99 protein-coding genes and 1 riboswitch (2 of these 100 only partly in view) are annotated in these 115,343 nt (G+C 68.7%); of the genes, 51 read left to right on the top strand and 48 right to left on the bottom strand.

Features of this window, described 5'->3' with window-relative positions; genetic code table 11:
* The 3 genes from H9634_RS08075 to H9634_RS08065 form a co-directional block, all read right to left on the bottom strand.
* On the bottom strand, positions 1-168 hold the beginning of the coding sequence (locus tag H9634_RS08075; protein WP_191726185.1) for a response regulator transcription factor. Its footprint begins 495 nt before the window's first position; the window shows 168 of its 663 coding nt (coding positions 1-168); it begins with the start codon at positions 166-168; its stop codon lies beyond the left edge, outside the window.
* The gene (locus H9634_RS08070; RefSeq protein ID WP_191726184.1) at positions 159-1,817 is read right to left on the bottom strand and encodes a sensor histidine kinase; all 1,659 of its coding nucleotides are present in this window, start codon (positions 1,815-1,817) and stop codon (positions 159-161) included. Before H9634_RS08070 ends, H9634_RS08075 begins: the two co-directional genes overlap by 10 nt.
* Positions 1,818-1,928: 111 nt before the next feature.
* Positions 1,929-2,894 carry a CPBP family glutamic-type intramembrane protease gene (locus tag H9634_RS08065; RefSeq protein ID WP_191726183.1) on the bottom strand — a complete coding sequence of 322 codons (966 nt, stop codon included), beginning with the start codon at positions 2,892-2,894 and terminating at the stop codon, positions 1,929-1,931.
* 111 nt (positions 2,895-3,005) lie between these two features.
* On the opposite strand from H9634_RS08065, the gene H9634_RS08060 reads away from it, so the two are divergent.
* On the top strand, positions 3,006-3,635 hold the full coding sequence (locus H9634_RS08060; protein WP_225210719.1) for a hypothetical protein: 630 nt from the start codon (positions 3,006-3,008) through the stop codon (positions 3,633-3,635).
* 120 nt (positions 3,636-3,755) lie between these two features.
* Here the strand turns inward: H9634_RS08060 and H9634_RS08055 are convergent, their stop codons facing one another.
* The 4 genes from H9634_RS08055 to H9634_RS08040 form a co-directional block, all read right to left on the bottom strand.
* Positions 3,756-5,174: a sodium/glutamate symporter gene (locus H9634_RS08055; protein ID WP_191726182.1), complete on the bottom strand. Its 1,419-nt coding sequence runs from the start codon at positions 5,172-5,174 to the stop codon at positions 3,756-3,758.
* A gap of 372 nt (positions 5,175-5,546) precedes the next feature.
* Complete coding sequence (locus H9634_RS08050) at positions 5,547-6,308, bottom strand: 3-hydroxyacyl-CoA dehydrogenase (protein WP_175293325.1); 762 nt, start codon at positions 6,306-6,308, stop codon at positions 5,547-5,549.
* Positions 6,309-6,469: 161 nt separating this feature from the next.
* Positions 6,470-7,228 carry a histidine phosphatase family protein gene (locus H9634_RS08045; protein WP_191726181.1) on the bottom strand — a complete coding sequence of 253 codons (759 nt, stop codon included), beginning with the start codon at positions 7,226-7,228 and terminating at the stop codon, positions 6,470-6,472.
* Complete coding sequence (locus tag H9634_RS08040) at positions 7,225-8,286, bottom strand: phosphotransferase family protein (protein WP_318245043.1); 1,062 nt, start codon at positions 8,284-8,286, stop codon at positions 7,225-7,227. Before H9634_RS08040 ends, H9634_RS08045 begins: the two co-directional genes overlap by 4 nt.
* Before the next feature lie 295 nt (positions 8,287-8,581).
* On the opposite strand from H9634_RS08040, the gene H9634_RS08035 reads away from it, so the two are divergent.
* The 8 genes from H9634_RS08035 (at position 8,582) to H9634_RS08000 (ending at position 17,271) form a co-directional block, all read left to right on the top strand.
* Entirely contained in the window at positions 8,582-9,244 is a 663-nt protein-coding gene (locus tag H9634_RS08035) for a TetR family transcriptional regulator (RefSeq protein WP_191726180.1), read from the top strand.
* Between the two features lie 122 nt (positions 9,245-9,366).
* Positions 9,367-10,872 (top strand): acetyl-CoA hydrolase/transferase family protein, encoded by a 1,506-nt coding sequence (locus H9634_RS08030; RefSeq protein ID WP_191726179.1) that lies wholly within the window; start codon positions 9,367-9,369, stop codon positions 10,870-10,872.
* Positions 10,873-11,225: 353 nt separating this feature from the next.
* The gene (locus H9634_RS08025; RefSeq protein WP_191726178.1) at positions 11,226-11,822 is read left to right on the top strand and encodes a TM2 domain-containing protein; all 597 of its coding nucleotides are present in this window, start codon (positions 11,226-11,228) and stop codon (positions 11,820-11,822) included.
* Between the two features lie 179 nt (positions 11,823-12,001).
* Complete coding sequence (locus tag H9634_RS08020; protein WP_170274853.1) at positions 12,002-12,328, top strand: rhodanese-like domain-containing protein; 327 nt, start codon at positions 12,002-12,004, stop codon at positions 12,326-12,328.
* A 163-nt stretch (positions 12,329-12,491) separates the two neighbouring features.
* Positions 12,492-14,141 (top strand): phosphoglucomutase (alpha-D-glucose-1,6-bisphosphate-dependent), encoded by a 1,650-nt coding sequence (gene pgm, locus H9634_RS08015; protein WP_191726177.1) that lies wholly within the window; start codon positions 12,492-12,494, stop codon positions 14,139-14,141.
* A 75-nt stretch (positions 14,142-14,216) separates the two neighbouring features.
* Positions 14,217-14,402, top strand: a complete 186-nt coding sequence (locus tag H9634_RS08010; RefSeq protein ID WP_191726176.1) for a hypothetical protein — start codon at positions 14,217-14,219, stop codon at positions 14,400-14,402.
* A gap of 57 nt (positions 14,403-14,459) precedes the next feature.
* The gene (locus tag H9634_RS08005) at positions 14,460-15,722 is read left to right on the top strand and encodes an MFS transporter (RefSeq protein ID WP_191726175.1); all 1,263 of its coding nucleotides are present in this window, start codon (positions 14,460-14,462) and stop codon (positions 15,720-15,722) included.
* A gap of 400 nt (positions 15,723-16,122) precedes the next feature.
* Entirely contained in the window at positions 16,123-17,271 is a 1,149-nt protein-coding gene (locus H9634_RS08000; RefSeq protein ID WP_191726174.1) for an FAD-dependent monooxygenase, read from the top strand.
* 193 nt (positions 17,272-17,464) lie between these two features.
* Here H9634_RS08000 and H9634_RS07995 read toward each other — a convergent pair whose 3' ends face one another.
* Both H9634_RS07995 and H9634_RS07990 read right to left on the bottom strand, forming a co-directional pair.
* On the bottom strand, positions 17,465-18,136 hold the full coding sequence (locus tag H9634_RS07995; RefSeq protein ID WP_225210718.1) for a copper resistance CopC family protein: 672 nt from the start codon (positions 18,134-18,136) through the stop codon (positions 17,465-17,467).
* Positions 18,137-18,236: 100 nt separating this feature from the next.
* Complete coding sequence (locus tag H9634_RS07990) at positions 18,237-18,791, bottom strand: low molecular weight protein-tyrosine-phosphatase (RefSeq protein WP_225210717.1); 555 nt, start codon at positions 18,789-18,791, stop codon at positions 18,237-18,239.
* 95 nt (positions 18,792-18,886) lie between these two features.
* Here H9634_RS07990 and H9634_RS07985 point away from each other — a divergent pair, with 95 nt between their 5' ends.
* The 3 genes from H9634_RS07985 to H9634_RS07975 all read left to right on the top strand — a co-directional run bounded on the left by H9634_RS07985 (position 18,887) and on the right by H9634_RS07975 (position 22,125).
* Positions 18,887-19,402: a mycothiol transferase gene (locus H9634_RS07985; protein ID WP_191726173.1), complete on the top strand. Its 516-nt coding sequence runs from the start codon at positions 18,887-18,889 to the stop codon at positions 19,400-19,402.
* A gap of 76 nt (positions 19,403-19,478) precedes the next feature.
* Entirely contained in the window at positions 19,479-21,437 is a 1,959-nt protein-coding gene (locus H9634_RS07980; protein WP_191726172.1) for a M13 family metallopeptidase, read from the top strand.
* Between the two features lie 283 nt (positions 21,438-21,720).
* Positions 21,721-22,125 carry a nuclear transport factor 2 family protein gene (locus tag H9634_RS07975; RefSeq protein WP_191726171.1) on the top strand — a complete coding sequence of 135 codons (405 nt, stop codon included), beginning with the start codon at positions 21,721-21,723 and terminating at the stop codon, positions 22,123-22,125.
* 104 nt (positions 22,126-22,229) lie between these two features.
* Here the strand turns inward: H9634_RS07975 and H9634_RS07970 are convergent, their stop codons facing one another.
* Entirely contained in the window at positions 22,230-23,732 is a 1,503-nt protein-coding gene (locus H9634_RS07970; RefSeq protein ID WP_191726170.1) for a DUF1684 domain-containing protein, read from the bottom strand.
* A gap of 74 nt (positions 23,733-23,806) precedes the next feature.
* Positions 23,807-25,213 (bottom strand): MFS transporter, encoded by a 1,407-nt coding sequence (locus H9634_RS07965; protein WP_191726169.1) that lies wholly within the window; start codon positions 25,211-25,213, stop codon positions 23,807-23,809.
* Positions 25,214-25,233: 20 nt separating this feature from the next.
* On the opposite strand from H9634_RS07965, the gene H9634_RS07960 reads away from it, so the two are divergent.
* From H9634_RS07960 to H9634_RS07930, 7 genes are all read left to right on the top strand, one after another.
* On the top strand, positions 25,234-26,673 hold the full coding sequence (locus tag H9634_RS07960; RefSeq protein WP_191726168.1) for a M18 family aminopeptidase: 1,440 nt from the start codon (positions 25,234-25,236) through the stop codon (positions 26,671-26,673).
* Positions 26,674-26,809: 136 nt separating this feature from the next.
* Positions 26,810-27,730, top strand: a complete 921-nt coding sequence (locus tag H9634_RS07955) for a methyltransferase domain-containing protein (RefSeq protein WP_191726167.1) — start codon at positions 26,810-26,812, stop codon at positions 27,728-27,730.
* Positions 27,731-28,352: 622 nt separating this feature from the next.
* A complete protein-coding gene (locus H9634_RS07950; RefSeq protein ID WP_191726166.1) occupies positions 28,353-28,913 on the top strand; it encodes an endonuclease domain-containing protein in 561 nt (186 codons plus the stop codon).
* A gap of 185 nt (positions 28,914-29,098) precedes the next feature.
* Positions 29,099-29,824 carry a helix-turn-helix transcriptional regulator gene (locus H9634_RS07945; protein WP_318245042.1) on the top strand — a complete coding sequence of 242 codons (726 nt, stop codon included), beginning with the start codon at positions 29,099-29,101 and terminating at the stop codon, positions 29,822-29,824.
* Between the two features lie 182 nt (positions 29,825-30,006).
* Entirely contained in the window at positions 30,007-30,813 is an 807-nt protein-coding gene (locus H9634_RS07940; RefSeq protein WP_191726164.1) for a VOC family protein, read from the top strand.
* Positions 30,814-30,854: 41 nt separating this feature from the next.
* Entirely contained in the window at positions 30,855-31,334 is a 480-nt protein-coding gene (locus tag H9634_RS07935; RefSeq protein WP_191726163.1) for a VOC family protein, read from the top strand.
* An 11-nt stretch (positions 31,335-31,345) separates the two neighbouring features.
* Entirely contained in the window at positions 31,346-32,146 is an 801-nt protein-coding gene (locus H9634_RS07930) for a VOC family protein (RefSeq protein WP_191726162.1), read from the top strand.
* 56 nt (positions 32,147-32,202) lie between these two features.
* On the opposite strand, the gene H9634_RS07925 is transcribed toward H9634_RS07930, so the two are convergent.
* The 3 genes from H9634_RS07925 to H9634_RS07915 form a co-directional block, all read right to left on the bottom strand.
* On the bottom strand, positions 32,203-34,626 hold the full coding sequence (locus tag H9634_RS07925; RefSeq protein WP_191726161.1) for a thioredoxin domain-containing protein: 2,424 nt from the start codon (positions 34,624-34,626) through the stop codon (positions 32,203-32,205).
* A 90-nt stretch (positions 34,627-34,716) separates the two neighbouring features.
* A complete protein-coding gene (locus H9634_RS07920; protein ID WP_191726160.1) occupies positions 34,717-36,033 on the bottom strand; it encodes a C45 family autoproteolytic acyltransferase/hydolase in 1,317 nt (438 codons plus the stop codon).
* 108 nt (positions 36,034-36,141) lie between these two features.
* Entirely contained in the window at positions 36,142-36,765 is a 624-nt protein-coding gene (locus tag H9634_RS07915; RefSeq protein ID WP_191726159.1) for a hypothetical protein, read from the bottom strand.
* A 136-nt stretch (positions 36,766-36,901) separates the two neighbouring features.
* Here H9634_RS07915 and H9634_RS07910 point away from each other — a divergent pair, with 136 nt between their 5' ends.
* The gene (locus H9634_RS07910; protein ID WP_191726158.1) at positions 36,902-37,840 is read left to right on the top strand and encodes an ABC transporter substrate-binding protein; all 939 of its coding nucleotides are present in this window, start codon (positions 36,902-36,904) and stop codon (positions 37,838-37,840) included.
* The gene (locus H9634_RS07905; protein WP_191726157.1) at positions 37,837-38,418 is read left to right on the top strand and encodes a CDP-alcohol phosphatidyltransferase family protein; all 582 of its coding nucleotides are present in this window, start codon (positions 37,837-37,839) and stop codon (positions 38,416-38,418) included. The genes H9634_RS07910 and H9634_RS07905 overlap by 4 nt, the downstream gene beginning before the upstream one ends.
* Positions 38,419-38,569: 151 nt before the next feature.
* On the opposite strand, the gene H9634_RS07900 is transcribed toward H9634_RS07905, so the two are convergent.
* The 4 genes from H9634_RS07900 to H9634_RS07885 form a co-directional block, all read right to left on the bottom strand.
* A complete protein-coding gene (locus H9634_RS07900; RefSeq protein ID WP_191726156.1) occupies positions 38,570-41,440 on the bottom strand; it encodes an immunoglobulin-like domain-containing protein in 2,871 nt (956 codons plus the stop codon).
* 164 nt (positions 41,441-41,604) lie between these two features.
* Positions 41,605-42,357 (bottom strand): ABC transporter permease, encoded by a 753-nt coding sequence (locus H9634_RS07895; protein WP_191726155.1) that lies wholly within the window; start codon positions 42,355-42,357, stop codon positions 41,605-41,607.
* A complete protein-coding gene (locus tag H9634_RS07890; protein WP_191726154.1) occupies positions 42,354-44,054 on the bottom strand; it encodes a serine hydrolase domain-containing protein in 1,701 nt (566 codons plus the stop codon). The genes H9634_RS07895 and H9634_RS07890 overlap by 4 nt, the downstream gene beginning before the upstream one ends.
* Positions 44,051-45,502, bottom strand: a complete 1,452-nt coding sequence (locus H9634_RS07885) for an APC family permease (RefSeq protein ID WP_191726153.1) — start codon at positions 45,500-45,502, stop codon at positions 44,051-44,053. Before H9634_RS07885 ends, H9634_RS07890 begins: the two co-directional genes overlap by 4 nt.
* 276 nt (positions 45,503-45,778) lie before the next feature.
* Between H9634_RS07885 and H9634_RS07880 the strand changes: the two genes are divergently transcribed.
* The gene (locus tag H9634_RS07880) at positions 45,779-46,990 is read left to right on the top strand and encodes an aminotransferase-like domain-containing protein (protein WP_191726152.1); all 1,212 of its coding nucleotides are present in this window, start codon (positions 45,779-45,781) and stop codon (positions 46,988-46,990) included.
* 104 nt (positions 46,991-47,094) lie between these two features.
* The gene (locus H9634_RS07875; RefSeq protein ID WP_191726151.1) at positions 47,095-47,679 is read left to right on the top strand and encodes a DUF3267 domain-containing protein; all 585 of its coding nucleotides are present in this window, start codon (positions 47,095-47,097) and stop codon (positions 47,677-47,679) included.
* 73 nt (positions 47,680-47,752) lie between these two features.
* Here H9634_RS07875 and H9634_RS07870 read toward each other — a convergent pair whose 3' ends face one another.
* The 4 genes from H9634_RS07870 to gcvP all read right to left on the bottom strand — a co-directional run bounded on the left by H9634_RS07870 (position 47,753) and on the right by gcvP (position 53,962).
* Positions 47,753-49,213: an L-serine ammonia-lyase gene (locus H9634_RS07870; RefSeq protein WP_191726150.1), complete on the bottom strand. Its 1,461-nt coding sequence runs from the start codon at positions 49,211-49,213 to the stop codon at positions 47,753-47,755.
* 140 nt (positions 49,214-49,353) lie between these two features.
* Complete coding sequence (gcvH, locus tag H9634_RS07865; protein WP_204514242.1) at positions 49,354-49,752, bottom strand: glycine cleavage system protein GcvH; 399 nt, start codon at positions 49,750-49,752, stop codon at positions 49,354-49,356.
* A 29-nt stretch (positions 49,753-49,781) separates the two neighbouring features.
* Positions 49,782-50,924: a glycine cleavage system aminomethyltransferase GcvT gene (gcvT, locus tag H9634_RS07860; protein WP_191726149.1), complete on the bottom strand. Its 1,143-nt coding sequence runs from the start codon at positions 50,922-50,924 to the stop codon at positions 49,782-49,784.
* A complete protein-coding gene (gene gcvP / locus H9634_RS07855) occupies positions 50,921-53,962 on the bottom strand; it encodes an aminomethyl-transferring glycine dehydrogenase (RefSeq protein WP_191726148.1) in 3,042 nt (1,013 codons plus the stop codon). Before gcvP ends, gcvT begins: the two co-directional genes overlap by 4 nt.
* Before the next feature lie 142 nt (positions 53,963-54,104).
* Positions 54,105-54,193, bottom strand: a riboswitch (glycine riboswitch).
* A gap of 295 nt (positions 54,194-54,488) precedes the next feature.
* Here gcvP and H9634_RS07850 point away from each other — a divergent pair.
* The 3 genes from H9634_RS07850 (at position 54,489) to H9634_RS07840 (ending at position 60,031) form a co-directional block, all read left to right on the top strand.
* Positions 54,489-57,170, top strand: coding sequence for a choice-of-anchor M domain-containing protein (locus H9634_RS07850; protein WP_191726147.1), 2,682 nt, complete (start codon positions 54,489-54,491; stop codon positions 57,168-57,170).
* 277 nt (positions 57,171-57,447) lie between these two features.
* On the top strand, positions 57,448-58,842 hold the full coding sequence (locus tag H9634_RS07845; protein WP_191726146.1) for an MBL fold metallo-hydrolase: 1,395 nt from the start codon (positions 57,448-57,450) through the stop codon (positions 58,840-58,842).
* A 220-nt stretch (positions 58,843-59,062) separates the two neighbouring features.
* Entirely contained in the window at positions 59,063-60,031 is a 969-nt protein-coding gene (locus H9634_RS07840) for an FkbM family methyltransferase (RefSeq protein WP_191726145.1), read from the top strand.
* A gap of 420 nt (positions 60,032-60,451) precedes the next feature.
* On the opposite strand, the gene H9634_RS07835 is transcribed toward H9634_RS07840, so the two are convergent.
* The 4 genes from H9634_RS07835 to H9634_RS07820 all read right to left on the bottom strand — a co-directional run bounded on the left by H9634_RS07835 (position 60,452) and on the right by H9634_RS07820 (position 64,348).
* Positions 60,452-60,949, bottom strand: a complete 498-nt coding sequence (locus H9634_RS07835; RefSeq protein ID WP_191726144.1) for a phospholipase A2 — start codon at positions 60,947-60,949, stop codon at positions 60,452-60,454.
* 255 nt (positions 60,950-61,204) lie between these two features.
* Positions 61,205-62,872 (bottom strand): amidohydrolase, encoded by a 1,668-nt coding sequence (locus H9634_RS07830; RefSeq protein ID WP_191726143.1) that lies wholly within the window; start codon positions 62,870-62,872, stop codon positions 61,205-61,207.
* Between the two features lie 127 nt (positions 62,873-62,999).
* Positions 63,000-63,992 (bottom strand): inositol monophosphatase family protein, encoded by a 993-nt coding sequence (locus H9634_RS07825; RefSeq protein ID WP_318245041.1) that lies wholly within the window; start codon positions 63,990-63,992, stop codon positions 63,000-63,002.
* Between the two features lie 35 nt (positions 63,993-64,027).
* Positions 64,028-64,348 (bottom strand): hypothetical protein, encoded by a 321-nt coding sequence (locus tag H9634_RS07820; RefSeq protein WP_191726215.1) that lies wholly within the window; start codon positions 64,346-64,348, stop codon positions 64,028-64,030.
* 262 nt (positions 64,349-64,610) lie between these two features.
* Between H9634_RS07820 and H9634_RS07815 the strand changes: the two genes are divergently transcribed.
* Both H9634_RS07815 and H9634_RS07810 read left to right on the top strand, forming a co-directional pair.
* Complete coding sequence (locus H9634_RS07815) at positions 64,611-67,559, top strand: FAD-binding and (Fe-S)-binding domain-containing protein (protein WP_191726142.1); 2,949 nt, start codon at positions 64,611-64,613, stop codon at positions 67,557-67,559.
* Positions 67,560-67,607: 48 nt separating this feature from the next.
* A complete protein-coding gene (locus H9634_RS07810; protein ID WP_191726141.1) occupies positions 67,608-67,835 on the top strand; it encodes a hypothetical protein in 228 nt (75 codons plus the stop codon).
* Between the two features lie 107 nt (positions 67,836-67,942).
* Here H9634_RS07810 and H9634_RS07805 read toward each other — a convergent pair whose 3' ends face one another.
* Together H9634_RS07805 and H9634_RS07800 are read right to left on the bottom strand one after the other, a co-directional pair.
* Positions 67,943-68,332 (bottom strand): universal stress protein, encoded by a 390-nt coding sequence (locus tag H9634_RS07805; protein WP_191726140.1) that lies wholly within the window; start codon positions 68,330-68,332, stop codon positions 67,943-67,945.
* Between the two features lie 85 nt (positions 68,333-68,417).
* Positions 68,418-69,104, bottom strand: a complete 687-nt coding sequence (locus H9634_RS07800; protein ID WP_191726139.1) for a DUF2848 domain-containing protein — start codon at positions 69,102-69,104, stop codon at positions 68,418-68,420.
* A gap of 85 nt (positions 69,105-69,189) precedes the next feature.
* Here H9634_RS07800 and H9634_RS07795 point away from each other — a divergent pair, with 85 nt between their 5' ends.
* Positions 69,190-70,581: an MFS transporter gene (locus tag H9634_RS07795; RefSeq protein WP_404801678.1), complete on the top strand. Its 1,392-nt coding sequence runs from the start codon at positions 69,190-69,192 to the stop codon at positions 70,579-70,581.
* Positions 70,582-70,606: 25 nt separating this feature from the next.
* Here the strand turns inward: H9634_RS07795 and H9634_RS07790 are convergent, their stop codons facing one another.
* Positions 70,607-71,275: a GntR family transcriptional regulator gene (locus H9634_RS07790; RefSeq protein WP_191726137.1), complete on the bottom strand. Its 669-nt coding sequence runs from the start codon at positions 71,273-71,275 to the stop codon at positions 70,607-70,609.
* An 85-nt stretch (positions 71,276-71,360) separates the two neighbouring features.
* On the opposite strand from H9634_RS07790, the gene H9634_RS07785 reads away from it, so the two are divergent.
* The 5 genes from H9634_RS07785 (at position 71,361) to H9634_RS07765 (ending at position 77,552) form a co-directional block, all read left to right on the top strand.
* Positions 71,361-72,194 carry a carbon-nitrogen hydrolase family protein gene (locus tag H9634_RS07785; protein WP_191726136.1) on the top strand — a complete coding sequence of 278 codons (834 nt, stop codon included), beginning with the start codon at positions 71,361-71,363 and terminating at the stop codon, positions 72,192-72,194.
* 87 nt (positions 72,195-72,281) lie between these two features.
* Positions 72,282-73,136, top strand: a complete 855-nt coding sequence (locus tag H9634_RS07780; protein WP_191726135.1) for an ABC transporter ATP-binding protein — start codon at positions 72,282-72,284, stop codon at positions 73,134-73,136.
* Positions 73,137-73,330: 194 nt separating this feature from the next.
* Entirely contained in the window at positions 73,331-74,308 is a 978-nt protein-coding gene (locus tag H9634_RS07775) for an ABC transporter substrate-binding protein (RefSeq protein WP_191726134.1), read from the top strand.
* 290 nt (positions 74,309-74,598) lie between these two features.
* The gene (locus H9634_RS07770; protein WP_318245040.1) at positions 74,599-76,602 is read left to right on the top strand and encodes an iron ABC transporter permease; all 2,004 of its coding nucleotides are present in this window, start codon (positions 74,599-74,601) and stop codon (positions 76,600-76,602) included.
* Positions 76,599-77,552, top strand: coding sequence for a siderophore-interacting protein (locus H9634_RS07765; protein ID WP_191726132.1), 954 nt, complete (start codon positions 76,599-76,601; stop codon positions 77,550-77,552). The genes H9634_RS07770 and H9634_RS07765 overlap by 4 nt, the downstream gene beginning before the upstream one ends.
* 132 nt (positions 77,553-77,684) lie before the next feature.
* Here the strand turns inward: H9634_RS07765 and aceB are convergent, their stop codons facing one another.
* Complete coding sequence (aceB, locus tag H9634_RS07760; RefSeq protein ID WP_191726131.1) at positions 77,685-79,322, bottom strand: malate synthase A; 1,638 nt, start codon at positions 79,320-79,322, stop codon at positions 77,685-77,687.
* Between the two features lie 151 nt (positions 79,323-79,473).
* The gene (gene aceA / locus H9634_RS07755; RefSeq protein WP_191726130.1) at positions 79,474-80,763 is read right to left on the bottom strand and encodes an isocitrate lyase; all 1,290 of its coding nucleotides are present in this window, start codon (positions 80,761-80,763) and stop codon (positions 79,474-79,476) included.
* 222 nt (positions 80,764-80,985) lie between these two features.
* Between aceA and H9634_RS07750 the strand changes: the two genes are divergently transcribed.
* The 3 genes from H9634_RS07750 (at position 80,986) to H9634_RS07740 (ending at position 84,152) form a co-directional block, all read left to right on the top strand.
* A complete protein-coding gene (locus H9634_RS07750) occupies positions 80,986-82,566 on the top strand; it encodes a helix-turn-helix transcriptional regulator (protein WP_191726129.1) in 1,581 nt (526 codons plus the stop codon).
* A gap of 155 nt (positions 82,567-82,721) precedes the next feature.
* Positions 82,722-83,357, top strand: a complete 636-nt coding sequence (locus tag H9634_RS07745; RefSeq protein ID WP_191726128.1) for a class I SAM-dependent methyltransferase — start codon at positions 82,722-82,724, stop codon at positions 83,355-83,357.
* A gap of 102 nt (positions 83,358-83,459) precedes the next feature.
* Positions 83,460-84,152, top strand: coding sequence for a hypothetical protein (locus tag H9634_RS07740; RefSeq protein WP_191726127.1), 693 nt, complete (start codon positions 83,460-83,462; stop codon positions 84,150-84,152).
* 72 nt (positions 84,153-84,224) lie between these two features.
* On the opposite strand, the gene H9634_RS07735 is transcribed toward H9634_RS07740, so the two are convergent.
* Both H9634_RS07735 and lhgO read right to left on the bottom strand, forming a co-directional pair.
* On the bottom strand, positions 84,225-84,554 hold the full coding sequence (locus H9634_RS07735) for a transposase (RefSeq protein WP_191726126.1): 330 nt from the start codon (positions 84,552-84,554) through the stop codon (positions 84,225-84,227).
* A 154-nt stretch (positions 84,555-84,708) separates the two neighbouring features.
* Positions 84,709-85,941, bottom strand: a complete 1,233-nt coding sequence (gene lhgO, locus H9634_RS07730) for an L-2-hydroxyglutarate oxidase (protein ID WP_191726125.1) — start codon at positions 85,939-85,941, stop codon at positions 84,709-84,711.
* Between the two features lie 513 nt (positions 85,942-86,454).
* On the opposite strand from lhgO, the gene H9634_RS07725 reads away from it, so the two are divergent.
* Positions 86,455-88,089 (top strand): HNH endonuclease signature motif containing protein, encoded by a 1,635-nt coding sequence (locus tag H9634_RS07725; protein WP_191726124.1) that lies wholly within the window; start codon positions 86,455-86,457, stop codon positions 88,087-88,089.
* Between the two features lie 201 nt (positions 88,090-88,290).
* A complete protein-coding gene (locus H9634_RS07720) occupies positions 88,291-89,706 on the top strand; it encodes a site-specific DNA-methyltransferase (protein ID WP_225210716.1) in 1,416 nt (471 codons plus the stop codon).
* Here the strand turns inward: H9634_RS07720 and H9634_RS07715 are convergent.
* Both H9634_RS07715 and H9634_RS07710 read right to left on the bottom strand, forming a co-directional pair.
* The gene (locus tag H9634_RS07715; protein ID WP_191726123.1) at positions 89,633-90,346 is read right to left on the bottom strand and encodes a response regulator; all 714 of its coding nucleotides are present in this window, start codon (positions 90,344-90,346) and stop codon (positions 89,633-89,635) included. The two genes, H9634_RS07720 and H9634_RS07715, sit on opposite strands and share 74 nt — an antisense overlap.
* A 73-nt stretch (positions 90,347-90,419) precedes the next feature.
* Positions 90,420-91,871 (bottom strand): sensor histidine kinase, encoded by a 1,452-nt coding sequence (locus tag H9634_RS07710; RefSeq protein ID WP_318245039.1) that lies wholly within the window; start codon positions 91,869-91,871, stop codon positions 90,420-90,422.
* Between the two features lie 315 nt (positions 91,872-92,186).
* Here H9634_RS07710 and H9634_RS07705 point away from each other — a divergent pair, with 315 nt between their 5' ends.
* Positions 92,187-92,966, top strand: a complete 780-nt coding sequence (locus H9634_RS07705) for a DUF4352 domain-containing protein (protein ID WP_191726122.1) — start codon at positions 92,187-92,189, stop codon at positions 92,964-92,966.
* Between the two features lie 72 nt (positions 92,967-93,038).
* On the opposite strand, the gene H9634_RS07700 is transcribed toward H9634_RS07705, so the two are convergent.
* Both H9634_RS07700 and H9634_RS07695 read right to left on the bottom strand, forming a co-directional pair.
* Complete coding sequence (locus tag H9634_RS07700; protein ID WP_191726121.1) at positions 93,039-93,770, bottom strand: potassium channel family protein; 732 nt, start codon at positions 93,768-93,770, stop codon at positions 93,039-93,041.
* Between the two features lie 40 nt (positions 93,771-93,810).
* Entirely contained in the window at positions 93,811-95,130 is a 1,320-nt protein-coding gene (locus tag H9634_RS07695; protein ID WP_191726120.1) for a TrkH family potassium uptake protein, read from the bottom strand.
* A 151-nt stretch (positions 95,131-95,281) separates the two neighbouring features.
* On the opposite strand from H9634_RS07695, the gene H9634_RS07690 reads away from it, so the two are divergent.
* Positions 95,282-96,754 carry an APC family permease gene (locus tag H9634_RS07690; protein ID WP_191726119.1) on the top strand — a complete coding sequence of 491 codons (1,473 nt, stop codon included), beginning with the start codon at positions 95,282-95,284 and terminating at the stop codon, positions 96,752-96,754.
* On the top strand, positions 96,751-97,980 hold the full coding sequence (locus H9634_RS07685; protein WP_191726118.1) for a hypothetical protein: 1,230 nt from the start codon (positions 96,751-96,753) through the stop codon (positions 97,978-97,980). Before H9634_RS07690 ends, H9634_RS07685 begins: the two co-directional genes overlap by 4 nt.
* Here the strand turns inward: H9634_RS07685 and H9634_RS07680 are convergent.
* Positions 97,955-99,385, bottom strand: a complete 1,431-nt coding sequence (locus H9634_RS07680) for an amidase (protein WP_191726117.1) — start codon at positions 99,383-99,385, stop codon at positions 97,955-97,957. The two genes, H9634_RS07685 and H9634_RS07680, sit on opposite strands and share 26 nt — an antisense overlap.
* A gap of 89 nt (positions 99,386-99,474) precedes the next feature.
* On the opposite strand from H9634_RS07680, the gene H9634_RS07675 reads away from it, so the two are divergent.
* The 3 genes from H9634_RS07675 (at position 99,475) to H9634_RS07665 (ending at position 102,729) form a co-directional block, all read left to right on the top strand.
* Positions 99,475-100,215 carry an HAD domain-containing protein gene (locus H9634_RS07675; RefSeq protein WP_318245038.1) on the top strand — a complete coding sequence of 247 codons (741 nt, stop codon included), beginning with the start codon at positions 99,475-99,477 and terminating at the stop codon, positions 100,213-100,215.
* 1 nt (position 100,216) lies between these two features.
* Positions 100,217-101,032 carry a glutamate racemase gene (locus H9634_RS07670; RefSeq protein WP_191726116.1) on the top strand — a complete coding sequence of 272 codons (816 nt, stop codon included), beginning with the start codon at positions 100,217-100,219 and terminating at the stop codon, positions 101,030-101,032.
* Between the two features lie 173 nt (positions 101,033-101,205).
* Complete coding sequence (locus H9634_RS07665) at positions 101,206-102,729, top strand: L-lactate MFS transporter (RefSeq protein WP_191726115.1); 1,524 nt, start codon at positions 101,206-101,208, stop codon at positions 102,727-102,729.
* Here the strand turns inward: H9634_RS07665 and H9634_RS07660 are convergent, their stop codons facing one another.
* Positions 102,730-103,266, bottom strand: a complete 537-nt coding sequence (locus H9634_RS07660; protein WP_191726114.1) for a flavodoxin domain-containing protein — start codon at positions 103,264-103,266, stop codon at positions 102,730-102,732. It lies immediately after the preceding gene.
* A gap of 131 nt (positions 103,267-103,397) precedes the next feature.
* Between H9634_RS07660 and H9634_RS07655 the strand changes: the two genes are divergently transcribed.
* The 3 genes from H9634_RS07655 (at position 103,398) to nadC (ending at position 106,218) form a co-directional block, all read left to right on the top strand.
* A complete protein-coding gene (locus H9634_RS07655; protein ID WP_191726113.1) occupies positions 103,398-104,294 on the top strand; it encodes an NUDIX hydrolase in 897 nt (298 codons plus the stop codon).
* An 89-nt stretch (positions 104,295-104,383) separates the two neighbouring features.
* A complete protein-coding gene (nadA, locus tag H9634_RS07650) occupies positions 104,384-105,361 on the top strand; it encodes a quinolinate synthase NadA (RefSeq protein WP_191726112.1) in 978 nt (325 codons plus the stop codon).
* The gene (gene nadC, locus H9634_RS07645; protein WP_191726111.1) at positions 105,358-106,218 is read left to right on the top strand and encodes a carboxylating nicotinate-nucleotide diphosphorylase; all 861 of its coding nucleotides are present in this window, start codon (positions 105,358-105,360) and stop codon (positions 106,216-106,218) included. Before nadA ends, nadC begins: the two co-directional genes overlap by 4 nt.
* A 47-nt stretch (positions 106,219-106,265) precedes the next feature.
* On the opposite strand, the gene H9634_RS07640 is transcribed toward nadC, so the two are convergent.
* The 6 genes from H9634_RS07640 to H9634_RS07615 are packed head-to-tail and all read right to left on the bottom strand — an operon-like array spanning position 106,266 to position 111,430.
* Positions 106,266-106,670, bottom strand: coding sequence for a VOC family protein (locus tag H9634_RS07640; RefSeq protein WP_191726110.1), 405 nt, complete (start codon positions 106,668-106,670; stop codon positions 106,266-106,268).
* Positions 106,670-107,512 (bottom strand): formate dehydrogenase accessory sulfurtransferase FdhD, encoded by an 843-nt coding sequence (gene fdhD / locus H9634_RS07635; RefSeq protein ID WP_191726109.1) that lies wholly within the window; start codon positions 107,510-107,512, stop codon positions 106,670-106,672. The genes H9634_RS07640 and fdhD overlap by 1 nt, the downstream gene beginning before the upstream one ends.
* The gene (locus H9634_RS07630; RefSeq protein ID WP_191726108.1) at positions 107,512-108,621 is read right to left on the bottom strand and encodes a ThiF family adenylyltransferase; all 1,110 of its coding nucleotides are present in this window, start codon (positions 108,619-108,621) and stop codon (positions 107,512-107,514) included. Before H9634_RS07630 ends, fdhD begins: the two co-directional genes overlap by 1 nt.
* The gene (locus H9634_RS07625) at positions 108,618-109,658 is read right to left on the bottom strand and encodes a molybdenum cofactor biosynthesis protein MoaE (RefSeq protein WP_191726107.1); all 1,041 of its coding nucleotides are present in this window, start codon (positions 109,656-109,658) and stop codon (positions 108,618-108,620) included. The genes H9634_RS07630 and H9634_RS07625 overlap by 4 nt, the downstream gene beginning before the upstream one ends.
* A complete protein-coding gene (gene moaC / locus H9634_RS07620) occupies positions 109,645-110,148 on the bottom strand; it encodes a cyclic pyranopterin monophosphate synthase MoaC (protein WP_191726106.1) in 504 nt (167 codons plus the stop codon). The genes H9634_RS07625 and moaC overlap by 14 nt, the downstream gene beginning before the upstream one ends.
* A complete protein-coding gene (locus tag H9634_RS07615) occupies positions 110,141-111,430 on the bottom strand; it encodes a molybdopterin molybdotransferase MoeA (protein WP_191726105.1) in 1,290 nt (429 codons plus the stop codon). The genes moaC and H9634_RS07615 overlap by 8 nt, the downstream gene beginning before the upstream one ends.
* Before the next feature lie 90 nt (positions 111,431-111,520).
* On the opposite strand from H9634_RS07615, the gene moaA reads away from it, so the two are divergent.
* Positions 111,521-112,651 carry a GTP 3',8-cyclase MoaA gene (moaA, locus tag H9634_RS07610; protein ID WP_191726104.1) on the top strand — a complete coding sequence of 377 codons (1,131 nt, stop codon included), beginning with the start codon at positions 111,521-111,523 and terminating at the stop codon, positions 112,649-112,651.
* A 2-nt stretch (positions 112,652-112,653) separates the two neighbouring features.
* Positions 112,654-112,962 carry a MoaD/ThiS family protein gene (locus tag H9634_RS07605; protein WP_191726103.1) on the top strand — a complete coding sequence of 103 codons (309 nt, stop codon included), beginning with the start codon at positions 112,654-112,656 and terminating at the stop codon, positions 112,960-112,962.
* Here the strand turns inward: H9634_RS07605 and H9634_RS07600 are convergent.
* The 3 genes from H9634_RS07600 to H9634_RS07590 all read right to left on the bottom strand — a co-directional run bounded on the left by H9634_RS07600 (position 112,913) and on the right by H9634_RS07590 (position 114,964).
* Positions 112,913-113,341 (bottom strand): hypothetical protein, encoded by a 429-nt coding sequence (locus tag H9634_RS07600; protein WP_191726102.1) that lies wholly within the window; start codon positions 113,339-113,341, stop codon positions 112,913-112,915. The genes H9634_RS07605 and H9634_RS07600 overlap by 50 nt on opposite strands.
* 309 nt (positions 113,342-113,650) lie before the next feature.
* The gene (locus tag H9634_RS07595; RefSeq protein WP_191726101.1) at positions 113,651-113,935 is read right to left on the bottom strand and encodes a hypothetical protein; all 285 of its coding nucleotides are present in this window, start codon (positions 113,933-113,935) and stop codon (positions 113,651-113,653) included.
* 21 nt (positions 113,936-113,956) lie between these two features.
* On the bottom strand, positions 113,957-114,964 hold the full coding sequence (locus tag H9634_RS07590; RefSeq protein ID WP_191726100.1) for a helix-turn-helix transcriptional regulator: 1,008 nt from the start codon (positions 114,962-114,964) through the stop codon (positions 113,957-113,959).
* 144 nt (positions 114,965-115,108) lie between these two features.
* On the opposite strand from H9634_RS07590, the gene H9634_RS07585 reads away from it, so the two are divergent.
* Positions 115,109-115,343 carry the beginning of a mycothiol transferase gene (locus tag H9634_RS07585; protein WP_191726099.1) on the top strand. It continues 374 nt past the right edge of the window, so only the first 235 of its 609 coding nucleotides appear in the window; the start codon lies at positions 115,109-115,111; its stop codon lies beyond the right edge, outside the window.

The raw sequence follows: 115,343 nt of genomic DNA, 5'->3' as shown, positions 1-115,343 counted from the left end.
GATCGCCAGATCCGGCGGCCCGTCCGGGGACAGGGCGGCAGTGTTGATCGCAGCGAGGAACTCGTTGGCGTCCCCGACGGCTGCCACGATCTCGTGTCCGGCATCCGTCAGCAGCCTGACGAGGCCCTCCCGCAGCAGCACGGCGTCTTCGGCGATGATTATGCGCATGGCACCTCCACAACAAGGGTCGTCGGGCCGCCGACCGGGCTGGTCAGGGCCCATGTGCCGCGTGCTGCGGTCACACGGTCGGCCAACCCGGCCAGCCCCGACCCGACCGCCGGGTCGACGCGGGCGCCGCCGCGGCCGTTGTCGCTGACGCTGATGTGCAGCCGGCCGTCGCGCACGTGGATGCCGACGCGAGCCTCAGTGGCCAGCGAGTGCTTGCTCACGTTCGTCAGCGCCTCAGCGACGACGAAGTAGGCCACCGCCTCTGCTTCGCTGCTCACCCTCGTCGGGGGCACCGGACCGGTGGCACCGGCGAGCTGGACGGCAGAGTGATCGACGAGGTCGACGGTGACACGGACCGGGACGGCGCAGCGGGCGGCCAGGGCCGAGACGGCTGCGTCGAGGCCGCGGTCGCTGAGCACGGCCGGGTGGATGCCGCGGGCGAGCTGGCGCAGCTCGGTGATCGCCGCCTTCGACTCAGCGTGCGCCTCGGTCAGCAGCGCCTTGGCCGCCTCGGGATCGGTGTCCATCTTGGCCTTGGCCATCCCAAGCTTCATCGACGTCGCCACGAGCATCGGCTGCACGCCGTCGTGGAGGTCGCGTTCGATGCGCAGCCGCTCGCTCGTCGCGGCGTCGACGGCTCCGGCGCGCGCCCGGTCGAGGGTCTTGACCTCAGCGCGCAGCGCCTCGGTGCGCGTCGGAGGCAGCAGAGCACGGTCGAGCGCACGGTCCGGGTAGGGGCTCAGCAGCAGGATGAGGACGGTGGAGATGACGGCAGCCAGGGCGATGAGGCCGCTGCCGAGGCGGGAGAACTCGCCCACCTGCCCGGCGAGGAACTCAGGGTTGAGCGCCGCAGCGGCGAGCAGTCCGGCGAAGGTCAGGCCGACCGCGGCGAGCCCGCAGACGAAACCGCCGTAGATCACCTTGATGTAGTGGTGGGCGGTCGAGCGCCAGAAGCTGGGGGACTTGAACACCAGCCACTGGTTGTGCATGAACCGGCTGAAGCCCGGCGCATAGGCCGACTCGGGTGTCGGGGCTGAGGCGATGCCGTCACCGTAGATCGCCTCGGCGCGGAAGCGTTCGACGCGGTTGATCCCGCGCTGCAGCAGGAACCACAGGAACAGGGCGATGAGTCCGAGCCCGAGTGCGAACAGGCCGCTGAGACCGACGAAGAGCACGGCGATCGGCAGCCACAGCCATGCGACCGCGAGCACGCCGGAGACGACGACGTTGGCGATGCCGAAGAAGCCGGGGTAGCCCTTGCGCCACTTCCGCTCGGTCAGCTCGGCAGCCGTCGGTGCCGGGGCCGGGGTCTCTGCCGCACCCGGGACAGGTGCCGGGGGTGCCGGCGGGGTGCTTCCTGCGCCTGCTGCCGTGCCCGAGGCGGTGGCCGCCTCGGACGCATCAGCGGGGTCAGCCTGGCTGGCTGCGTCGACGTAGTCAGCCTGGCTGGCTGCGTCGGCTCGACCAGCCTGGCTGACTGTGTCAGCCTGGTCAGCCCGGTCGGCCCCGTCGGACCCCTCAGGCGGAATGACCGCAGTGGGGGCGGGAGCGCCGGGTTCAGAGGGTGTGCTCGATGTGCCCTGCGGCAGGGGAATGGTCGGACGCACAGCGTCTTCCTCTGCCTTGTCTGGGCCGGGTGTGGTGTTCATAGCTTCACTGTATTGTCGCTGCGACCCTGCCGGACATGGAGCCAACCATCCTCCCAAGTCGGGTTTTCCCCACTCGGTCTCCCCCACCTCGGCGCCGGCCCACCGGCCATGTCAGATGCCGCCGGGACTGATGACCCGGCCCTCGAGCGCACCGGGCTGGGCACGGGCGTGATTGGGGTACTTGACGGCGTCGTGGTGGGTGACGACGAGGGTCGAGTAGATGACGACGATGAGGGTGGAGACGAGCAGCTGGACCATCGACCCGCCGTCGAGGCTGTTGGGCAGCAGCAGATTGAAGGCGGCCAGAGCGTAGAACACGACGTTGCCGACGATGTGCAGGGCGATCGCGGCCTCCAGCCCGCCGGTCGCCCAGGTGACGAACCCGGCACCGAGGGCGAAGATCGCAATGTCGACCTGGCTGACGATCCCGTAGTTCTGCCCGACGATGAGCAGCGGCAGCGGCAGCAGGATCGGCCAGACCGGGTGCGCCAGCCACGAGCCGATCATCTGCCCGAGGATTCCGCGGAAGACGAGCTCCTCGCCTGCGGCCTGCATCGGCACGAGCAGCAGGGTGATGACGATGAGGATGAAGCCGTTGTGATCCGGCCACCGGAAGTGGTCGTGGGCGACCGGGTCGAAAATCATGAGCAGTGAGGTGATCGGCACCGTGATGAGCACCGCGAGCAAGAAGCTGCGGCCGAACAGCCGCCACCTGAACCGGCCCTCGACCGAATACAGGGTGCCCAGCGGACGGCCGGAGACGTTCATCGCCAGCAGGCACGCGGGGATGAGAGCGATGGTGACGAGCACGGTGAAGAACAGCGAGACCGGGCTGGCCAAGAGCGGGGCGCCCTCCCGGCGAGCCGGATCGAAGAGGCTCGGGGCGAAGTGCTCCGAAAGCAGGATCACCGGGGTGATGATGAGGCTGGAGAAGAGCAGGAAGTACACGATCGTCAGCACCCCGACGAGCAGCGGGCGCCACCAGCGGATGTGCGGATACGTCTCGGCCATCCGGAAGTAGCGGAACACCGGCGCTTTGGCCGGATCGTAGTAGGGAGGCTGATGGATCTTGCGCATGCGGCCCGTCGCCTCTCCCTTCTGGCAGGTGGTCACTCGACACAGACACGGACAGCCGGCACCGAGGCGTGGCACGGCGAGTTCTCGGGTCGGGCTCGTAGAGTTCCTCATATGAATAGTAGCCGTTCTGCGGACTCGCCCCGCCACCCGGCAGCCACCGGCTCCCGCCCTGCCGTCCGGGCGCCCCAGCCGCTGCGCTCGCGCACCCGGACCATGGTGCTGTTCTGGCTGGCGGCAGTCTCCGGGGTCATGATGTGCGCGGCCTATCACTGGCTGCAGCTGAATTCCGGTGCCGCGCTCGGCCGGGCCATCCAGCCGGGCATCCCGAGCGTGCACCTCATCGTCGACGTCAGTCTCGGCACGCTCGCCCTCGCGATGCTGCCGGCCGCCATCCAGCACGACCCGATGGAGCGCGAGGAGTCCTATGTCGGACCGCCCTCGGCACTCGTGGCCGGTCTGGTGGTGCTGTGCGTCTGGATGGTCTCGGTGCTTGCCGCCCCGGCCGGTGCGGTGGTGCTCATCTCGATCGCGGCGCGCCTGTCGGCGAACTGGACGATCCCGGCCTTCTGCGCCTCACTGCTGTCGATCATCGTCTTCCAGCTCGCCCTCGCCCAGGCCGATGCCTCCCCGCTCTTCGCCCTCGGGGCAGTGCTGCTGACGATCACCCTCATCGCCATGGGCAGCATCCGCGGTGTCGTGCTGCGCCGCCAGGAGCGCGCCGAGCTGCAGCGTCAGTCATAAAAGGCGCGTCACTGCCTGCTCGGTCCGCCCAGCGGAAAAGTTAGAAAAGTTATTCATGGTTCACGACCGTTTTACCGTGAATAACTTTTCTAACTTTCTGGCTCCGGGGCTTTCGCACGGTCAGCCGGTGGGTTTGTCCGGCAGCCCGCTGGCGTGCGAGCCGCCTGCCGGTTCTTCTGACGCGGCCTCGGCTTCCTCACCCTCGTCGTCCTCATCGCCGTTCTTCGTCCAGCCGAGGATGAAAGCGAGTACGAAGATCGCGATGCCGCCGAGGGTGACGACGATGGCGTAGGGCCAGGTGAATCCGGCGATGATGAGCAGCGGTGCCGCAATCGTCATGCCGATCTCGAACGGCGAGTAGCCGACGTAGGCGACGCCGAACTCCTCGATCGTCTTCGACTTCATCTCCGGGTCGACGATCTTGAGCAGCGCGATCGCAGTGGCGACCGAGGCGGTCGACCAGCCCCAGCCGAAGATGCCGCGCTCGATCCACTGTTCGCCGAACATCGCCGGGCTGACGAAGCGGAAGATGATGAAGCAGTACACGAACCCGAAGACCATGAGGATGATGAGCGGGATTGCGTAGTCGGCGACGATCGCCGGGACGATCGAGGCGACGCCGAAGGCCACGAGGAAGTCGGTGGCGGAGCCGGAGACAGCCGATACGGTGTCCTGATCGACGTACTTCTTGCCGTTGGTCACCTCCAGGATCCCGCGGCCGGCCATGCCGACGACGAAGGCGAGCGCGAACAGCGGGATGCTGACCTCGGGGAACAGTGCGGTCACGCCCTGCTGCAGACCGTAGGCGCCGAGCACCGTCATGCCGATGACGGAGACGTGCATGGCCAGCGGCTCGAGTGACGACGGTGAGGAGGTGGCGTGCCCGATGGCCGGGCGCTGGCCGATGATCGAGATGAGGCCGGTGCGCAGCTCCTCGGGCAGTTCGGAGGTGTCGCCGATCTCGGCGGTGCGCCCGGTCTTGGCACCCCATTTGGCCATGATGATCCCGCCGATGATCGCCACGAGTGTGCCGATCGTCGCGGACGTGAAGCCGAGTGTCATCGCCGCTTCCTGGCCGCTGTCCTCCAGGCTGCCGCCGATCGCGGCAGCCGTGCCGAAGCCGCCGACCCAGCCGACGGGCAGCATGAGCCCGAACCAGTCGGGGGTGTCGAAGAGAAAGGCGAGCACGATGAGGCCGAAGAGCACTGCCGCACCCCACTGCAGGACGTACATGCCGGTGGAGAAGGACCACATCGCCCGGGCTCCCTTGAGCACCCGGCCGGAGAACTCCATGCTGTAGGGCATCGCACCGAAGACGACGGCGATGAGGATCGTCGAGTAGGTGCCGAGCTGGTCGCTGAAGGGCAGCCAGCCGAGCACCGCGGGCCCGAAGATGAGGCCGAGGATGCCGGCGGTGATCGCCGAGGGGATGAGCAGGCTCTGCACCGGGCGGGTGTAGGCGCGGATGATCTTGCCGATGAGCAGCAGCGCCGAGATGAGGCCGATGTCCACGATCAGGGTGTAGGGGGTGTACTCCATCAGGGTCCTCCTGGCCGTGTGCGTCGCTGCCGGGGCGAGGCGCTCTCGACCCGGGTGCCGGGAACCCCGGCCCACCCCGATCGATCCAGCCCACCAGGAGAGCTGAGTGTTCCCTGTGAACAGCCTATCGCGCGGGACTGCCGATAGATAGCCCCTTCGCACCGCGACCACCGCCGCCATGAGCGCAAGTGCCCTTGTGCCCCCGCTGGCCGTCCGGGAATGCGACAGGCGCCGGCCGACCGCGCGGTCAGCCGGCGCCTGAACTCCGGGGCAGTCACGTCACTACGGGAAGGCCGCCAAGAGGAGGTCCCCGCGGGGACCTCCACTGCAGGGGCGCCCCCGCGGTGATGTCGCCGTGTCAGAGGATCTCGATCATTTCGGGGCCATGCGGATGGCACCGTCGAGGCGGATCGTCTCGCCGTTGAGCATCGGGTTGGCGACGATCGATTCGACGAGCTGGGCGTACTCGGCCGGCTGGCCGAGGCGCGCCGGGTGCGGGACCGAGGCGGCCAGCGAGTCCTGCGCGGCCTGCGGCAGCCCGGCCATCATCGGGGTCATGAAGATGCCCGGGGCGATGGTGACCACGCGGATGAGCGAGCTGGCCAGCTCACGCGCCATCGGCAGGGTGACGGCGTGCACGCCGCCCTTGGAGGCGGAGTAGGCGATCTGGCCGATCTGGCCGTCGAAGGCTGCGACTGAGGCGGTGTTGATGATGACGCCGCGCTCCTCACCGTCGGGCTCCTGCTGCTGCATGGCCGCAGCGGCGAGCCGGCAGACGTTGACGGTGCCGACGAGGTTGATGTTGATGACCTTGGCGAAGTCGTCGAGACCCAGCGGGCCGCGCTTGCTCACGAGCTTGCCGGGGGTGGCCACGCCGGCGCAGTTGACGACGATGCGCAGGTTCCCGAGCGAGGTGGCCAGGTCGACGGCCTGCTGGACATCGTCTTCGCTGGTGACATCGGCTGCGACGAAGTGGGCCCTGTCGCCGAGCTCCTGCGCGGCGGCCTCACCTGCCTCGGCGTTGAGGTCGAGCAGGACGACGGTGGCGCCTGCGCCGAGCAGGCGCTCGGCAGTCGCGCGGCCGAGACCGGAGACACCTCCGGTGACGAGGGCGACGGCGTTGTTGAGTTCCATTGCGGTGTGATTCCTTTCACTCACGGGGCACGCTGAGCACTATACCGACCACCTGGCGGCGTCCTGTACGGCGGTCCCGGCACGGTTCTCCCGCCGGCATCCACCGCGTCCACCGGCAGACCCTCAATAGGGCGGCACGCCCTGAGAAGGGCGGTCAGCCCTCAGAAGGTCAGCAGCTGCCGGTCTTCGAGGTGGCCGAGTTCGTTTCCGGTGAGCATGACCGCCCGGTCGGTGGCGAAGCGCACCCGGGTGATCCCGGCATGGGCGGGACGGAAGAGGAAGTCGGCTTCGAGTCCGTATTCCTCAGCGAGGAAGGCATTGATGACCCCGCCGTGGCAGGCGATGGCGATCGCCTGCGGGTGCGGCACCGGCTCGCCGCTGCGCTCGGCTGCCTCCCGCGCCCGTACCGCGCTGCCCGGCTCGGGCAGGTGCTGGCGCGCCAGCTCCCAGATCGCCGTGTGCACCCGGGTGCGGAACGCCTGCGAGCCCTCGCCCAGCGGCAGGGCATCCCACTTGCGCGTGCGCGCCATCGTCTCCGCCGCCTCGGCCGCGGCCTGCTGCCCGACGGCCTGTTCGAAGCTGAGGTGGGCGGGCACCTGCTGGAAGATCCCCACCTCGGCCAGCCGCTCGTCGGTGCCGACGCCGAGGCGGTGGCGGGCTGCGATCGCCGCCGCCGTGTCATGGGCGCGGGCGAGCTGGGAGGCGTAGACCGCCGTGATCGGGCGGGTGGCCAGGGCGTCCGCGGCGGCCTCTGCCTGGGCGCGGCCGGTGGCCGACAGCGGCGGGTCGTAGGAGGCGGCTTCCGGGGCGTCGGGTCCGGGCCGGGTCTGCTGGCCGTGGCGGATGAGGAACACGTCGAGGCAGTCGGTGCCGCGGGTCAGCAGTGCGGCACCAAGCGTGCGGCCGAGGAAGCTGCTCATCGGCTGCCGGTGATGAGGTCGAGGCCGGCGAGGGCGAGCTCCTCGACGCCCTGCCCGGCCTGCTCGGGATCGAATCCGGTGTCGCCCATCTGGCCCTTGAGGATGCGGGTGTAGACGCCTTCGGAGATGCAGGCGAGCTTCCACAGCGCGAACCCGGCGTAGTAGTCGACGTGGGCGGCTTCCCGGCCGGCGGTTTCCTCGTAGCGGGCGATGAGCGCGGACTTCTCCGGGAAGCCCTCGGCGACGCTCGGGACCCAGATGTGGGTGAGGTTCGGGTCTGAGTACAGCATCGCCACCAGGTAGCCGAGGTCGGTGACGACTTCGCCGATGGCCGAGAGCTCCCAGTCGACGACCGCAGCGATCTCACCGGCAGGAGTGAAGATCGCGTTGTTGGGCTTGAAGTCGCCGTGGACGAGGCCGACGGCAGCCTGGGAGTCATCGGGCATGCGGGCGACGAGTTCGGCGTGGACTTCGCGGATGGCCGGCAGGTCGCGGGTGGTGATCGCCTCGTACTGGCCCAGCCAGCGGCGCAGCTGGCGTTCGACGAACCCGCCGGGCCGGCGCAGATCGCCCAATCCGACGGCGTCGATGTCGACGCGGTGGATGGCCGCGAGTGAGTCGACGAGGTTGAAGGCGGTCTGCCGGCGCTGGCCAGCGGGGATGCGGGCGAGGTCGGCAGGCGTGTTGAGGGGGAAGCCGGGGCAGTGGTCCATGAAGACGAAGGGGACGTCGAGGACGTTGGCGTCGTCGACGATGTCCAAGACGTTGACGACCGGCACGTCGGTGTCCTTCAGGGCGGCCATGATGCGGCCTTCGCGGGCGACGTTGTGGGCGCTGCCGCCGGTGTGGCCCAGCGGCGGGCGGCGCAGCACCCAGCGGGGCTCGCCGTCGCACCGGACCGTGTAGGTGAGGTTCGACCGGCCGACCGACATGACCTCATAGCTGAGCCTGCCGGGGTCAGCACCGTGGTGCTCGGCGATCCACGCACCGACTCGCTCGGCGTCGATGCCTGCCGGGACTCCGCTGCGCGCCGCCGGCTGCTGTTCCGTGTCGACCACCCTAAACCTCCTTGTGAACAAACGTTCGTCTGCATTCAAAATATGGAGGCCGGGTCGCCGCTGTCAAGACGCCCTCCCGCACGCCGGCAACGGCCGGTGACCGCCGCCTCGGCGCGGCAGCCGGCTGTCGCCTCGGGCACGGGAGCCAGCTGTCGCCTCGGGCACGGATGACGGAATTGAGCGATTGCTCGATAGAATGCCCGCTAGACTGAAAGCGGGCCACGACGAGGTGCGCCGCCCCGGCTGCCGCCTGCGCCGCCTGGCCCCCGCGAATCGAGACACGTCAGGAGCCAGCATGCGATCGTCCAACGGCAGGTCCGTCATCCTCACCGCCGCCCGCAACACCTTCGCCAAGAAGGGCTTCGACGGCGCCTCGATCCGCGACATCGCCCAGGAGGCGGATCTGAGCCTGTCGGCACTGTACTACTACTTCCCCTCGAAGCAGGACGCCCTCTTCGAGCTCATCCGCTCGGCGTTCGCCGGCTACATCGAGACCGCCACCCGCGTCATCGCCGACGCCGGGGACGATCCGATCGACCAGACCGCCGCTGTCATCCGGCTGCTCGTGCGCTACCGGGCGCACAACCAGCTCATCTCCCGGGTCGTCGTCCGCGATGCCGAACGCCTGGACGCGGAGAAGTTCGAGGTCATCCACGAACAGCAGCGCGCCTCCCGCGCGGTGCTCAACGACCGGATCGCAGCCGGCCAGGCAGCCGGGGTGTTCGACGTCGACGATGCTGAGCTGGCCGGCCGCGCGGTGCTCTCGATCTGCAACTCGATCGCCCTGTGGTACCGCGCGGACGGGCCGATCAGTGTGGCCGATCTCGAGCGCAGCTACCTGCTGTACTGCCTGCGGCTGCTCGGCCACTCCCCCGATGAGGCCGAGCTCGACCGGCTGATGGAACATCCCCTGGCTGTGGCCGAGGAGCTCGACTTCATCGCCCAGCCCGCCGACTGAACCGGCCGCCTGTCCGCATATGGACTGCCGGATCGGCCACCCGACCGGGCCGTTTTCCCTGCGTTGGGGCACTCAGGCTGACCTGAGTGAAACATGAGTGCCGACATGTAGATAATGGGAACATGTCCCGGATCACATGCCCCATTCTGGCCCAGCGAGTGACGAGCGCTGCCGAGGCCGCGGCCCACATCAGCAACGGCGACAACGTCGCCATGAGCGGCTTCACCGGCTCCGGCTATCCCAAAGCCGTCCCCGGTGCACTCGCCGAGCAGATCGAGAAGGCCCACGCCGCCGGCGACGAGTTCAGCATCGGACTGCTCACCGGCGCCTCGACCTCACATGAGCTCGACGGTGTGCTCGCCGAATCCAAGGGCGTGCACCTGCGAGCGCCGTTCAACACGGACCCGGACATGCGCGCGGGCATCAACTCCGGAGAGGTCGAATACGTCGACACCCACCTGAGCCACCTGGCCCAGCAGGTGTGGTTCGGCTTCTACGGCAACCTCGATGTCGCCGTTGTCGAGGTCGCGGCGGTGCTGTCCAACGGGCTGCTCGTGCCGTCCTCCTCGATCGGCAATGACAAGACCTGGCTCGACCTGGCCGACAAGGTCATCATCGAAGTCAACTCCTGGCACCCGCGGGCCTTCGAGGGCTTCCACGACGTCTACTACGGCACCAAGCTGCCCCCGCACCGCAACCCCATCCAGATCCTGGAGCCCACCCAGCGGATCGGCGATCCGTACCTGCGCGTCGACCCGGACAAGGTCGTCGCCGTCGTCGAGACCGACGCCCCGGACCGCGACAACACCTTCGCCCCGGTCGATGCCAAGTCCGAGGCGATGGCAGGGTATCTCATCGACTTCCTGCGCCATGAGGTCAAGGCCGGGCGGATGCCGAAGAACCTGCTGCCGATCCAGTCCGGCGTCGGCAACGTCGCCAATGCCGTGCTCGAAGGCCTGGCCGACTCCGAGTTCGAGCATCTGCACTCCTACACCGAGGTGATGCAGGACAACCTGCTCAAGCTCATCGACACCGGGAAGATGGATTCGGTCTCGGCGACCGCGTTCAGCCTCTCACGCGAGGTGGCCGAGAAGTTCAACGCCAACGCTGAGTCGTACAAGGGCAAGATCCTGCTGCGCACCCAGGAGATGTCGAACCATCCGGAGATCATCCGCCGGCTCGGGGTCATCGCGATCAACGGGATGGTCGAGGCCGATATCTACGGCAACGTCAACTCCACCCATGTGCTCGGCGCGAAGATGATCAACGGCATCGGCGGCTCCGGCGACTTCGCCCGCAACGCCTTCCTCAACTTCTTCGTCTCACCCTCGACCGCCAAGGACGGAGCGATCTCGTCGATCGTGCCGATGGCCTCGCATGTCGACCACACCGAACACGACGTCCACGTCGTCATCACCGAGAACGGCATCGCCGATCTGCGCGGGGCCGCTCCGCGCCGGCGCGCGAAGAGGATCATCGACAACTGCGCCCACCCGGACTACCGCGAGCGCCTGCACGACTACTTCGACCGGGCCTGGGCCGCCTCCGAGGGCGCACGCCACACTCCGCACCTGCTCGATGAGGCGCTGAGCTGGCACCGCAATCTGCGCGACACCGGCCGCATGTGAGGCGGGAACCGCCTTCGAACCGGTGAGCGGCACCTCGGGAGCGGTGACCGGCGCCTCGGGAGCGGTTGTGCCAGTCTCGACACACAGCTGGACAGCAGCGCGGAATCGGGCCACGGCTCGGATACGATCGAAGCGACAGTGAGCCATCCGGCTCATCCCCGCCGATTTCGCAGGGAGGGACCATGAGTCAGCACGATCAGCCGATGCGCGACGGGCGTCGCCCGCCGCCGCCGATCGTCGGCGCGCAGGTGCCCTCCAGCGGGGTCAGCACTCCGCCGCATCCTGGTTTCAGCGCGGCAACCCCACCGCACCATGGGGGCCGAGTCCCCAGCGCACCAACAGGAGGACCATCCATGGCCGACACCCCGTCCCAGCCCGGCGGCTCACCCCAGCCGTACGGCCAGCCCGCCGGCAGCCAGCCCGGCGGCTCCCACTCCGCCCAGCCCGGTTACGGCTCCCAGCCCGGCGCGCAGCCGCAGGCCGGCGCGCAGCCGCAGTCCGGTTACGGCTCTCAGCCCGGCGGCCCGGTCGCCCAGCAGCCCGGCCAGGGTCCCAGCTCCGCCTACGGCGCCCAGTCCTACGGCGGCCCGCAGCCCGGCGCCGGCTACGGCGGCACACCGCAGAAGTCCTACATCCTCACATGGGTCTTCGCCCAGTTCCTCGGCGGCTGGGGCGTCGACCACTTCTACCTCGGCAGGATCGGCACCGGCGTGGCCAAGCTGCTGACCGGCGGCGGCCTGGGCATCTGGGCGATCATCGACGTCTTCCTCACGATCTTCGGCAAGCGCACCGACTCCGAGGGCCGGCCGCTCGAAGGCTACGAAGAGCACCGGAAGGTCACGATGATCGTCTCGATCATCCTCATCGCACTCGGCGTGCTGTCGACGATCGCCTGGATCATCATCGTCATCGCTGCGGCAGCATCAGCGCCGGCCATGTACAACAGCTGATCACCCGGCTGCAGTGAGCCCCTCACCGCAGCCACCGCAGCGCACTGCGGCCGGGCGGGTGCAATTCCCGTCCCGGCCGCAGTGCGCTTCGCCCCTGTCCGCAGTGCGCTTCGTCCCCCCTGTCCGCCGTGCGCTTCAGCCCCTGTCCGCCGCCAGGTGCGGCGATTAGAATGACCGGCATGAGTATTCCAAGCTGCAGCATCACCGAGATCCCCGAGGGTGCCAACATCCTCGATGTCCGCGAAGACGATGAGTTCGCCGCCGGCCATATCGACGGCGCCCAGCACATCAGGCTCTCCGACCTGCCGGTGCGCTATGGCGAGGTGCCGATGGACGAGGACGTCTACGTCATCTGCCGCTCCGGCGGACGCTCGCGCACCGCGACGGAGTGGCTGAACAAGAACGGCTTCGACGCCATCAACGTCAACGGCGGCATGGGGGCCTGGCACCTCGACAACGGCCGTCCGATCGTCGGCGACACCGACGCAGAACCGCACGTCAAGTGACCACCCGCGGCGGCAAGCCGACTTGCCGCCCAATCACCGCCTCGGGCGCGGCGTTCTCACCAACTGGGACGCCGCGCCCGCGCTGTCTCGGCCAGCTGGCCGCATGGCGAGATGATTCAGCTTTCGACTACGTTTCGGCGCGGGGCTCTGAGAAAGTGTGTCTATGAATGTTCGTGCAGGAGAACCCGCAGCTGAGTCGGATCTGGTCTCGATCCCCGATCTGCTCGATGACTACCACGACATCGTCCCTGATCCGAGTGATCCCGCCCAGCGGGTGAGCTTCGGGACGTCGGGGCATCGGGGCAGCTCGAGTGCCGGGTCGTTCAACGAAGCGCACATCGCCGCGATCACGGCTGCGATCGTCGAGTACCGTCGGGAGCAGGGCTACACCGGTCCGCTCTACCTGGCCCGGGACACCCATGCGCTGTCGGAGCCGGCGCTGCTGACGACCCTGGAGGTGCTCTCGGCCGCCGAGGTGCCGACGATGATCGATGAGCGCGACGGCTACACCCCCACCCCGGTGCTCTCGCACGCGATCCTCAAGCACAACGCCTCGCGCGGCAGCGCGCAGGGCCTGGCCGACGGCATCGTCATCACGCCTTCGCACAACCCACCCTCGGACGGCGGCTTCAAGTACAACCCGCCGCACGGCGGGCCGGCCGGCTCATCGGTGACCACCTGGATCGAGAACCGGGCGAACGAACTGCTCGAAGCCGGCTGGGAGAAGATCCCCCGGCAGGCGTTCCAGCGGGCCTTCCACCTCGATGAGACGATGAACTTCGACTTCACCTCCAGCTATGTCGACGACCTGGAGAAGGTCATCGACGTCGCTGCGATCCGCGGCTCCGGGCTGCACATCGGCGCCGACCCGATGGGCGGAGCGGCCGCGGACTACTGGCCGATCATCGCCGAGCGCCTCGACCTCAACATCGACGTCGTCAACGCCGAGGTCGACCCGACGTGGTCGTTCATGACGCTGGACTGGGACGGCAAGATCCGGATGGACTGCTCCTCGCCGCACGCGATGGCCTCGCTCATCGCCAACCGGAACCGGTTCGACATCGCCACCGGCAATGACGCCGACGCCGACCGGCACGGCATCGTGACCCCGGATGCCGGACTCATGAACCCCAACCACTACCTCGCCGCCGCCGTCGACTACCTCTTCACCCACCGGCCGGACTGGCCGAAGGACGCGAAGATCGGCAAGACCGCGGTGACCAGCGGCATCATCGACCGGATCGCCGCTGCCCGCGGCCGGGAGCTGTATGAGGTGCCGGTGGGCTTCAAGTACTTCGTGTCCGGACTGCTCGACGGCAGTGTGGGCTTCGGCGGAGAGGAGTCGGCAGGCGCCTCGTTCCTCGCCTTCGACGGCAGCGCCTGGACGACCGACAAGGACGGGATGCTGCTGTGCCTGCTGGCTGCTGAGATGACCGCAGTGACCGGCAAGACGCCCTCGCAGCTGTATGCCGGGCTGGCCGCCGAGCACGGTGAGAGCGCCTACGCCCGCATCGACGCTGCGGCCACCCGCGAGCAGAAGGCCGCGCTCAAGCAGCTCAGCCCCGCGCAGGTCAGTGCCGATACGCTCGCCGGTGAGCCGATCACCGCCAAGCTCACCGAGGCTCCCGGTGATGGCGAGGCACTCGGCGGGCTCAAGGTGACAACCGAGAGCGCCTGGTTCGCCGCGCGCCCATCAGGCACCGAGGATGTCTACAAGATCTACGCCGAGTCGTTCAGGGGCACCGAGCACCTCGCCGAGGTCCAGGCTGAGGCGAAGGCTGTCGTCGACGGGGTCATCGGATCACAGCCCTGAGATCGCCCGTGCACAGCGCAGACGTCCGCCTTGTCTGCAGCACTGACCGTGATATCTGTACCGGACGGTGAATGTGTGCGCGGATGGGTCACGTGCGACTCCCTGACCGAACTCTGGGACGAAGATCTCGTCGACGACCGGCCCGTCGGAGCAGTCAGACCCGGCTTCATGCTCACACTGCAGGAAGGACTGCTCGCCGCATTCGGATACCGAGGCGCCCGCTCCCGTGCATCCACCGCCTCGGGATCGGTGCCGCGGTGACCAATCACACCACGGAATCGAGCCTGCCGGCAGGCGGGTGCGGGATAGACTGTCCTGATGTTCCGCAACTATCAGGAGATCTTCTCCCTGCCCGGAGCATTGAAGTTCTCGCTGGCGGGACTCATCGCGCGCTTCCCCATCGCCATCCTCGGACTCGGCATCGTCCTCTTCATCCAGGGTGTGCTCGGATCGTACGCGCTCGCCGGTCTGGTCGCAGCGGTCTTCATGCTCGTCCAGGCAGTCTCGAACCCGATCATCGCCCGCCTCGTCGACGCCCACGGCCAGGCGCGCATCATGCTGCCCGTCGTCGTCATCCACGTCATCGGGCTCATCATGCTGCTCATCGCCGTCTATCAGAGCTGGTGGATGGGCCTCGTCTTCGTCTTCGCCGGCATCTCCGGCGCGACGGTCGGTTCGCTCGGCTCGCTCGTGCGCGCCCGCTGGAACGCGATCGTGACCAGCCGCAAACAGCTCGACACCGCCTTCAGCTGGGAATCGGTGGCCGACGAGATGCTCTTCGTCACCGGCCCGATGATCGTCACCTTCCTGGCGACCATCATCTACCCAGCCGCCGGCATCATCGCCTCGATGCTCACGACGATCATCGGCTCAGCGCTGTTCTACAGCCAGAAGTCCACCGAACCGGTCCCGCAGCCCCGCCAGCGCGGTGCGGCGAAGGGCAGGGTGCTGTCCAATCTCGGCATCTTCATGGTCATCGTCGCCCATGCCGTGCTCGGCGTGAACTTCGGCGCCCTCGACATCATCGCCGTGGCCTTCGCAGAGGAATCCGGGCACAAGCCGATGGCCGGCGTGCTCGTGAGCGCCATGGCGCTCGGCTCGCTGCTGGCCGGCATCCTCTACGGCGTGCGCACCTGGAAGTCCCCCGTCCAGCACCGCCTGGCGATCGCACTGACATGCCTGGCCGCACTCACCTGGCCGATGCTGCTGGCAGGCTCGATGCTGACCTTCGGGCTCACGATCTTCGCCGTCGGCCTGGCGCTGGCTCCCTCGCTCATCGCCGCCGCCTCCGTCATCCAGGAGCTCGCCCCGCCGCACCGGCTGACCGAGGCGCTGGCCTGGATCGGCACAGCGCTCGGCTTCGGCGTCTCGATCGGATCGGCGGTCTCCGGCGTCATCATCGACACCCTCGGCGCACGCAACGCCCTCATCCTCCCGGCCGTCTGCGCGACCCTGGCCGCAGTCCTCGCGATCGCGTTCAACCGGCAGATGGATCCGGCCACGCGCAGCCATGCCGCGCGCCAGAACCGCACAGTCATCAACACCATCACCGACGACGATGCGGCTTCCGCTCAGAGCTGAAAACGCAGGTGCGGGCCCTTGCCGGTTCGACGTTCAATGATTGGCATAAATGATTACTGGGCAGTTATAGTAGATCAGCCGTGGTGGCCAGGCTGAAAGAGTGCGTGGCTGCCATGGCATTTCACTTTCCGCCAGCGTATGGCGCTGGCCTGGTGACGATGACCGCTCCCGAGGCGGTGGCCGGGTCGCCGGGCTCGGGGAACTGGGACGGCGGAGTCCACCAGATTCGCATTACCTCTCAGTAACCAGTGCTGGGCGGGTAGCGTATCAGCATGCGCCCTCTGCCGGTCCGCGCCCTCGCCCGCGCCGCCTGCTCACAGGCGTGCCGCATCGACTCCCGCCCCCGCTGCCTTCGTCCTGCCGGATCCGCCGCCCGGGACCTGTCTGAGCTGATCTCGCCATGAAGGTCGCCGTCGTCGGGTCGGGGATCGGCGGACTGGCCGCCGCGGTCGGACTGCAGCGTGCCGGCGCCGAGGTGACGGTCGTCGAACAGTCCGCCGACCTGCGTCCGCATGGGTCGGGCCTGTCGATCTTCGGCAATGGGCTGCGCGCCCTCGATGCGCTCGGCCTCGGTGCGGACTTCCGGGCGGTCAGCACCGCGCAGGCCGCCGAGCTGACCGGCGAGCAGCGTCGCCCCGACGGCAGCTGGGTGAGCGTCTACCCGATGGATGCCGTCGCCCAGCTGCGCATCGTCGACCGCGCGGACCTGCATGCGATGCTCACCGCCGCGCTGGCACCGGGCACGGTTCGCTCCGGCGCCCCGGTCACCGGCTGCTCCCCCGACGGGACGCTCAGTGTTGCAGGCCGGGAGGATGAGCGCTTCGATGTCATCATCGGCGCCGACGGCCTGCGCAGCACCGTGCGCACCGCCTGGCCTGCCGATCCCGGCATCCGCTACGCCGGATATGGGTCCTGGCGCGGGATCACGCAGCAGCCCGTTGAGCTGCACGGCGAGGCCGGTGAGACCTGGGGTGTGGACACACGCTTCGGGCTCGCCCCGCTCGGTGATGGCCGCGTGTACTGGTTCGGCGTCATCGGCGCCCCGGCCGGCCGGCGGTTTTCGGCAGACCGTCAGGCGGTCGCTGCGGTCTTCGCCGACTGGCACGCTCCGATCCCCGGACTCATCGCCGCCACGAACCCTGCCGCCATCAGCTACCTGCCGATCGAGGAGCTCGCCGGGCGACTGCCGTCCTTTGTGCGCGGCCGGATCGTCCTCCTCGGCGATGCTGCCCACGCGATGACACCCAACCTCGGGCAGGGCGGCAACCAGGCTCTCGAAGACGCCGCAACACTCACCCGGCTGCTCGCCCCGCTCACCGCAGCCGACGCGCACGACACCGGCCGGCTCATCGTCGCCCTCGACCGCTATGACGCGCTGCGCCGCCCGCGCACTCAGCAGGTCGCCGCCCGTTCGCGGCTGGTCGGTCAGATCGCCCACCGCCCCGGCCCACAGCTGAGCCGACTGCGCGATCGGCTCATGCACCTCATTCCCGCATCCGTCCTGCGCCGGCAGCTGGACGCACTGCAGGACTGGCAGCCCCCAGCCTGACGCGCACCGCCCTCACGCGGCCCCCGCCTCGGGCATGGCCCAGCAGAGCCGACCTGCACCTCGGGCACGGCCCCGCAGAGCCGACCTGCACCTCGGGCGCGGCCCCACATGACCGACCTCTCGAGAACAGATCCCCGGCCGAGGCGGGTGCGGGCGCACCCCTCGACCGGGGATCCGATGCCAGGTCAGGCGATCAGCTGCGCGGGGCAGGACCCTTCGGGTCGTCGCCTTCGGTGCCGGGCAGGCCCTGGCGCTTGCGCATGAGCAGCAGCACCACGAGGGCGAGGACAGCCAGGCCGCCGATGCCGAGCAGGATCATCATCGGCATGGACATGCCGCCGGCCTCATCGCTGGTGAGCTCGCCGCGGTCCTGGGACTCACGGTCCGGGGCGTCGACGGCTGAGCCGCCGAGTCCAGCGGATTCCTCACCGGCACCGGCGCCCTCGGTCGCCTCACCGGACTGGGCCTCGCCGCCGCCGGAGCCGTCGTCCTTGAGGGTGAAGTCGAAGGAGCCGCTGATGGGGTGGCCGTCTTCGGAGACGACGCGCCAGTTGACGGTGTACGCACCGGGCTTGAGGTCATCGGGCAGCGCCGACTTCAGGGTGCGGTTCTCGATGGTGATCTCACCGGCGGAGACGTCGGTTCCGTCGTGCATCACCTTGATCTCAGCGCCGACCTGCTGCAGCTGGCCGGAGAACTCCATCTCCAGCCAGTCCGGCTGCTCGTCGAGTTCCTCACCATGCTCCGGGTTCGAGCTGACGAGGCGGTCGTGGGCGCTGGCGGGGGCTGACCAGAGCAGCGTGAAGCCCAGGGCCACAGCCGCGACGATCGCCAGCAGGGAAGTCGAGAAGGTGCGGATAGTCAAAGGGATACTCCAATCAGGGCGGACTCGCGCCCTCATTATCCACCATCGACCTGGCCGCTGCCTGCATATGGGGGCGGGGTCCATTACGACTTGGCTACGATCAGCGGCGTGATGCGACGGCCTCGCGGATGCCCGGAAGGGCGGCGGTGATCATGTCGAAGGTCTCGTAGAACCCGTCCTGGTCGCCGTACCACGGGTCGAACACGTCGAGGTCGTCGCCGGTCCGGCCGGCGCAGGCCGGGTCATAGGACCTGAGCATCCGCACCTCGGGGCGGTCGGCCTCGGGCACGGATTCCAGCAGCCGTTCGGTGGCCTGCCGGTGGCGTTCGGTCATGACGATCGCGATGTCGCGGGAGGCCAGCCAGTCGGCGGTGAGCTGGCGGGCGGCGTGGCCTGCCGTGTCGTAGCCGCGCTCGCTCAGCACGCGGACGGCCCGCGGGTCGATCGGGTTGCCGTGCTCCTCGTCGCTGATCCCAGCCGAGTCGATGTGCAGCGGCAGATCGGACAGCTCGGCGGCTGCGATCCGCTCGGCCATCGCCGAGCGGCAGATGTTGCCGGTGCACACGAACACGATGCTCACCTCACCGGTCTGGCTGCCCTGCCTGTCCTGCGTGCTGTCTGCCTGTGCGCTCATGGATCCTCCCGTCTCGGTCATCGCCTCCACTCTAGCGACCTGTCCCCTGCCGGTTGTCCGCCCCGGCGCATAGACTCAGAAGAACTGGTGCCAGCCCCTGGTCGAAGGAGGATCCGATGGATGCCGTGTCCGTGCTCGCCGATATGCTCACCCGCCCCTTCGAGGTCTGCCGGCGGGTCTTCGATGGGATCAGCACCGAGGACCTCAACACCCACCTCGTGCCCGGCACGAACTCGATCGCCTGGCTGCTGTGGCACACCGGCCGCGAGGCCGACGTCCAGCTGGCAGCGCTGACGTCCGCGCCCGAGGTGTGGACCGAGCAGTCCTTCCACGCTCGCCTCGGGCTGCCGGCCGAGGGGTTCGGGTTCGGGCAGAGCGCTGACGAGGCCGCCGGAATCCGCATCGACGACCCGGAGGCGCTGGGCGAGTACCTGGCAGCTGTCGAGAACGAGATGGCCGCCTATCTGCGCGGGCTCGCTCCCGCTGACCTCGACGACGTCATCGACCGCTACGACGGCCAGCCGGTCACCCGCGGAGTCCGGCTCGTGTCGATCATCGACGATGCCGCCCAGCACGCCGGGCAGGCGGCGTTCATCCGGGGCGCACGCGGCTGGGATGCCCCACGTCCATGAGCCAGCCGGCGCCTCGGGAGCGGGAAATCCAGTCCCAGCCGACCGCAACCGGGCGCACAGGCGATAGGTTGGAACTATGACTGAGATCTCCCTGCCCCACGGCGACCCGGATGTCGCTGCATCACACGACCTCTTCCGCCATGTCAACGGCGCCTGGATCGACTCGTTCGAGATTCCCGACGACCGCGCCGGCGACGGAGCGATGCGCGAACTCTACGACGCCGCCGAGGAGAAGGTCCGCGACCTCATCACCGGGCTCGCCGACGCCTCTCCCGCTCCGGGCAGCGAAGAGGCGAAGATCGCCGACCTGTTCACGTCGTTCATGGACACCGAGCGGATCAACGAGCTCGGCGTGACCCCGCTTGCCGAGGGATTCGAGCGGGTCAAGGCCGCAGCCGATCATAGCGAGCTCGCCCGCCTCATGGGCGAACTCGACCGCGAGGGCTGCGGCGGACTGCTCGGCGGGTTCGTCAGCGCCGATGCCAAGGACTCCGACGTCTACGCGATGTACATCGTGCAGTCGGGCCTGCACCTGCCCGATGAGTCCTACTACCGCGGTGAGGACAACGCAGAGCTGCGTGAGAAGTTCCGCGCCCACATCGCGAAGATGTCGCAGCTGGCAGGCCTCCAGGAGCACACCGGGATGACCGGTGAGGAACTGGCCGAGAAGATCCTCGCCTTCGAGACCGCCATCGCCGAACACCATTGGGACCGGGTCACCAGCCGTGATGCGGAGAAGACCTACAACCGGTTCACCGTGCCCGAGGTCGCCGACCTCGTCCGCGGCTTCGACCTCGACGCATGGCGGGCTGGAGCCGGCATCGAGCACGCCGACTACCTCATCGTCAGCCAGCCCTCCTTCCTCACCGGCGCCGGCCAGGTGTGGGCCGACACGCCCGTCGGGGTGCTGCGCGGCTGGATGATGTTCGCCCTGCTCAACGCCTCAGCCAGTGTGCTGGGCGATGAGATCGTCGAGGAGAACTTCGACTTCTTCGGCCGGACGCTCTCGGGCACCCCGCAGCTGCGCGAGCGCTGGAAGCGCGCCGTCAGCCTCGTGGAGGGGCTGCTCGGTGAGGCTGTCGGCAAGCTCTACGTCGCCCAGGAGTTCCCACCGGAGGCGAAGGAGGCGATCGGCGAACTGGTCGACAAGCTCATCCGCGCTTACGAGTCCTCGATCACGAGCCTCGACTGGATGGGTGAGGAGACGAAGGGGCGGGCGCTGACGAAGCTCTCGCAATTCACGCCGAAGGTCGGCTACCCGGATGTGTGGCGGGAGTACCCGGCTGAGATCCGCGCCGATGACCTGTTCGGCAACATCCGCCGTTCCGCCGAGGCTGAGCACGACCGGCACGTCGGACGGATCGGTGAGGAGATCGACCGCAATGAGTGGCTCATGACTCCGCAGACGGTCAACGCCTACTACCACCCGGTGATGAACGAAATCGTCTTCCCTGCTGCGATCCTGCAGCCGCCGTTCTTCGACGTCGACGCCCCGGATGCTGTGAACTTCGGAGCGATCGGCGCGGTCATCGGCCACGAGATCGGCCACGGCTTCGACGACCAGGGCTCCCGCTACGACGGCACCGGCAACCTCGTCGACTGGTGGACCGCTGAAGACCGGCAGCGCTTCGACGAGCGCACCCGCTCCCTCATCGACCAGTTCGATGTGCTCGTCCCGGCCGGCTTCGAATCCAAGCACACCGTCAACGGAGCGCTGACGATCGGTGAGAACATCGGCGACGTCGGCGGGCTGTCGATCGCGTACAAGGCACTGACGATCGCCGCAGCCGACGAGGGCCGCGAGGTCACGACTGAGGAGAAGCAGCAGTTCTTCTACGCCTGGGCGAAGGCCTGGCGGATCAAGATGCGCAAGGAGGAGCGGCTGCGCCGGCTCAGCGTCGACCCGCACTCGCCCGAGGAGTTCCGCTGCAACCAGGTGGTCAAGAACATCGACGCCTTCGCCGAGGCCTTCGACGTCAGCGATGGCGACCCGATGTACCTGCCGCCGGAGGAGCGCGTCCACATCTGGGTGTGAGTCTGTGCCTGCGGCTGCGCCGGCGCCGCAGGCTCCCGAAGGCTGCCGCAGGCTGCCGGAGGCTGCGCGCCAGGCGGCCGCAGGTTGTGCGTCAGGCTGCCAGAAGCTGCGCGTCAGGCGGCCGCAGGCTGCTGACCTCGAACCCGACAGAACCCGATCCGCGATTCGCGGGCCGGGTTCTGTCGCGTCATCGTTCTGTCGCACCATCGGTCTGTCACGACATCGTTCTGTCGCACCATCCGGCGGTAGGCTGGAACTCCGCGAAGCGAAGGAGCCTGCCGTCATGCTCAGCGAACTGCTCGAACTCGAGCACCAGGGATGGAAGTCCCTCTGCGAGAGCAATGGCGCGGACTTCTACGGACAGATCATGACCAGCGACGGCGTCATGGTCCTCGCCCACGGCCAGATCCTCGACCGGCAGGCGGTCATCGACTCCCTGAACGATGCGCCGCCGTGGCGAACCTACGACATCACCGACGCGAGACTCCTCTCACTCAGCGACGATCACGCGATCCTCGTCTACACCGGCTGCGCCTACCGCGCTCAGGACGAGCCCGGCTTCATCGCGCTGATGTCCAGTGTCTACACCCGATGCGACGGCGCGTGGCGACTCGCGCTCTACCAGCAGACACCCGTTCCTGTGCAGGAGCAGAACCGTTCTTGTGCAGGAGTAGAACCAGACCCCTGACGGCATCTCAGGGCCCGGCCCAGCGATCCACTGCGATTCCACCTGTTGGTCAACCGCTGACGCCGGGGTCCGTCAGCACTGGCAGATGGTACTGGCAGGAGCTGTCACATGGTGGTGTGCAGGAGACGCGCGAAGCGCTCAGCCAGATCGCGCCAGGCGACCTCATGAGCGCCGAAGGTCCGCTGCGCCTCGCGGCGGGCCTCGTCACGGTCCGCGTCGCCGTTGAGCCCGGCCGGCAGCTCTTCGCCCTCGGCCCGGTCGATGACGATGTAGCCGACCCCGTCAGGGTCGAGGCGGGAGATGTTGTTGCGGAACAGCCGGTCCTCAGCGACGGTGTCGGTGACAGCCAGCGGGATCGGCCCGAGGCTGTCGGCGGTCTTCTCGAAGGTGATCCGCCCGGCTGTCAGCGAACCGTCGAGCGAAGCGGCGGCGAGCATCGTGGTGGCGGTGCCGACGGCGACGACCGGGATCCGGGTGGCCATCGCATCGGAGACCATCTCGACGATCTCGGTGATGAGCTCAGTGCGGACCTCGCTTGTGCATCCCCAGCAGAAGACGACGAGGGCGGCGAAGCCGGGCAGCGGCGGCAGCGGCTCGTCACGGTTGACGAGCGTGACATCGAGACCGAGTTCGGTCCACAGGTCGATGACCCCGCCGATCTCGATCTCCGGGGACAGGTCGATGAACAGCACCGGCGTGTTGATCCCGGACTCCGACAGCGTCTGTGTCGGCAGACGCTCGCCTGCCTGCAGCTCGACCGGCAGCACGTTCTCCGGCACCGGCGCCGGGCAGGTGGCGTGCGGGATGAAGGCGAACGGGTAGTTGATCGTGCGATTGAAGTCGATGATGACATGACCCTGGGCATCAGGCAGACCGAGGTTGATGCGCCGCCAGGTCGCCGTCGTGCGCCCGTTGGTGTAGTCGTGGAAGTTGATGTGCAGGCCGTGCTCTGGGCTGCCGGAGGTCTTGAGCACATACTCGACATCGCACAGCGTGAACCGGACTTCGCCCGTGAGCAGCTCATCGAGCTCCAAGCCCGGGCAGGCGGTGGCGATGCGGCGCTGCTCCGGTTCGGGATACGGGGTGAAAGCACCGGAGACGATCCATTCCTGGCTCAGCGGGAAAGCCGGGATATCGATGAAGCGCTGCAGCAGCGGGGCCTTCGAATCCCGCCGGCGGATTCCGTAGTTACCGTCGCGGCGGATGAGCTCATAGGTGACGTGGTCGACGACGAACCAGTTGAGCGACTCCCCATCATCGAGCCTGGCCGACATCGACTCCGAGGAGTCGACCCGCACCTCGGCGGCGGGATGGGAGGCGCGCGCCGGGATCGAATCATGGGCGGCATCTCCCCCGCAGCGCTGTCCGACCGGACGGCTCATGACCTCGAGGGCGGCCTTGCTCGGCCCGGCCGACACCCCGTCAGCCAAGGTGAAGTGCACCCAGTCGCCGTCCACGGTGAAAGTGCCCGGCGCCTCGGGCCAGGTGACCGGCTGCGACGACGTCAGCCACGTGAGCCCAGTGACACTCAGCCACCCGAACGGGGTGGCGAGATCGGAGATGCGGGCGTCATGCCACGCCTGCCACTCGGCACTGTACTGTTCCACAGGGCTCCTCGAACTCGCATAGGGGGTGCGCGGACAGCGGCCGTCAGCCGATCGGGCTGGCGACTAGTCCTATCCTAGGCGATGCGGGTGCTGCGGCGGCGGTGCTCGGATCGGTTTGCCAGCAGCTGCACACCGCCCAGACAGACGAGCAGCGCGGTGGCGACGGTGATCATGTGGAAGCCCTCCACGTAGCTGAACCGGTCGATGATGACACCGGTGAGTGCCGAGGAACCCGACTGGCCGACGACCACCCCGGTCGACATCATCGCCATCACAGTGGTGGTGCGCCCGAACGGGGCGACATCCGAGGCGATCGAGTACAGGGTCACAAGCGCAGGGCCGATGCCGCAGCCCATGATGACCAGCGGCAGCACGACATCGAGCGGGTCGGAGACGAGGTGCATGACGATCGAGCCGGCGAGTGCGAGGGAGCCGAAGACCAGCCAGCGGGCGGTGAAGGTGAAGCGCTCGGGCAGCAGGACGACCGACAGTGCGAGGATCGCCGAGCCCACCCCCATGATGCCGTAGTAGATGCCGGCGGCATCGGCCTGGCCGAAGCGCTCCATGAAGTTGCTCAGCGAGGTGAGCGAGGCACCGAAGAACACGCCGATGCTCGTCATGCCGAGCACCGGGACGAGGACGATGAGGCGGTAGATCTCGCGCACCGGGGCCGGGCGTGTCGGCTCGGCGGGTGCAGGCTGGGCGGCGGGTGCAGGCTGGGCGGCGGGTGCGGTCTGAGCGGCGGGTGTGGGCTGGGCGGTTTCGGGCAGCGGGCCGGCTGCGGCACACGTCGGGGAGGCGTCTTCCGGCTGGGAGGCGTCTTCCGGCTGGGAGGTGCCCGCCGCCTCGGGAGCGGAGGTCGGCCGGCGGACGTGCCCGGTGGTGAAGCGCACCGAGGGGTGCACGGCGAAGGCGAGCACGCCGAGGCCGGTGAGCACGGCGGCGAAGTCGAGCGGCACGAGCACGCCCAGGGCGACGGCGACGATGCCGACGATGACCGGGCCGAAGACGAAGACGAGCTCATCGGTCATCGACTCATAGGACAGCACCTTCGAGGTGACCTTGCGGGCATCGGTGCCGGTGAGGGTTGCGCGGATGGCGTAGAGCCAGCGGGTGCGCACCATCGAGGAGGCCTGCGGGCTGGTGAGGCCGATCGCCATGCCGGCGGCGAGCACAACCGGGGTGGTGACCTCGAGGCGGAGGGCGACGGCGAGGCCGAAGAGTGCGGCGGTGTTGGCGAGCGCGGTGATGATGAGGACGATGCGCTGGCCCCAACGGTCGGCGGCCGCGCCGATGAGCGGGCCGGAGATCGCAGTGCCGAGGCCGACGAGCGCGGCGGTCGAACCGGCCAGGGTATAGCTCTCGCGGGTGGCGGCGACGGCTGTGAGCACGGCGACGACCGACATCGCGAAGGGCAGCTTGGCGATGACGGAGATCGGGATGTAGGTCCAGCCGAACAGGCGCATGAGAACCGAGAGCACGATTGACTACGCTACTACGTATGAGCATCACGACTGAATCTGCGCCGAGCACCGTTGCTGCCGACCTGTCCTCCTTCGTCTACGCCTCACCGTCGTCGTTCCACGCGGCGGCCAATGTGCGCGAGCGGCTTGTGTCGGCCGGGTTCAGCGAGCTGCACGAAGCCGATGCCTGGCAGCTGCACGCAGGCGGGAAGTACGTCGTGGTGCGCGACGGCGCGGCGATCGCCTGGGTGATGCCCGAAGGCGGTGCCGGTGGTGGTGCTGGGAAGGCGAGCGGCGCTGGCAAGGCGGGCGGCACTGGCAAGGCAGGCGGCGCTGGCAAGGTGAGCGGCGCCTCGGCCCCGGTGTTCCGGGTCTTCGGCACGCACACCGACTCGCCTGCCTTCAAACTCAAGCCCAACCCGGGGTTTGCCACCGAGGGTGCGCTGCAGATCGGCGTCGAGATCTACGGCGGGCCGCTGCTGAACTCGTGGCTTGACCGGGAGCTCAGCCTCGCCGGACGGCTCGTGACCCGTGATGGGCAGACGGTGCTAGCGCGCACGAAGCCGATCGCCCGGATCCCGCAACTGGCGATCCACCTCGACCGTGAGGTCAACCAGAAGCTCACGCTCGACAAGCAGCGTCACCTGCAGCCGGTCATCGGCTTGGAGGATCTCACCGGGCTGCTGCAGGCCGCCGACGGACTGCAGAGCACTGACGTGCTTGAGGTGCTCGCCGCCTCGGCCGGGGTCAAGGCCGCGGATGTCGCCGGATTCGATGTCGTCACGATCGCCGCGCAGGAGCCGGCGACCTTCGGTCTGCATGACGAGTTCCTCGCCAGCCCCCGGCTCGACAACCTGTCCTCCGTCCATGCCGGAATGAGCGCGCTGGCACTCATAGACCCGGCTGAGATCAGCGAGATCCCGCTGCTGGCCGCCTTCGACCATGAAGAGGTCGGCTCCAACACCCGCTCCGGTGCCTGCGGGCCGTTCCTCGCCGACATCACCGAACGGATCGTCGCCGCAGCCGCCGGGGATGGCGATGAAGCCGGCGGCGCTGCCGCGGCCGGCCGGGAGGCGTACCTGCGCTCAATGGCGTCCTCCATCTGCTTCTCCGCCGACACCGGGCACGGTGTGCACCCGAACTTCCCTGAGCGCCACGACCCGGTCAGCCGGCCGCGACTGGGGGCCGGGCCGCTACTGAAGATCAACGCCCAGCAGCGCTATGCCACCGATGCGATCGGCACTGGCCGGTTCGCCGCCGCCTGTGCTGCCGCCGACGTCGCCTACCAGGAGTTCGTGTCGAACAACTCGATGCCGTGCGGTTCGACGATCGGGCCGCTGACGGCGACCCGGCTGGGCATGACGACTGTCGACATCGGCATCGGGCTGTGGAGCATGCACTCGGCCAGGGAGATGTGCGCGATCACCGACGTGCACGACATGTTCCACGTCGCACACGCCTACCTGCGCGGAGCCTGACGCTCCGGTGTCGGCCCTGACGGTGCTCCGGCGCCTGACACGGCAGCACACCGGCGCCTGACAGGGCAGCGCACCGGCGCCACATATGCCGGTCGGCGCATTAGCGCCGGAGGCGGCGTGCTCCTACAGTGCGACCATGGTCGACTCGCAGCACTTCACCGACGCCGCCGCTGACTACTCCCGCCTCGCCCCGCACCTGTGGGATCGCATCGGCGCAGATGCCGTCGCGGCGGCAGGTCCCCAACCCGGTGAGCGGGTTCTCGACGCGTGCTCCGGGATCGGCTCCTCTGCACTGCCGGCAGCTGCCGCAGTCGGAGCCGATGGACGCGTCGACGCCGTCGACCTCGCGGGCGGTCTGCTCGATGCGCTGCGTCAGCGGGTGAGCAAGCGCAGGCTGGACCAGGTGCGTACACACCAGGCGGATGTGCTGGAGTTCGGCCAGCCCGGTGAGTACGACCTTGTGCAGTGCGTGCTCGGAATCATGTTCTTCCCGAATTTCACGGCGGGGTCGCGTCAGCTGGTGACCCGGCTGCGGCCCGGTGGGCGGCTGATGCTGGCAGTGTGGGACCACGGGGTGATGGCCGACATCGGCATGCGGGCGTTCCACTCAATCCAACGGGTGAGGGGAGAGAAGCTGCCCGACCCTGCCTATGCGAAGTCTGCCCGAGAGAATGACGAGCCTGATGGAGCGGATGCCGATGCCCGCGCGGATGACGCCAGCGACACTGCGGCCGGTGAGACTGATGGTGATACGGTTGCCGGCGACAAGGCCGGACTCAGCTTCGACCAGATCGACACCCAGGACGCCTTCGGCCCGTGGATGGAAGACCTCGGCCTGATCGACGTGACCGTCACCGTGCAGGAACGGAACCTGGAGCTCGATGACGAGCTCGCCTGGCTGGTCATCACCGGGTCCGGGTTCCGCAGCATGCTCTCCGGGATGAGCGATGAGCAGATCGAGGAGGTCCGGGCAGACTTGCTCGCGGGCCTCCACCTCGATGGATTCACCTCGCTCAACACGAGCACACTCGTCGGAATCGGGCACCGGCCGGAGTAGATTTCGGCGATGGGCATTGAGTACCACATCAACGTTCGTCGAAGTGGCACTCAATGCCCATGAATCCGGCGAAACATAGTCGTTGAGTACCACATCGAGTGGACTCGATGTGGTACTCAACGTCAAGACTGAACGAGGAGCCTCAGGCGCCGTCATCCACAGATTTGGCTTTCCCGTTCCAATCGCGATGGGAACCGATGAAGCTGTCCTCATGAGCACGCGAAACCGCTCGCAACGTATGAAGAGAGCGACCCTCCCACAGTTCGCCAACTACGACTTCCTCGTCCAGCGAAACCTCACCGGGTATCGACGGCGCCAACTCCTGTCTCGCTACGGGAGGGGCATCTACGACCACCCGGATGGGCCATCGGTGCTCGGCATCCCGGTCTGGGCCGGTGAGAACTGGCTACGCACATTCGAGATGGCAACGGCACTGGCTGTCGTGGCACCACACGCGGCTGTCTCTCACCGTTCTGCCGCGGATCTTCACGGCCTCCCGCTCCGAGGACGGCCCGACAAGCTGGAAGTGACCGTCGAACGGTCAGCAACGGTCATCAAGCGCCCCTGGGTCAACTGTCGTCAAGCCGAGACCGTCAACCACCTCACAGTTGCGACTTTCCGGTTGACCACCATCAGACAGACCCTTCTCGACCTCGCCGGTCAGCTCGGCTTCCTTGAACTCGTCCAGTGCTTCGACGCTGTGCTCGGCCGCTGGCACGGCCCGCCCCAGCTCACCCCAGTCGAGCTGTCGAGGCTCATCGTCGACACCCCGCGCTATCCCGGTCGCAGGCTCGCCATCGCCGCGCTCCACCGCGCCCGCCCCGGAGTCGACTCGCCGCAGGAGACCCGCGTGCGCCTCAACCTCATCGACGCCGGCCTGCCCGAACCCGAGGTCTCTGTCAGCGTCGACAATCCCGCCACCGGCTACTACTACCTGCTCGACATGGCCTACCGGCGAGAGAAGGTCGCAGTCGAATACGACGGCGATCACCACCGCGGTGATGAAGACCAGTACAACCGCGACATCACCCGCCTGCAGACACTGGAGCAGCTCGGCTGGACGGTCATCCGGGTCACTCGCCGCAGCGACATGAGCCGGGTCGTCCACGACGTGCGCGCCGCACTCATCCGCCGGCGCCAGAAGTCTCCTGCCGGCCCCGCCCAGGCTGACCGCGTTAGCTGACCGCCCACCCCACCCCGCGCGCCAGCTGACTGCCCACAGCCGCCCACCGGCTGCCAGCATCGTGCACACCAGCCGCCAGCTGACCACCCATGGCGCACCCCAACCATCTGCATCCGCGGCTTGCCCCACCTCGCCATCAGAATCCACCGGTGACAAGCGCCCGCCCGGAGAGTACTGTCACAGATGTGAGCACCGACATGGCAGTGCGCGCCGCAGCCTTCGCCATGGAGCACCTTGCGGAGGACATCAGCGTCGCCGACATCGCCGACCACCTCGGCTACAGTCCCTTCCACTTCAACCGCACGTTCGCCGCCGCCATGCACACCCCGCCTGGCCGGTTCCTCGCTGCGCTGCGCTTCCATGCCGCCAAGAACCTGCTGCTGACCGGCAATGACGCCGTTGTCGATGTGTGCACGCAGGTCGGCTTCACCTCCGTGTCCTCCTTCAGCCGCCGGTTCCGCGAGGCCGTCGGCACCAGCCCGGCTGCCCTCCGCACGCTCGCCGACCAGGTCGCCGACTGCTCACCGGCCCCGTTCTCGATCGGCAATCCGAAGGCCGCGCACGCCACCATCGACATCGAGAGCCCGCCTGCTGGGCTGCGCCTGCCGCCGCTCATGTGGATCGGCTGGTTCCCGACACCAGCACCCATCGGGCTGCCGCGGGCCGGTGTGCTGTGCCGCGGCAAGCAGCGCATCTGCCTCCCCCTGTGCGCCGGCGCCCCGTGGCTGCTCGGCTTCAGCGTCGATGCCGCCGCCGAGGTGGTCGATCACCTGGCACCATCGGCCCCCGTCGTCGCCAGCCACAGCACACCGGTGACCACAGCCCAGCACATCACGCTGACCTTCGGCCCGGCCCCGCAGCCGTCGGTTCCCATGCTGGCGGCCCTGCCGGCACTGGCTCCGCCGCACTGATCCTCCTCTGACCGGCACGACCGCAAGAATCCGATCCGCCACGACCGCAAGAATCCGATCCGCCACGACCGCCAGTATCTGACCGGCAAGACCGCAAAAACGGACACACATCACCACACTGCACCGCTATAGATTGGCATCACCCGGCCGTGACCGATGGCCCTCTGCGATTGGACTGCACCATGTCACCTCAGTACCGCACCGGCGCTCCCTGCTGGCTCGACCTCGGAACCCATGACCTCGACGGCTCCCTCGACTTCTACCGCGAGCTCTTCGGCTGGGAGTTCAACGACCTCGGCGCCGAGATGAACCACTACCACCTCATCACTTCAGACGGCAGCACCGTCGGCGGGCTGATGGATGTCTCCGGTATGACCTGCCCCGAAGGCGGCGAGATCCCCACACGATTCGACGTCTACCTCCACACCGACGACCTCGCCGCGACAGTCGCGAAGGCCCGCGAGCGCGGCACCGTGTACATCGACAATGATCAGATCGGCGATGCCGGCTCGATGTCCGTCATGGCCGACCCCTCCGGCGCGAGTCTGAGTGCCTGGCAGCCGAACCAGATGACCGGCTTCGAGCTGCCGCTCACACACGGCACGCCGGTGTGGTTCGAATGCCGCAGCACCGATTTCGATGCCTCGGCCGACTTCTACCGCGAGGTCTTCGACTGGTCCGTCGTGGAGATGGACCGCATGCCGGAGGGCAGCACCCCGCGCTATGCCACCAACGGCTCGGTCACCGGGACGCTGCCCGACGGCACCCAGTGCGAAGCCGTCTGCGGACTCGTCGACGCCGCCGCCATGCCACCGGAATTCCAGGAGTCGACGTGGTCGATCTTCTTCGGCACGAAGGATCTCGACGCGACGCTGGAGACCGCCAACCGCCTCGGCGCCACCACCGGCGAGATCGGCCAGTCGCCGTTCGGCCGCTTCTGCCAGGTCACCGACCCGCAGGGTGCCGCCTTCATGCTCAACGAACTGTGACCAGCCCGGTCGCATCCAGCCCAACACAATAGGGAAACATCATGTCAACCATTCTGCCGATCAGTCCGTGTCTGTGGTTCGACTCGAATGCGCGGGAGGCGATGGACTACTACGTCAGCGTCTTCCCCAACTCGCGCATCGTCTCCATCGCCGAATACCCCGACGAGTCGCTCAGCGAGCACTTCGTCGGCAAGCAGGGCAAAGTGCTCACCGGGGAGTTCATCCTCAACGGGGTCTCGTTCATCTGCCTCGACGGCGGCCCGCTGTTCACGTTCTCCGAGGCGATCTCCTTCACTGTCCAGTGCAAAGACCAGGACGAAATCGACTACTACTGGAAGGCACTGTCGCACGTGCCCGAATCCGAACAGTGCGGCTGGTGCAAAGACAGGTTCGGGCTCAGCTGGCAGATCGTGCCGGCGAACATGTCCGATCTCCTCCAGACCGATGAGCAGATCCAGGCGATGATGCAGATGCACAAGCTCGACATCAGCGCTCTCGAAGCCGCTGGCCGGGGTGCGTGAAAGGACTGTCCATGATTGCTGATTTCCGGCCCGGTGCGCCGTGCTGGCTCGATCTCGGCTCACCGGACCCCGACCGCTCGCAGGACTTCTACCACCGTCTCTTCGGCTGGGAGTTCGCGGCTCCAGCCGGGCCGGATGAGTTCTCCATCATCACCTCTGCTGGCCACACTGTCGGCGGTTTCGTCGACACCCGCGGGATGACCGATCCAGCCGGCCAGCCGTGGCCGAGCAGCTTCGGGGTGTACCTGCGCTCCGACGACCTCACGCGCACCGCCGAGCGCGCCCGGGCTGCCGGCGCACAGCCGCACGAGGCTCCAAGCCCAGGCAAGACCGGCGCGCTCATCTTCGTCGACGATCCCGGTGGCGCGACAGTCAACGTGTGGCAGCCGGGCACCATCGCCGGCTTCGACCTGCCGCATGCGCCCGGCACCCCGGCGTGGTTCGAGTGCCGCAGCACCGGCTTCGACGCCGCCGCGAAGTTCTACTGCGACGTCTTCGACTGGGCGCTCGTCGATCGCACCGGCGCCGTCCATGACGGTACCCGGTATGTCACCAACGGCTCCCCGACCGGAACCTTGGACGACGGCACGCCCTGTCCGGTGGTGTGCGGGCTCGCCGATGCCGCGACGATGCCGGGCCCGGAGCAGTCCTCCCGCTGGCTCATCTACTTCCACACCCCGGAGGTCGCCGCCGGCTGCGAGGCAGCCGAGCGCCTCGGCGCCGCGATCGGGGCGACCGGGAGCACCCCGTTCGGGACGTTCGCCCATGTCACCGACCCGTGTGGGGCGGAGTTCGTACTCAACGGGCAGTGACCGGCCGCCTCGGCTTCGGTACCGTTCCCGAGGCGGCGGTGACCTCCCCGCTCAGCTCAGCTGCGCGGCGGGGAGAGCCGGTCGAGCTGCCGGGCGAGTGTCTGCTCGTCTACCAGCGGCGGCAGGCAGATCGCGTCCCGGCAGACGGTCGCTCCTGATTCGGGCACGGATCCGCCGGGACCTTCTGCTGCGATCTCGACGACGGCGACGAGCGGATAGCGGGCAGCGCGTTCGGCGAGCGTGCGGCTGGCGGTCGTGACGTGCACCATCCGGGATTCGAGGAGTTCGGACAGGTACAGCGCCCAGCCACAGCCGCGCGGGGCCTCCTGGATGAGCGGACGGTAGACGCTCAGCAGCCCGTAGACGATGTCGCTGGCCTCAGCGCCGAGCTCTGCGGCGCTGCGCGGCCGCAACTTCACACCGGTCTCGGCCTGGTCGCCGCGCGTGCCGCCCACGGAGTGCTCGCCGTCGTTGAACCGGTCGCCGGAGCGGCCGACGTCACTGTAGCGGTCGCCGTCGTTGAACCGGTCGCCGTCGCCGGAGTGGTCCCCTTCACCGTTGCGCTCGCTGGCGTCACCGGCCTCTCCGGCGCCGGGTTCCCGCCAGCCGATGGCCGGGACGATGAGCTCTGCCAGCAGCAGGAACAGCTCCGCTGCTGCGGTGCGGCCTGCCGGGGTGACGTTGTCGACCGGGTCGGAGGTGCTGATGCCGATGACCGGATCGGTGCCGTCGGTGCAGCGCATCGGCTCGCTGTTCGTGTCGATGAAGTGGGAGCGGATGTGCCGGGCGGCAGCGACGGCGATGCCGAGGTTGTCGCCGACGGCATGGCGGCGACCGGCATCGAGGAGCTCGAGTGCGATCGCGGCCCGGCCCACACCTGCCCAGTCGGCCAGCCCGCCGGCATTGTCCCCCGGTTTCCCTGCCGCAGAGCTGCGCGGCAGCCGGCCGGCCGGCAGGTCGGCGGTAGCCAGCAGGGCGGTGAACACCTCGCGCGCGGTGTCAGCATAGTCGGGTTCAGCGAAGACGAGCGAGGCTTCGGCCATGGCCGTGACGGCGAGCGCGTTCCACTCGGTGACGGTCTTGTCATCGACGTGGGGGAAGGCGCGTTCGGCGCGCATATCGAGGAGCAGCCGCCGGTCGGCAGCGACCTGCTCACCCTCCCACGGTGGGGTCTGACCAGTCTGGTCGTCGGTGAGCCAGTCGAGGATCACCGGGGCTGTGATGACGCTGCGGCCCTCGACGCTGCCGGCGGCGGTGAAGAAGCTGCCGGTGGGGAAGGCGTCCTGCATGTCGGCAGCGGCGACGGTGTAGTAGGCGCCTTCGACTGACCGGCCGTGGTCGTCGAGCGAATCGGCGTCGATGGCTGCGGCGAAGGTGCCCTCAGGTGTCAGTGTGGTGCGCAGATAGGCGATGGTCTCGCGGGCTTCGCGGGCAGCCAGGGCCGCGTACCGGGAGGCGAGCTGAGCACCGGCGCCTCCCCCGTCGGCCAGCCACTGCTCGAGCCGGAACCAGGCGGTGGTCGCGCGGATGTAGAGGGCGTTGTCGTAGAGCATCTTCTCGAAGTGCGGCACATGCCACTGGCCGTCGACACTGTAGCGGGCGATGCCGCCTTCGACCTGATCGCGCATCCCGCCGGCGGCGATGTGGGACATGGTCGTGCGCACCATGCGCAGCGCCCGCGCCCCACTCCCAGCATCAGCCCCGCTTCCTGCATCAGCCCCGCTCCCAGCATCGGCTCGGCTTCCTGCATCGGCTCGGCTGCCGGAATCGCCACCGCCGCCAGCGTCCCCAACCCCGACCCGCGCGATGTGGGTGATGAGCTGGATGACCGTCATGAGCGGCGGGAACTTCGGGGCGGGTCCGAATCCGCCGGTGCGCGCGTCGAAGGACCCTTCGAGCATCTCGACGGCGGCGGTGAGCTCCTCGGCGCCGGGCACCTCGGCGGCGGTGCCGGCAGGCAGGCTCGCGGCGACCTTCTCATGCACCGCGGCCAGCGCATCGGTCAGGTGGGAGGCGATCCCGTCGACGCGCTCGCGCTCGGTCCGCCACGTCTCAGTCACCGCCGAGAGCACCTGCCGGAAGGCCGGCTGGCCGGGCCGGGGCCGAGGCGGGAAGTAGGTGCCGGTGAAGAAGGGCCGGCCGTCGTGGTCGACGATGACGGTCATCGGCCAGCCGCCGGCCCCGCGCATCGCCTGCAGGGCGTCCATATAGTAGGCGTCGACGGTCGGCAGCTCCTCGCGGTCGACCTTGATGCTGACGTAGCCTGCGTTGAGCTGGGCTGCGGTCTCCGGGTCGGCGAAGGATTCGGCGGCCATGACGTGGCACCAGTGGCAGGTCGAGTAGCCGATCGAGACGAGCACCGGCACATCGCGGGACCGGGCCTCGTCGAAGGCCTCGGCACACCACGGCCACCAGTCGACGGGATTGTCGGCGTGCTGGCGCAGGTACGGGCTGCTGGCGTCGCGAAGTCTGTTGGCCACAGCAGGCGTCCTTCCCTTCTCCGGCCGGTCACGGCCGGTCGCCGGGACTGCGGCGTCCCGGAGCTTCAGTGTCTCACGGCGGTCTGCCGCTCACCTGACCTCGAAGGTCTCCCGGCGTGCGGTTTGGGCCGGTCCCGAGGCGCCGGGCGCGTCGGTGCCGAACAGCTCGCGGGGGCTGCCCGGGGACATCCGGATCGTGCCGACGTTCGGGTCGATGGCAACGGTGACGAGAGTGGCGGTGCGCCGCCCGAACGGCGCGTGCGCATCCGCGCTCGTGCACACTGGGGCGTCGCCGTCGCCGGTGCACATGAGGGCGAGCAGATCGTCGGCACCCGGGTGCGGTCCGCCGGCAGCTGAGGTGGTGACGGCGAAGCCGCGCAGTCTCTCGTCGAGCAGGCTGATGCGCTCCTCGGAGCGGCTCGTCGCCGACAGCGGCAGGGCGCCGTCCTGCTGGTCAGGTGCGATGAAGTGGTTGGTGTGGATGAGGAATCCTCCACTGGCGGCGATCCCCCGGTCCCCGCCGCCGGGCCCGTGCGGGAACCGTCCGGAGTTCGGGGCAGGGGTGCGGGGGCCGATCGGCTCGCCGTCGAGGGCGACGACGTCGCTGTCGTGGCGCAGCCGGGACGTGCCGTGCGGGCTGATCTCGACCATGACGGCGTCATCGCAGCCGACGACGGTGATGACCGAGGACGAGGTGGTGTGGGCGGAGTCGATGATGTCGAGGGCCTCCTCGACGCTGCGCGCCCGGTCGAGCACCCCGGCGAGCAGCGCGTGGACGGGCACCCCGCCGGCTGCGTCGTCGCGGTTCTTGAGGATGTTGAGCATCACCCCGACGCCGGCGGAGTTGAGCCCGATCTTGCCGAGCATCCCGTACTCGGCGAATCCCGCGTGCGACAGGCCCGGCTCCCCGCAAGGGCTGACCTGCTGGTAGTGCCAGTATCCGGCGAACTCGGCGTGCCAGTCCCAGGTCTGCACACCGACGGTGCGGCCGGGTGCGGCGTAGGCGATCGTCGAGCACTCCGGGGCCGGTTCGACGGCCAGGGTGAGGATCTCGGTCCGGGCGGCGACCAGGCCCACATGCCACAGCTCCAGCGGCTGACCGTCGAACGTCGCGCCGGCCGCGGCGGCGCCGGCGGCCACCCCGAGCAGCTCCTCGACCTGACGGGGATCCCACGCTTCGAGCGCGGTGAGCGAGGCCTCGGCGGCATCGCGCTGGGACTGGGGCGGGATCTGCCCTGCGGTGAAGAGGGCCGAATACCCGGCCGCGGCCCGGGCGATGTCCCCGGCGGCGGCCTGCCCGCGCGCATAGCCCCGGTCCCGAGGCGTGTCTCCGGTGATCATGAGCGTGGCAGGCTCGACGTCGCCGGGTGGAGTCAGGGGTTCGGTGAAGGGCTGGGAGGCGTCCATAGGCTCATCGTTCCAGCGGGCGTCGAGCCTGGTCAAGGGTGCGTCTCAGCTGCAGTGCGGCGGCCCCTCGGGCCGCCATGCGCCCGCAGCCGTGTCCGCGCGGCCGGTTCAGGAGCGGGTGATGACGAGCTGGCGGGCGCGCTGTCCGCTGGTGTCGTCGAAGCGGGCGGAGACGGTCCAGTCACCGGCTGCGGTGCCGTGGTCATCGGAGTCGGCATGCGCATTGGCCCATTCGCGGATCGCATCCCAGTCCATGCCGGCGTACCGGCCGGGTTCGATTGCCTGGCCGAGTTCGCGCAGCAGGGTGTCGTAGTGCGGGTGCAGGGCGGTCTGCGATCCGGTCTCACGCACCTCGGCCTCCAGCTCGTCCTCGCTCAGGCTCACCGTGTAGTCGACACCGGCTTCGGTGCGCGTGCACGTCTCGCTGCTGCAGGTGTATCCGGCTGCGCTGAGCCCGGAGACCGACTGGGCGACATCGATCGCCTCGGCATCGTCACCCGCCTCGGCATCGTCTTCCGCCTCGGCATCGTCTTCCGCCTCGGCGTCGTCACCCGCATCGGCAGCGCTCGTCTGCCCGGCGGTCTCTGCCGGCTGCCCGGTATTCCCGGTCTGCCCGGTCGTCTCGCCATCCCCGCAGGCGGCCAGCGCCGTCAGGCTCAGCACCCCGATCACAGCGGCTGTCATCTTCCAGGCGGCAGGTGCGAGCAGACGGCGGAAGTCGATGCGTCGCATGCCGCCAGTCTAGCGTCGGCCCCCTGCCGGGTTGCGGCCAGCGCCCGTCCATCTCCCCTCGCTACACTCGATGCCGAAGCCCTCCCGGCAGCCACCCGCCCCACCCTCCCGGCACGAAAGGACAGGTGCCCAGACCATGGCCCCACTGCCTCGGCGGCGGTTCCTCACCGCAGCCGGACTCACCGCCTCGGCGGCGGCTGGGGCTCTGCTGTCCGGGTGCGGGCTCACCGAGCCGATCATCCGGGCCCCGCAGGAGGAGAAGCCTGAGCCGGGCACGCGCGTGCGGGTGGGTTCGCAGTCGTACTACTCGAACATCCTCATCGCCGAGATCTTCGCCCAGGTGCTCGAGGACGCCGGCGCGGAGGTGGAGCGGAAGTTCGAGCTGGGTCAGCGGGAGGACTATCTGCCGCAGTTCATGGCCGGTGGGCTCGAGGTGTTCCCGGAGTACGGCGGGCACCTGCTGCAGTACTTCAAACCCGACATCCGCGAGGTCGACACCGCCCAGATCCAGCTGGCCCTGCAGTCGGCGCTGCCGACGAACATGCGTGTGCTCGCTCCTGCCGAGGCGGCTGACCATGAGTGCTTCGTCATCCGCCGCGACTACGGTCAGGAGCATCGGCTCGTCGACATCGGCGAGCTGCGCGGGGCCGATGAGCCGGTGACGATCGCGGCTGGAGCACATGTGCGCCACCGCCCGTACGGCCCGCGCGGGCTGGAGGATGCCTACGGGGTCACGGCTGAGTACATCGACACGATTCCCGGTGACACGCTGGCCGCCCGCGATATGCTCACCGCCGGCGAGGTGCTGGTGGCGCTCATCCCGGCGGCCGATCCTGCGCTTGAGAGCGACGAGCTGCAGGTGCTGGGCGATCCGCGCAAACTCGTCCTCGCCCAGCTCGTCACTCCGCTGGTGGTGCCGAGTCTGCACCCGTTCTTCACCGAGGCGCTGGCCCGAGCGGCGCTGCGCCTCGACATCGCCGAACTCCAGCAGCTCAATCGGCGCAGCCACTACGGCACCCGCGAGGCTGCGCCGATCGCCCGCGACTGGCTGGCGGAGAAGGACCTGGCCTCATGAGACCGGCCCGCCGCGAGGTGCTCACGCTGCCCAACGTCATCTCGGTCATCCGGCTGGTGGTGCTTGTACCGATCGTCATCTGGCTCATGCGCGAACCCGGCGACCGGATCCTGGCCACCGCTGCGCTGGCGATGTTCGGGGCAACCGACTGGATCGACGGATTCATCGCCCGCCGCTGGAACATGGCCTCCCGCGTCGGCGCGGTCCTCGACCCGGTCGCCGACCGCCTGGGCATCGCGCTCATCTGCGCGGCGATGACGCTCTTCGGGATCCTGCCGGTGTGGATGCTGCTCGTCATCGTGCTCACCGACCTCGCACTCGGCATCGTCGGCGCGACCCGCATGCACGCCACGCAGGACTCGCACGTCACCTGGCTGGGCAAGATCCGCACCGCGCTCATCATGACCGGGCTGCCGTTGCTGCTGCTCGGCAGCGCCCCGACGCTGGCGACCACCCCGATCGAGGCGATCGCGCTCGGGCTGCTGAGCATCGGCGTCATCCTCCACCTCGCCGCCGGCATCCACTACGCACTCATGCTCATCCGGATCGGCCGGCAGCGTCCCACACCCGAGGTGTGAGCTCCGGTTCCGAGGCGGCAGCCGGCCGGGTGCGTGTCCTGACAGCAGAACGCGGCCCCCCCGGCCCGTGCGGCCGCGTCCCTGTCTGCCGTGGCCGAGGTGGTGGCTCAGGCTGGCGTCTGCCTGGTCATCAGGTCAGGTTCGCTGATCATCAGGTCAGGTTCGTCCTGCGCCGGGCGAGGACGAAGACTCCGGCGCCGAGCGCGACGAGTCCGCCGCCGGCGGCGAGCGCCCAGGTGATGTCGCTGCCGGTGCGCGGCAGCTCACGGCCGTCGGAGTCGCGGTTGCGGTCCTCGCGCGTGCCGTCGTCGTCCCGGTCACCGCCGCCCTGGCCGTCATCGTCGCGGCCGTCATCGTCGCGGCCGTCGTCTGATCCCTCGTCATCGCCGTCATCTTCTGCGACGACGCTGAACCGGCCGGTCAGATCGTCTCCGCCTGCGCAGCGGACGGTGACGTCGTAGCTGCCGATGTAGGCTTCCGGGGCCTCGGCGTTCTCGCCGTAGACGGTGAACGCTGCAGCGCCGGTCTCGTCGGCGGTTGCGGTGTCGGTGAACGCGGTGACGCCCGAGCCCTCCGGTTCGACGGTGACGGTTGCGGTGCTGCCCGGTGTGCAGCCGCGGGCGACGATCTCGACGGCGCCATCGGTGACGAAGTCGGCGGCGGTGATCGTCTCAGGGGTGACGGTCAGTTCGCGCACGCTGTCAGACGGGTCCTCACTCGGGTCGGTGGGATCCTCGCTCGGCTCGCTCGGGTCATCCGAGGGGTCCGTCGGGTCGTCCGTCGGCTCACCGGTGGGATCGTCCGTCGGCTTCTCAGTGGGGTCTTCGGTGGGCTCGTCGCCGGCGGCCACAGTGATCGTGCGGGTGGCGGTGGCCTCATTGCCCGAGGAGTCGGTGACCGTGTAGGTCAGCTCGTAGTCGCCCGGGGTTGCGGTGTCGACGTCACCGGTGACGGTGATGTCGCCGACGGTGACATCGCTGCAGGCGTCGGAGACCTCGACACCGGCCATCGGATCGAAGTCGGCACCGAGGCGGACGGTCGTGTCACCCGGGTGGGTGATCGTCGGGGCCTCACCGTCCTTGACGAGCTCGACCTTGTCGACCTGGTCGCCGGTGTGCGTCATCGTCGTCGAGGTGATCGAGCATTCCTTGACGTCGACGTTGGTGAACTGCGGGGTGTAGTTCTGATTGTTCAGGTGCTTCCACGGCACCATCGCATCGGGGACGAGGTCGTAGTACTTCGACCCGGAGGAGGAGTTGGCGGTGATGTAGATGACCTGCCCGTCCTTCGGATAGACGACGTCGTGGCCGTCGTCCGGGTTGGTGTCCGGGGTAGCCGCGTAGCCGGCGCCCTCAGCACCTGCCCCGGCGCCTTCGGGCAGCACTGGTTCGGTGCCGTCCATGAGGTGGGTGCGGGTGTAGCTGTGGTCGTGACCGGCGAGCACGAGGTCGATGTCGAGGTCCTTGACGATCGGGGCGATGCCGTCCCGCAGGCCCTTGGTCGTCAGCGACTGGGAGTGCGTGGTTCCCGAGGAGTAGATCGAGCGGTGGAAGGTCAGCACCGTCCAGTGGGTGTCGTGGGACTGCTCGGCGATGATCTGTTCGAGGTAGGCGCGGTAGTCGTCGTAGCGGCCGCGGTCCTCGGTGCTGATGTTGAGGTGCAGGACGCCGTTGTACTTGAACCAGTAGGTGCCCTTGCTCGGGTCGCCGTCCCACATGTTCGGCTGGTGGAAGTGCTGGCCGTAGAGTTCCTGGATCTTCGTGCGGTTGTAGTCGTGGTTGCCGAGTGTCTGCGCGGAGGCCTGGGTGCGCATCTGCTCGGGGGCGAGGTAGCCGCGGTACTCTCCGGCGTCACCGGCGTAGGTCTGCACCTGGTCGCCTGCCGAGTACATGAACTGCGCATCCGGGTACATGGTGTTGGCCGCATCGAGGGTGGCCTGCCAGCCGGCGGCGTCCTTCTCGACGTTGCCCGAGGCGCCGATCTGTGCGTCGCCCATGAACGTGAACTGGTGCTCGAGCGTGTTCTCGTAGACGCGGAACTGTTCGATGTCCGTCCAGCCGCCGGCCTCGGAGCCGACGCGGTAGGAGTAGGTGCCCGGTTTGAGTCCGGTCACGGTGGCGTGGACGTACTCCTCACCGGCGACTGCGCTGGTGCCGCGGGTGATGGGAGCGACGGTCTGTGCGTCTGCGGGCATGTCGGTGTGGGCACCGGCTGCGATCTGCACGGACTCATCGACACCTGAGCTGGTGAACCAGGAGATGTAGCGTTCGCTCGGGTCAGCGCCGATGCCCAGCAGCAGCGAGTGGTGCACCGGCTTCTCCTCCGGAGCACTCAGGGTCAGGTCGGCGACGTCGAGGTAGATGTCGGAGCTGGTGGCCCGGCCCTGCTGGAGCTGCACGGCGATCGTGTTCTCACCGGCGGTGAGCACATCGGCGGCGACGTCGATGGTGCCGGTCTTGGGCGCCGAGGCGTTGGAGCCGCCGTAGACGAGGTTGCGTCCTTCGCCCTCGGACGGGTAGGAGATGCCGGCGTCGTCGAAGCCGGCGATCTTCTCACCGTTGACGTACACCGCTGCGGCATCGTCGTAGAGGATGGAGCCGGTCAGGCGCTTCTGGCTGTCGAGGTCGGCAGCGGTGACGTCGACGGTGGTGCGGAAGAAGAACGCTTCGTGGTTCTCCGTGCTGCCGTCTTTGTGCTGGGTGAGCAGATTGTCAGGCGTATGACCACCGGAGAGCGGCTGGAGTTCGCCGTGGAGGGCGCCGAAGCTGCCGGCGGCGGTGGGCCAGGCGGAGTCGTCGAAGTCAGCGGCGGTCCAGCCGGTGCGTTCGGTCAGCCCGTCGGCGGGATCGGTGCCGTCATCGAGGTAGCGCCATTCGGTGCTGCCGCTGCTGATGAGTTCGGTGGTGGGCGCTGCGTGTGCCGGGGCTGCCGTCGCGAGCCCGGCGGCGGCCATACCGGCCGTGGCCAGAGCAGCGGAGAGCAGTCCGGCGCACGCGGCGCGAAAGGACGTCAGTTGTGCCATGTCTCTGCTTTCGACTCAAGGGTGTGCATGGGGTGCTACGTGCGGAGGTGCTGGCGGGCACCGCTCTGAGCCTTGTCAGCGAGCACGAACGCTGAGTGAACGCCGAGTGGAGATCGACAGAAACCTGAAAGACGCAGATGCAGACATATCTGCGTCTTTATATATTAAATGCGCGCAGACTCCTGGTCTGGGCGCATGAGGGTGGGGGCGAGGGTCAGCGCGACGATGGTCGCTGCGATGGTTCCGGCGGCCATGATGCCGGCCAGGACGACGATCTGGAAGCGGCCGGCCTCCAGCGGGCTGACACCGCCGAAGATCGCGCCGACGAACGCGCCGGGCAGGGTGACGAGTCCGGTGGTCTTCGTCTGGTCGGTCGGTGGGATGAGCGCTTCGCGGATCGCCTCCCGGGCGATGTCGAGAGTGGCCTGGCGCGGGGTGGCGCCGAGGGCGAGCCATCCTTCGACCTCGGCGAAGCGCTCGACGGTGCCCTGTGCGGTGCGCCGGCCGGCGAGCGTCACTGCTGACATCGCGTTGCCGATGATGATGCCGCCGATCGCCAGTGCATAGCGGGCGGTGGGTTCGAGGGCACCGGTGAGGAAGATGACGGCCAGTGTGATTCCGACGCCGGCGGCCATGGCACCGGAGACGATGCCGAACCGGGGCAGCGTCCAGCCGGTCCGCCGGGTGGCGGTCACGGCGGCGACGGTGAACATCACTGTCAGGGCGAGGGCGACCCAGCGCGGGTCGGTGATGACGCCGGCGAGGATGAGGCTGATGGCAGCAAGCTGGATGGCGCTGCGGAACACAGCGACTCCGGCGGCCCAGCGGTGGCGCACGCCGGCCAGCGACAGCACGGTGACTGCGATGGCCAGGAGCACGACGACAGCGGTCAGTGTCGGCCACAGCGGTTCGGTCATGCGTTCGAGCTCTCCGCGCGGCCGGCCGGCGCAGTGTCCTCCGGCAGTGCGGTGACGGTGAGCTGCTGGATCTCACCGGCGGGGTTGAGCATCATCTCAACGCGGCGGCCGCGCCGGGGTTCGGCTCCATCGGCAGCCCAGACCGTCCAGCGGGCTGAGAGCGCAGTGAGCCATTCGACGACAGGTTCACCTCGGCCCTCTGCCCCCTGATTCTCGGAGGTGCGGGCGCCGAGGTGGTCGCGTATGCGGGCCCATGCTGCAAGCCGTTCTGACCGGGGTATGTCGAGATCCATATTGGCGGAGAAGACGGCCGCGGCGCCGCGGTCATCGCCGCTGGCGATCATCGCCTCGGCCTGCTGCTGGCGGGTGCGGGCCAGCTCGGTCGGTTCGAAGCCGGCGATCGGGGCGACCGGATAGATCACCGGCCGGCCCGCAGTGGCCGTTTCCGAGGCGGAGGCCGCCTTCGAGGTTGTCTCCGCGTCCGAGGCAGTGGCCGCCGCCGAGACTGCTTCCGCTTCCGCCGTGGCGACGGCTTCCGAGGCAGCGGCTGCCTTCTGCACCGGGGTCTGTGTGGCCGGGCGGCTGGCCGGCCGCAGACCGGCGTCGGGTGCTGTTGCCTGCAGCTCGGCCAGGGCAGCGTGCAGAGCCCGGGTGGCGACCTCCTCGGCGGGGAAACCCGTCAGATTGGCGAGTACGATGATCCCGGCGCCGGTGGCGGCGTGCCAGCGCATGTGCAGGCTGAAGCCCGGGTAGCCGCCGGAGTGCCCGGCGGTGTGCCCGTAGCGGGTGTCGAAGGCGCAGCGCAGACCATACCCGTAGCCGACCGACACCGCATGGTCGCGGGCATGCGCGATGCTGATGGGCCGCTGTGCCTGCTGCAGATCGGCGAGCACCCGCCGCCAGGCGCGCGCCTCAGCGTCACCGCGCCCCAGAGCACGGCAGGCATCACCGGGTTCACGCCGCTGGGCGGACTCGATGAGTGCTGCCACCCAGACGGCGATGTCCTCCACTGTTGAGGCGAGCCCGCCGATCGCGGAGAACGCCCCGGGCAGGGAGATCGGCTGGGGTTCGAGATCTCCGTCGTGGGTGCGCCGGTAGCCGGTGACGAGCCGGTCTGCGTCGAGCCGCCGGACATCGAAGCCGGTCGACTCCAGCCCGAGCGGGGCGATGAGGTGCAGGTGGACGACATCGGTGAATGCGCGGCCGGTGACCGCTTCGACGAACGCGCCGAGCATCGCATAGCCGTAGTTGGCGTACTCGAAGCCTCCGCCGGCGGGGAAGTTCGTCAGCGCCGGGGACTGCATGAGTCGCTGCAGCTGGGAGATCGGCATCGACTCCAGCCGATCGGCCCACGGATCGTCCTTCGGCAGGCCGGTGGCCATCGTCAGCGCATCGCGCACCGTGATCTCCTCAGCCCACTGCCCGGTGCTCAGCGCCGGCAGCCAGTCGGCGAGGAGGTCATCGAGGTCGGGCCTGCGGCCGACCGCCGGGATGAGGCCCCGGCACAGTCCGAGCACCGTCGCGGCGGTGAAGGATTTCGTCATCGACGCGATCCGGTAGATCCGATCGCATCCCTGCCCGGCGACCACCTGGCCGTCGGAGATGATCCCGAAGGCCACCTCGGGAACGGACGCGGCGGCAGCCTCGGTGAGCACCACCTCGCGCGCGGCGGCGAGTGCGTCGTCGGTCAGTCTCATGTGTCCTCGCTGCGGCGCTGCTGGGCGGCGATCTCATGGCGGTGCAGATGGGCGTAGGAGTCGCCGAGGATGGCGTGCAGCCCCTCGGTGCGGTCGATCTGCTTGGCGCGGGCGACGACGTACAGCACAGCACCGATCGCGAACCAGACGCCGAGGATGATGTACTCCGCCGGCCAGACGAGCGACGAGCTGGTCCCAGGCACGATCGCCCAGATGATGACGAGCAGCGCGCCGACGCCGCCGATCGCCGGCAGGAAGCCGAGCCGGGTGCGGTAGGGGCGCTCGAGCTCCGGGTAGCGGCGCGGGGTGAGGTACTTGGCGAGCACGACCATGAACCACACGATTCCCAGGTACACCCCACCGGTGTCGAGGAACCACACGACCGCTCCGGGTCCCAGCCAGCCGAGGGCCAGCGTCACCGCCGCGGTGGCGATGAGCGCCTTGTGCGGGGTGCCGCGGCGGTCGTGGATATCGGCCAGCTGCGGGGGCAGCAGGTGCGCGCGGCCCATCGCGACCATGATCCGGGAGGAGGCGACGAAGAGGCCGAGGAAGCTGGTGAGCAGCCCGAGGAAGGCGATGAGGTAGGCGCCTGCGCCGAGCAGCGGGAAGCCGGCTTCGCGGAACGCCGAGACGGTGCCGAGGTCCATCTGGGCGACGTCCTCCCATGGCAGCACCCAGGCGGTGGCGGCAAGCACGAGGCAGTAGAAGGTGCCGGCGGCCAGCACGGTGAGCACGACGGTGCGCCCGACCTTGCGGGCGGAGATCTTGGCGTCCTCGGCGAGCACGGCGACGAGTCCGAAGCCGGCGAGGAAGGTCATGCCGGGGATGATGAACCGCAGCGTGTCGGAGACCGGGATCGACTCGGGGTAGTAGGCGGGGAGGAAGTTCTGCGGCGAGCCGGTGGAGAAGCCGACGACGACGAGGGCTGCGCCGATGATGACGATGGCGGCGAACATCGCCAGCTGCACCTGGGCGCCGATCTCGATGCCGAACCAGTTGAGCAGGAAGAAGAGGGCGGTCAGTGCGATTCCGACGAGCAGCACCGGCAGGTACACGGTCTCGTCGTTGATGGTGTAGAGCGGGATGGTGTTGAAGACGGGGAAGAAGTTGCCGAGCAGGAACCCGAAGGCGGTGACGTAGAAGGCGAGCGAGGAGACGTAGGCGCCCAACAACATCCAGCCGGTGAAGAACGCCGCCCCGCGGCCCATCGAGGTGTAGGAGTAGACCACCTCGCCGCCGGCGCGCGGGAATGTCGTCGTCAGCTCCGAGTACGCCAGCGCCACGCATGCGGCGAGCAGCACGCCGGCCGCCAGGCCGAAGACGACTCCGCCGGCACCGTATTCGCCGAACAGGGTGGAGTTCGTGTAGATCCAGCTCGTGCCGACCACACCTGCTACGCCGAAGGCGAGCAGCTGCAGCATGCCCAGTGACTTCTTCAGTTCAGCCATCGCATCCTCACTCTCCACTGTCGCGTTCCGGCATCGCCGGCTGTCTCGCACGTGCCCAGCGCACCCGCCCAGCACGCCTGCCGCCTATCGTGCCACACGTCACAGACATCGGCATCGGCAGCCCTGCGACCAGGAACAAGACGCCCACCGGACGGGCCTCTAGCACATGCGTTGAGCCACAGATTCACCACCCCCTCTTTGGCGCTGTCCGACAGGTCGAAAGAATCCCGCCCTGCGGTGTCGTCTGCGGTGCGGTTCCGGCTCTACGATGACCTCATGACACCACTGCGCCACACGCTCAACCACCATGTCATGGCGGTGGGCGAATCCCCGATCCGGCGGCTGTTCGAGATCGCCGCCGACCCATCCATCATCAGCTTCGCCGGCGGGCATCCGGCACCTGAGCTCTTCGACGTCGACGGGCTCGCTGCGGCCTACGCCCATGTCTTCGCCACCGACGGCCCGCGCGCCATGCAGTACGGCTCGACCGACGGTGAGCCGGAGATGCGCGAGGCTGCCGCCCGTCGCCTGCAGGAGGCGAATGTGCCGGCTTCCGCCGCCGAGGTGATGGTCACCTCGGGCTCACAACAGGGGCTCGGGCTCGTGGCCCAGGCCCTGTTCAATCCCGGTGACGTCGTGCTCGTGGAGAACCCGACGTACATGTCCGCACTGCAGGCCTTCGCCGTCCAGGGCGTCGAGCTCAAGGCACTCGACGGCGATGAGGCCGGGCTCGTGCCTGAGGCGCTGGCGGCGGCGATCGAGATGTGGAACCCGAAGGCCGTCTACCTCATCCCGACCTTCCAGAACCCGACCGGGATCTCGATGCCGGCCTCGCGCCGGCAGCAGATCGCCGATGTGCTCGCCGACTCCGATGTCTGGCTCATCGAAGACGACCCGTACGCGGAGCTGCGCTTCACCGACGATGTGCTCACCCCGATCAGCGCCGACCCGCGGCTGGATGACCGTTCGCTGCTGCTCGGCAGCCTCTCGAAGGTCCTCTCCCCCGGTGTGCGCGTCGGCTGGATCCGCTGCCCTGATGAGGAGGCCCGTGAGCGGATCGGCGTGACGAAGCAGGCGACCGCACTGCAGACCTCGACGGTCGACCAGCTCGCCGCAGCCCACTACCTTGCGACCCACAATATGGAAGAGGTGCTCGCACCCGTGCGCGCGGAGTACCAGGCGCGCATGCTCACGCTCGTCGAGGAGCTCTCACAGGTGCTGCCTGCAGGATCGGTGATGAATCAGCCGGCCGGCGGGATGTTCGTGTGGGCGCGCCTGCCGGTGGGCTTCGACACGCAGGCCCTCGTCTTCGAAGCGGCCCAGGCCGGGGTCCTCTATGTGCCCGGCCCGCCGTTCTACGTCGCTGACCCGGACCCGCGCACGCTGCGCTTCTCGTTCGTCTCCAACGGCGTCGAGCGCACCCGCGAGGGGGTCCGCCGGCTCGCTGCAGTGCTCGGCACCGAGAGCACGCTGGCCCAGTCGGCTTAGCCGCTCGCTTCCGCGTCTGCCCTGGTCAGGTGCCGTTCCCGAGGCGGTTCTCACCGCTGCCGAGGCCGCGGTAGGCTCCCGGCGTTATCGTGATGGTGGAGGAGATGAGATATCTGAGCGCACCCGATCACGAGCCACCCGATGCCGCCGCCCGGCAGTGGATCCCCGGACGCACGGCTGCGGCCCTCGTCAACATCATCGGCGTGTTCGTGGTGCCTGCCGGCTTCGTGCTCTACTTCTTCCTGTGGGCGCGCGGCCGGGCTGCCGGCGGTGGGAGCTTCGGCATAGCCCAGCTGCTGCTCGGGATCGCTGTGACCCTCGCGCTCATCGCGGTGCTGCTCGTCGTCCATGAGGCGATGCACGCCGTGTCGATGCGGGTCTTCGGCGCGCGGCCACAGGTCGGGCTCACGCGGATCGGCGGGAAGATCCCGGCTGTCTACTGCATCGCCCCCGGCGCCCGGTTCGCCAGACTCCAGTATCTTGCCATCGCGCTGGCACCGCTCGTCGTCAACGGCGGCGGGTGCGCGCTCATCATCGCCATTGTCCCGTTCGGCGGCTGGCTGGTGGTGCCGGCGGCCGTGCATCTGGCTGGCTGCGTCGGCGATGTGGTCCTGGCCGGGGCGGCGCTGCAGCAGCCGCCGGGAACCCTCATCGAGGAGCTCCCGGCGGGCCTGCAGTTCTATCGCTGAGGCTCGGCTCTCAGCTGGGCCTCAGCGCTCCACCAGAAAGCCCGGCCTCAGCGCTGCACCGAGCAGCCGCGCCTCAGCATTCGACGACGTTGACGGCCAGTCCGCCGAGCGCCGTCTCCTTGTACTTGTGGCTCATGTCCTCACCGGTGGCCTTCATCGTCGCGATGACCTCATCGAGGCTCACCCGGTGCTCACCATCGCCGAACATCGCCATCTTCGCCGCATTGATCGCCTTGCCGGCAGCGATCGCATTGCGTTCGATGCACGGCACCTGAACGAGCCCGGCGATCGGGTCGCAGGTGAGACCGAGGTTGTGCTCCATCGCGATCTCGGCGGCGTTCTCGACCTGCTCGGTCGTCCCGCCCATCACCTGAGCCAGCGCACCGGCGGCCATCGATGAGGCCGATCCGACCTCGCCCTGGCAGCCGACCTCAGCACCGGAGATCGAGGCGTTCTCCTTGTACAGCACGCCGATCGCCCCAGCAGTGAGCAGGAACTTCACGATCGCATGCTCACGGGCGTTCGACGACGAGGGGGCGTCTGCCACCTCGGGAACGTAGTTGAGCGCGTAGTACAGCACCGCCGGCACGATCCCGGCCGCGCCGTTGGTCGGGGCGGTGACGATCCGCCCGCCGGAGGCGTTCTCCTCATTGACGGCCAGGGCGATGAGGTTGACCCACTCCTGGTAGAAGCGCGGGTCGCCGCTCGGGTCCTCCTCTTTGAGTTTGAGGTACCAGTCGTGTGCGCGCCGGCGCACTTTGAGCCCGCCGGGCAGATTGCCGGAGCGGTCGAGGGAGTTCATGACGCACTGGTCCATCACCCCGTAGATGTGCAGCAGGCCGCGGCGGATGTCGGGCACCGACCGGTGGACCTTCTCGTTCTCCAGCATGATCTCCCAGATCGCCAGCCCGGTCTCCTTGCTGATGCGCAGCAAGTCAGCACCGGTGGAGAACGGGTAGGGGATCTGCGGTCCCTCATCATGGGCGGCGGCCACCGCGGCGAGCTCATCGGCGGAGACGTTGTCGTCTTCCGGGTGCTGCTCACGCGCCTCGGCGATGAGCGCCTCCTCCTCGGACTGGCTGACGACGAAGCCGCCGCCGATCGAGAAGTACGTCTCCTCGGCGATGACCTCGCCGGCGGCGTCGCGGGCGGCGAGTGTGAGGCCATTGGTGTGGCGTTCGAGCACGGTCAGCGGGCGCTGGCGCATGTCGTCGACGCTGAAGGCGATCTCCTTGCGGTCGCCGAGCTGCAGCGTGCCGGTCTCATGCATCCGGGCGGTGCGCTCGTCGACCTCATTGGGTTCGACGGCTTCGGGCTGGCAGCCCTCCAGGCCGAGCAGGATCGCATCGAAGGTTCCGTGGCCGGCGCCGGTGGCAGCCAGGGAGCCGTAGACGTCGACGTCGAGGGAGGCGACGTCGTCGATGCGCTCACCGATGAGCTCGACGAAGGTCGCCGCGGCTCGCATCGGCCCGACGGTGTGGGAGCTGGAGGGGCCGATTCCGACGGTGAACAGGTCAAATACGCTGATCGCCATGGTGACACCAACTTTCGCTCAGGGTGGGCAGCGCTGCCCAGGAGTGGGGTCCCGGCCGGTCGCCGGGCCGGCCGAGCGCAGAGTGCGCACCGGGCCGGGATAGGTGCCGCCGCCGAGGTGGAGCGGCGGCACCCAGCCGATCAGATGTGGTTGGCCTCGGCGTAGCCGGCCGCGTCCATGACCTCGCCGAGCTCAGTGGCGTCGACTTCGAACAGCCAGCCCTCGCCGTAGGGATCGGAGTTGAGCAGTCCCGGGTTGTCATCGACGTTGTCGTTGACGGCGGTGACGGTGCCGGTGACCGGGCAGTAGAGATCCGAGACCGACTTCGTCGACTCGACCTCGCCGCAGGTCTCACCGGCGGTGACGGTGTCGCCGACGGCGGGCAGGTCGACGAACACGACCTCGCCGAGGGCATCGGCGGCGACGGCGGTGATGCCGATGCGCACGGTGTTGCCGACGATCGCATCAGCCTTGGCGTTGACCCATTCGTGTTCCTTCGAATAGGTGAAGTCCTGTGGCAGCGGGGGCAGTTCAGCCATGACGGGTTCCTTTCAGATGGGTGAGGTTGTCACTTCTCGCGGCGGTAGAACGGCAGTTCGGCGACGGTGAAGTCGTAGGACTTCCCGCGGATGTCGACGCTGACGGCAGTGCCGGGTTCGGTGTGTTCGCGGTCGAGGTAGGCCAGTGCGATCGGGTGGCCGAGCGTCGGCGAGGGCTGACCGGAGGTGATCTCACCGATCTGCTCACCGTCCAGCAGCACGGTCGCGCCCTGGCGGGCGGCACGCCGGCCCTGTGAGGTCAGGCCTGCGAGCACGCGTGCGGGCTGCTGGGCCAGCAGTCCTTCGAGCGCCTCGCGGGCGAACAGATGCTCCTTGTTCCTGACATTGAGTTCGACCATCCGCGCCAGTCCGGCATCGAGCGGGCTGTGCTCGAGGCTGAGCTCGTTGCCGTACAGCGGCATGCCGGCTTCCAGGCGCAGCGAGTCGCGTGCGGCCAGACCGCACGGCAGCACCTCCCCGTCGACCTTCTCGGCAGCGGAGAAGAGCAGCTCCCAGATCGCCTCGGCCGAGGCGTTGGGCAGGTAGAGCTCGAATCCGTCCTCACCGGTGTAGCCGGTGCGGGCGAGCATGATCTCAACCCCGTCGAGGGTCAGCGGCTGCCAGGCGTAGTAGCCGAGCTCGTCGAGCGGTTCGCCGCCCTCGGTCGCGCCGGCGGCTTCGAGGATCGCCTGGGACTGCGGTCCCTGCACGGCGATGAGGGCGGTGTCTGCGGACTCGTCGGCCACCTCGGCGGCGGCGTCGGGGACGATCTCGGTGCGGAACTCCTCGGCCCGGGCCTCGAGCGCTTCGACGACGGCGGGGGTGTTCGAGGCGTTGGGCACGACGAGGAACTCGTCGTCGGCGATCCGGTAGGTGATGAGGTCGTCGACGAGCCCGCCGGCGGCGTCGACGAGGACACCGTACTTCGCCTTGCCGACGGCCATCGACGAGTACTTCGCCACGAGCGCGTAGTCGAGCAGCGCGCCGGCATCGCTACCGGTCACCCGCACCTCACCCATATGGGAGAGGTCGAAGATGCCGGCGGCCTCGCGCACCGCGCGGTGCTCGGCGAGTTCGGAGCCGTACTTCAGCGGCATGTCCCAGCCGCCGAAATCGGTGAACGAGGCGCCGAGGCGGGCGTGGACATCATGCAGGGGGGTGTGCTTGGTCATGCGTTGTCACCTTTCGCATCGGCGGCGTCGGCAAGCTCCGCCTCGGTGTCGGTATCGGTTTCGAAGGCTTCGGGCGGCGGGCAGGAGCAGACGAGGTTGCGGTCGCCGTAGGCGCCGTCGATGCGGCGCACCGGCGGGAAGTACTTCGTCAGCTTCAGACCCGGCACCGGGAACACGGCGGTCTCGCGGCTGTAGGCGGCGTCCCAGTCGTCCATCACGCAGGTGGCGGTGTGCGGGGCGGCGGCCAGCGGCGAGGCCTCGTAGGAGTACTGGTCGCCGATCGCGTCGATCTCAGCGCGGATCGACTTCATCGCGGTGATGAAGCGCTCGAGCTCGCCGAGGTCCTCGCTCTCGGTCGGTTCGACCATGAGGGTGCCGGCGACCGGGAAGGCCAGGGTCGGGGCGTGGAAGCCGTAGTCGATGAGCCGCTTGGCGACGTCCTCGGCGGTCACCCCGGTCTTCGCGGTGATCTCGCGCAGGTCGAGGATGCACTCATGGGCCACGAGCCCGCTCTCACCGGTGTACAGCGTCGGGAACTCCTCGGACAGGGCGTGGGCGACGTAGTTGGCGCTCAAGAGCGCGGTCTTCGTCGCCTCGACGAGCCCGTCGGGGCCCATGAGCCTGAGGTAGGCCCAGGTGATCGGCAGCACGCCGGCCGAACCGTACAGCGAGGCACTGACCGGCAGGTCGAGGCGCTCACGCGCGCCGCCGACAAGCTCAGCCGAGCGCGGGTCGCCGGGCAGGAACGGGGCGAGGTGCTCGCGCACCGCCACCGGGCCGACGCCGGGTCCGCCGCCGCCGTGCGGGATGCAGAATGTCTTGTGCAGGTTGAGGTGGGAGACATCTCCGCCGAACTCGCCGGGCTGGGCGAGGCCGCACAGCGCGTTGAGGTTGGCGCCGTCGACGTAGACCTGGCCGCCGGCGTCGTGGATCTTCTGGCACACCAGCCGCACATCGGATTCGTACACGCCGTGGGTCGACGGGTAGGTGATCATGATGCCGGCGAGGGTGTCGCGGTGCTGGTCGATCTTCGCATCGAGGTCGTCGAGGTCGATCGAGCCGTCGGCTGCCGTGCCGACGACGACGACGCTCAGCCCGGCGAGCACGGCCGAGGCGGCGTTCGTGCCGTGGGCGGACTGCGGGATGATGCACACGCGGCGCTCCGGCTGGCCGTTGGACAGGTGGTAGCCGCGGATCGCGAGCAGGCCTGCGAGTTCGCCCTGGGAGCCGGCGTTGGGCTGGATGGAGACCTGATCGTAGCCGGTGATGTCGACGAGCATGTCGTTGAGTTCGCCGATGAGCTCGCGCCACCCGGCGGTCTGCGACTCGGGTGCGAACGGATGGATGCTGGCGAACTCCGGCCAGGTGATGGCCTCCATCTCGACGGCGGCATTGAGCTTCATCGTGCAGGAGCCCAGCGGGATCATCGTCCGGTCGAGGGCGAGGTCGCGGTCAGCGAGTGTGCGCAGGTAGCGCATCATGAGCGTCTCGGATCCGTAGGTGTTGAACACCGGGTGGGTGAGGTAGTCGCTCTTACGGTGCAGGCTGGCGGCGAACTGCGGGGCCGGCACCTGGGCGGGCCCGAAGCCGCCGTGGCCGGCTCCGCCTGCCCCGGTGGTGCCCGCGCCCGAGGTGCCGAGCACGTTCTCGTCGACGCGCGCTTCGAGCCCGAGGGCTGCGAGTACGGCGTTGGCGTCGGCGGGGGTGTGGGGTTCGCCGAAGGAGACGGTGACATGCGTGTCGTCGAAGCGGCCGAGGTTGACTCCGGCGGCATCGGCAGCCGCGATCGCGGCATCGGCATCGGGCACGCGCACGGTCACGGTGTCGAAGAAGTCCGCGGTGATGACGCTGACCGCACCCGAGGCGCCGGTTGCCGCGCCGGTGCCGGCACCTGAGGTGCCGACCGCCTCGGCGAAGGCGGAGGCGAGGCGGTGGATGCGCGAGGCGATCTTCGCCAGCCCGACGGGGCCGTGGTAGACGGCGTACATGCCGGCGCACACGGCGAGCAGCGCCTGGGCGGTGCAGATGTTCGAGGTGGCCTTCTGGCGGCGGATGTGCTGTTCGCGGGTCTGCAGGGCCAGCCGGTAGGCGGGTTTGCCGTCGGCGTCGACGGACACGCCGACGAGCCGGCCAGGCAGCATCCGCTTGAGCTTCTCGGTCACGGCCATGAAGCCGGCGTGCGGGCCGCCGAAGAACAGCGGCACACCGAAGCGCTGGGCGGAGCCGACGGCGATGTCAGCGCCCTGCGCGGCCGGTTCCTTCAGCATCGTCAGGGCCAGCGGGTCGGAGACGAAGGTGACGAGTGCGCTGCGCTCCTTGGCAGCGGCGACGGCGGCGTCGAAGCTGCGGATCGCACCGGAGGTGCCCGGCTGGGAGCACACGATGCCGAACACGTCTTCGCCGACGAGGCCCTGGGACAGATCGGCGACCTGGACTTCGAAGTCCATCGCCCGGGCCCGGGCGCGCACGACGGCGATCGTCTGCGGGTGGGTCTCGGAGTCGAGGACGACGACCGAGCCCTTCCTGTTCGCCCGGCGCATGAGCAGCACCGCCTCGGCGACGGCGGTGGCCTCGTCGAGCAGGGAGGCGTTGGCGATGTCGAGGCCGGTGAGGTCCTGGACGACATTCTGGAAGTTCAGCAGCGCTTCGAGGCGGCCCTGGGAGATCTCCGGCTGGTACGGGGTGTAGGCGGTGTACCAGGCGGGGTTCTCGACGACGTTGCGGCGGATGACGGCGGGCATGATCGTGTCGTAGTAGCCCTGGCCGATCATCTGCGTGCGCATGACGTTCTTGCCGGCGAGCTCCTTGAGCCGGTCGAGCACCTGGGTCTCGGTCAGTGCCGGGTCGAGGCTGAGCGCCTGATCCTGGGCGATGTTCTGCGGCAGCGCGGCTGCGGCGAGCGCCTCGAGGGAGTCGTAGCCGAGGGCGGCGAGCATCTGCTCGACCTGTGCGGCGCGGGGGCCGATGTGCCGGTCGGAGAACGGCCGGGGCGCGTCTCCGGCGGCGGGAGTCGTATGGGCAAGGGAACCAGTCGTCATGCTTATCCTCACGCTGCTTGGTCCGTCGCGGTGACGAACACACGAGTGCCGGGTGTTCCTCCCCGCTCTGTCAGACCAGCGCGGGGTGCGTCCCTGCGCCGAGGCGGCGGTTGCCCGCCAGCTGGTACTCCTCCAGAGGTGCCTGCATGCTCCGGTACTGGGCCTGAGAGTTTCCCGGGGAGGGAATTGCACCTACGGCGCCGCCGGCGGCGGCTCTCCCAGAACATGTCATCGCGGCTGTCACGAGTCTACACGGATGAGACGATGCAACACAGATCCCGTGCGAAGAGCCGACACCTCCGGCGCAGAGAACCGGGCACCTCCCGCGCGACGAGCCCGACACCCGGCTGAGCAGCCGGTGCCTGCAGAGGCGCCGACCCCTCGCCTACATGAACGCATCGGCACATGACGACATGACCATAGGCGGCCTTGAGCGATACGTTTCCCCTCATACCGTGGCCGCGCCATGCCGGCGCGACCATGCTGTGCCCGGCATCGGGCCGGGCTTCGAGCTAGAAAGCAGACGATGCGATTTCCTTTGATGCGCACCAGCAGTGCGCCTTCCAGACGGCTGCGAGTCGCCGCGGCGGCGCTCGTCGCAGCAGCCCTCATCAGTCCGGCGGCAGCCACCCTGCCGTCAACGGCTGATCCGGCCCACGCGGGGCCCAGCGACGGCATGAAGGTCGCCGCTCGCGCCCATATCGACAGCCCCCAGGTGTACTGGGATTCCGGAGCGAATGGCTTCGACCTCAAGACGAAGGTCGGCTCGACGGCGCATGAGGCGGCAACGACCGTCAACTGGGTCGGCAAGGGCTGGAGTGCCCGCAGCGGCAAGTCCCAGTACCAGTTCACGGTGCCGAACAAGCCCGGCCTGGAGTTCGTCGGCAAGCCCGGCGAGACCTATTATCAGGCCCCCGTCCTACCGGAGGGCAACCATCTGCCGACGTGGATCGGCTTCGGCGCCGAAGCCGGCATCCCCGTGAAGCAGTTCCGCAACGCCTCGTTCAGCCTTGACGTCCTCGACGTCGATGGCCCGGGCACCTTCGAGCTCTTCACCTCATATGAGGAGAAGGACAGGGTCAGAGCCAGCCGGCTGATGTCCTCGACGGAGAACGGGCTGCGCTCAGCTCCCCTCAGCGGCGGCGATCACACCCACAACACGACGACATTCTCGCGCCCGGGCACCTACGACATCACCTACCGGGCCGTGGCCCGCGATGACACGTCCGGAAAGATCATCGCTTCGAAGGACACGAAGTTCCGCTGGCAGGTCGGCGGGCAGGAACCGGCCGCCAAGGCGACTCCGAGCCTGGAGGAGCGCTACGCCTCGGCTCCGGAGGGACCGGTGCCGGGAACCTACACCTTCAGCGCCGCACCCAAGGCAGACAAGGCCAAGGACGGCGACGACAAGCTCACGACGCTGACCTTCGATGCCGGGGACACCTCGGTCACGGGCACCGCGACGGTGCTCATCAACGGCTACCATCTCACCGATATGCGCGTGGAGAAGGGCGTGGCCAGCTGGGATGAGCACATCGGCCCACGCACCTCGGACTTCCAGGTCGTCTTCACCCCCGATGGCGACAAGCCGGGCAAGTGGATCTCGCCGAAGCTCGAGTACGGACCCGGCAAGCCGAGCACGAAGGTGGACTCGGCGCAGGGTTCGGCTGAGCTCATGGGCAAGGTCAACGACCCGGCCAATACGCGACTGAACACCGACGACATCCGGCTGAGCGACCTCGGCTACGACTTCTCGCTGACCGACAACGGCAACGGCACCTACAAGGCCCGCATCGAGATGCACGACAAGAGCTTCCGCGGCTTCGTCACCGGCGGCATGCTGGAGAAGCCCGACGACGAATACGCCATCGAGCCGTTCGAGGGCACCTTCGTCAACGGTGTGTGGGAGCAGGACGAGGACGACTGGCTCATCGACAAGCCCGACGCCGGCTACACCCCGAACGTCACGATCATCCCGCACCCGCAGGTCCGCTCCGAAGGCGCGACGATGAAGCTCGACACGGCGTACACGAAGGAGAAGGGGATCAAGCACACCGGTGAGCTGACACCGGACAAGCATCTCTCCCCCTCGCCGAGCCCGACCGACGAGCCCACGGCGTCGCCGACCGCCTCGCCGACGGCCAGCCCGACCGGATCGCCGACTGCCACGCCGACTGAGGATCCGACGACCCCGCCGGTGTGCACCGACGGCCGGAAGCTGCTCGATGACGGTCACGTCGATCTGAAGATGCGCCAGGCTGATACCGGCATCGAGATGAAGCTGCACGACGACACCGGCATCCACACATCGGGCAAGCCGACCGAGCACCCGATTTCCGACATCGCCTTCGGCGTGCGCGACTCCGGTATGGGCAAGCGCGGACCCGATCAGGCCGATCCGGCCTTCGACTTCCTCGGCAACCAGGGCGACACCTACTACGCGCTGCCCTTCGTGCAGAAGCGCGGACTGCTGTGGCCCGGATACAACACCCAGGAGATCGACTACTCCAAGCTCAAGGGCCCGGTGTCGCTGTCGCTGACGGATGCGAAGACACCCAAGGGTGCGCACTTCGCACTCGCAGAGCAGGGGTCGGGCTTCGGCGGCAAGCCGGAAGTGCGCCTGCAGTCGGGCACAGACAAGACCTCGTTCCCGATCGATTTCGCCACCCACGCTCACCCGATGTGGGTGTTCACCAAGCCCGGTCACTACGAGCTGACCTTCCAGGCCTCGGCGACCGGAACGAACGGCAGCACACTGACCAGTGAGAAGCAGACGCTGCACGTGCACGTCGGCAAGGCCGCGATCGACTCATGCCTCGGCACCGGCAGCGAGACGGAGACACCGTCGCCGAAGCCGACCGAAGAACCGACCGGAGAGCCGACCGACGAACCGACCGGGAAGCCGACGAACACCGCAGACCCGTCGGACTCTCCGAAGGCGACCGACGAGCCGACTGCTGACGCCTCCGGCACGGCGACCGAGACCTCGGGCCCGGGTGGCGACGGCTCGGATCGCGAAGACAGCGACCGCGCAGGATCCGGCGGATCCGGTTCCGACGGCGAGGCGAAGGCCGGCGGTTCGGCTGACGGTGACGCGCTCGGTGCGCTGCCGCGCACCGGCGGCAGCCTCATGGCCCTCGGGCTGGCCCTTCCGCTGCTCGGCGCCGGCGGCGCCCTCCTTCTCGCTGCCCGGCGCCGCAGGCGGTGATGCGGCGGAGCTGATCGCCGCGGCATGACCGGAATCTCGGCCGGCAGGAGCTCAAGCTTCTGCCGGCCGAGGTGCATTCACCCACCCGCACAAAATGTCTGGTCATTACGCGGCCGGTGTCGATACACTGAGGACAGTCGGCCAACGGTGCCACCGCCTCGGGAACGGTTCCCGCAGCACATCTGGGAATACCCCTTGGGGTATCATTGTTGTGGCACAGGAAAGCGAAACCGTGATCAACCTCCGGCCCGTGCAGCGGGACGGACGAGGAGGACACATGCTCATCGAACGGATCTACGACGAGGACCTGGCGCAGGCCGCCTACTTCATCGGCTGCCAGGCCACCGGCGAGGCGATCGTCGTCGACAGCCGCCGCGACGTCGAGTTCTTCCAGGACTACGCCGAGAAGAACAACATGACGATCAAGGCCGTGACCGAAACCCACATCCACGCCGACTACCTCTCCGGCACCCGCGAACTGGCCGAGGCCACCGGCGCGAAGATGTACGTCTCCGGCGAAGGCGGCCAGGACTGGCAGTACGGCTTCGAGGCCGAGCGCCTCATGGACGGCGACACCATCACCGTCGGCAACCTCACCCTGCAGGCCGTCCACACCCCCGGCCACACCCCGGAGCACCTGAGCTTCCTGCTCACCGACGGCGGCTTCACCGATGAGCCCGGCTTCCTGCTCTCCGGCGACTTCGTCTTCGTCGGCGACCTCGGCCGGCCCGACCTGCTCGACGAGGCAGCCGGCGGCGTCGACACCCGCTTCCAGGGCGCGAAGGACCTCTTCCGCAGCCTGAAGGAGAAGTTCATGCCGCTGCCGGACTACGTCCAGGTGCTGCCGGCGCACGGCTCCGGCTCGGCCTGCGGCAAGGCGCTCGGCGCCGTGCCGACGTCGACGGTCGGCTACGAGAAGGCCTTCGCCTGGTGGGCCAAGCATCTGAAGAACGATGACGAGCAGGGCTTCGTCGATGAGCTGCTCGACGGCCAGCCGGACGCGCACGCCTACTTCGGACGGATGAAGCGGGAGAACCGCGACGGCCCGAAGGTGATGGGCGGACGCCAGCCGCTGACCGAGCTCGACCTCGCACAGGTCAGCAAGGACTTCGAGGCCGGCAGGATCGTCATCGCCGACACCCGCTCACCCGATGAGGTCCGCGAGGGCACCGTCAAGGGCGCGCTCAGCATCCCGGCGAACAAGCCGGCGACCTACGGCGCCTGGTCATACAACCCCGAGGCGGAGTCGACCCCGATCGTGCTGCTGGCACCTGACGCCGCTGAAGCTCAGCGCATCTGGGATCACCTCGTGCGCGTCGGCATCGACGACGTCTCCGGCTACATCACCTCGCTCGACACCCTCGCCGACTACAAGCCAGAGGTCATCTCCCCCGCCGAGCTCGACCACACCGACTACGACCTGCTGCTCGATGTGCGCAACAAGACCGAGCACGCCGAGGGCCACATCCCCGGCTCCGCGCAGCTCAACGTCGGTCGCCTGCTGTGGAACCTCGACGAGCTGCCCGCGGACGGCACGATCGTGACCTACTGCCAGACCGGGATGCGCAACTCCGTCGCCGCGCAGGCGCTGCGCCGCGCCGGCTACGAGGTCATCGAGATCGACGGCAGCTTCGAAGGCTGGTCGAACTGGAAGCGCTCGGCCACCGCCTGACGCTCGGCCACTGCCTGATCGGCCCGCCGTCACCTGAGCAGCTCAGGTGAGGCCACGACAACGACAGCCTCCCCGCACCCACGGTGCGCCGGGAGGCTGTCGCCGTCTCCGCCTCGGGCGCGGTGGCGCATCTGTCACCGGGACCGGCGAGCACCTGTCGCCAGGACCGGGGAGTCGATAGACTGGCGGGACCAGGATCCAGCACCAGGAGCTGACACCCATGGGTGACTACCGGCGCACCTACCTCGGCCGACGCCAGCAGTGGTTCGGTCTCAAGCCTGCGGCCAAGCGCGCGCTCGCCAGCCCCCTCATCCACCCGCTGCTGCGACCCGCCACCCGCCTGCCGGGCATCACCGTCGGCCGCCTGCCGGCCCCGGCCCACCTCGCCGAGGTGACCGGACGCGTCCAGGTGATCGGCTCACCTGACCAGGACGCTGGCGCAGAGTTCGTGCTGCTGCGCCCGGACCGCTGCGAGATCGCCAAGGAGATGTACTGGGGCAAGGGCCGCCGCCCCTCGGCTTCCGATGCCTTCGCCCTCGACCTGATGGCCACCCGCGCCGCTGGCGCCGACGTGTTACTCGACATCGGCGCCTACACCGGCATCTTCTCCCTCGCCCTGGCAGCGGCACACCCCGGCCTGCGGATCCACGCCTTCGAGATGGTGCCCGCGGTCGCCGATGCGTGTGCGGCGAACATCGAGCGCAATGATGCCGGCGAGCAGATCACGCTGCACCGGATCGGGGTCGGCGACCCGGATGTCGTGCTCAGCGTGCCATGCGGGGACGGCGGTTCGGCGCTGCCGTCGTTCTATTCGGTCGACATGGAGTTCTCCGCCGGGACCGAGGTGTCCTGCCGCAGCCTCGATGGGTTCAGCGAGCAGTTCGAACCAGACGATCGGGTGCTGCTCAAGGTCGATGTCGAGGGTGCGGAGAACACCGTGTTCGGCTTCGGCCAGCAGCTGCTGGCCGCCCACCGACCGGAGATCCTGTGCGAGGTGCTGCCCGCCCGCGCGCAGCCGCGCGAGCTCGAAGCGCTGCTGGCCCCGCACGGCTATCAGTTCTATCTCGTCCGCGCTGGGATGCTGGAGCATCGGCAGCGGATCGTGCCGGATGACGACTACCGGGACTGGTTCTTCTCCCCCGCCGCCCGGCAGGAGCTCGCAGCCGACGGCGTGCCCGTCCTCGACTGAGCGCAGCCCTCAGCGGGAGAAGGCGACCTCACCGGCGACGAGGCTGAGGTCGACCTGCAGATCGCGCACCGCGACCTGAGAGCCTTCCTCGTTGTCAACGATGTCCCAAGACATCTGTCAACTATGTCCCGATAGAGGACAGTGCCTAATTCCGGTGAGCTGAACCCTCAGGCTCAACAGCTGGCGTTTCCCGGTGGCCGCTGTCCCGGTCCCGGAACCACAACACAAGTGTCCAAATGCAGGCAGCGAGCACCACGGGCACAGAAACGACCCAGGACATGAAGGCGATAACTGCCTTAGCTACCCAGCCCTCCTCACCGGACTGCGACCAGATCGTCACTCCGATGCTCGTGAGCAAGAGAACTCCAGCTGCTGCAAGAACGATGGAAAAGGCGATTCGCGCCCCCCTACTTTTCGGCATCACGCGTTGCTTCCTTTCCCTTTGTAATAGTTCTTTCCAAACGCCCGAACGGCATAGTAATACGTACTGGCTGCTCGACGGCACGCATTCCCGTCTTTAGAGCGCCCCTTGCAGATCTTGTACATATCTTCCCGGAAACGCCAATCACATGTTTTCCGCGGGGTGCGCGAATTCTTCGAATAACAGACATCGTGTTTGTTACACGCCGGCCGGAAGACTCGATCCCATTTCTTTGTTAGACGCTTAGTCACCTTTGGAGTCGAACACCCATTCACTTTCGCGGAATCGATTCCAGCAGTTTCAGATTCACGGCGAAGCGCCTCTTCTGTCACGTCGCCCTCATACCCTTGTTCACGAAGCGCCTTCTGCAAAAGAATAAGGGCCTCGGCTTCAGATAGGTCACTCTCATCCACCGTTGCAGACCCCACCTCTACTACTGGGATCTGCGCTTGCGCGGGAACTGCTATTCCGATCCCAGAGAGCATTGCTGCGATCATCGATGCCGAGGCAAGGGCTCCACGGATTCTGCTTACTCTCATGATACTTCCTACTGCGCGGTATTGGTTCGCAAAACCGTAGCACAGAAACAGCGGGTCTCCTACTGTTTCCGCATCTCCCTTCGTGCTATCCTCCAGCCAGACTGAAGCGGAAGCCTCCGACCAGACTCGATGACCGCCGTGGCTGACGCGTGGGGCATCTCCGCCCCCACACCAGGAGCTATTGTCATCGACCTGGCCAGGCGCGGCTCTGCGTCACCGTGCGAAGGCGACCTCGCCGGCGACGATGCTGAGGTCGACCTGCAGATCGCGCACCGCGCAGGCGTGCTCGAACAGCGCCTCCTCGGACTCGTACGTCCCGGTCACCCCGTCGGAGCCGGCGTGCCCGGTGATCGGGTCGGTGTCGACGACGATGAGGTCGGCGTCCATGCCCGGCATGATCCGCCCGGACTGCTTCTCCCGCCCGGCCGCGTACGCGGCACCGGCGGTATGGGCTTCGATGGCGGCATAGGCGCTGATCCGCCGGTGCGACTGAAAGGCGGTGGACGGGTCGCCGCTGATGTCGGCCCGGGTCATCGCCGCGTAGATCGCCGCCCAGGGGTTGGAGGGCTCGACCGGCCCATCGGAGCCGAAGGCCACCGGCACACCGGCAGCAGCCATCTCGCCCCAGGCGTAGGCGGCCAGCTGCGGATCCGGTCTGAGCGCCTCCAGCAGATGCAGGTCGGAGATGCAGTGCCGCGGCTGCATCGAGGCGACGATGCCGAGCTCGGCGTAGCGGGCGATGTCATCGGGCTGGACGAACTGCACGTGCTCGATGCGGTGGCGCAGGCGCCGCGAGTAGATCCGCTCGGCCTCGCGGGAGATCGAACGGGTGCGGGCGAAGGCGGAGAGCACGTGGTGGTTGGCCTGGTCGCCGATCGCGTGGATGGCCAGCGACAGCCCGGACATGAGCGCATCGGTGATCTGCTCGCACAGCACGTCTTCGCTGGCGATCTCCATCCCGTAGTGATCGCAGGTGCCCGGATACGGGCTCGACATGTACGAGGTCTGGGATCCCAGCGCCCCGTCGGAGAACAGCTTGAGCCCACCGCGGGTGAACCACGCATCTCCGTCGCCGGTGCGCCAGGCGATCCCCTTGGCCCAGTCGAGCTCGTCGAGGCGCAGGTACTTCACCACCCGCATGAGCTGCCCGCCGCCGGCACCGATCCCCTGTTCGCGCAGGGCCGCCCAGGTGCCCGACGAGACCTGCCCATCGATGTCGTGGATGCCAGTCAGGCCCTCGGACAGCCACTGCTGCTGGGCGGCGCGCATGCGCTGCATGCGCATCTCGATCGGCGGGGCGGGCACGAGGCGTTCGACGATGGTCGCGGCGTCCTCGCGCAGGATGCCGGTCGCCTGCCCGTCGGCGTCGCGGACGATCTCGCCGCCGCGCGGGCTGGGCGTATGCTCGTCGATCCCGGCCGCGCGCAGAGCCGCGCCGTTGCACCACAGCGTGTGGTAGTCGATCGACCACAGCGCCACCGGCCGGTCCGGCAGGGCGGCATCGAGCAGCTCCCGGTCGGGCTGGCCCGGCGTCTGCCATGTGTTGCAGTCCCAGCGTCCACCGGTGACCCACACGCCCGGCGGCAGGGATGCGGCGTGGGCGCGCACCGCCTCGACCGCGTCGGGCAGGCTGCGCACCTGGCGCAGGTCGACCTCGGCCAGCGAGTCGGCGTACATCGTGGCGTGGATGTGGGCGTCGACGAGGCCGGGCAGCACGGTCTGGCCGCGGCAGTCGATGATGTCCGCGCCCGAGGTGGTGGCGCGCAGCTGCGCAGCGTCACCGACCGCGGCGATGCGGCCTGCATCGATGAGGATGCCGGTGGCATGGGGATGGGCCGGGTCGAGCGTGTGCACATTGGCACCGGTGAGGAGTGTGGGCACGGGTCTCCAGAGTCCGTCGGTCAGGGCTGGCCGGGCAGGCGGGCCTGCCGGCCGTCACTGCTCACGGTACTCCAGGCCCGCCGCCGGTCGGTGAGGACGCACCGGTTCTCGGGGCTGGGCAGTGTTCTCAGTGCTGGGCAGCGCACTGCCGGCGGTGGATGGCCGCGATGCGCTCGAGGTCCTCCAGGCTGCCGGCGGCGATGCACAGATCACTGCCGTCACCGGTGCCGTGGTGGTGGGAGGGGCGGCACACGTGCAGGCCGGCCTCCTCGGCGATGAGGGCACCGGCGGCATAGTCGTACAGGCCCAGCCGGCGCTCATAGTAGACATCGACCCGGCCCGCGGCGGCCTGGCACAGGTCGATCGCAGCAGAGCCGGCCCGGCGCATGTCATCGAAGTGCTCCATGATCTCAGGCAGCACCGCGAACTGCTGATCGCGCTGGGCGCGTCCGTAGCCGAATCCGGTGGCCACCAGCCGGCCGCGCTGGCCGGACCTGCGGCCCCGCAGGCGGGTGAGCGGCACCTCGGGAGCGGCCTGCCCACCGGCGTCGCCGCTGATCGCCTGCAGATCGCTGACCTGTCCTGCGAACATCCAGGCACCCAGGCCGCGGCGGGCGAGGAACACCTTCCCGAGCTCCGGGGCGGCGACGAGCCCGGCGAGCCACGTGTCCGGATCAGCAGCATCGGGGTCACCTGGGTCTGGGGCCCGGACCCCGATGGAGAAGGAGTAGTCCTCGATGCCGCGCACGAAGTTCACAGTCCCGTCGATCGGGTCGACATGCCAGTCCAAAGGCTGCGGCCCGGCAGCCGCACCGTCCGCCGGTGGGACGCACAGGCCGGCGGCGATCTGCTCACCGCCTGCCACCTCGGTCACGGGCAGGGCTGCGGCATCCTCCTCCCCGATCATCGCGTCACCGGGACGCCGAGTGGCCAGGTACCAGCGCACGAGCGCCTCGATCTCAGCGTCGGCGGCGGTGACGAGGTTGTTGCGCTCGCCCTTGGCCTCGACGTCGGCGGCGCTGAGCTGCCGGCGCCAGTGCCGCATCCGGGCGGTGGCGATGTGGGCGGCGTCGCGGCAGAGGGCGAGCAGGGGGTCGGCGAGGATATCGGCGGAGTCCACGCCTCCACCGTACTGCCTCACAGCACCGCACTGCCTCACAGCAGGGTCGGACCGTTGAGGTTGTCCTTGTCGTCTTCCACTTTGGGGCTGGCGACGGCTGCGATGTCACCGGCGGAAGAGAGGCTGGAGGGGTGTTCGGCCTGGCGGGGCGAGTGCCGGCGGATGATCTCCTGGACTGCCTGGGAGGAGGTGCCGGCCGCCGCGGCGATCGCCGCGTAGGTGACGCCCTCTTCCCGGGCTCTGAGGATCGCCGATACGTAGTTGGAATTCACGCGTTGGCGCTGTTTCGCAATCCGGCGTACCGCCTGAACGACGGCTTTCTGTTCGGCCGTCAGTGCCCGAGGTCGGCGTGACATGGTTCTATTCTACCCACTTCAGTGCTGCATCAGTGACCGCCAGCTGCCCGTCGGGGCGCAGAGACCGGCCTGCGGGAGGGGACCCGCGCGCGTGTTGCTGTGTGTTCGCCCGGCCCGACTGCGACCCGAGAGAACATCGAAATATTGTTGAACAAGGAGTATAGCCAGACTGGGGGTTCGGTGCCACCCGGATTCGACGGGTGAGACACATGCATGATATAGATTTCAATCCACTCCCGCTGCCGCCTGGCACAATGAGGCCATGGACGCCGACGCACCTGCCGCTGCACTCCCCCGCGAGACCGCTGATTCCGAGCCGTCTGCCGCGCGCGTGAGCGAGGTCGGCGCCGCCCTGCGCGAGGCGGGCATCGCCGATGTGCGCACCGCGGCCGTCGAGCGGGCCGCGTACTCCTCTGACGGTTCGCTCTTCCGTGTGGTTCCGGCTGCTGTCGTGTTCCCGCGCACCGCCGCCGAGGTGGGTGATGCGCTGAGTGTCGCACGACGCTTCGGGGTGCCGGTCACCTCGCGTGGGGCCGGGACGACGCTGGCGGGCAATGCGATCGGGCCGGGCATCGTGCTGGACTTCTCTGTGCATATGAATCGGATCCTCGACATCGATGCCGGGCAGCGTGCGGCCTGGGTGGAGCCGGGGGTGGTGCATGCCCAACTGCAGGCGGCGGTCAAGCCCTACGGGCTGCGGTTCGGCCCGGATCCCTCGACGCATTCGCGGTGCACGATCGGCGGGATGATCGGCAACAACGCCTGCGGGCCGCGGGCGATGGGCTATGGGCGCACCGTCGACAACATCCTTGCGCTGCGTGTCATGCTCATCGATGGTTCGGTCGTCACGCTCACCGGTGATGACGGCGATGTCTTCCCGCGACTGCAGGAGCTGGTGAACAACCACCTCGGGCTCATCCGCACGCAGCTGGGGACCTTCTCCCGGCAGGTCTCCGGGTACGGGCTTGAGCACCTGCTGCCGGAGAACGGCTGTGATGCCCGGCGTGCTTTCGCCGGCTCCGAGGGCACCTGGGGTGTGGTGCTGGCGGCGAAGATGCGGCTGGTGGCCGATCCGGCGCATGTCACTGCGGTGGTGCTCGGCTATGCGGATATGCCCACCGCTGCTGATGATGTGCCGGTGCTCTCGCAGTTCCCGGTCACCGCCTGCGAGGGGATGGACCGGCGGATGGTCGACCGGCTCATCGAGGAGAAGGGCCCGGGAGCCGTCCCGCCGATGCCCGCCGGCGGGGGCTGGATGCTCGTCGAGCTCGCCGGTGACGATCCCGCAGCACTGGAGCGGCAGGCCGCTGAGCTCATCGAGGCCTCCCATGCTGAGGATGCGATGGTGCTGCCCGGGGAGGAGTCCGGGCCGATCTGGAAGATCCGCGCTGATGGCGCGGGCCTGGTCTCGCGCACCCCGGATGGGCGGGACTGCCATGCCGGGTGGGAGGACTCCGCGGTCCCGCCGGAGAAGCTGGGTGACTATCTGCGCGATCTCATGAGCCTGCTGGAGGAGCACGGCCTGTGGGCGCTGCCCTACGGGCACTTCGGTGATGGCTGCCTGCACATGCGCGTGGACTTCCCGCTGGATGCCGATGGTGGGCGGCAGGTGATGCGCGACTTCATGTTCGCTGCTGCCGAGCTCGTGGCCGCCTACGGCGGTTCGGTCTCCGGTGAGCACGGTGACGGCCGTGCCCGCGGAGAGCTCCTGGCGAGCATGTACTCGCCTGAGGCGATGCGCCTGTTCGCCGCCGTCAAGCACCTCTTCGACCCGCGGGGGCTGCTGAATCCCGGGATCATCGTCGACCCCGATCCACTCGATGAGCGCATCCGCCTGGCATCGATCAGGCCCGGGGACATGCCACCGGCCCGCCGGCAGCTCGGCTTCTCCTTCGCCTCGGACTCCGGCGACTTCGCCACTGCCGTCCACCGCTGCACCGGGGTGGGCAAATGCCGGGCCGATGCCGCCGCCTCGGGAGCGGTGATGTGCCCGTCGTATCAGGCGACGAAGGACGAGAAGCACTCGACTCGCGGACGGGCCCGCGTGCTGCAGGAGATGGTCGACGGCCGGCTCGTCGACGGCGGCTGGCGGTCCCCGGAGGTGCATGAGGCACTCGACCTGTGCCTGTCGTGCAAGGCCTGCGGTTCGGAGTGCCCGACGGGCACCGACATGGCCACCTACAAGGCCGAAGTCCTCTACCAGAGCTATCGCGGCAGGCTGCGGCCGATGGATCACTATGTGCTCGGGTGGCTTCCGAAGCTCGCCCGCCTGGCCGCGCCGGTCGCGGGTCTGGCGAATCTGCCGCAGCGGCTGCCGGTGCTCGGCCGGTGGGCGAAGAGAGCGGCGAACATCGATGTGCGCCGGCAGATCCCGACGTTCACCTCACTGCCGTTCACACGCTGGTTCACCCAGCGCGCCGGTGACGACCGGACGCTGCCGGGCCACCGCCGGCAGCCTGCGCCCACGCCTGCGAAAGCGCAGCAGGTGGTGCTGTTCGCCGATACGTGGTCGAACTTCTTCGCCCCCCGGGTGCTGGCGGCCGCCGTCGAGGTGCTGCGCCGCACAGGCGTCGACGTGCACGTCATCCCGAGCACCGAATGCTGCGGGCTGACGTGGATCTCCACCGGCCAGCTCGACACCGCTCGCGCCAGCCTGTCATCGGCGATCACGGCGCTCGATGCCACGGCGGCCACCGCCTCGGGCACGGACGCAGACGCGGCAGGCGCGCCGATCATCGTCGTCGAACCGTCCTGCGCGGCCACCCTGCGCGAGGACGCCGCCCGGCTGCTCGGCACCGAGGCCGCCACACGGGTGGCCGGCCGGGTGCGCACGCTCGCGGAGTTCCTGCTCGACTCCGGCGCCGAACTGCCCGACCTGACCGGGGTCTCAGCGGTCGTGCAGCCGCACTGCCACCACAGTGCGGTCATGGGCTTCGCCGCCGACCGGGAGCTCATGCGCCGGGCCGGCATGGAGGTCCAGGTGCTCGGCGGCTGCTGCGGGCTGGCCGGGAACTTCGGAGTCACCGAAGGCCACTACGAGGTCTCCGAAGCCGTCGGCGACGTCGCCCTGCTGCCAGCCGTGCGGGCAGCCGGACCAGACACCGTGGTGCTGGCCGACGGCTACTCCTGCCGCACCCAGATCAGTGATCTGAGCGACCGCAGAGGCGTGCATCTGGCTGAACTGCTGGCCTCACGACTGTCGCAGGACTGACACACGCGGTGTGCCGCAGACCGGGACTGAGTTGGGCACACTGGGTTCATGAGCTTCTACCCCCGGGGCGGCTACGGCCCCTCTCGTCACCGGCGTCTCGGCAACCGCGGCTGCGGCTGTCTCATCGGTCTCGTCGCAGCCGTCCTGGCGCTCCTCGTCCTCGGCCTCATTCTCGCGGCTCTCCTGTTCGCCGACCGCCCGGGCGCTGATGTCGGTGATCCGGTGACACCGGCGCCGTCGTCAGCGGGCAGCGGCTGGCAGCCCAGCGGCGGCTGAGGTCCGTGCAGGGTGAACGGTCGAGTGGTGCGCCACAGGCTGTGGCCGGTGGTCCGGCTCTGAAGGTCAGGCTCTGGGGCGAGGCTCTGAGAGTCCCGCTCTGAGGATCAGGCCTTGACGGTCAGCACCGGGACATCGGCTTCGAGCAGGATCCGCTGAGCCTGCGAGCCGAGGATGAACTTGCCGATCGCGCTGCGCTTGCGCAGGCCGATGACGATGAGGTCGGCGTCTTCCTGTTCGGCCCATTCATTCAGGGTCTGGACGAGATCGTCTTCGTGGGCAGGCTGTTCGACGCGGGCGGTGACGCCGTGCTCGGCGGCCTGGGCGAGGATGCGCTCGGCATCCTCCTGCTGGATCTGGGTGATGCTGTCGGCGGTGCCGCGGCGCGGCGAGTTGAGGACGACGACGTCAGTGTTGCGCAGCTTCGCTTCTGCGAAGGCGGTTTCGAGGGCGGCTTCGCCTTCCGGCGCGGGCAGGTAACCGATGAGAATCGTCATAGCCTCAGTATATGGGTCGGGGCCGCCTGCCCACAGGGGCAGACGGCCCCGTCCGTGACACGGGTCAGCCGATCGGCGACACGGGTCAGCCGATCGGCTCGGGCATGAGCTCGACCTCGTACCCGGCCTCGATCCTGTCGCCGGTGGCCGGGTTCGTCATGACGACCCGCCAGGCCCGGGCGAACTGGTCGACGGAGCCGTCCATCGGGATGGTGCCGGAGATGAGCACGGTGCCTTCGCGGGCCTCGCCGCGCTCGGTGAGCCTGTCGATCCAGTAGCGCGGGGGCAGCAGCTCGGCCAGCGTGCCGTTCTGGATCTGCCGCTCTTCGCCCTCGGCATCGGTGACGAATGCCTCGAGGGTGATGGCGTCGAGGTCGGCCTCGACGTCGGAGAGCCGCCAGGCCTGCGCACCGAGGACATCGGGCGAGGCGTTCTTGCTCCAGGCCACGCCGTGGACTTCGAGGGCACGGTCGGTGTGGTCGCAGGCCACGGTGAGCAGCACATCGTCGGCAGTGAACACAAGCGCCCACTCGGCCTCGCCGGAGGTCTTGGCGTGCTGGACGTCGACGTGATCGGTCTGCTGGGCGAGATAGGGCGAGACCGGGTACAGGGACGGGATGGTCTCCGGGCCCGGAATGCCGAGTTCGGCGAGTTCGTCGATGTGCGCCTGCACATCTGACTGGTTGCGCCCGGCGTATCCGGCGTTGAGCAGGGTTGTGACGGCAACGCTCGCCGTCGATCCATCGGGCAGCTCGAACGTCAGCTCTGACATGCGGAGGTCCTTTCAGTCGGGAGTGCTGAAGATCAGCACAGGTGCACGATTGTATGCAATTGGTATACAGTGCCAAAATACACCTGTGACCCATCCCACGACCAAGGAGACACTGACTGTGTCCTCAACCTCCGCCGACACTGCCGCACACCCGCCGGTCTCCCGCAAGGACCTGTTCAAGGCCTTCACCGCCAGCCTCAGCGGCACGACCCTGGAGTGGTACGACTTCGCGATCTACTCGGCTGCTGCCGCGATCGTCTTCCCGGTCCTGTTCTTCCCCGACAGCGACCCGATGACCGGCGTGCTGCTGGCGTTCTCCACCTACGCAGTCGGCTACGTCTCGCGCCCGGTCGGCGGCGTCGTCTTCGGCCGGCTCGGCGACCGCATCGGGCGCAAGCAGGTGCTCGTGTGGACGCTCGTGCTCATCGGCATCGCCACCTTCCTCATCGGCGTCCTGCCGAGTTACACCTCGATCGGTGTGGCTGCCCCGATCATCCTCGTGCTGCTGCGCTTCGCTCAGGGCGTGGGCGTCGGCGGCGAATGGGGCGGCGCTGTGCTGCTCTCCGGCGAGTACGGCGAACCTGAGCGCCGCGGCTTCTGGTCCTCTGCTGCCCAGGTCGGCCCGCCGGCGGGCAACCTGCTGGCCAACGGCGCATTCGCGCTGCTCTCGCTGCTGCTCACCGACGAGAGCTTCATGTCCTGGGGCTGGCGGGTGGCCTTCCTCGTCTCCGCCCTGCTCGTGGCCTTCGGCCTGTGGATCCGCCTGAAGCTGGAGGACACTCCCGTCTTCCGTGCCGTCGCAGACAGCGGCGAGCGCCCGGAGAAGCCGATCACCGAGCTTCTGCAGACCGAGATGAAGCCGCTCATCGCCGCGATCCTCTCGCGCATCGGCCCCGACGTCACGTATGCGCTCTTCACCGTCTTCACGCTGGCCTACGGCACGCTCGTCCTGGACCTGGAGCGGACCACGGTGCTCTCGGCGGTCATGCTCGGCTCGGCCTTCCAGCTCGCGCTCATCCCGCTGGCCGGGCACCTGTCGGACAAGATCAACCGCCGCGGCCTCTACGGCGCGGCCGCCGTGTGCGCTGCCGTCTGGGCGTTCGCGTTCTTCCTGCTGCTGCACACGAACCCGGTGATGTGGATGTTCATCGGCATCCCGATCGGACTGGTGTTCCACTCCTTCATGTACGGCCCGCAGGCGGCCTATGTCATCGAGCAGTTCCATCCGCGGCTGCGCTACACCGGTGCTTCACTGGCCTACACGATCGCCGGCGTGCTCGGCGGCGCCATCGCACCGGCGATGTTCACGCTGCTGCTCGACAGGACCGGCACGTGGATCTTCGTCGCCGTCTACCTCACCGTCGCATGTGCGCTCACGATCATCGGGCTCGTCATGGGCCGGGACAACAACGTCGATGAGGATCATGAGTATCTCGCCACCGCCCGGCAGCGCGGACTGCTGGAGACCGGAGCCTGAGTGCTCAGGTGTGCTCCCGCGCCGCTCAGGGCTGGCTGGCGGTGTGCAGATCGATCTGGGAGAGGAGGATGTCGCGGGTGATGTCGATGTGCTCGCCGATCGCCCGCACGGCCGCATCGACATCACCGGAGTTCAGCGCTTCGACGATCGCCTGGTGCTCTCCGAGCACCTCGTTGCGCCGTCCCTCATTCGTCGCCGCGGAGATGCCGAAGCGCACATGCTGAACGCGCAGCTTCCGATAGGCCTGGGCGATGACGGCGTTGTCGGCCGCATTGACGAGTGCGGCATGGAAGGCCTGGTCGATCGAGATGAAATCCCGCGCCTGGGTGCTCTCGAAGTCCATCGCCTGCTGCTCGGCCAGCAGCCGGCGCATCGCCGCGACCGGGGCGCAGCCTGCGGCCATCGTCACCCGCGCGCAGTACTGCTCCAGCAGCCGGCGCATCTCGAAGGTGTCGCGGATCGACTTCGCACTCGAGGGCGGCACATAGGCGCCGCGATGCGGGATGAGCTCGACCAGCCCATCGGCGGCGAGCATGATGAGCGCTTCGCGGATCGGTGTGCGCGACAGCCCGATCTGCTTGACCAGCGAGGACTCCGTGAGAAAGGCGCCCTGCATGCTCGGGTCTGCGAGCACGATCTCCCGCAGTCGCTCGTATGCCGCCGACCGCCCAGCGGGCCCCACTGGATTCACCATAATCTTCAGCCTAGCCTGACAATCATGCATGCTCTAATGAGCTTTGCCCCACATCTGCACCCAGAACCACCGAAGAGGAGCCGCAATGAAGGTTGCCATCGCCCAGATCAACACCACACCGGACAAGGACGCCAACCTCGCACTCATCGCCGAGAAGCTGCAGCAGGCTGCGGCTCAGGACGTGCGGCTCGTCGTGTTCCCCGAGGCGACGATGGTGCCCTTCGGTGCGGACCTCGAGGCCAACGCCGAGGAGCTCGACGGGCCCTTCGCCACCCGCCTGCGCGAGCTCACCGCCGAGGCCGGGCTGGTGGCTGCGGTCGGCATGTTCCGGCCCGGCACCGGCGAGCGCGTCATCAACACCCTCTTCCTCACCGGCGTCGACTCCACCGGCAGCCGCATCGAGGCGCACTATGACAAGATCCACCTCTTCGACGCCTTCGGGCACCGCGAATCCGATGACGTCACCGCCGGCGATGCCCTGCAGACAGTGACGATCGACGGCACCACCGTCGGGCTGACGATCTGCTACGACATCCGCTTCCCAGCCCTCTTCACCGCCCTGGCGCGCTCCGGGGCCGAGGTGATCGTCGCCTCGGCGTCGTGGGGTGCCGGTGAGGGCAAGGTCGAGCAGTGGCAGCTGCTCGGGCGGGCGCGGGCGCTCGACTCGACGAGCTTCGTCCTCGCCTGCGATCAGGCAGATCCGCAGGTCACCGGCGTCGAGGTGCACCCGAAGGCTCCGACCGGCGTCGGCCACTCCTTCATCAGCGCACCGGATGGCAGCGTGCTCGCTGCCGCCGGCAAGGACACCGAGCTGCTCGTCGCCGAACTCGACATCGACTCCGTCGCTGAGATCCGTGCGCGGATCCCGGTGCTGGAGAACTCGCGCCTCGAAGCCGCCCACGAGGTCGCCCGCGCCTGAGCGCCGTCGGGGCGCAGTCGTCCACAGGGCGGGACAGCGCATGAACAGCAGTTGACAGCCTTCGTTAGTAAGGCCTAACTTACTAACGTGAAACTATCTTCGACGCATTCCGGTCTGCACGGCACACAGCTGCGGATCGGCTACTCCCGCGGCGACGTCGTCACCGATGTCAGCCTCGAACTGCAGCCGGGCCGGGTCACCGCCCTCGTCGGACCCAACGGCTCCGGGAAGTCCACGCTCATGCGCGGACTGGCCCGGCTGCAGCCGCTGTCGGCAGGCAGCGTGACGTTCTCCGACGGCACCGATGCTGCCGCTCTTCCCTCCCGCCAGCTCGCCCGCCGGCTCACGATGCTTGCGCAGTCCCGGCCGGTCCCCCAGGGACTGCCGGTGCGCGCGGCCGTCGCCCTCGGCCGGCACCCGTACCAGGGCCGGATCCGCACCGGTGACCCCGATGGCGCCGCCGTCGTCGAGCGCGCCATGGCGCTCACCGGCGTCACCGCCGTCGCCGACTCCCCCGTCGACGAGCTCTCCGGCGGCCAGCTCCAGCGCGTGTGGCTCGCCTCCTGCCTGGCGCAGGACACCGAGGTGCTGCTCCTGGACGAACCGACCAACCACCTCGACCTGAAGTATCAGGTCGAACTCCTCGAACTCCTCCACACCCTCGCCCACGACCACGGCGTGTGCATCGGCGTGGTGCTGCACGACCTCAACCACGCCGCCGCCATCGCCGACCGCATCGTGCTGCTCTCCGGCGGGCGCATCGCCGCCGCCGGCACCCCGGCCGAGGTGCTCGACGGCCAGGTGCTCAGCACCGTCTACGGCATCGACATCACCACCGGCTACAGCCGCGCATCCGAGCGCATCGAGGTCCACGCCCGGCCACCCCGGCGCAGCGGCACCGCAGATTCAGTTGCCGGCCTGCCCATCGCCACCCCGGCCTGACACCGAAGCGCCACCTGCGCCTGTGCCCTGACCGGGCACCGGCGGACGCGACCATGCCCAGGCAGCACCACCTCGGTGCCGGCCCGCACGCCACCGGCGCCACGACCGCGGCGCCGGAACCGGCACCCTCACTCCACCACCACACCCACCTGCCGGCAGCTCCGCTGGCGGGAACCCTCATCAGAAGGAACAGCATGAAACTGCGCACACTCGGGCTTGCGGCCCTCATCAGCGCCCTCGCCCTCACCGGCTGCGGCACGACCGACGCGCCGGCCGGCGATCCGACTGCCGCCACCGGCGATCCGGTCTCGATCACCGACGCCCGCGGCACCACCGTCTCCCTCGACGCACCCGCGCAGAAGGTCGTCACCCTCGAATGGTCCGTCACCGAATACGCCGTGTCCCTCGGCGTCGACCCGGTCGGCGTGGCCGACCCGAAGGGCTACGGGGTGTGGTCCGCGCGCGTGCCGCTGTCCGGGGACCCGGTCGACGTCGGGATGCGCACCGAGCCGAGCATCGACGCGATCGCCGACCTCGCACCCGATCTCATCCTCGCCGACACCTCCTCGATCCCCGAGGATGCGATGAAGCAGATGGAGCGCATCGCGCCGGTCGCCGTGTTCAACTCCGCGACCGCCGATGGCCTGTTCGACCTCGTCAAGAAGAACCAGCACGATGTCGCCACACTGCTGGGCAAGGAGGCCGAGGCGGATGAGCTCGATCAGGACTTCGACGCCGCCCTGCAGAAGGCGAAGGAGAGTGTCGAGAAGGCCGGCAAGACCGGCCACCCGATGGTCTTCGCCTACCCGTACAACGAGGCGAACTCGATGACCTTCCGGCTCCACGGCCCCGGATCGGCGCCCTCGGAGGTGGGCCGGGCGATCGGCCTGACAGATGCCTCGACAGAGAAGGGCGATGAGGCCTACGGACTGACGACCACCGACGTCGAGGGCCTGCGCACGCTGCCGGACGACACGCACTTCCTGTACTGGGTCGACGAAGACGAAGGCGACCCGATGGAGACCCTGAAGAAGAACGCGGTGTGGACCGGACTGCCGTTCGTCACCGCAGATCGCGTCGCACCGGCTGGGTCCGGCATCTGGCTCTACGGCGGCACCGCCTCGCTCGGAGCCTTCGCCGACGAGGTCGCCGGCATCGTCGCCAAGCAGTGACGCGGCGGGCAACCGAGGGCTGAAACGCAGAGCTGACGCACGACAGGCATCACACGATCATGACGATTCACACAACGACAGCAGGCCGGACGACCGCGCCGGCGGGAGCTGCGGCTGGGACTCCGGCGGGGGCTTCGGCTGGGACTCCGGCGGGGGCTTCGTCTGGGACTCCGGCGGGGGCTTCGTCTGGGACTCCGGCGGGGGCTGCGGCCGGGGCTGCGGCTGGAGCGCCGAGGGCAGTCCGGTCGCGGGGCGCGCTGCGCCTCGGGCTGCTGACCGCGCCGGTCGCGGTGCTGCTGGCGCTGCTGAGCCTGCTCCATCTCCTGCAGGGCACATCGGAGCTGAGTCCGGCCGAGGTGTGGCAGACGCTCACCGGCACTCTCACCGGCTCCACGGCTGAGGCGAGCGCGGTCATCATCGATGCGCGTCTGCCCCGGCTGTTCGCCGGGTTGGCCGTCGGTGCCGCCCTCGGGCTCTCCGGCGGGATCCTGCAGTCGATCACCCGCAACTCCCTGGCCTCACCCGACACGCTCGGTGTCAACGCCGGAGCCTACTTCGCCCTCACCGCGGTCGCTGCCTTCGGCGTCAGCCTGCAGTTCTTCTCCAGTGCCGGAGTGGCTTTCGCCGGCGGGCTGCTCGCCGCCGGGCTCGTCATCGGCCTCTCCACCGGACCGCACAGCTCACCGATCCGGATGGTGCTGGCCGGCTCGGTCATCGCCCTGGGCCTTGCGGCCCTGACCTCGATGCTGCTGCTGTTCTTCCCTTGGCAGACGCAGGGCCTCTTCGCCTGGGGTGCCGGCAGCCTCAGCCAGGCCGGCATCCAGGGTGTCATCACCCTGTTGCCGGTCCTGGCCTGCGCGGCTGCGGCGCTGCTGCTGTTCGGCCGGCGCCTCGATGCGCTGCAGCTCGGCGACGACGCGGCGATCAGTCTCGGCGTGCGGGTGCGGGCCTGGCAGGCGGTGTTCCTCGTCATCGCCGTCGTGTGCACGGCTGTGGCGGTGACGATCGCCGGGCCGGTGGGCTTCGTCGGGCTGTGCGCGCCGGCTCTGACCCGCCTGCTCGTGGGGTTCTTCCCCGGCCTGACCCGCCAGCGCAGCCTCATCGTCGTCTCCGCGCTGCTCGGTGCCTTCCTCGTCATCGGTGCCGATGTGCTCATGCGGGCGCTGCTCGGCTCCCAGAACGGCGTGTCGGTCCCCACCGGTGTCGTGACCTCGATCATCGGCGCGGTCTTCCTCGCGACTCTCGCCTGCACCGCCCGCTCCGGCTTCGACTCCGATTCCCTTGTCACCATGCGCGCCGGCACCGGATTCGGCCTGCACCACCCCATCCTGCTCATCACCATCTGCGCCGGCCTGCTGATGGCGGCGATCGCCGGCTCGGTGCTCGTCGGCGATGCGATGCTGCTCGGCGGCGATGTCGTCAACTGGCTGACCCACCAGGCCAGCGTGCGCATCGAGATCATCCTGGAGACCCGAGTGCCGCGCGTCTTCGCTGCCGTGCTCGGCGGGCTCAGCCTCGCACTGGCCGGTGCGATCCTGCAGGGCGTCACCCGCAATCCGCTCGCCGACCCCGGTGTGCTCGGCATCTCCGCCGCCGCGGCCACCGGCGCGGTTGCTGCCATCGTCATCACCGGGACCACCAGCTTCTGGGCGATCCTGTGCGCGGCGCTCACCGGCGCCTCGGCGGTGGGCCTCGTGCTCTTCGGCATCTCAGCGCGCACCGGCCTCGACCATGCCCGCATGGTGCTCGCCGGGATCAGCATCTCCGCCGCCGCAGCCGCGCTCACCACCCTCATGCTCGTGCACACCGATCCGTGGAATCAGACGAAGGCGATGACGTGGCTGGCCGGCTCGACCTACGGCGCCACCGCCGTCGAGTGCCTGCCGATGATCATCGCCATCGTCGTCACCGGCGCCGTGCTCAGCGCCGTATCCCGCGACCTCGACCTCGTGCAGATAGACGACACCACCCCGCAGGTGCTCGGCGTCCACGTCGGACGCACCCGCAGCGTCCTCGTCGCCTGCGCCCTCGTCCTCGTCGCCGCGGCCACGATCAGCGTCGGCACGATCGCCTTCCTCGGCCTCGTCGCCCCGCACGCTGCGCGCCTGCTCATCGGGCGCACCCACCGTCACCTGCTGCCGCTGACCGGACTGCTCGGCGCGCTGCTGCTCACCATCGCCGATGCCATCGGCCGGACCGTCATCGCCCCGTCGCAGATCCCGGCCGGCCTCATCACCGCCGTCATCGGCTGTCCCTATTTCATCTGGCTCCTGTGGAGGATGCGCCGCTCATGACCACTACCATCCGTTCTCAGAACCCCTACACCGCGTTCCCTGCCGCACTCGTCGAACGCACTCGGCTCAGCCCGCACTTCACCCGGCTGACCTTCGCCGGGGATGCGCTCCGGGCCTTCGGCGGCACCCGCCTCGACCAGCGGATGAAGCTCGTTCTCGCCGATGACCGCCAGCGTGCCGCCGCGCTGGCCGCGCCCGACTGGCTGACCTGGTGGCGTGAGCAGCCGGCAGAGGCCCGGCCGCAGATGCGCACCTATACGGTGCGGGCGGTCGACCAGGCCGCCGGCCGGGTCGTCGTCGACTTCGTCACCCACGGCACCTCCAGTCCCGCCAGCCGCTTCGCCCTCACCGCGGCGTTGGGGCAGGAGGTCATCCTCGTCGGCCCCGATGCGCGGGTGCCCGGCCATGACACGAGCGGCGTGGCCTATCGGCCCGGTGCCGCCGAGCAGGTCGTGCTCATCGGCGATGAGACCGCCGTCCCGGCGATCGCCAACGCCTGCGAGCAGCGCGACGGCAGCCCGGCCCGCCTGCGGGCCTTCATCGAGGTGCCCACCTCAGCCGACATCCTCGACCTCGACTGCCGGGCTGACGATGTCTTCACCTGGCTGCCGCGCTTCGCGGAATCCGGCGCGCCGACCGCCGCGCGCGGGGAGCAGCTGTGCGCAGCCGTCGCCGCCTGGGCCGCAGCACACGCCGCAACCGGCGCCGAGGCGGGGGCTGGGGATGCACGGATGGCGACTCCCGCCTCGGGAACGGGCGAGACCGAACCTGACAGCGGGGAGGCGCTGCTGTGGGAGGAGGCCGAGGCTGCCGGCGCGCTGTATACGTGGGTGGCCGCCGACGCGCCGACGGTCAAGCAGGTGCGGCGGATCCTGCTCAACGACCACGGCTTCGACAAGCGGCAGTGCTCGTTCATGGGCTATTGGAAGCCGGGAGTCTCCGGCAACTGAACGACCTGGCACGCGCTGCCGGCGCGCACTCATCAGCCCCTGGACGCAGAACAGCTGCCGCACCGGCTCGCACGGTGCGGCAGCTGTTGTCTGCAGGGCCGGAGGGTCAGATCCTCCGGCGGTTCATCTCAGTTATGCGGCCAGCGCCCCGTACTCCCGGGCGTGGCGGTGGACGAGGAACTGCTTGTAGGCCGGTGTCGTGAGGAAGTCGGGCAGGTCGTCGTCGAGTGCGGTCTCGCGGAGGATCTGCACGGCATCGCAGTAGTGGTCAGCCGGGTGGCGGCGGATCGTTGCGAGCTCCTCGGCCATGATCCGCTCGACGAGCCGGCGGGTGACCGGGCGGCCGTCTTCGAGGATGACGCCGTGGTGGATCCACTGCCAGATCTGCGAGCGGGAGATCTCAGCGGTCGCGGCATCCTCCATGAGATTGTTCAGCGCTGCCGCCCCGGTGCCTGAGAGCCAGGCGTTGAGGTAGCCGAGCCCGACCCGGATGTTGGCGCGCACGCCGGCCTCAGTCGGCTGGGCGTCGAGGCCCTCCATCGACAGCAGGTCTGCTGCGGTGGTCTCGACATCGTCGCGCTGCCGGTCGAGCTGGTTGGGCTTGTCGCCGAGCACCGCGTCGAAGGACTCCCGGGCGATCGGGATGAGGTCGGGGTGGGCGACCCACGAGCCGTCGAATCCGTCAGCGGCCTCGCGGTCCTTGTCGGCTTTCACCTGGGCGAAGGCGTTCTCCGTGACCTCCGGCTGGCGGCGGTTGGGGATGAACGCGCTCATTCCGCCGATCGCATGCGCCCCGCGCTTGTGGCAGACCTTGACGAGATGCTCGGTGTAGGCGCGCATGAACGGCACCGTCATCGACACCTGCGACCGGTCCGGCAGCACGAACTCGCGGTGGCTGCGGAAGTTCTTGATCATCGAGAAGATGTAGTCCCAGCGGCCGGCGTTGAGTCCGGCGCAGTGGTCGCGCAGCTCGTAGAGGATCTCCTCCATCTGGAAGGCAGCCGTGATCGTCTCGATGAGCACGGTCGCTCGGATCGTGCCGTGGCTGAGCCCGAGGTAGTCCTCAGCGAAGCTGAACACGTCGTCCCACAGCTTCGCCTCGCGGGCGGCCTCGAGCTTGGCGAGGTAGAAGTAGGGTCCGCGTCCGGCGTCGATGAGCGCCTGGGCGTTGTGGAAGAAGAACAGGCCGAAGTCGACCAGTGAGGCCGATGCCGAGGTGTCGGTGCCGTGGTCGTCGACGTAGCGCAGGTGCTTCTCCGGCAGGTGCCAGCCGCGGGGGCGCACGACCATCGTCGGCGGGGTCGGGTTGGTCATTTCGTAGTGCTTGCCCTTGGCCTCATCGGTGAAGGCGAGGGTGCCGCGGACTGCCTGGCTGAGGTTGCCGATGCCGGTGACGATGTTGTCCCAGGTCGGGCTGGTGGCGTCTTCGAGATCGGCCAGCCACACCTTGGCATCGGAATTCAGCGCGTTGATCGCCATCGGTGCCGAGACCGGTCCGGTGATCTCGACGCGGCGGTCTTCGAGGCCGGGCGCGCCGCGGTGGCCTGCGACCTGCCAGCTGGGATCCTCGCGGATCTCGCGGGTCTCGTCCTTGAAGTCCGGCAGCCGGCCGTGGTCGATCGCGGCCCGGCGCACATCGCGGGCGGCGAGGATCTCACGGCGGCGGGCGAAGAAGTTCGCGTGCAGCGCGGCGACGAAGTCGAGAGCCTCACGGGTCAGCACAGTTTCGTAGCCGCGCTGCATGGGGCCGGTGATCATCATGTGTGACATGGGAAATCTCTCCTAGGTCCGATCGACCCCGGCCCTGACGGAACCCCTAATAACGTCAGGGCCGAGGTCGAACGAGTGTGGGGTGCGCCGGCCGGGAAGGCCCGGCCGGCGGCGCGGCAGTTCTGGCGGGGTCAGAACCGTCTGATGTGCATCAGAACTGCGCGGCTTCGGTGGAGTCCTTCAGGGCGGTGGTCGAGGACTCCGGGTTGATGGCGGTTGAGACGAGGTCGAAGTAGCCGGTGCCCACCTCGCGCTGGTGCTTGGTGGCGGTGTAGCCGCGGTCCTCGCTGCCGAACTCGCGCTCCTGCAGCTCGACGTAGGCCTTCATCTGCTCGCGGGCGTAGCCGTGGGCCAGATCGAACATCGAGTAGTTCAGGGCGTGGAAGCCGGCCAGGGTGATGAACTGGAACTTGTAGCCCATCGCGCCGAGCTCGCGCTGGAACTTCGCGATCGTGTCCTCGTCGAGGTGTGCCTTCCAGTTGAAGGACGGCGAGCAGTTGTAGGCCAGCATCTGGTCCGGGTACTCGCTCTTGATCGCCTCGGCGAAGCGCTTGGCGACCTCGAGGTCCGGGGTGGAGGTCTCCATCCACAGCAGGTCGGAGTACGGGGCGAAGGCCAGGCCGCGGTCGATGCAGGGCTCGATGCCGTTGGTGACCTTGTAGTAGCCCTCGGCCGAGCGCTCACCGGTGAGGTACTTCTGGTCGCGCTCGTCGATGTCGGTCGTCATGAGGGTGGCGGCCTCGGCATCGGTGCGGGCGATGATGAGGCTCGGGACGTTCTCGACGTCGGCGGCCAGGCGGGCGGCGTTGAGGGTGCGGATGTGCTGGGCGGTCGGCACGAGGACCTTGCCGCCGAGGTGGCCGCACTTCTTCTCGGAGCCGAGCTGGTCCTCGAAGTGCACGCCCGAGGCGCCGGCTGCGATCATGCCGCGCATGAGCTCGTAGACGTTGAGGGCACCGCCGAAGCCTGCCTCGGCGTCGGCGACGATCGGGGCGAGCCAGTCCTCGACGCTGGAGATGCCTTCGGAGCGCTCGATCTGGTCGGCGCGCATGAGCGCATTGTTGATGCGGCGCACGACGGCCGGCACCGAGTTGGCCGGGTAGATCGACTGGTCCGGGTAGGTCTGCGAGGCGAGGTTGGCGTCGGCGGCGACCTGCCAGCCGGAGAGGTAGATGGCCTTGAGGCCGGCTTTGACCTGCTGGACTGCCTGGTTGCCGGTCAGCGCGCCGAGGGCGTTGACGAAGTCCTCGCTGTGGAGCAGGTCCCACAGGCGCTCAGCACCGCGGCGGGCGAGCGTGTGCTCTTCGATGACCGAGCCGCGCAGCGTGACGACGTCCTCGGGGCTGTAGTCGCGGGCGATGCCCTGCCAGCGCGGGCTCGATGCCCATTCGCGGCGCAGCGCGTCGACGTCGTGCAGATTCTGCTGGGTGTCCTGTGCCATGGTGTCCTCCTGTTGCGAGCTGCGCCGGATCTCCGGCGCTGAGGTTCTCTGTCATCGTGGCCGCCGCCGAGGCGGTGGCCGGTTCTTCTGTTGTGTTCCCCAGTCTTGTGCCCCGTGCCACATGATTTCCATCGAAACTGGGTAGAAGATTCTGCATTCTTCTGCGGGATAGAAATTTCGGTGTTCTGCGCGCTTTTCGTGCCGTGTGTCACAATGAAGGGCATGAGCAACATCATCCGGAGCGAGGCGACCACCGCGTCGCGCACCCCAGGCGCCGCCTCCTCGCGCGCCCCAGGTGCCGCCTCCTTGCGCACGCCAGCCACCGCCTCGGGCGCGGGAGCCACCGCCTCGAGCGCGGGAACTTGGGGTGAGCAGCCGGCCGGGGCCGATGCGCTGAGCATCGGACAGAAGGTCCGGCACTACCGGCGGCGCAAGAAGCTCACCCTCGACGAGCTCGGCCGGCGGGTCGACCGGGCGGCCTCGCAGATCTCGACGATCGAGAACGGCAAGCGCGAGCCCTCGCTGTCGATGCTCGCCGCGCTGGCCAAGGCGCTCGATACGACGACCGATGCGCTGCTCGACCCGGAGCCGGTCGATGAACGCAGCGCCCTGGAGCTGGAGCTGGAGCGCGCGCAGTCCTCACCGCTGTACACGTCCCTGCAGCTGCCGCAGGTGCGGGCGAAATCGCTGCCGCAGGATGCCCTGGAGGCGATCGTCGGGCTGCAGCGGCAGCTGAGCCAGCTGGTGCGCCGGCGCGCGGCCACACCGGAGGAGGCGAGGCGGGCGAACAAGCGGCTGCGCGAGGACATGCGCGCCCGGCACAACTACTTCGCAAGCCTGGAGCAGACGGCTGCCGAGCTGCTCGACGTCATCGACTACGACGACGGGCCGCTGCGGCAGGCGCAGGCCGCGCGGCTGGCCGAGCACCTCGGCTTCAGCCTGCACTATGTCTCCGATCTGCCGAAGTCGACGCGCTCGGTGACGGACACGAAGAACAAGCGGCTGTACCTGTCGAATCAGGACCTGGCCGAGCACGACCCGCGCTCCTACCTGCTCACCGCACTCGCCTCGCACATCCTCGGCCACCAGCCCCCGCACGACTACGGCGAGTTCCTGTCCCAGCGGGTCGAGGCGAACTACCTCTCGGCAGCGCTGCTGCTGCCGGAATCAGCCGCTGTGCCGTTCCTCACCGAGGCGAAGAAGAACCGCCGGATTTCTCTGGAGGAGCTGCGCGACTTCTTCGGCGTCAGCTATGAGACCGCCGCCCACCGGTTCACCAACCTCGCGACCGAGCACCTGAGCCTGCCCGTGCACTTCATGAAGGTCCACTCCTCAGGCACCATCCACAAGGCCTACTCGAACGACGGGCTGCCGTTCCCCACCGACCCGCTCGGGGCGATCGAGGGCCAGTACGGGTGCAAGCGGTTCACCTCCAGGCAGGTGTTCACCGTCTCCGACCGGTTCAGCCCGTACTTCCAGTACACCGACACCCCCAAGGGCACATACTGGTGCACCGCCCGGGTGCTGCCCGGCGCCGGCGACTTCTCCGTCAGCCTCGGGGTGCCGTTCCAGCATGTGCGCTGGTTCGACGGCCGCGAGACGACGAAGCGCTCGCAGTCACGCTGCCCTGACCCCAGCTGCTGCCGGGAGGCACCCGATGAGCTGGAGGAGAAGTGGGCCGATGCCTCATGGCCGTCTGCCCGGATGCATGCCTCCCTGCTGGCCGCTCTGCCGCCCGGCGTGTTCCCCGGCGTCGACACGACCGAGGTCTACGAGTTCCTCGAGCGCCGGTCCGGCGAGTGACCTGCCCCGCTGGGCCGCCCAGCTGAGCTGCCGGTCGAGCGTGCCTGAGCTCGCGGCCCGGGCCACCGCCGCAGGGCCCCGCCGAGGGCCCTTCCGGCAAATGACATCAGAGGCATGACATACCCCTACGGGTATCATGCGTTAGACTCTGCGGCATGGAACCAGATATGCGCACGCTGTGGAATGACCGCTGGGCTGAGGAGGGCGCTGCCGTTGAGGGCAGCGAACCCAACCCCGAGGTGGAGGAGGCGATCGCCGGCCTCCTGCCCGACGCCTCGGCCCGACCGGGCGGCGAAGAGCGCGGCAACGCGCTCAGTGCGCTGCGGGCAGTCGACCTCGGCGCCGGCCTCGGCCGCAACACCAGAGTCCTCGCCCGCGCCGGCCTGCAGACGACGGCCGTGGACTTCTCACCGGTGGCGATCGCCGCGCTGTGCGAACATGCAGCAGCAGAGGGCTGGGACGACGGCCTCGTCGGCATCACCACCGACCTCGTGCCGTGGATGGCCACGACGCAGGAGCGATACGACCTCGTGCTCGGCTGCTATATGCACGGCATCGATGCGGCGATCACCAGCGCCGCCGGGCTGCTGTCACCCGGCGGACACCTGCTGTGGATCCTCCACGCCCCGGACTCGCCGCACGGCCCGCCTCCGCAGATCCACCGGCCGAGCGCAGAAGAGGTCTTCGCCGAGGCCTCGGCGCTGGACTACCTCACCGATGTGCGCGTCGAGACCGTCGTGCGCGACGAGCGCTTCAGCGACACGATCCTCACCGCCGTCCGGCAGGGATGACGCCGGCTCAGCCGACCTGTGACCGGTGATGTCACAGGCCTGACACACGCGCCTCCGAACAGTCACCTCATAACCGCAGATGATGCGGCACTCGCTCCTAGCGTGGATACCGACACCGAACGCAACCACTGCGGGGAGCCGCACACCGCTCTCCGCCGCCAGGAGGAGACGATCATGGGCACCACACGCAGCATCATCACGAAGACCGCGACCGTGCTAGCCGGCGGCATCACCGTTCTGAGCATGTCAGCCTGCGGACTTCAGATCAGCTTCGGGGAGACCGGAGGCAGCGACGACAGCTCGACCGACACCGACCGCCGCGACGACGAGAACACGCGACAGGACACCGGCACACCCGAGACCCACGACCAGAACCGCGACTCCGACACCAGCGGCGGATCGGGTGCGAGCGGCGGCTCGGGCTCTGGTTCCGGCACCGGCACCGGTGCAGGCGACTCCGGCAGCGGCACCGGCTCGGGTGGTTCCGGCTCAGGCGGTTCCGGCTCGGGCGGTTCCGGCTCGGGCGGTTCCGGCAGCGGTTCCTACTCCGGTGGCTCGCACCGCGTACCCGGCCACGTGCTCGCAGCTGACATCAAGCAGGTGGCCGAAGCGGACTTGGGCGTCAGCGGCATCACCGTCGACTGCAACGACCTCCATGCCCGCTCGGTCGGGTCCACGACGACATGCACGATGGATGTGCCCGGTGACAAGAAGTACTTCCCACTCGCCAAGGTCACCAAGATCGAAGGCAACCACGTGACCTACGACCTGGAGTTCCCCGGGGTCGACTTCTGAGTCAGGACTCCGACGGCCGCAGCACCATGACAGTCATGGCGCTGCGGCCGCTGTCGTGTGCGTCGATGGCGTTCAGCGGCGGCGCAGCCGGTAGGCATCGGTCGCGGTCCGGCGCGCATGCGCATCCGCGCGCTGGCGCAGGTCGGCGTTCTCAGCCCGCAGCGCCTCCAGCTCGGCGCGCAGCTCAGCAAGCTCCTCCCGCATCGCCTCAGGGGCGGCTCCGCCGGCCGCAGTTGGGGTGCCGGCGGCCCTCCGTTCGGCACCGGCTACCCAGCCGCGCAGAGTGCGGGGATTGACGCCGAGGTCGCGGGCGATCTCAGCGACCGGTCGTTCGGAGGTCTGCACCTGCCGGACCGCTTCGGCCTTGAACTCGGCGGGGTAATGCTGTCGGGTTCCTGCCATCGCTTCGCTCCTGGGGCTGACGGTGCTGTTTCGACCACAGTAGGGTGTTTCGATCACTGTGGCTGCTGACGGTCGCTGTGGGTGTCGTCGATCACTCTAGCGGGGACTGCTGGGCGCAGGGCGACCGGCACCTGACTGCTGACCCACCGGCGGTTCAGCGCAGGGCCGCGACGGCCTGGTCGACGATGTGCTCGGCGATCGCCATCGAACTCGTCGCTCCAGGCGAGGGGGCATTGCGCACCTGGGTGAGCCTGCCGCGGGTGGTGATGACGAAGTCGTCGACGAGCGTGCCCTGGGCGTCCATCGCCTGGGCGCGCACACCGCGCGGACCCTTTCGCACGGTCATCGGGTCGATCTCGGGCACGAACCTGCGGGCCTCCTCGATGAAGGCCTTGGGGCTGAGCGCGGTGCGCACCTCACGCGCGGCGGCACCGAGGTTCTGCGAGGCGAACTTCCAGAACCCCTTGAAGCCTAGCGTCGAGCCGATGTCGGACAGGTCGAAACCGCCCCTGGAGTACGACTCCCGGCCCAGCGAGAGGAAGGCGTTGGGCCCGAGCATGAGCGCCCCGTCGACGCGGCGAGTCAGGTGCACGCCGAGGAACGGGTACTTCGGATCCGGGACCGGGTAGATCAGCCCGCGCACCACCTCGGCGGCGGGACGATCGATGATGAAGTAGTCGCCGTAGAAGGGCACGATCTTCGGCACCGGATCGAGGCCGGAGTTCACCGCCAGCCGGTCCGACTGCAGGCCCGCGCATGTGACGACGAGGTCGAAGGATCCGGCGTCCTCGGTCACCATCGACTCGCTCGCCCCGGGCATCGCCAGCCGGATGCGGACCTCGCTGCCGAGTGTGTCGAGCTGGGCGACCTCGGAGTTGAAGCGCAGCTGCCCGCCAGCGGCCTCCACATCGGCGCCGAACGCCTCGGTCAGCGCAGCGAAGTCGACGATCGCAGTGTGCGGCGAGTGCAGCGCAAGCACGCCGCGCACATTCGGTTCGACCTCGCGCATCTCGTGCCGATCGAGCAGCTTGACGTGCGGCACCCCGTTGGCGGTGGCGCGCTCATGGATCTTCTCCAGCCGCTCGACCTCCATCGTGTCGTGGGCGACGACGAGCTTGCCGCACTCCTGGTACGGCACACCCCGCTCGTGGACGTAGCGCACGAGCTTCTCGACCCCAACCCGGCACAGCCTGGCCTTGAGGCTGCCGGGTTCGTAGTACAGGCCGGCGTGGACGACCCCGGAGTTGTGGCCGGTCTGGTGGGCGGCCAGGTGCGGCTCCTTCTCGAACAGGGTGACGGTGGCGTCGTCGAAGCGGTGGGCGAGCTCGCGGGCGACAGCGGTGCCGATGATGCCGCCGCCGACCACGGCGATGCGTGAGATCTTCATGACGCCATCATGTCACCCGCCCTCCTCCCCTGCCAGGGTCATCCCACCTGTCCAGAACCGTCTCCCCGCGCCGTGGATCCGACCGCGCCCGAGGTGGTGGTCGGCATCGCGCGGGAGGTGAGGGGTGTGGATGCGGCGATTAGCGGGTGTGGATGCAGCGGTTCGTGGGTGTGGATGCAGCGGTTCGTGGGTGTGGATGCAGCGGTTCGTGGGTGTGGATGGAAGGCCCGATGCGCGGACCGGAAACGGGCTGCGCCAGCGTGCAGGCCGCGCCCCGGTGGCCCTTCCGCAGCAGTTCGCTCACCTGCGGCAATGACCTCGCTTCGCATCAGTCGGCGGAACCCTGCGGCGTTCCGGTCACTCAGAGATTCCGTATCCACAACACCTAGTTCACTCAAATTGCAGTATGTGAGTTTGATGAGAGTCAGAGAGATTCAGCGATAGATATAGACACTACGATGGCATCTCTGTACTATTGTTGTTATCGAACGCACGAGCCGAACGATGGAGTTGATGGACGTGCCGACACTCACCCGCAGAACCCACCGCGATGACCCCGCCTTTGACGAGCTTTCGGACTTCAGCGCCGCACTGACGACGGTTGAGCTCACGCATAGGAGCATTGACAGCCACCTCCTCGCGCAGCTGAAGAACCTCTTTGAGCTCTTCCTCAGCCGCATCAGCGCTGACAGACCTGACAGTCATGCCGAACAGCTGGCCGCTGTGCGCGAACTCATGACACCCTCCCTCAGTGCGGCACCGACCGAACGCGAGGCCATCGACGCCCGGCGCCGCGCCGCCTACGAATGGATTGAGTCCCTCATTCCTGCCACCAGCCTCATCCATGCAGCTCAGCTGCTTGACGTAACGCCGATCGAGATCGGCAACCGGGTTCGGTCGGCAGCGCTCGGGATGATCTGTCTGCCCCAGACGACCGGGCTGGCTGCCAAGCACCTGCTCTCCTTCGAGCGTTACGTCCATGCCACCCGGCGAGCGCGCAGTCTCGATACGTCAGTGCTGCCGGAGTATGACGACGGGCTCGTGCGCATCCGCGCTTCTGACATGGCGGCGTTCAAGCGTGCTGTGAGCCAGCTCGTCGCGCGACTCTCAACGCGCGAATCCCAAACCAAGCACATCCGGCAGCGCCGCGGCGTCAGCTTCCATTACGACCCACACGGTGAAGCCACCATGGTGGCCCGCGGGCCCTCACCTGCCATCGCCCTCCTCGAAGCGCGCCTCACCGGTGTCGCCCGGGCGATCATCACCGGCAACACGTCAAGTCTCGGCATCATCGACAGGGGCGAACTCGCTGACGATCGTTCCCTGCGCGAGCTCATCTTCGACTTCCTCGCCAACTCCCTGCCGGCCGGAACCGTCACTGTTGCCACCGACGACGCTGCATCCTTCAGCCCGAATGGCTCCGCTCGTGCGGGTGCCACGGGTGATCCACCGACGGCAGACAGGCTGACGGTGCCGGCAGCGAATCCGGCCGGCATCGACATCGATGCCACGGCTGAGAACTACAGCAGGCACTACCGCGAAGTCGGCATCAGCTGCCCGACGGAATCCGACTGGCTCAAGCGCCAGGCGCGCGTCACGATCACCGTACCGGCGCTCACACTCCTCAGTGGCAACCCCAGCACCGAACGCTGCACAGGAGACCGATCCGCAGTCGGGGTGCCGGGCACCGTCAACGGCGCCCCTGTGGCACCGGACGTCGCCCGGCAATTGGTGGGAAGCGGCCACTCAACCGTGTACCGGCTCCTCACCGACCCAGTGACTGGAGTCGTGCTGGACCACGCAGCGGAAAAGTACACGATTCCCGATCCGCTCAGAACCGCGCTCGTTGAGAAGTGGCAGTTCTGCACTCTTCCGGGGTGCGACCGTTCCGCCGTCAAGGCCGAACTCGACCACATCATCCCGTTCAACCACAGCAGCCCGAGGGAAGGCGGGCTGACGACGATGCAGAATCTCCACCCGCTCTGCCGCCAGCACCACCAGATGAAGACCGAGCGGAAGATCTCTGTCACCCGTGACTCTCTGACTGGATTGTTGAGCTGGCAGCTGCCCGGAGGTGTCACCACCACGTCGGAGCCACCCAGCAACCCCATCAATCAGGCGCATGCCGAGGAGCTCAGCCGGGCGTAACCGTCACCTCCATCACCCCTTCCACACCCCACGCTTCTGCCTGCCCACAACCGGCAGTGACAGATGGTTCTTCAGCAACTCCATAGAGATGAGGCAACGGTCGGGCGCCGCCCAGCTGAGGGCGCCGCCCGACCACACCCCGACAGTCAGATGCACCCCAGCGTAAATCCGAGCAATGCACGTCGCCGTATCATGAACCAGATGACTGACGAGGAGCTGACACCGATCGGCCGCCCGCAGCTGCTGTGGCCGCTGCGTGAGCAGGCCGCAGCCGAGGTGCACTCCCCAGCCGGCGCCCGGCTCACCGGCTGGAAGGTGCCTGGGGCCTCGGAAACGGCCATGGAGCCCGAGGTGGAGACCCGGGTGGGTGCGGATGCGAACCTGCTCGTCGAAGGCGACAATCTGCCGGCCCTCAAACTGCTGCAGCCCGCGCTTGCCGGGCGGGTCAAGGTCGTCTACATCGACCCGCCGTACAACACCGGCAGCAGTCTGAGCTACGCCGATCGCGCACGTGCAGATGCCGCTGTCACCAGCAGGGATGCGTGGCTGACGATGATGTATCCCAGGCTCGTCCATGCCCGTGCCCTCATGCGCGCCGACGGGGTCATCTTCGTTTCGATCGACGACCGGGAATCGGCAGCCGTGCAGCTGCTGTGCCATGAGATCTTCGGCGAGGAGAACTTCCTCGGCACGTTCGTCCACCAGCGCGCCAAGGGCGGTGGGAACGCGAAGTTCTTCGTCCGCGGCCACGACTACGTCCACGTCTGGGCCAAGGACGCTGCACAGGCCAGCGGCTTCACCACCGAGAAGCGACCTCCGGCCAAGTACGAGCGCATCGACGGACAGCTCATGTTCGTCGAAGACGATGTGCTCAGGGTCAGCTTCGGCAAGTACACGCGCGGAACCGAGCGACGGCTGATGTATGAGGACATCGTCGCAGTGCGCGGACAGGCGAAGAAGGACGAGGTCGATGCCGGGATCGCCGCCGGGCGCTACCAGCTGCGGCCATGGGGCGAAGGCAAGCACGCGGTGGTGCGGCTGACGCCAGCGCATCTGGCGAGTTCGAAGATGTACTCGATCATCCGCGCACTCGGCGAGACCGGCCGGCAGGACCTCATCGACCTCAGTCTCGGCGGGATCTTCGCTTACCCCAAACCCGTCGAGCTGCTCACCGCTCTCATCGCCTCCCAGACGATGTTCGACCCCGAGGCGATCGTGCTCGACTTCTTCGCCGGCTCCGGCACGACCGCGCAGGCCGTCATCGAGCTCAACAGACGTGACGGCGGCTCGCGCCGATTCGTGCTCATCCAGCAGCCCGAGCCCATCCGGGCCGCCGGCGGCGCCCGGGTGGGCGCACACGCCGATGCCGAGGCGGTCGCGCAGTTCCCTACGATCAGCGCATTCATGGCCGAGCGGGTGAAGCGGGCCGGCGGAGACTTCATCGCGCTGACCGTGACGGCTGGCGAGGCTGAGGGCCGCGCTGAGAGTGAGGCTGACGCTGCCGGAGACGCGGTGGCCGGTTGCGACCTGGATGCTGCGAGCCTCAGGGCTGCCGGCGAGGCGCAGTGCGCAGCCGCGGCGGGGCAGCCCCGGACATCCGCGCCCGCTCAACCATGACGGCGATGTGGACGCGGTTGCTCGTGTCGAGCTTGGCGTTGATCCGGTTGAGGTGGGTTTTGACCGTCGCCGGGCTCATGAAGGTGGCCTCAGCGATCTCCTGATTCGACAGCCCTTCGGCCACCCGCGCGGCGATCTCCAGCTCCCGGTCCGTCAGTTCGGCCAGCAGCTCGACGGCGTCGCGCTGCAGCTGCTGATCGCGGTTCGCCACGACGGTGTTGAGCACCTGCCGCAGCGAATGCGGTGAGAGGATCGGATCGCCCCGATGGACGGTGCGGATCGCCTCGGCGAGGTCGGCCGGGCCGATGTCCTTGAGCAGATAGCCCGCGGCCCCTGCCTCGAGCGCGCGGAAGAGGTAGTCGTCGCTGTCGAAGCTCGTCAGTGCCACAACAGTGGGCGGGCGGACTCCGTTGACGAGGCGCTCGATCGCCTCGATGCCGCCGATGCCCGGCATCCGGATGTCCATGAGCACCACATCGGGAAAGTGCAGGGCGACCTGTTCGAGAGACTCCTCGCCGCTGGGCGCCGAGCCGACGACATCAATGCCGGCAGCGGCGGCCAGGATGCCTTTGATGCCGGTGACGACCATCGGATCGTCGTCGACAACGACGACACGGATCGGGGCATCGGTGTCGGTCATGACTGCAACATTACCGGAGGACCCGGTCCACTCCGGAGCAGCACGGGAGGTGCGAGGACTGGGTGGAGACAGGTCAGGGGCCTGAAGGGTCGGCCGGGGCGAGCGGAGGTGCCGGCCGGTTGAACGGCGGGAAGACGACATCGACGACGAACTCACCGCCGTGCACTCCGAGCTGGGCGTGCCCGCCGAACGCGACCGCACGCTCGCGGATCGTCTCCAGCCCCGCACCTGAACCGGTGTGCGAGAGATCCGAGGTGCCTGCCGCCTCGGCCGCGGGAACCGGATTCGACACCCGGATCCGCACCCCGGCAGCCGCCGAGGCGGTCACACTCAGCTCGACCGGCGCACCGGGCGCGTGCTTCATCGCGTTGGTCAGCGCCTCCTGCACGATCCGATAGGCGGCGCGGTCGACGGGAGTCGGGGCGCTGTCGAGGTCTTCGATGATGATCGTCTGCCGGATGACGGTGCCGGTCGCCTGCACGGAGGCGATGAGCTGAGGCAGGGACCGCATCGAGGCGAGGTTGGGCGGGGTCGAGGCGTGGCGCCGGGCCTGCACGCCGGCAAGCGTCCCAGCCCGCACCCCGCCGACGAGGTGGCGCAGCTCCTCAAGCGAGGCGTGCGCCTCCCGGCGCAGCGCTGAGGCGGTGGAGGTGACATCGGCTGCGGAGTCTGAGCCGACTTCCAATGCGCCGCTGTGCAGCGAGATGATCGACAGCCGGTGGGAGAGCGTGTCGTGGAGTTCGCGAGCGAGCAGTTCGCGTTCGGACTGCCGGGCGAGTTCGGCTGTCAGTGCCGCGTTGAGCTCGACTTCGTGGGAGGCGAAGGCCTCGACGGCCTGCATCCGGCGGGTGCGGCGCAGCAGCAGACCGAATCCCAGGCTGAGCCCGAACGCCACCACCGCAACGGCGATCGTCAGCCCGTTGACGGCAGTGGCGGACTCCGGGGGCGGCGCGGCGGTGGCGAGCCCGGTGGGCTGGATGCTGGGGTCGATGAACAGGATGGAGTACGGGTTGAGCTCAGTGCGGTTCAGGCACAGCCGGAGCGTGGAGACCGTCGTGAGCAGACCGCCTGCGATGGCGGCGATGAGAGCCTGCCGACGGGGGCTGCGGATGAGCAGATGGAACATGCCGATGAGCATGAGCAGGCAGTCGCCCCAGCCGGCGGCGAGCATCGCACCGACGATGAACGGCGCCCACGGCCACCGATGCCGGACGAAGACGGTTGCCCACAGCGGCACGAGGACGAGCACGGTCATCACGCCGAGGTTGCCGAGCTGCCCGTCATCGAAGGCCCAGGGCGCAGCGATGAGCGCCATCATCGAGATGATGAGGCCGATGAGGTAGGTGACGATGCCGACGACGATGCTCGTGGCGATGCGCAGCCAGCGCGGAAACCGGCTGCCCGGCAGCTGCCGGTCCGCCGTCCGGGCCGGAGGTGCTGGCGCGGCAGCCGGGCCCGAGGCGGTGGCTGCGTGCGGTGCGCTGCCCGCGTGCCCACCGCTGCCCTGCGCAGGTGATCCTGGCACGCCGGCAGGCGCCTCCGGACCGTGAGCTGGAGGCGCATACCGCGGGGCTGCTGGCCTGCGGCTTGGCGGCTGGGGTGGATGACCTGACACAACTGCATCGTATCCGCCGGCACTCACCTGCCAGTCGGCCAACCGGCTCGTGCTGTGTCCACCGATGAGCTCGCGCAGTCGAGCCGATCGGCGGACGCGCAGCACCCGGCGCTCGATGAGGCTGGAGAGGTCAGAATCATCACCCCGGCAGCTGGACTCCAGCTGCCACCAGCGCCCGCAGCGCGGCCACTCGGCGGCACGGGCTCGACTCGATCAAGGAGCGTCATGTCCAACCCCTACGACCCCGCACAGCCGCAGCCGGATTCCCAGCCGGGCCAGCCGGGCACACAGCACCCTCAGCACGCGCAGACCGGACCGTATGTTCAGCAGGGCCCGTACGGCCAGGTCGATGGGCAGACCGCGCCCGTGGGCACCCAGCAGCAGTGGGGCGCGCAGCCGCCGGTGAAGCAGAAGAAGCCGCTGTTCAAGCGCTGGTGGTTCTGGCTCATCATCGGCTTCGTCCTCATCGCGATCATCAGCTCGATCGCCGGCGGCGATGACACCTCCGGACCAGCCGACGAGCAGGGCGCTGCGGAGGAAGCCGACACCTCGGCCGAGGAATCCGGAGCCGGTGAGGCCGACGCTGCCGACGAGGAGCCGGCGGCAGCGACGTACGGCATCGGCGACACCGTTGAAGCCGACGGCTGGGAGATCACCGTCAGCAGCGTCGAGGACGGCATCTCGACAGTCGGTGACGAGTTCCTCAACGCGCAGGCGCAGGGACAGTTCGTCACCGTGAAGATGTCGGTGAAGAACACCTCCAGCTCACCGGAGTACTTCTTCGAGGACAGCATCAAGCTCGCAGACGACGCCGGCAACACCTACTCCTCGGATTCCGAGGCCGGGATCTACGCCGGGGAGGGTTCGCTGCTGCTCGAGGAGATCAACCCGGGCAACACCGCCTCGGGCACGATCGTCTTCGACGTCCCCGCCGATGTGACGCCCGATCGGCTGATCTTCGAAGGCGGGTTCTTCTCCACCCCCGTCGAGGTCGCGCTGTCCTGAGCACTCGTTCGCCGAGTCCACCTGCGCTGAGCCCGCCGCCGAGGTAGCGGCGGGCTCAGCTGTACCGCAGGCTCAGACGTGTTTGTCCAGGGCGCTGAAGCGCTCGACGGCATCGGGGGCACCGGCGATGATGATCTCATCATCAGCCTCCAGCACGGTCCCACCGTCCGTGTTCGCCCACCCGGCACCGGGATGCTTGACGGCGATGACGGTGACCCCATGCGTCCCGCGCAGCCCGAGCGCGCTCAGCGGCTGGCCGAGCACCCGCACCGGCGGCTGGGTGCGCACGATCGCATAGTCGCTGTCGATGCGCAGGAAATCGGACATGTGCCCGCGGATGAGATGCGCCAGCCGGCGGCCCATATCGTCTTCTGGGTTGACGATCTGCTTGACGCCCAGCTGCGCGAGGATCTCCGCATGCGCTTCGGTGATGGCTTTGGCCCAGATCCGCCGGTGACCGCTGCGCATGATCCGCGAGGTCGTCAGGATGCTCGCTGCCAGGTCCGAGCCGATGGCGACGACGACCCTGCTGGCTTCAGCGACGCCGAGTTCGGCCAGGGCGGCGTCCTGGGTGGCATCAGCGCAGGTGATGAACGGCAGCTCATCGCGCAGCGCCTCGACGACGGCTTCGGACCGGTCGATACCGACGACATCGACGCCGAGCGAGGTGAGCTCACGGGCCAGCGAGGCGCCGAAGCGGCCGAGCCCGATGACGACGACAGCACCGTGCTCGGCCATCGGCGTCGGGTCGCCGGTGAAGAACGTGCGGGCCTTCGAACGCCACGGGACGTGGGTGTCATTCATGGGCGGTTCCTTTCAGGAGGCGGTCGGCAGGCGGGGAGGCTCAGCCGATGAGCGGGCGTTCCTTGGGCAGTTCGTGGTGCTCGCGGTGCTGTCGCAGCGCCAGCGCCGAGGCGAGCATGACCGGGCCGATCCGTCCGGTGGCCATGACGAAGATGAGCACCCCCTGCGCCCCGCCGGGCAGATCGGCGGTGATGCCGGTGGACAGCCCGACGGTCGCGAAGGCGGAGACGACTTCGAAGAGCACCTGGTCGAAGGCGAAGCTCGGCTCCATCAGCATGATCGCCATCGTCGCCGAGACGATGAGCGTCAGGGCGAGCACGATGACGGTGGTGGCCTGCCGGTGGACGAACCGGGAGACGCGCCTGCCGAACAGCGCCACAGTGCGACGGCCGGTGATCTCCGCACAGGTCATCGCCGCCAGCACCGCGACGGTGGTGAGTTTGACCCCGCCGGCGGTCCCGGCAGGTCCGCCGCCGATGAACATGAGGATGTCGAGTCCGAACCACGACACCGGGTGCATCTGTGCGATGTCGATGGAGTTGAACCCGGCGGTGCGCGCGATCGTCGACTGGAAGAACGCCGCCAGCACCTTCTGCCCGCCGGTCAGCTCGCCCATCGTCGCCGCGTTGCTCCACTCCTGCACGAGGATGAACGCGGTGCCGGCGAGCAGCAGCAGCGGTGTCAGGCACACGACGATGCGCGTCGTCATCGACCAGCGCATCGGCAGCCGGTAGCGGCGGACGAGCTCGGTCAGCACCGGGAAGCCCATCCCGCCGATGATGACGGCCGCGCAGATCGGCAGATTGATCCAGGGGTCGCTGGCGTAGGGCATAATCGAATCGGACTGCAGGCCGAAGCCGGCGTTGTTGAAGGCGGAGACTGCGTGGAAGATCCCGGCGTAGACGCCCTCACCGGTGGTGTCGCTGTAGCGGGTGGCGAACCGGACGCTCAGAAGGCAGGCGACCACCGCCTCGGTCGTCAGGGAGAACGCCAGGATCCGCAGCACCACGGCGCGCAGTCCGCCGAAGTCCTCGCTCTTCGTCTCCGCCGCGACCGTCTGGCGCAGCTGCAGGCCGGTGCGGCGGGCGACGAGCATCCCGAGCAGCATCGTGAAGACCATCACGCCGAGCCCGCCGATCTGGATGAGCGCGAGGATGACGAGCTGGCCGAAGAGCGTGAAGTCCCGGCCGGTGTCGAGCACGACGAGACCGGTGACGGAGAACGCCGAGGTGGTGGTGAAGAGAGCGGAGAGCGCGTCGATGCCGCCCGGGGCCGTAGTGGCGGCAGGAAGCATGAGGAGGATGGTGCCGACGCCGATCACCACCGCGAATCCGATGATGATCCGTCCCGGAGGGGACATCAGGGTGCCGACCGGAATATGTCATGCGTTATGGTTTCTCTCAGCACAGCGTAATCCTAGTCACATCGACGTCGATGTGCGCAGCAGAACAGGGATTCTCTCAGCGGCTCATCAGCTGCCGTACGGGAGAGACGAGCAGGAAGTTGGATTCATGAGTCACGAACACTCTGCACCCGAGGATCGGGGCCACGGATTCGTCAAGGCGCTCGGCACCGTCGACGTCCTCTTCATCGGCTTCGGCGCGATGATCGGCTTCGGCTGGATCGTGCTGACCGGCGGCTGGCTCAACGACGCCGGAACGCTCGGTGCGCTGCTCGCCTTCGCCGCCGGCGGTGTCATCATGGGCTTCGTCGGCGTCGTCTACTCCGAGCTCGTCGCCGCGATGCCGCACGCCGGCGGAGAGCACAACTACCTCATGCGCGGCATGGGCCCGCGCCTGGCGATGCTCGGCTCCTGGGGCATCACCGGCGGATACATCGGCGTCGTCATGTTCGAGGCCGTCGCCGTGCCGCGCACCATGACCTACCTGGTGCCCAACATCGAGCACATCCACCTGTGGACGGTCGCCGGCTTCGACGTCCACCTGACCTGGGCGCTCATCGGCTCGATCACCGCAGTGCTGCTCACCTGGCTCAACATCCGCGGCATCAAGATGACCTCGCTGGTGCAGACCTTCGTCGTGTCGTTCCTGCTGCTCGTGGCCCTCGTGCTCATCGCCGGCGCGTTCGTCGGCGGCGACGCCGCCAACACCGAACCGCTCTTCCACGGCGGCGTCGGCGGGTTCATGATGGTCCTCGCCGTTGTGCCGTTCCTGTTCGTCGGCTTCGACGTCATCCCGCAGTCGGCTGAGGAGATCCGCATCCCGCCGCGCAAGATCGCCCGCCTCGTCGTCTTCTCCGTCGTCATGGCCGTCATCTTCTACCTCGTCGTCATCTTCACGACCTCACTCGCCCTGCCGGCCGATCAGCTCGTCGGCCTCGATCTCGCCACCGCCGACGCGGTCGCGGCGATGTTCGGCTCGGACCTCATGGGCAAGATCGTCATCGCCGGCGGCCTGGCCGGCATCATCACCTCGTGGATCGCCTTCCTCATCGGCTCCTCCCGCCTCATGTGGGCGATGGCCCGTTCGGGCATGATCCCGCAGTGGTTCGCCGTCCTCCACCCGAAGTACGGCACCCCGGTCAATGCGCTGCTGTTCATCGGCGTGCTCTCGGCTGCCGCGCCGTTCCTCGGCACCGCGATGCTCGGCTGGGCCGTCGACGCCGGCTCGCCGATGATCGTGCTGACCTACTGCATGGTCTCGATCACCTTCCTCATCCTGCGCCGCCGCGAACCGGACATGGAACGCCCGATGCGCATCGGCGGCACCGGCAACGGCGGCATGGTCATCGGCGTCATCGCCGTCGTGCTCACCGCACTGCTGTTCGTCATGTACATCCCGGAGCTCACCCCGCTTTCGGTCACCCTCGACTGGCAGTCCTACCTCATGTTCGGCATCTGGATGCTCGTAGGCGTCGTGCTGATGCTCCGCGTGCCCGGCGGCATCCACGCAGGCCCCGATGCTGAGGACCGGCTGCTGGAGAAGATCCGGGCCCGCCGCGGCACCGACGGTCCCGCCTGGTGAACCGGGCCCGAGGCGGTGGCCGGGTCGCGCGAGCGAGCGCGGCTGCGATCGTGCTCACCGCCTCGGCGGCCGGCTGCACCGGCAGCGACGGCTTCCAGCCGCGACCGGGGCTCATCGACGACACCCGGGCGGCGATCATGCTCTCGATCCCGCAGCTCGGGCAGAAGCTCGGCGGCCAGGCCGGGGCGCTCGTCCTCGTCCATGCCGACGGCACCCGTTCGGTGCACCGGACCGGCGGCATCGAGACCGGCACGGTCGCGTCTGCTGACGGGCACATCTTCTACTCCGACGCCGAGCACGACTATGTGCTCTCCGACGAGCTCGTCACCTACGACCACCCCGAACCGGAGTCCATGGCGATGGCGACGATCCCGCTGGGCGGGGACCGGTTCGCCACCGCCTTCAACGTCGGGGCCGGCGATCACGGCTTCGAGTACGCGGTGACGACGAACGCCCCCGGTGAGCTCAAGCGGCATGTGCTGCGCGGAGAGTTCACCAGCCTGTCGAACTGCGACGGGACCCTCAGCGTCGTCGTGTCCGAGAGCTCGATCGAGCGTGACATCCCGCGCGACACCTACCTCACCTTCACACCCGACGGCTCCGGGGTCGCCGCCGAGCAGCTGCACGACTACGGCCAGCAGACCGATGCGCGGCCCAGCGAGCGGATCTCGACGATCCAGCAGACCGCCCAGCCCTGCTACCGGGGATCACCGCTGGTGATGGCGCATCTCGACGAGACCGAGGCGTACCCGGAGATGGAGTTCACCGAGGCGATCAACGTGCGCATCCTCGACGCCGGCACCCGTCAGGTGACCGACCATCGGGTCGAGGGCAGGCCGCACGCCGAGGTCGGAAGCGAACTCGAGCGCACCGATCTCATCGCCCCGGTCACCTCGGCGGCCGTCGTCGACGACGATGACCTGCTGACCGTCAACAGCAGCGGGCATGTGTGGCAGGTCGATCTGCGCACCGGCGAGCCGACCAAGCTGCATGTGCTGCCCGATGTCGAACCGGGCCAGCTCGGCGGCGCCGTGCACATCACCGCCGATCACATCACGCACGTCGCCGCTGACACCGAGGCCGGGGTCGGCCCGGAGCTGCGGATGTACGACACCCGCACCGGCAGCCGCGTCATCGACCCGATCCCGGTGCCGGAGATCAGCGAGTTCGAGGACGGCGACGACATGGTCGTCACCGACGTCACCGCGGTGACACCTCCGGAGTGAGGGCCGGCAGCCGGGCTTCGAGCGCGGCGGCGATCCGGAAGACGGTGGCGTCGTCATAGGCGCGGCCGACGACCTGCGCGCTCGTCGGCACGCCGTCGGCGGCGACCCCGGTCGGCATCGCCATGACCGGCAGCCGGTTGGCGATGTTGAACGGCACCGTCATATGCCGCTGCCAGTAGAACTCGCACCCGTCGAGCCCGTCGAGGAAGAACGCGTCCGCCGCCAGGCTCGCCACCGCCGAGGTGGGGGTTACGAACGCATCGACGCCGGACAGTGCGGCAGCGATCTGGGTCTGGATGCGGCGCTCGAGAACGAGGGAGTCGACGACGGAGAACCGGCTGGCCCAGCGTTCGGTGAGTTCGAGGAAGCGCTGCGTATAGGGTTCGAGCAGCTCGGTGCGGCCGCCGGTCATGCGGCGGATGTTGCCCGCCAGGAAGTGCCCGTAGTGGGCCATCGACGCATCGGTGATGTCGGCGAGGCTGAGGCTGAGGTCGACGTCGGCGACCTGTGCACCCGCTGCCGACAGCGCATCGGCGGCGCGCTGCAGGCCGGCGGCGACATCCGGGTCGACGTCGTAGCAGCCGAGATCCGGGCTGATGCCGATCCGCAGACCGGTGAGGTCGCCTGAGAGGAGGTCGTCTGGGCCCGGATAGGGCTGCGGCGTCGGGACGGTGCCGTGGTCGTCGGGGTCGAGACCGCAGATGATGCCGGTGGCCAGGGCGGTGTCAGCGACGGTGCGGGCGAGGATGTGATCACCGCGGTACCAGTCCTGGTTGAGCGGTGGGGCCGCCGGGGTGCGGCCGAAGGGGGTCTTGAAGCCCGGCAGCCCGCAGAATGCCGCTGGGATGCGGGTCGAGCCGGCGATGTCGCTGGCGGTGGCCAGCGGCGCGTAGCCGAGCGCGACCGCTGCACCGGAGCCGCCGGAGGACCCGCCGGGGGTGCGCTCGAGGTTGAAGGGGTTGCGGGTGGTGCCCCACTCGCGGGTCTGCGTGAAGGTCGCACACGACACCTCGGGCGTGGTCGTGCGGGCGAACGGGATCGCCCCGGCCGCCCGCAGCCGGGCGACGATCGGATGGTCGGCGGCCGCGATGCGCCCGGCCAGCGCCTGCGACCCGCGGGTCGCCGAACAGCCGGCGACGTCGTGCTGCTCCTTGACGAGCAGCGGGACCCCCAGCAGCGGCGGCAGGCCGCGCCCGCCGGCGCGGTAGGCCTCGGTGGCGGCCGCTGCGGCCTGGCGGGCAGGTTCGGCCATGATGTCCATGACGGCGTTGAAGGTGTCATCGAAGGCCTCGATGCGCCGGATGCACGCCTCCAGGTACGTGGTGGGGGTGAGGTCGTGGGTGCGGAAGGCGGCCACCGCCTCGGCGATGGTGAGTGTGTGCAGGCGAGCGTCGTTGATCGTCATATCCGAATGATGGCACAGTCGGCCTGTGACCCCGGGGGCTTCGGTCGCAGCCGGGCCCGGACTAGGCTATAGGTGAGGAGGGAGATGGCGTGACGATCACAGACCTGTCAGACGCCGGCGCTTCAGCGCGCCGTGCCGCCCGTCATGTCACCCTGTTCCTCGACGTCGACGGGGTGCTCAACTCCTACCCCGTCACCGGGCTGCGGTTCCTGCGCGAGCGCCGCCGGAAGGTCCGCGCCTGGCATTACGAACTGCACTTCCGGCCGCGGGTCGTGCGCTTCCTCGACCGGCTCACCCGCCGCCGGCTCGTCGACATCGTGTGGCTGTCGACGTGGTCGCAGCGCTGCCGCACCGAGATCGAGCCGAAGCTCGGATTCCGCTCCAGCTTCGAGGTCATCCCGATGCCCGATGACACCTACAACCGGTTCGCCAACGACCCGCACGAATGGTGGAAGGCCCGCGCCGTCGAGGAGTGGTTCGCCGCCAACGAGGAGGGTCGCGCGATCTGGATCGACGACGACCTCACCGCCCCTGAGACCCGCGCGCACTTCGAGCAGAAGTACGGTTCACGGCTGCTCATGATCGCCCCCGAGTTCGCCCAGGGGCTCCACGAGGACCACTTCTCCCTCATCCGCGACTTCACCTACCGCCGCGCGGTGCCCGCACCGGCACGCCGCACCCTCCTGACCTCGGAGCCGACCGGCGAGCTCGCTGCCGTCCAGGTGCCGGCACCCGGCCTGACGAGCACCGACAGCCTCGCCGGCGACAGCGCCTCGGTCGCCAACGACTTCCCCGCCGGCATCGGCACGACCTACCACGGAAAGGCCTGACATGACGCCCAGCTCCGGAACGCGCACCCGCCCGGTGATCGGGATCATCGACTCCGGGCTCGGGCTCGTCAGCTACGCCGACGCACTCCACCACCAGTACCCGGCCGCCGATCTCGTGCTCGCAATGGACCCGGACTGGATGCCCTACGGGGCGCTCGAACCCGAGGTGGTGGCTGAGCGGGCGCTGCAGTCGGCCAATGCGCTCAGCCCCTGGCAGCCCGATGCGATCGTCGTCGCCTGCAACACCGCCTCCGTCCACGCCCTGGAGCGGCTGCGCGAAGTCTACGAGCCCGGCACCCCGATCATCGGCACGGTGCCGGCGATCAAGTCCGCCGCAGCCACCGGAGAGGACTTCGCCGTCTGGGCGACACGCGCGACGACCCGCTCGGCCTACCAGGAGGGGCTCATCGCCGAGTTCGCCTCCGGCGTCACCGTCCACCAGGTGCCCTGCTACGGCTTAGCCGACGCCATCGACGCCGCCGATGAGGCCCGCATCGACGAGGCGATCGCCGCCGCGGTGGCCGCCACTCCCCCGACCGCCTCGGGAATCGTGCTCGGCTGCACGCACTTCGGGCTCGTCGCCGACCGGATCCTGCAGCAGCGGCCGGGCACCAGCGCCCTGTTCGACTCCCCGCACGCCGTCGCCCGCCAGACCCTCAATCGCCTCGGGCTCGCCCCAGTGACCGACGCCTCGGCGCCGGAGGCCACCGAGACCGGGCGGGTGCTCGCGACCTACATGTCCGGCCGGCGCGCCGGGCTGCCCGACACCTTGGACGCCTACCCGGCGGGAGTGCGGCTGCGCGCCATAGAGAACTGAGCCGTTGCGCAGGTGAGCATCGTCACCGGATTGAGACCGAACGCTGTTGACCGGTGTCCGACCAGCTGGATAACGTCGAAACACTGCTCCAGCGCACGCGCCGGCGACATTCCCACACCGCAGTGGCAGCCGGGCGGCGAGTGCGCGTCCCACCGCTTTGAAAGGCCTCCTCAGTGGGTGTTCTCGACCGCGAAGCCATCGTCGCTTCCCCCAAGTTCAATCGGTGGCTCATCCCCGCCGCGGCCCTCGCCATCCACCTGTGCATCGGCCAGGTGTACGCCTTCTCCGTCTTCAAGTCTCCGCTCATGGACCACTTCGCCGTGCAGGAGGTGGCCGTCGGCTGGATCTTCTCACTGGCGATCCTCATGCTCGGGCTCTCCGCCGCCTTCGGCGGCACCTGGGTGGAGAAGGCGGGGCCGCGCAAGTCGATGGCGCTGGCCGGGCTGTGCTGGGTCACCGGCTTCATCATCGCGACCTTCGGGATCTCGACCGGACAGCTGTGGCTCGTCTACCTCGGCTACGGATTCATCGGCGGGATCGGCCTGGGCATCGGCTACATCTCCCCGGTGTCGACGCTCATCAAATGGTTCCCCGACCGTCCGGGCCTGGCGACCGGCCTGGCGATCATGGGCTTCGGCGGCGGTGCGCTCATCGCCAGCCCGGCCTCAAACGCGCTCATGGCGCACTTCGGCGGCGGGCCCGAGCCCGAGCAGCTCGTCAACGGCATCATCCCGACGTTCATCGCCCTGGCGATCGTCTACGCGCTCGTCATCACCGGCGGTGCCTACTGCATCCGCGTCCCGCACCCGGACTGGAAGCCGGCCGGCTGGGACCCCTCCCAGGTGAAGGAGAAGCCGATGCAGACGACGAAGAACGTCTCGGCGAACTCCGCGATCAGGACTCCGCAGTTCTGGCTGCTGTGGATCGTGCTGTTCACCAACGTCACCGCCGGCATCGGCATCCTGGAGAACGCCGCGCCGATGATCCAGGACTACTTCCCGCAGATCACCGCGGCCGCCGCAGCCGGATTCGTCGGCATGCTGTCGCTGACGAACATGGCCGGCCGGTTCGTGTGGTCGAGCCTGTCGGACTACATCGGGCGCAAGAACATCTACATCCTCTACCTCGGCCTCGGGCTGCTGCTGTACCTGGCGGTCGCGGTCGTCGGCGGCGGTTCGCTGTTCCTGTTCCTCATCGCCACCCTCATCATCCTGTCGTTCTACGGCGGCGGCTTCGCCACCGTCCCGGCGTACCTGCGCGACCTGTTCGGCGTCTACCAGGTCGGCGCGATCCACGGCCGGCTGCTGACCGCGTGGGCGGCAGCCGGCGTTGCCGGTCCGCTCATCGTCAACCTCGTCGTCGAGTCCCAGGCCGCAGCCGGCAAGTCCGGGCAGGATCTCTACAGCCTGTCGCTGTACATCATGGTCGGCGTGCTGGCCATCGGCTTCATCGCCAACGCCCTCGTCCGCCCGGTCGATGCGAAGCACCACGAGTCCGAGGATGTCGTCGCTGCTGCGCAGGACCGGCCGGATCCGGACGCGGTGGCAGCCGAAGAGGCGCGGGCGCATATGCGCGATGAGGACGCGCAGGACGGCGGCTTCCACGCCACCATCGCGGTGGTGCTCGCCGGTGTCGTGTGCGCAGGCCTGCTCTACGGGCTCGTGCAGACAGTCATCAAGGCCGCCGCGCTGTTCTGATCAGGCCCGGCCGGCGCGCACCCAGTCGATGAGGGGAGTCAGCGCGCTTCGGTCGGTCCAGTCGCCGGGCTGTTCACCGGCTTCGACGAGCGCGGCCTCCCACGGCTCGTAGGCGGCCGGATCCTTCTTCGCCACCGAGCGCAGCAGGGTTCGGCACAGCAGCCGGTCGACTGGCGACATGCGGCTGAGGTCCCAGGCTCCGCGGGCGTAGAACAGCGGCAGCTCGGCCAGCGGGCCGCCCAGATTGCGCCTGCGCAGGGCGGCGAGCCCCTCATCGGTGGGCGGGGAGGCACCGACGGCGAGGATCGCCGTGCGAGTGCCGGGCGCCTGCCGGAGTGCGGTGCGCAGAAAGCGCACGCCTGCGATGCCGGTGGCGTAGACGGCACCGCAGTGCACGATCGTGCCGTATTCGGAGAGCCTGCGGGGATCCGCCTGCTGCACATCGGCCAGCTCGAAGCCGACGGTCTCGGCCAGCCAACCGGCGTAGCGTGCCGTGGCTCCGTACTTCGAGCGGTAGACGACGATTCCTCGGCTCATCCCGGGTCCTCATCTCAGGGTGATCCAGCAGCTGTCACCCTCAGTCTAGGGACGTCGGCCGTCCGCCCGTAGAATCACTGGTGAACGCCTGCCGAACCCGGCCGGCAGCACCCCGTGGAGGAGATGACACGATGAGCGCAGGCCAGTCCTACCTCGTCAGCGGCAATCTCGTCGCTGTCATCACCGCCGTGCGCGACGGCGTCCCCTTCGTCCTCACCACCGGCGGCGGCACCACCCTGCCGGCCGGCCCCCTGCAGCGCAGCCACCGCTCGATGCAGGAGGGGATGCGCGCGTGGGTGCTGCGCCAGACCGGCTGCGCGCTCGGCTACATCGAACAGCTCTACACCTTCGCCGACCGCAATCGCGGCTCCGGTCCCGCCCTCGAGGTCTCCTACCTGGGGCTCACGACGATGGAGCCCGGCGCCGAGGCGTGGCGCAGCTGGTATGAGTTCTTCCCCTGGGAAGACCGCCGGGACGGCACGGAGGTCGTCGACGAGATCATCGCGCCTGCGCTCACCCGCTGGGCCGCGGAGGCGACTGACGAGGATGCGGGCCGGGAGGGTCGCCGGGTCCGCTGTGAGGCGGCCTTCGGGCTGGCTGGCCGGCCGTGGCATCCGGATATGGCGCTGGCCCGCTATGAGCTGCTCTACGAAGCCGGTCTCGTTCCCGAGGCTGGCGCCGAGGATAGGGTGCCGGGCCGGGCGATGACCCCGCATCATCGGCGGATCCTCGCCAGCGGAATCGCCCGGCTGCGCTCGAAGATCCAGTATCAGCCGGTGATCTTCGAACTCCTCCCGGAGACCTTCACGCTCACCGGGCTGCAGACCGCTGTCGAGGCGATCGCCGGCCAGGAGCTGCACACGCAGAACTTCCGCAGGCTCGTCGCCCAGCAGCAGCTCGTCGAGGACTCCGGCCAGGTCGCCTCCAGCACGGGCGGCCGGCCGGCCAAGCTCGTCCGGTTCCGCCGCAGCGTCCTCGATGAGCGCGCCGCGGCCGGCACCAAGCTGCCGATCCCCCGCGCGAAGTGACACCTGCTCTCACCAGCCGGTTTGCTCCCCCGCCCCTTTATGCTCATACTGAGCATAATAGTATCCGGCAGCCCGAGTGAAGGAGCCGCATGCCGACCGTGACGATTGACACCGAAGCCCTGTACCAGCGCGTCGACTCCGTCATCCCCCGCATCGAGTGGGCGACGATGGAGGACGACATCGCCGCCATCTGGCGGCTCAAAGCCGAACGCAACGCCGTCATCCTCGCCCACAACTACCAGACCCCGGAGATCTTCCACGGGGTTGCCGATATCGTCGGCGACTCCCTGGCGCTGGCCCGCGAGGCCGTGAGAGTCGATGCCGATGTCATCGTGCTCGCCGGCGTGCACTTCATGGCCGAGACCGCCAAGCTGCTGAATCCGGAGAAGACCGTTCTCGTCCCCGACCTGCGCGCCGGCTGCTCGCTGGCCGAATCGATCACGGCAGCCGACGTCCGCCAGCTCAAGGCGGACAATCCCGGCGTTCCGGTCGTCACCTATGTCAACACCTCGGCGGCGGTGAAGGCAGAATCGGACATCTGCTGCACCTCGGGCAATGCGAAAGCGGTCATCGAGTCCCTGGGCACCGACCGGGTCATCATGATCCCGGATGAGCATCTGGCGGCGAACATCGCCCGCGACGCAGGCGTCGAGGTCATCACGTGGCCGGGCCGCTGCGAGGTCCACGACCGGTTCACCGCAGCCGACATCGAACAGGTCCGGCGCGACCACGAGGGCGTGCTCGTCATGGCCCATCCGGAGTGCCCGCCCGACGTCGTGGCCGCCAGCGACATGGCCGGTTCGACCGCGCAGATGCTCGCCCACGTCGCGCATCAGCGGCCGAAGCGGGTCGCGCTCATCACCGAATGCTCGATGAGCGACAACATCGCCGCTGAGATCCGCGACGTCGAGATGATCCGGCCGTGCAATCTGTGCCCGCACATGAAGCGCAACTCGCTGGCCAACATCCGGGCCGCGCTCGAGGGCATGCAGCACGAGGTGACGATCGACCCCGACGTCGCAGACCGCGCCCGCGCCGCCGTCGACCGGATGCTGGCGATCTCATGACCGGTGAGCTGGCCGCGCTGCCGAAGATCATGTTCGAAGACCTCGTCCGTCAGGCGCTGTCAGAGGACTTCGGCCGCGCAGGCGACCTGACGACGATGGCGACGGTGCCTGCCGGGATGCGGGCGAGCGCTGTCCTTGCCGCCCGCCAGCCTGGGACGGTCGCCGGTCTCGACCTGGCCGGCCTCGCCTTCGAACTGCTCGACCCCACCGCCGAGGTGGTGGTCTCGAAAGGCGACGGCTGCCGGGTGGCTGCTGGCGAGGAGATCGCCACGATCACCGCCGATGCCCGCGCGCTGCTGAGCGGTGAACGGGTGGCGCTGAACTTCCTCGGGCATCTGTCGGGGATCGCCACTGCCACGGCGACGCTCGTCGATGCGGTCGCCGGGAGGTGTGCTGTCACCTGCACGCGGAAGACGACGCCGGGACTGCGGGCGGTTGAGAAGTACGCGGTGCGCTGCGGCGGCGGAGTGAACCACCGCACCGGGCTCGACGATGCGGTCCTCATCAAGGACAACCACATCGCCTTGGCCGGCGGCGTGACGGCCGCGGTCGAGCAGGTGCTCGCCCAGGTCGGTCATCTCGTCGCCATTGAGGTCGAAGTCGACACCCTCGATCAGCTGCGTGAGCTGCTGGAGATTTCCGCTGGGGTTGACGCGGTGCTGCTGGACAATATGGATCCGCCCACGCTGCGTGAGGCGGTCGCACTCATCGACGGTCGTCTGACGGCCGAGGCCTCGGGGAGGATCACTGTCGAGACGGCACCGGCGATCGCTGAGACCGGCGTCGATCTCATCTCCGCCGGATGGCTGACCCACTCGGCGGCCGTGCTCGACATCGGGCTCGACATTCAGGTGTGAGGCGCTATCGACGTTGAGTACCACATCGAGCGTCCTCGATAGTGCAGTCAGCGGTGGTGTGCTTGCAGTTCGACCTCGAAACCGTCGTCGTTGATGAGGTAGGCAGCGTAGGTGTGCTCACCACCGGCGTGCGGGTGCTCTTCAGCGAACATGAGCGTCCACCCGTGTTCGGCAGCTGATGTGGTGATCGCGTCGACAGCGGTCGGGGCGCCTGCGTGGAAGGCAAGGTGGTTGAGGCCCGGCCGCAGCCGGTCGTGGGAGAGCCCACGCATGGCTGGTGACTGTTCGATGACGATGTACACGTCTCGGCACTGCCAGCTCCGGCCGTATTCCCACTGCTGGTAGTCGCGATATCCCAGCTGCGTGAGCAGCCATCCCCATTGCCGGGCGGCACGTTCCAAATCGGGAACCCACAGCTCGATGTGGTGGATGCTGCCGGCGGGCGAGGACATCACCGCCGCCCGTCCTTCAGTCGCAGCTCGTGGGAGTAGGCGTTGAAGGTGGTGCCGCGGTTGAAGCCGATGACGGTGACGCCGAGTTCTCGCCCGAGGTCGACGGCGAGTGCTGACGGGGCCGAGACTGCCGAGAGCATCGGGATCCCAGCCATTGCGGCCTTCTGCACGAGTTCGAAGGAGGCCCGGCCCGAGACCTGCAGGACAGCCCGGTCAGCCGGCATCAGCTTCTGCTCAAGTGCCCAGCCGAGGACCTTGTCGACGGCGTTGTGCCGGCCGACGTCCTCCCGCAGGACCAGCAGCTCCGGTTCCCTGCCAGCCGTGAACAGCCCGGCCGCATGCACTCCGCCGGTGGCATCGAACAGACACTGGTGCGACCGCAGGAGCTCGGGCAGGGCGAGCACTGCGGTTGGGCTGATGAACCCGGGTTCGGGGGCGGTGACAGGGTAGGCGGATTCCTTGCGGACGGCTTCGATCGAGGCGGTGCCGCAGATGCCGCACGCGCTCGACGTGTAGACCTGGCGGGCGCCGTAGTTCTCGCGGTCCCACACGCCGGACTGCAGGCGGACGGCGGCGACGTTGTAGTTGCGGCTGCCATCGGGGTCGAGTCCGGAGGCGAAGTCGATCTCGACGATGTCGGCCATCGACGTGATGACGCCCTCGCTCAGCAGGAAGCCGGCGACGAGCTCGACGTCGTCGCCGGGGGTGCGCATGGTGACGGTGAACTGCTCGCCGTCGAGGCGGACTTCCAGCGGCTCCTCACCGGCGAGTGCGTCGGCGCGGGCGCGGACCTCACCGGAGGCGTTGAAGCGGTGGACGCGAGAGCGGACGACCCGGCGCATCACAGCCCCTCGTCGAGGTGCTTGTACCAGGCGTCGATCCCGCCGATGAGGTGCTTGACCTGGGCGCCGGAGTGCAGAAGGACGCGGGCGGCGGCCTGGGAGCGGGCGCCGGACTTGCAGTACAGCACCACCTCGGCGTCAGAGGACTTCGCCTCGTCGATGAGTTCAGCGACCGCCTCGCTGCCGGCGGGAGGCTTCTGGGTGAACTCGCCGACCGGGATGAGGCGGGCACCGGGGATGATCCCGGTCTCGGTCTCATAGGGTTCGCGCACATCGACGAGCACGAGCGGACGTCCCTGCACTTCGAGCGCATCGACCTCCTCCTGCAGCTGGGCGCAGTTGAGCGCGGGCACGAGGTCGAAACCCACCTCGGCGGCGGTGGCCGGGCGGCGCACGGCCGGGTTGGCGCGCAGCGGCAGCCGCTCCCAGCCGGCAGTGCGCATGTCGTAGATGAGCACGGTGCCGATGAGCGGCTGACCGAAGTCGAGGATGAGCTTGAGCGCCTCACCGGCCTGGGCGACGCCGAGGATGCCGGGGACCACGCCGAGCACCCCGGCCTCCGCGCAGCTGGGGATCGCCCCAGGTGCCGGCTGGCTCGGCAGCAGGTCGCGGTAGACGGGACCGCGGGAGGCATGGAAGACGCTCAACTGCCCGCCGGTCGTCAGCACCGAGGCCCACACGTGCGGGATGTCGGCGACCGTGGCGGCATCGGAGACGAGGTAGCGGGTGTCGAAGTTGTCCGCCCCGTCGATGACGATGTCGTAGCCGCCGATGATCTCGTACGCGTTGCCGGCGTCGAGGCGGATCGGGTGCATCTCGACGGTGACATTGGGATTGAGCGCATTGACGGTCGCGGCAGCCGAGACGGTCTTCTCGACGCCGACGTCGGCGGTGGTGTGGAGGATCTGCCGGTGCAGGTTCGACAGCTCCACCTCATCGTCATCGACGATGCCGATCGTGCCGACCCCGGCGGCAGCGAGATACAGGGCTGCCGGCGAGCCGAGCCCACCGGCACCGATGATGAGCACGCGCGCCCGGCCGAGCGCATGCTGGCCGGCGACCCCGACGCCGGGAACGGTGATCTGCCGCGCATAGCGGGGGTGGCTCATGAGCCGATCCCCACCCAATCGTGGTCGCCGGTCGCGTAGTGCTGCTGCTTCCAGATCGGCACCTCGGCCTTGATCCGGTCGACGAGCTCGGCGCAGCAGGCGAACGCCTCGCGCCGGTGAGCAGCGGCGACCGCGACGACGAGCGCGTCCTCGCCGACGGCGAGGCTGCCGATCCGGTGGGCGGCCCAGATCCGCACCCCACCGGACTCAGCGGCGAACTCCTCGGCGACGGCCGCGCAGGTGGCGGCGAGGATCTCGCCGGCCTGCGGGTGGGCGGTGTAGTCGAGGCCGGTGACGTCGTCGCGGCCGGAGTCGTGGTTGCGGATGACCCCGCGGAAGCTCGCGACCGCACCCATCTGCGGGCTCAGCACCGCCGCGGCGGCGTCGGGGTCGAGCGGGTCCTCGGTGATGGAGGTCTGGATGACGCCGGTTGCCGGTCCCGAGGCGGGGGCCGGCTGGCGTGGGTGGCGGTGGGAGTCGTCGTGGTCGCGGACGTCTGCGAGCTGTGCCTGCAGGTGGTGGAGGACGGAGTCGAGGACGGTGATGCCGTCGCGCACCCCGCCGGGTGAGCCGGGCAGATTGCAGATGAAGGTCTGCCCGCACAGCCCCGCCCTCCCGCGGCTCATCATCGCCTCGTCGAGCTTCTGCAGACCGTAGGCCCACAGCGCGTGCATGATGCCAGGGGTCGGTCGGTCGATGAACTCAGCCGTCGCCTCGGGGGTGGTGTCGTCGCTGTTGGTGCCGGTCCCGCCGGTGGTGAAGATGAACCGCGGGCGCTCGCCTGCCGGCAGGTCGGCGAGCAGGCGCTGCAGTGCGGTGCGCACCGGGTCGCCGTCGGCGACGACGATCGGCTCGGGCACCCGGTAGCCGTGGCCGGTGAGCCAGTCGGTCAGCAGCGGCCCGGTCGTATCGGCAGCCCTGCCCTCGGCGGCGGCGGTCGAGACGACGATGACGGCAGCCCAGTCACCGGCCCCGAAGTCCGGCTTGCGCTTGACGCGGCGGCCGGGCTGGAAGGCGAACGCATCAGCCCTGCTCATACGCTGTCCCCTCCTCATCAGCTGCGCGGTGGTAGTCGCCGCTCTTGCCGCCGGTCTTGGTCACGACGCGCGTGATGGTGATCTCGGCGGCCTTGTCGAGGGCCTTGATCATGTCGTAGACGGTCAGTGCCGCGACCGAGGCGGCGGTCAGCGCCTCCATCTCCACCCCGGTCACAGCAGTGGTCTTGACGCGGGTGCGGATGTGGACGCCGGCCGGCAGCCGGGTGAAGTCGACGGTGACCCCGCTGATGGGCAGCGGGTGGCACAGCGGCACGAGCTCGGGGGTCTTCTTCGCCGCCATGATCCCGGCGACCCTCGCGACGGCGAGCACATCGCCCTTCGGGGCGGTGCCGGCGAAGATCTGCTCGACGACGTCGGCGGTGGTGGTGACGACCGCCTCGGCGGTGGCGCTGCGGGCGGTCACCGGCTTAGCCGACACGTCGACCATATGGGCGGTGCCGTCGGCGCGGACATGGCTGAGCTCACTCACCGTGGGCCTCCTCAAGCGGCAGAATCTGGACGGTGGATCCGGCTGGGACGACCTCGTCACCAGCGGGGATGCGGATGAGTGCGGTGGCCTGTGCGGCCGCGGCGAGCAGGTGGGAGCTGGTGCCGGAGAAGGCGGCCGCGGTGACGTGGCCGGTGTCGTCGGTGTGCCAGGTGCCGCGCCGGATCTGCTCGCGGCGGGCCAAGGGGGTGACGTCCTCGCTCAGTGCGGCCGGCTGCCAGCGGTGGGCCGACGTGCACCGGTATGCTTCGGCGAGCGCTGGCCGCAGGAACATCTCGGCTGACACCCAGGTGCTCACGGGGTTGCCGGGGAAGCAGATGATGACCGCGCCCGAGGTGTGGGTTCCGAGTCCCTGCGGGCCGCCGGGCTGCATGGTCACCGAGCCGAAGGCGGCGCAGCCTTCGAGTGCCTGGCGGATGACTTCGTAGCGGCCGGCGCTGATCCCGCCGGAGGTGATGATGAGGTCGGGGGCGTGGGCGGCGAGGTCGGCTTCGAGGACGGCGGCGAAGTCGGCGACGGTGTCGGAGATGAGCCGGGAGGCGGCCACGGCCACACCGTTGCGGTCCAGCCAGGCGGCGAGCATCGTGAGGTTCGCGTCGTACAGTGCGCCCGGGGGCAGCGGGGTGGTGCCCGGGGCTGTCACTTCGTCACCGCCGGTGTAGATGACGGCCCGCGGCCTGGCGTGGACTGCCACCTCGGTCTGCCCGAGTGCGGCGATGGTGCCGAGCCCTGGGACGGTCAGCCGCGTGCCGGCGGCCAGCAGCAGGTCCCCGGTGCGGGCGTCGGAGCCGATGGGACGCACGAATGTCCCAGCTGACACCTCGGGCACGGTGATCTGACCGGCCCTCACGGCGGCGTCGAAGCTCGTCGCGTCGGTGTCTTCGATCGGGATGATCGCATCGGCCCCGGCGGGGATCGGGGCGCCGGTCATGATCGGGGCGGCCTGAGCTTCCGGCAGCGGGTCGGGCCAGTGGCCGGCCGGGATCATCGGAGCCAGCGGCAGGGTGGCAGGCGTGTCGGCTGCGCAGACGGCGAAGCCGTCCATCTGGGAGTTATCGAAACCGGGCAGGTCGCGGTTGGCGGTGACATCAGCGGCGAGCACCCGGCCGGCGGCTGCCGCCAGCGGCAGGGTTTCGGTGCGCACGCGCTCCCCACCGTCGGTGCGCGCGCTGGCCTGGGCGGCCACCGCCTCGGCGACGGCACGGATGTGGGCGGTGATCGAGCGTGCGCCCGTCGCCGGCCAGCCGTCTGCACTCGTGGTCATGGACTCAAGCCTAGTGCCCGAAGCTCCACGCCCGGTGGATGCCGTGGGCCTTCCCAGCTGAGACACACGCGCCGTTGCTAGACTCGATGCATGTCTGTTGAGCTGGGACTTCCCACCGTCAGGCCCACTGCCGGCAGCGTCGCCGCGTCGCTGGCCCGCCGGGCCGCCGATGCCCCTGCCTCCGGGCCGCTGCTCGATCAGTTCGGCCGGGCCGGCACCGACCTGCGCGTGTCCCTGACAGACAAATGCAATCTGCGCTGCACCTACTGCATGCCTGCTGAGGGCATGAACTGGATGCCGCAGGAGAGCCTGCTCACCGCCGCCGAGGTGGTGCGTCTTGTGCGCATCGCCGTGCGCGACCTCGGGGTCACCCAGCTGCGGCTGACCGGCGGCGAACCGCTCATCCGGCCCGACCTGGAGGCGATCATCGCCGGCATCCGCGCCGAACACGCCGCGCTGCCGATCGCCATCACCACCAACGGCATCGGCTTAGCCGCCCGCGCAGCGAAGCTCGCCGAAGCCGGGCTGTCGCGGCTCAACATCTCCCTCGACACGATCGACGCAGACACCTACGCGAAGCTGGCCCGCCGTGACCGGCTCACCCAGGTGCTCGACGGCATCGATGCGGCCCAGGCCGCCGGGCTGTCACCGGCGAAGATCAACGCGGTGCTCATGCGCGGGGTCAACGACGACCAGGCCGCAGAGCTGCTCGACTTCGCACTCGCCCGCGGGCTGGAGCTGCGGTTCATCGAGCAGATGCCGCTCGACGGCGACCACGGCTGGACGCGGGCGAACATGGTCACCGCCGAGGAGATCCGCACCCAGCTGAGCGCACACTGGGATCTCATCGCCGACGACATCCCGCGCGCCGGCGCCCCAGCGCAGCGGTGGCGGGTCTACCCGCACGCAACCACCGCCTCGGGCACGGTTGGGGAACCACTGGGCCGGGTGGGGATCATCGCCTCGGTGACCGAGCCGTTCTGCAGTGACTGCACGCGCACCCGCATCACCGCCGAGGGCAAGATCCGCTCGTGCCTGTTCTCGCATGAGGAGTTCGACCTCTCGCTGCTGCTGCGCTCGGATGCCGATGACGCCGCCGTCGGGCAGGCGTGGCGGCAGGCGATGTGGCTCAAGCCGCGCGCCCACGGGATGGGCCGGCCGGGCCTCGACAGCGATGAGTACGTGCAGCCGGAGCGCTCGATGAGCGCGATCGGAGGGTGAGGATGGATCAGCAGCACACCGCGCCCGAGGCGGGGGACGGCTGGGAGGTCACCGTCCGGTACTTCGCCGCCGCCCGGGCTGCCGCCGGTGGGATCGCCGAGGAGCAGGTGCCGCTGGCTGAGCCGGTGAGCGAGGCGCAGCTCTTCGAGCTGCTGGCCGAACGGCACCCGGATCCGCCGGCTGGGGAGCCGGCACTCAAGACGGTGCTGGCGGAGAGCTCGAGCTTCGTCGACGGGTTCGTCGTGCTCGAGGGAACGCTCATCAACCCTGGTCAGCGGGTCGATGTGTTGCCGCCGTTTGCCGGCGGGTGACTGCTGAACGGAAGGAAATCAGCCACGCAACAGCACAGGAGAGAGTGCACAGGACCGAGCCGATGAGATCGGCTCCACCAGCGCCGATATTCGGCCCGCCGCCAGTCAGGTTCTGTTTGAGGAAGATGGCTCCGGCTGTGCACTGAAGGCCTGCAGCCAGTGTGAAGAGGATGGCGGTCAGCCACCGTCCCTCTTTCGAGATCGGCGCCCGAACCACAGCGATCATGCCGCACAGCCAGGCGGCACTCGCCGCAGACAGCTGCACGAGAATCAGCGGGTTCCCGTACAGGAGATCACACCAGGCGGAGACTGCGACCACGGCGAAGAACACACCTGCGAGGGCGGAACTGAATGCCGCGATGGGGGAATGCACGTTCATTTTCCGCTCCAGTTTTTCGTCTCCCTCACAGTAGGACAGATCCCTCCAGCTGCACGCGCCTGCATGATGGGGCCGCGCGTCGATGTGCTGCCGCCGTTCGCTGGCGGGTGAGGGGTCACGGATGTTGCCTGCGGCGGCGGAGAACCATCTGGGCGCGGGCGATCGCGGCGACCAGGACGGCCACGGCGCACATTCCTGAACCTGCAGGATAGAGGAAGCCCGCCCCGATGTTCGTCCCACCCACCAGTCGTGAGGTTCGCCCTGATGAGGATACCCGCTGCCAGCACTGACGTCGCTCCGACGCGGGTCTCAGTCTGCCGGAGACCGGCGCCGGCGCGCTCGCGCATCGCCGTTCACCCACCAGAGGAACAGAAGCATGACCACGATGATCGCGTCATCGCGCAGGTCGGCCAGCGCTGTGCTCCGGGTCGCTGCGATGGCGGCTGCCCCGAGAACCCAGGCGACGGGCATGATCGCGCCGAGCCACCAGGGGTTGCGGCGCGTGAGACAGACGTGGATGACGACCGCACCAACGCCCACGACGATGGCGAGGCCGATGCCGAGTGGGGATGGAGAGTCGAAGGTGCCGAGCATGCGCCGAGTCTATGCGGAGTTTCAGCGTGGGGCGGTAGCTCTGGCTGCGGCTGCGGCCAGATCGGACAGCTGCGCGAGTTCAGTGCGGGCTTCCGGCGGGTCGGTGATGGTGAAGGGCACGTCGAGGCTGAGCAGGTGGAGCAGCAGCCACCGCAGACTCCCGGTGCCGGCGCCGATGCTCACGCGGCAGCGGGCATCATCGATCGGTTCGACGGTGCCGGACCGGCCCGGAAACCTCTCGGAGATCTCGGCAGCAGGCGCCTCGACGACTGCGGTGACCATGACCGCGTAGACCGCGGCCGTCACCTGCTGGCGGACGAACGCGACCGGGTCGGTCGCCGCTGGTGCACTGCTGCGCGGAGTGAAGCCGAAGGTCGTCTGATGGACCTCGGTGATGCGGTCGAGCCGGTAGGTCCGCCAGCCGTCGACCGGCTGCCCGGTGTCAGCCGGGGCGGTGTCGTGCCGGTGGGCGACGAGGTACCAGTGGCTGCCGAAGACGACGAGTGCATAGGGTTCGACGCGGCGCATCACGGTGGTCTCGCCTCGGGCGTGGCGGATGTCGGCGAGGCATCCGGCGGCGATGGCGCGGGCGAGCCCGGCGATCCTGGCCAGCGGCACCTGAGGCTCATTGCCGGCAGCCGCGTGGATCGCGGTTGCGGCCCGGTCGACTTCGGCGGCCAGCGGGCCGGGCAGCACTGCTGCGAGTTTGGCCGCTGCCGTGCCGACAGCCCCGGCCTGTTCGTGCACGCCGAGGCTGGTGAGTGAGCGCAGCGCCAGTGCCAGAGCGAAGGCCTCATCGGCGGTGTACTGCAGCGGCGGGAGCACCACTCCCCCAGGACTGACGTACCCGCCACCGGGCCCACGTGCGGCGTCGATGCGATAGCCGTGCTCGCGCAGATAGGCGATATCACGGCGGACCGAACGCTCAGACGTGTGTAGCCGAGCGGCCAATTCGGCACTCGTGAGCGCCCGGCCGCTGGCCAGCAGGCCGAGCAGCTCGAGCGTGTGCTCATCCGTCCGCCGGGACATACCAGCAAGCCTAATGCTGATGCGGTCAGAAAATGTCCGGATCCAGCGTCATGCTGGCACCACCTGACCGGCAGGGCCCGCCGCAACCGCAGCGCAGCCCTGGGGCGCACGGCCCTCCGGCCAGGTCAGAGACAAGGAGTTCTCATGCCCTTCTTCACGCCCTCCGTCACCGACGAACGCGACGCCCTCATCACCGTCGCCCAGCAGCAGACACGCCAGCTGCGCAGCACCGCATGGAACCTCAGCTGGGAGCAGGCATGCGCGACCCCGCTGCCGAGCCGCCTGTCGATCGCAGGACTGCTCGCCCACGGCGCGCAGGTCATCCACGGCTGGCTGACCGCCGCACGACGCGCCCCAGCGCTCATCGCCGACAGCGAGT

Source organism: Brevibacterium gallinarum (assembly GCF_014836885.1).
Taxonomy (GTDB): Bacteria; Actinomycetota; Actinomycetes; order Actinomycetales; family Brevibacteriaceae; genus Brevibacterium; species Brevibacterium gallinarum.
This window is presented reverse-complemented; position numbering and strand designations above follow the sequence as displayed.

Bases quoted from the DNA above. Each gene is read 5' to 3' on its own strand.
- H9634_RS07930 (WP_191726162.1), top strand. From the start codon at position 31,346: ATGATTGCTGATTTCCGGCCCGGTGCGCCGTGCTGGCTCGATCTCGGC.
- pgm (WP_191726177.1), top strand. From the start codon at position 12,492: ATGAATGTTCGTGCAGGAGAACCCGCAGCTGAGTCGGATCTGGTCTCG.
- H9634_RS07705 (WP_191726122.1), top strand. From the start codon at position 92,187: ATGTCCAACCCCTACGACCCCGCACAGCCGCAGCCGGATTCCCAGCCG.
- H9634_RS07640 (WP_191726110.1), bottom strand. From the start codon at position 106,670: ATGTCCTCGCCCGCCGGCAGCATCCACCACATCGAGCTGTGGGTTCCC.
- fdhD (WP_191726109.1), bottom strand. From the start codon at position 107,512: ATGCGCCGGGTCGTCCGCTCTCGCGTCCACCGCTTCAACGCCTCCGGT.
- H9634_RS07990 (WP_225210717.1), bottom strand. From the start codon at position 18,791: ATGACCGAGACGGGAGGATCCATGAGCGCACAGGCAGACAGCACGCAG.
- H9634_RS08070 (WP_191726184.1), bottom strand. From the start codon at position 1,817: ATGAACACCACACCCGGCCCAGACAAGGCAGAGGAAGACGCTGTGCGT.
- H9634_RS07735 (WP_191726126.1), bottom strand. From the start codon at position 84,554: ATGGCAGGAACCCGACAGCATTACCCCGCCGAGTTCAAGGCCGAAGCG.
- moaA (WP_191726104.1), top strand. From the start codon at position 111,521: ATGTCTGTTGAGCTGGGACTTCCCACCGTCAGGCCCACTGCCGGCAGC.
- H9634_RS07880 (WP_191726152.1), top strand. From the start codon at position 45,779: ATGACACCACTGCGCCACACGCTCAACCACCATGTCATGGCGGTGGGC.
- H9634_RS07885 (WP_191726153.1), bottom strand. From the start codon at position 45,502: ATGGCTGAACTGAAGAAGTCACTGGGCATGCTGCAGCTGCTCGCCTTC.
- aceA (WP_191726130.1), bottom strand. From the start codon at position 80,763: ATGGCACAGGACACCCAGCAGAATCTGCACGACGTCGACGCGCTGCGC.
- H9634_RS07845 (WP_191726146.1), top strand. From the start codon at position 57,448: ATGCTCATCGAACGGATCTACGACGAGGACCTGGCGCAGGCCGCCTAC.
- H9634_RS07960 (WP_191726168.1), top strand. From the start codon at position 25,234: ATGAGCATCACGACTGAATCTGCGCCGAGCACCGTTGCTGCCGACCTG.
- H9634_RS07905 (WP_191726157.1), top strand. From the start codon at position 37,837: ATGAGACCGGCCCGCCGCGAGGTGCTCACGCTGCCCAACGTCATCTCG.
- gcvP (WP_191726148.1), bottom strand. From the start codon at position 53,962: ATGACGACTGGTTCCCTTGCCCATACGACTCCCGCCGCCGGAGACGCG.
- H9634_RS07820 (WP_191726215.1), bottom strand. From the start codon at position 64,348: ATGTCACGCCGACCTCGGGCACTGACGGCCGAACAGAAAGCCGTCGTT.
- H9634_RS07840 (WP_191726145.1), top strand. From the start codon at position 59,063: ATGGGTGACTACCGGCGCACCTACCTCGGCCGACGCCAGCAGTGGTTC.
- H9634_RS07910 (WP_191726158.1), top strand. From the start codon at position 36,902: ATGGCCCCACTGCCTCGGCGGCGGTTCCTCACCGCAGCCGGACTCACC.
- H9634_RS07940 (WP_191726164.1), top strand. From the start codon at position 30,007: ATGTCACCTCAGTACCGCACCGGCGCTCCCTGCTGGCTCGACCTCGGA.
- nadA (WP_191726112.1), top strand. From the start codon at position 104,384: ATGCCGACCGTGACGATTGACACCGAAGCCCTGTACCAGCGCGTCGAC.
- H9634_RS07680 (WP_191726117.1), bottom strand. From the start codon at position 99,385: ATGACGATCAACGACGCTCGCCTGCACACACTCACCATCGCCGAGGCG.
- H9634_RS07615 (WP_191726105.1), bottom strand. From the start codon at position 111,430: ATGACCACGAGTGCAGACGGCTGGCCGGCGACGGGCGCACGCTCGATC.
- H9634_RS07980 (WP_191726172.1), top strand. From the start codon at position 19,479: ATGACTGAGATCTCCCTGCCCCACGGCGACCCGGATGTCGCTGCATCA.
- H9634_RS07660 (WP_191726114.1), bottom strand. From the start codon at position 103,266: ATGAGCCGAGGAATCGTCGTCTACCGCTCGAAGTACGGAGCCACGGCA.
- H9634_RS07700 (WP_191726121.1), bottom strand. From the start codon at position 93,770: ATGAATGACACCCACGTCCCGTGGCGTTCGAAGGCCCGCACGTTCTTC.
- H9634_RS07900 (WP_191726156.1), bottom strand. From the start codon at position 41,440: ATGGCACAACTGACGTCCTTTCGCGCCGCGTGCGCCGGACTGCTCTCC.
- H9634_RS07810 (WP_191726141.1), top strand. From the start codon at position 67,608: ATGAGCTTCTACCCCCGGGGCGGCTACGGCCCCTCTCGTCACCGGCGT.
- H9634_RS08050 (WP_175293325.1), bottom strand. From the start codon at position 6,308: ATGGAACTCAACAACGCCGTCGCCCTCGTCACCGGAGGTGTCTCCGGT.
- H9634_RS08025 (WP_191726178.1), top strand. From the start codon at position 11,226: ATGGCCGACACCCCGTCCCAGCCCGGCGGCTCACCCCAGCCGTACGGC.
- H9634_RS07695 (WP_191726120.1), bottom strand. From the start codon at position 95,130: ATGTCCCCTCCGGGACGGATCATCATCGGATTCGCGGTGGTGATCGGC.
- H9634_RS07890 (WP_191726154.1), bottom strand. From the start codon at position 44,054: ATGAGACTGACCGACGACGCACTCGCCGCCGCGCGCGAGGTGGTGCTC.
- H9634_RS07775 (WP_191726134.1), top strand. From the start codon at position 73,331: ATGAAACTGCGCACACTCGGGCTTGCGGCCCTCATCAGCGCCCTCGCC.
- H9634_RS07870 (WP_191726150.1), bottom strand. From the start codon at position 49,213: ATGGCGATCAGCGTATTTGACCTGTTCACCGTCGGAATCGGCCCCTCC.
- H9634_RS07975 (WP_191726171.1), top strand. From the start codon at position 21,721: ATGCTCAGCGAACTGCTCGAACTCGAGCACCAGGGATGGAAGTCCCTC.
- H9634_RS08000 (WP_191726174.1), top strand. From the start codon at position 16,123: ATGAAGGTCGCCGTCGTCGGGTCGGGGATCGGCGGACTGGCCGCCGCG.
- H9634_RS07835 (WP_191726144.1), bottom strand. From the start codon at position 60,949: ATGATCGCAGCAATGCTCTCTGGGATCGGAATAGCAGTTCCCGCGCAA.
- H9634_RS07895 (WP_191726155.1), bottom strand. From the start codon at position 42,357: ATGACCGAACCGCTGTGGCCGACACTGACCGCTGTCGTCGTGCTCCTG.
- H9634_RS08060 (WP_225210719.1), top strand. From the start codon at position 3,006: ATGAATAGTAGCCGTTCTGCGGACTCGCCCCGCCACCCGGCAGCCACC.
- H9634_RS07595 (WP_191726101.1), bottom strand. From the start codon at position 113,935: ATGCTCGGCACCTTCGACTCTCCATCCCCACTCGGCATCGGCCTCGCC.
- H9634_RS08030 (WP_191726179.1), top strand. From the start codon at position 9,367: ATGTCCCGGATCACATGCCCCATTCTGGCCCAGCGAGTGACGAGCGCT.
- H9634_RS07750 (WP_191726129.1), top strand. From the start codon at position 80,986: ATGAGCAACATCATCCGGAGCGAGGCGACCACCGCGTCGCGCACCCCA.
- lhgO (WP_191726125.1), bottom strand. From the start codon at position 85,941: ATGAAGATCTCACGCATCGCCGTGGTCGGCGGCGGCATCATCGGCACC.
- H9634_RS07690 (WP_191726119.1), top strand. From the start codon at position 95,282: ATGAGTCACGAACACTCTGCACCCGAGGATCGGGGCCACGGATTCGTC.
- H9634_RS07935 (WP_191726163.1), top strand. From the start codon at position 30,855: ATGTCAACCATTCTGCCGATCAGTCCGTGTCTGTGGTTCGACTCGAAT.
- H9634_RS07720 (WP_225210716.1), top strand. From the start codon at position 88,291: ATGACTGACGAGGAGCTGACACCGATCGGCCGCCCGCAGCTGCTGTGG.
- H9634_RS07800 (WP_191726139.1), bottom strand. From the start codon at position 69,104: ATGTCAGAGCTGACGTTCGAGCTGCCCGATGGATCGACGGCGAGCGTT.
- H9634_RS07920 (WP_191726160.1), bottom strand. From the start codon at position 36,033: ATGGACGCCTCCCAGCCCTTCACCGAACCCCTGACTCCACCCGGCGAC.
- H9634_RS08065 (WP_191726183.1), bottom strand. From the start codon at position 2,894: ATGCGCAAGATCCATCAGCCTCCCTACTACGATCCGGCCAAAGCGCCG.
- H9634_RS07625 (WP_191726107.1), bottom strand. From the start codon at position 109,658: ATGAGCAGGGCTGATGCGTTCGCCTTCCAGCCCGGCCGCCGCGTCAAG.
- H9634_RS07715 (WP_191726123.1), bottom strand. From the start codon at position 90,346: ATGACCGACACCGATGCCCCGATCCGTGTCGTCGTTGTCGACGACGAT.
- H9634_RS07785 (WP_191726136.1), top strand. From the start codon at position 71,361: ATGAAGGTTGCCATCGCCCAGATCAACACCACACCGGACAAGGACGCC.
- H9634_RS08035 (WP_191726180.1), top strand. From the start codon at position 8,582: ATGCGATCGTCCAACGGCAGGTCCGTCATCCTCACCGCCGCCCGCAAC.
- H9634_RS08055 (WP_191726182.1), bottom strand. From the start codon at position 5,174: ATGGAGTACACCCCCTACACCCTGATCGTGGACATCGGCCTCATCTCG.
- H9634_RS07955 (WP_191726167.1), top strand. From the start codon at position 26,810: ATGGTCGACTCGCAGCACTTCACCGACGCCGCCGCTGACTACTCCCGC.
- H9634_RS08005 (WP_191726175.1), top strand. From the start codon at position 14,460: ATGTTCCGCAACTATCAGGAGATCTTCTCCCTGCCCGGAGCATTGAAG.
- gcvH (WP_204514242.1), bottom strand. From the start codon at position 49,752: ATGGCTGAACTGCCCCCGCTGCCACAGGACTTCACCTATTCGAAGGAA.
- H9634_RS07725 (WP_191726124.1), top strand. From the start codon at position 86,455: ATGGACGTGCCGACACTCACCCGCAGAACCCACCGCGATGACCCCGCC.
- H9634_RS07670 (WP_191726116.1), top strand. From the start codon at position 100,217: ATGACGCCCAGCTCCGGAACGCGCACCCGCCCGGTGATCGGGATCATC.
- nadC (WP_191726111.1), top strand. From the start codon at position 105,358: ATGACCGGTGAGCTGGCCGCGCTGCCGAAGATCATGTTCGAAGACCTC.
- H9634_RS07630 (WP_191726108.1), bottom strand. From the start codon at position 108,621: ATGAGCCACCCCCGCTATGCGCGGCAGATCACCGTTCCCGGCGTCGGG.
- H9634_RS07655 (WP_191726113.1), top strand. From the start codon at position 103,398: ATGAGCGCAGGCCAGTCCTACCTCGTCAGCGGCAATCTCGTCGCTGTC.
- H9634_RS07850 (WP_191726147.1), top strand. From the start codon at position 54,489: ATGCGATTTCCTTTGATGCGCACCAGCAGTGCGCCTTCCAGACGGCTG.
- aceB (WP_191726131.1), bottom strand. From the start codon at position 79,322: ATGTCACACATGATGATCACCGGCCCCATGCAGCGCGGCTACGAAACT.
- H9634_RS07590 (WP_191726100.1), bottom strand. From the start codon at position 114,964: ATGTCCCGGCGGACGGATGAGCACACGCTCGAGCTGCTCGGCCTGCTG.
- H9634_RS07915 (WP_191726159.1), bottom strand. From the start codon at position 36,765: ATGCGACGCATCGACTTCCGCCGTCTGCTCGCACCTGCCGCCTGGAAG.
- H9634_RS08045 (WP_191726181.1), bottom strand. From the start codon at position 7,228: ATGAGCAGCTTCCTCGGCCGCACGCTTGGTGCCGCACTGCTGACCCGC.
- H9634_RS07875 (WP_191726151.1), top strand. From the start codon at position 47,095: ATGAGATATCTGAGCGCACCCGATCACGAGCCACCCGATGCCGCCGCC.
- H9634_RS07765 (WP_191726132.1), top strand. From the start codon at position 76,599: ATGACCACTACCATCCGTTCTCAGAACCCCTACACCGCGTTCCCTGCC.
- H9634_RS07745 (WP_191726128.1), top strand. From the start codon at position 82,722: ATGGAACCAGATATGCGCACGCTGTGGAATGACCGCTGGGCTGAGGAG.
- H9634_RS07815 (WP_191726142.1), top strand. From the start codon at position 64,611: ATGGACGCCGACGCACCTGCCGCTGCACTCCCCCGCGAGACCGCTGAT.
- H9634_RS08020 (WP_170274853.1), top strand. From the start codon at position 12,002: ATGAGTATTCCAAGCTGCAGCATCACCGAGATCCCCGAGGGTGCCAAC.
- H9634_RS07805 (WP_191726140.1), bottom strand. From the start codon at position 68,332: ATGACGATTCTCATCGGTTACCTGCCCGCGCCGGAAGGCGAAGCCGCC.
- H9634_RS07600 (WP_191726102.1), bottom strand. From the start codon at position 113,341: ATGAACGTGCATTCCCCCATCGCGGCATTCAGTTCCGCCCTCGCAGGT.
- gcvT (WP_191726149.1), bottom strand. From the start codon at position 50,924: ATGACCAAGCACACCCCCCTGCATGATGTCCACGCCCGCCTCGGCGCC.
- H9634_RS07605 (WP_191726103.1), top strand. From the start codon at position 112,654: ATGGATCAGCAGCACACCGCGCCCGAGGCGGGGGACGGCTGGGAGGTC.
- H9634_RS07985 (WP_191726173.1), top strand. From the start codon at position 18,887: ATGGATGCCGTGTCCGTGCTCGCCGATATGCTCACCCGCCCCTTCGAG.
- H9634_RS07790 (WP_191726137.1), bottom strand. From the start codon at position 71,275: ATGGTGAATCCAGTGGGGCCCGCTGGGCGGTCGGCGGCATACGAGCGA.